We start from the raw sequence: 115,343 nt of genomic DNA, 5'->3' as shown, positions 1-115,343 counted from the left end.
CATACCACTTACACCACCATGTTTTAAAGCTTCAGTAATAACTTCAACACCGTATTGAACAAGTTTTGAAGCATAGCCAGCATCGATTCCTTTTTCTACCATTTTATCAAATGAAAGAATAGAACCTGTTTGCAACAAACCACAAAGGATAGTTTGCTCACCCATTAGATCTGATTTTACCTCTGCTACGAAAGATGATTTCAATACACCAGCACGGTCACCACCAGTACCGGCACAGTAGGCTTTTGCTTCCGCCCAACCTTTGCCTTGTGGGTCATTTTCTGGGTGAACAGCGATCAAGGTAGGAACACCAAATCCTCTCAAGTATTCAGCACGAACCTCTGAACCTGGACATTTTGGAGCTACCATGATAACCGTGATATCCGGGCGGATCTGCATACCTTCTTCAACGATATTGAAACCGTGTGAATAGGATAGGGTAGCACCTTCTTTCATCAATGGCATTACGGCATTGATAACGGATGTATGTTGTTTATCTGGAGTCAAGTTGATAACTAGGTCAGCAGAAGGAATCAATTCTTCGTAAGTTCCAACCTTAAAATTGTTATCTGTTGCATTTTTCCATGAATCTCTTTTTTGTTCAATAGCTTCTTTACGCAATGCATAAGATACGTCCAATCCGCTATCTCTCAAGTTTAAACCTTGGTTCAAGCCTTGAGCTCCACAACCTACGATTACGATTTTTTTACCTTTTAAAGCTTCTACTCCTTCGTTGAATTCGGATGAATTCATGAATTCTGCAACGCCTAATTGATCTAATTGCTCTCTAAGAGGTAATGTGTTGAAATAATTTGCCATTGTAATACTGAATTAAATATTTTTTTCGATTAAGGTTTCTTATTATTTGTTGTTGATTATTCTTTTTTGTGCCGTCGCATAGCCATAGTGCAGGTTGTCATGACCTACCGAAGTGATCAGGACATCTTCAATGCTATTTAACGTAGCGCCATAGGTTGCCGTCTCATAAGGAGTCGTGTTCTTGAAAACTCCGGCATTGTAATCAGCCTCGATCTCACGGATGGAACTCAATGCGATTTCCTTAAGATCATTTACTTCCTCTTGACTTACGAAGTATGTAGGTTTAGTGCCCTTTGCATAGGCATCCACATACTTTACCCAGCTCACGCCTTCACGGATTCCTGTGCGGGTATAGCTTAATGTTTGTGTACTCACTACGATATGTCCAAAATTCCAGATGATATTGTTGTTGAATCCTGTTGGAATTTCGTTCAATTGCTCCAAGGACAATTCATCGATTAATCGGATGAATGCCTTGCGGCCATCGATAATGAATTGGAATACTTTTTCCATTTGTTTTATGCTTCTTTAATCGGCTCGTTGAATGATATCCTATTGCCAAATGGATCAATGACTTGAACACAGTGGCAGTTATAGAATGTTTCCTTGTAGCCGGGTTTATTGTACTTATAATTCTTTTGTATCAATTGCTCATGATATGCCTTTAATCCAGTGCAATTCACAAAAACCTGTGAACCCGGAGTGGCATCTCCATGATGCTCGCTGAGGTGCATTGCCATGCCATCTCTGGAGATCTGCATGTAAATAGGAGAATTGTCATCAAATCGATGTTCCCAGTCAATGTGAAAACCAAGCCAGTCGATGTAAAACTCGACTGCCTTGGCATAATCAAATATCCTGAATATCGGTATGACCTGTTCTACTTGCATGCAAGGATTAATTACATGGTAAAGACATCATCGCGCTGATCCAAATACTCGTTTTCAACAATGTCTGGAGCTGGCTCATTGATTTCAAATTGTTTTAGCTTGGTATGGAAACCAGCACTGTCCTTGATGATGGCGATACGAGCACCACGAACAAATTCTATCAGGTTGTATTTGCCCAATTCCTCTGTAAGCCTGTCGATCTCCTCACGGTGACCTGCTGTTTCGAATACAATATAGTCATTACGGATCACAACTACATTAGCACCGTATTGACGAAGTAAGCGTTCTACCAATACTTTCTCTGCAATCGCGTCTGCTGGTACTTTATAAAGAGCCTGTTCTTGCCAAATCAATTCATCATTGGTGTTGAAGTATGCTTTCAATACCTCCACCTGTTTTTCAACTTGACGGCATAATTTGCGGACCACTTCTTCTGATTCTGTAATCAAGATTGTGAAGCGGTGAATGCCATCCACTTCCGATGGGGAAGTATTTAAGCTCTCGATATTGATTTTACGTCTTGAAAATATCCCCGATATACGGCCTATCATCCCGATAGAGTTTTCTGTGTATATGGTTATGGTATATTCTTGTTTTTCCATGATTACTTCAATCTAATTTCTGACACACTTGTTCCTTGCGCTACCATTGGGAATACATTGTTCTCTTTACCTACCATGATTTCCAATAGGTAAGAGCCATCATGATCCATCATAGTCTGTAGGGCATCCTTTAAATCCTTACGTTCCGAGATCTTATTTCCATCGATATAATATCCTTTCGCAACAGCTACGAAATCTGGGCTGGTGATATTAACGAATGAATATCTCTTATCGTGGAATAGTTGTTGCCATTGGCGGACCATTCCCAAGAACTCATTGTTCAGGATCAAGATCTTCACCTTGGCGCCGAATTGCATAATGGTACCTAATTCCTGAATGGTCATTTGAATACCACCATCACCGATAATAGCTACCACATCACGATGCGGAGCACCATACCAAGCGCCAATTGCCGCTGGCAGACCAAATCCCATCGTTCCCAAACCTCCAGAAGTAACGCTGGATTTCGAACTGTTGAATTTTGCATAACGGCAGGTTACCATTTGGTGCTGACCTACGTCAGTAACAATAACAGCATCTCCACCAGTGATCTCGTTCAATACCTTTAGTACTTCACCCATGGTCATGATGTCAGAGGTAGGGTTCAGTTCATTATGGATTACTTCCTTGATTTCTTCTTTTTCCAAATCCCTGAATTTGCTCAACCAAGCTGCATGATCGCCTTTTTCAACCAATTCTGTCAACATTGGAAGGGTTTCCTTACAATCTCCCCAAACTGGATAATGGGCTTTCACGTTCTTGTCGATTTCAGCAGGGTCTATGTCCAAGTGAACAACTTTTGCCTGTTTTGCATATTTATCCAAACGTCCGGTTACACGGTCATCGAAACGCATTCCGATAGCGATCAACACGTCACATTCATTCGTCATGACATTGGGTGCATAGTTTCCGTGCATACCCAACATACCCACATGCAATGGATGGTCTGTCTCAAGAGCGCTAAGCCCCATAACAGTAGCAGCCGAAGGGATACCCGCTTTTTCGATAAAGGTCTTGAACTCTTGTTCCGCTTTACCCAAAATCACGCCCTGACCAAATAAAATGAATGGTTTCTTTGCCGCATTGATTGCTTTTGCAGCCTCTTCAACATATTCCTTACGAACAATCGGAGCAGGTCTGTAACTACGTACATGCTTGCAGGACTCGTATCCATTGTAATCAAACAATTGGATCTGAGCATTTTTGGTAATATCAATTAATACTGGACCAGGTCTCCCTGTTCTAGCAATATAGAATGCTTTAGCTAATACACTTGGGATCTCATTCGCATCAGTCACCTGATAGTTCCATTTGGTCACAGGTGTGGTGATGTTAATGACGTCAGTTTCTTGAAACGCATCTGTTCCTAGAAGGGAAGCAAAGACTTGACCTGTAATACAGACGATAGGGTTACTATCGATCATTGCGTCTGCCAAACCAGTGACCAGGTTTGTTGCTCCAGGACCGCTTGTTGCAAAAGCTACACCCACACGTCCCGATGTACGTGCATATCCTTGTGCAGCATGAATTCCACCCTGTTCGTGACGTACCAAAATATGCTTCAATTGATCAGTGTAATCATACAATGCATCATAGATCGGCATAATAGCACCTCCTGGATACCCGAATACGGTATCCACCCCCTCGTGGATTAAGGCTTCCATCACAGCCTGGGAACCGCTTACCTGCGTTCCAGCTGCCTTTCTAGTGGTTTCCTTTGTTTCCGTTTTTTCAAGTGTACTCATTTTGTAGTAATTAGTATTAAGTATTTAGTAGTTAGACTTATAGTCTAATACTTTTCTTTAATTTTTTCTGGTTTTTTATTTGAGAGTATTAAGCGTTTATTTATTTAAGACGTAATATTTTTTGCAGAATAATAGGTCTAAATACTAATTACTTAATACTTCCTACTCTATTACAAATCCGTCACACAACCTTGTGATGCATTTGCAACGCTTTTTGCGTATTTGTACAGAACGCCTTTGCTGACTTTCAGTGCTGGCTGTTGCCAAGCTGCTCTGCGTGCGGCAATCTCTTCGTCCGAGACCTGAAGGTTGATGCTGTTGTTGACTGCGTCGATTTCGATGATGTCATCGTCCTGCACCAATCCGATCAATCCCCCTTCGTATGCTTCCGGTGTAATGTGACCTACTACGAATCCATGGGTTCCTCCTGAGAAGCGTCCGTCTGTAATCAAGGCCACAGAACTTCCTAAGCCTGCACCAATGATCAACGACGTTGGCTTCAACATTTCAGGCATTCCTGGAGCCCCCTTAGGTCCTTCGTTCTTGATCACAACCACATCACCTTTTTTGATTCTTCCAGTTTCAAGACCTTTTACCAAATCATGCTCTCCATCAAATACACGTGCTGGACCCGTGAATTTCTCCCCTTCTTTTCCCGAAATCTTCGCTACTGAACCTTCCTCAGCTAGGTTTCCGTAAAGGATCTGCAAGTGACCAGTCGCCTTGATCGGATCATCTAATTTGTGAATGATCGGTTGATTATATTCAATGATCGATTTTACATCCGCTAAGTTCTCTGCTACCGTTTTACCAGTTACCGTCAAACAGTCACCATGTAATAAACCTTCATCCAATAGGTATTTCATCACTGCTGGAATACCACCATATTGGTGTAAATCTTGCATCAAGAACTTACCTGATGGTTTGAAATCTGCCAATACTGGAGTTTCATCCGACATGCGTTGGAAATCATCCGGCGTAACATCTACATCCACTGATTTGCCCATTGCAATAAAGTGAAGTACCGCATTGGTAGATCCTCCTAGGATTACGATGATACGCATGGCATTCTCAAATGCTTTGCGTGTCATGATATCCGAAGGCTTGATGTCCTTCTCCAATAGGATGCGCATATATTTACCGACTTCCAGACATTCCTGTTTCTTCTCATCAGAAACAGCGGGGTTGGAAGAGGAGTATGGCAAGCTCATTCCCATAGCCTCTATCGCTGAAGCCATCGTGTTTGCTGTATACATACCTCCACATGCGCCGGCACCTGGACAAGTATGACGGATAACACCATCATAGTCCTCATCCGAAATGGTTCCAGCTATTTTCTTTCCTAATGCTTCAAATGCTGAAACAATATTTAATTCTTCACCTTTATAATGACCAGGAGCAATTGTTCCTCCGTAGACCATAATGGCAGGGCGGTTCAACCTTCCCATTGCCATGATGGCACCAGGCATGTTCTTGTCACAACCTGGGATAGCCACAACGCCATCATAGTACTGACCACCGCAGATCGTTTCTATACTGTCCGCAATGACATCACGAGACACTAAAGAGTAGCGCATTCCATCCGTTCCGTTACTCATCCCATCACTGACCCCAATCGTTCCAAACGTCAAGCCGACCAGATCGCTGTTCCAAATACCTTTTTTGACGACCTGAGCTAGGTCATTAAGGTGCATGTTACAGGTGTTACCGTCGTAGCCCATGCTCGCGATTCCAACCTGTGCCTTCTCCATATCTGCATCGGTCAGACCGATACCATATAACATGGCTTTCGCAGCTGGTTGAGTTTCATCTTGTGTAAAGATGCGGCTGTACTTGTTGATTCCCTTTTGGTTATCAGATGATGACTTCATAATTATTCTGCTCTAATACTAAATTTTTATATTTTCTTTGGATAGATGCGCCGATGCTATCTTCCCATTCTTCTTGGAAGATCACATCGTCTATTTGTTTTATGCCTATTATTCCCGCTGCTGTACCACTTAAAAAGGCACTGTCAGCTTCGTAAATATCTTTTATGGTAATTCTCTTCTCGATGATATCAAAATTCAAACGCTTACAGATATCGATCACGGTATCCCTGGTAATTCCTGGGAAGATGTTTCCCAAAGGAGGGGTATAGATCTTGAAATCTTTTTCAATGAACAGGTTTTCGCTGGATGCCTGAGCCACAAAACCATCTTGGTCCAACAATAAAGCCTCGTCGAAACCCTTTTGGATAGCATCACTGGTCGCTAATATCGAATTGATATATTGTCCCGAAACCTTGGCATTGATGGGGAAGGACTTCGGGTTCGGTCGTTCAATCCTGGAAATATTTACCTTCAATAGGTTCTGTCCTAAATAAGGACCCCATTCCCAAGCCGCGATCATGATGTTTGCCGTATCAGATGCCGTTAAGTGCATATTGGAGCCCGAATAGATCAAAGGGCGAATATAGGCTGCCCGAAGATTGTTCGCTTCCAAAAGCTCATACGACTTTGCGATCAACTCTCTATTGTCCCACTGATAAGGTAAGCCGATGGCTTTACATGATTGTTGTAAACGGTCGAAATGTTCTTCTGCCTTAAAGATCCTCGTTCCATTGTGAGTGCTGTATGCACGCAGACCTTCGAAGGCTCCATAGCCATAATGTAATGACTGTCCAAACATATCAACTCCAGCATTGCTCGCCTTCACAAACTCCCCATTTAAATAGATCAGTGTATCTTGATTGTAATACTGCATAATAACCTGCCGAATTTGATGTAATACTTGTTTGAAAAAATATCGTTTAGGATTCCCTTCGTTCTGTTTTGTTAAGTTAGCTCGAATTAAAATTCTTTACAATAGCCTAGAAATTTTTTTTGATAAAGTTTTTTATTTCGATGTTTGCTAATTTTAAAAATTATATTTTGTTATACCCTTTAATTTTCTGTTTTATATTTTGTTGTCTGTAGACTAAAATTAAAATTGGTATAATTTTGATTTTTTCAAATTTTTAGGAAACTGGTCGAAATTCTTCCTAAAACCGGCCTCGGACCGAAAAAACTTGCAAAAAAATAGCCCTTAGAACTTGAAGTTTTAAGGGCTACTTTATCGTGATATTTTGTTTATCTATTCTTCCGCAATTCCTTCTGCTAAAACGATGATATTGTTGTCCTTTACTTCTACTACACCACCTTTAATAATAATGACTTGTTCATCATTATTATTCTTAATAATGACTTTACCATCTTCTAGCGTAGACACAATAGCCGCGTGATCCTTCAGAATCTGAAAAGAACCCGCCGATCCCGGAACTGTAACCGCTGTTACATCACCTTCGTAAGCTAATTTGTCTGGAGTTATGATTGTTAATTTCATTCTTTTTTTAAGTATTTAGTAGTTAGTATAGAGTATTTAGAACTTTCTAAGTACTATTTTGCTACTACTTAAATCAGGATTATGTACCTAATACTTTGTAATTAGTAGTCAGGTCTAAATACTAACTACTAATTACTAAATACTAATATTTTAAACTGCTTCTGCTAATAGTTTTTTACCTTTCTCGATAGCGTCTTCGATTGAACCTACCAAGTTGAAAGATGCTTCTGGGTATTCATCTACTTCACCATCGATGATCATGTTGAATCCTTTGATAGTGTCCTTGATGTCTACTAAACAACCTTTCAGGCCTGTAAATTGCTCTGCTACGTGGAATGGTTGTGACAAGAAACGTTGTACACGACGTGCGCGGTGTACCGTTAACTTATCTTCTTCAGATAATTCGTCCATACCTAAGATGGCGATGATATCCTGAAGTTCTTTATAACGTTGAAGAATTTCTTTTACGCGTTGTGCAGTATTGTAATGCTCATCACCTAAAACTGCTGGAGAAAGGATACGTGAAGTAGAATCCAATGGATCCACCGCTGGGTAAATACCTAACTCAGAAATTTTACGGGATAATACTGTAGTCGCATCTAAGTGGGCAAATGTTGTTGCCGGAGCAGGGTCAGTCAAGTCATCCGCAGGTACGTATACCGCTTGTACTGATGTGATCGATCCGTTCTTAGTAGATGTAATACGCTCTTGCATTAAACCCATCTCTGTTGCTAGGGTAGGTTGGTAACCTACTGCTGATGGCATACGACCTAATAATGCCGATACCTCAGATCCTGCTTGGGTAAAACGGAAGATGTTATCAATAAAGAATAAGATATCACGACCTTGTCCTTCGCCATCTCCATCACGGAAGTATTCCGCAATTGTCAAACCTGATAACGCAACACGAGCACGAGCACCTGGAGGCTCATTCATCTGTCCGAATACGAAAGTACATTTAGATTCTTTCATCAATTCCAAATCCACAGTGTCCAAAGGCCATTGACCTTTTTCCATTTCTTCCATGAATTTGTCACCGTATTTGATAATGCCTGACTCCAACATCTCACGAAGTAAGTCATTTCCTTCACGAGTACGCTCGCCTACACCAGCAAATACCGAAAGACCACCGTGTCCTTTTGCGATATTGTTGATTAATTCCTGAATCAATACTGTTTTACCAACACCAGCACCACCGAACAAACCGATCTTACCACCTTTTGCATATGGCTCTAACAAATCGATTACTTTAATTCCTGTAAACAATACTTCAGTTTCAGTCGATAGATCTTCAAACTTAGGAGGTACGTTGTGAATAGGACGACCGTTATCCTTGTTTAATGCTTGAATACCGTCAATTGGATCTCCAACAACGTTGAATACACGACCTTTGATCTCTTCGCCAATCGGCATTTTGATAGGAGCGCCAGTATCAACGACCTTCATGCCACGAATTAAACCTTCGGTAGCATCCATTGCAATCGTACGAACACGTTCCTCACCTAAGTGCTGTTGAACCTCTAATATAATGCGCTGTCCATTGTCTTTCTCAATGTACAATGCATCATAAATCTTAGGAAGATTTTCATTGTCGGCAAAGTTGACGTCAACTACTGGGCCGATAATCTGCGCTATTTTACCAATATTGGGCATATTATAGGGACTAAAATTTATTAATCAATTTAAATACAGATTGTTTGAATGCCTGTATTTTGGAATGCAAAAATAAGTTTTATCTTATTAAAAGCAAAAGGGATATGCATATTTAATTTTTATTTTTTTCAAATCATCCTGCATACCCCTTTTTTGTTATTTATTTCTGCCTTTTATTGTCAGTTTTTCAAAACCTTACTGTCTTGCTACGATCTTGTAAAGTCCAGATACAGAACCCCCAGCAGTAACATTGAACAAGGCTTTCGCAGATGTACCCGTTAATTCATAGTATCCGTTCTGACTTCCGTCTTTGGTATTCACCCTCAATAATGTTTTTCCGTCCAGATCAATCGCGCAGAATGCTGCTCCAGGATTTGTAACAGCTGGAATTCCACTGATCTTCGTCCTTTGTTTACTGGCAATATCAATCTGGTAAAATTCCCAAACGTTTTCAAAATTGATGTTGCCTGAAGGTCCTCCGGTCAACTTCGTATTGGGAATCACCGTAATGATCTTCCCTTCCTTCGCAAATACGGAAACGAACTTTCCGCCTTGCTGGATTTCATCCATATTTAGGCTCCAGGTTTTATCTATGTCTGTTTCATTAGCCTTGATACGCACAATCTTAGATTTCCCGCCAACGGCGCTCCTCCCTTGTGTTACGATATAGAGGTCCCCATTGGAATCAAAGTCATACATATTATTATCATTGATGTAGGCAATAGATCCCGTATCCTCAATTTTTATGGTTTTCTCATACTTTCCGGTCGCAATATCGATAACCGCAATATATACATCTGGAAAATAATCATCGAAAAAGCCTTTTTGTGGACCGTTCGTCTTTGCATAACTGATGTTTGCATAAAGTTTGCCCGCTTTAATGGCCAAAAACTTCTGTCCAATAGATCTAAACAAGATTTCAGGAACGTTTTGACCTCTTTCATTGACTACGGATGCAAAATCCAATTCTCCAGTCCTTGTCATGTTGGTCGGATTAAAGGTCTGGATTTTCAGGGGCGATGCTCCATCCCAATAGTAACCCTTATTCTCATCATGGATAACGAAATTTCCAGAACCATTACTGTTATTATCTGCTGCAATGAATTTGCCAGCACTGATTTTTCCGTTCCCATCAACCAATAACTGATCAATACCAAGCTCATTAGTCTTGCTATTGAACATTTTCAGGAGTTGATTGCCATGTGGCCGCCAACCACCAAAACCCATCCCTTGAAAGCTATTGCTTCCGTTGTTGACCACATTGCCCGATGGTAATGCATCAAATGCGGTTGCAAAGCCAGGCTTCTGAAGGTTGTTCTCACTCATGGTAATTAGCACAAACTTGTCCTTTCCATCTGGTTCAACTGGTGTTGGTCCTCCATTGTCGTCACTGCAACTGGCAAAAACGCCTATACTGAACATAAACAAAATGGATGCTTTGAATCTATTGATTTTCATAACCTTTAATTTTTGTGTTTTTATATTTGATAACTAAGTTTTAAATGAAAGCTCCTGCCCGGTCGCTGCACCCGATAATAGTCATATATATCCCGGTTTAACAGGTTCCTGGCTTCTGCGCCGATGGCCATTTTATTTTTTTTGAATTGAAAGGTAAAACCTGCATTTAATAGGTGCTGGTTCGGTATAATAAGATTTGAACTTAGGTCCGCACTGCCTGATAATCCTAAGAATCCTCCAGGCTCAACCTCTTTAGGGATGGTTTCGAGATAGAACTCACGCATGAAATTGTAGTTCAAATAGACCTGAAGTTCGTTCTCTCGCTGAAATAGATCATGGTATTTTGCGGACGCAGCAAGGTTGGCAAAGAAATATGGCGTATTACGAAGCCGAGCCTTGTTTTTCCACGAATCCTGTGCGTTTTGGATACCAAATAATCTCAAGTCCTGCCATGTCGCATTCCCCGACAATTGATATTGCTCACTGATTTGGTACTTCATGTCTAGATCAACTCCATAACCACGGACATTCTCTTGGTTTTGATACTGTGCATTCGGTGCTTGAATAGGGACCAACAAAATCAATCCCTTTGTATTTCTATAGAAGCTGTTCAGTTCAACTGTCAAAGGCTTCAAGAGCTGCGTATGGAGACCAAGGTTGAAATTTAAACTCTGTTCAGGGTTCAATTCAAAATTAGGGACGATGAAGATGTTGTTTCCAAAGAGTTCCTCCCGTTCCGGCAGTCTATAGGTATATTCTGCGGATGCTCTCAAGAAATTGTTTTCAGAAAACTGATATTTTATAGCTTCAGTGATCCCCCAATAATCTCCAGAAGTGTTTCTCTTGTCTTTTTCCGTGATATCTACGGAAAACCAGGTGTTCTGATATCCACTTGCTTTGTAGGCATAGTATTTACCCATCAGCTGATTAGTTAAACGATCTTGGATTAGCGATTGCTCATAGGAAAGCCCAAAAACATGTTTCTGGTAAGTTGATGCCAAACTCAGGACATCAATGTCCGAACCTTCTAGTTTTACGCCAAGTGGGTCCTTTCCAGATCGGTTGGCCGAACTGAATACATAGTTTAATTCAACCTTGCTATTCGGGCTAACTAAATAGCTCAAATTCGTCCTATTGACCCATTGCTTCTCGTCGATCTTGGATTGGGAGGGAAGTCGGCTTTCTCCCAAATTGGCACCGGGCTTAAAATTTCCGAACCAATCATAAGTACCCCTTAGCGTGTCAATCCGTTGTGTCTGCAGGATATTGTAGGAATTGAATTGATCAATACGTAATTTGTTATCCAGGAAGTTTGCTTTATACCGTATCGAAGGGGCGAGGGTTGCTTGGGTAGAGTGCAAAGCACCATAAGCATCGGTCATTAAAGCAGGATGTTGTTGTTCCTTATAAAGATTGAATCCCGTTAAGCTGAACTTTAGTTCATCTGCCCATGATCGGTTCCGCATGCCCACATACAGCTCACCCAGATAATGTCTATATGCATTGTGAAATAGGGAAAGTCTCTGCGGTTCCTTGTTTTTGGTCTCTGGATTTACGACATCGACCAAGGCATCGTAATCATTGGAAGAATAATTATAGAAAAACTCACCACCATAACTCCATTTTTCATTCTTTGAAAGATTGGAAGCCATCAATCCAAGTCTATGCGTATTAAAAGAGCCCAGTTCATAATAGACCTTGGCATGTTTTCCCTGATTTTTATTAGTGACCAAGTTTACAGCACCACCTAATGCATCCGAGCCTAATGAAACAGGCAAAACGCCCTTATATATTTCTACATGGTCCAGCATTTCAATAGGTAGAGAAGATAGGTTGTAGCCATCACCTAGGTAATCCAAAGGGATTCCATCCTTAAAGTATTTGATTGCCTTGCCCTGAAAACCATTTACGGATACCTCAGGGCGGCTTCCTAAGCCCCCATTCTGTCTCACCCTGATTCCCGTGCTGCGGTTCATCAGGTCGCTCAATGATAAGGCCTGGCTGGATACAGCCCGGGTATCGATAAATATATTGCGGATTGCCGCTTGCTTTATTTTTTTGTTTTCTGAATTCCCAATGATGGTCACCCCTTCAATTTGAGCTACCTCCTGCTGTAGGGAAAGCACTAAATGCAACTCTTCAAAACTGTTCTTAGTAAATGATCCCTGGTAGGGGATATAACCAATAGCTTTTACCTCAATAGTGTATTGCCCAGATTTTATGGACTCCAGGTAATAGGAACCAGTTTTATCTGTACTCCCCGCATATTCTGCAAAATGTATGCTTGCTCCATCAATTTTTTCCTTAGTTTGATCATCTACAACATCGATTTGAATCGAACTGCCCTGTTGGGCAAAAACTAAATTGTGACTAAAAATAGTTAGTAAAACTAAAATCGTATCCTTAATAAAACTCATCCTTTCTCCTAAATAGCGTTGATTTGCTGGTAAATATAGGCTTATTTATAATTAGTTTAAATAAAGTTTGTCATTTATTTAGAATCTATCTAATTTAGCTCCGAGTCAAAATGCTAAATGCAAACATTTAACTATGCCCAAAAAAATCATTGAGATAACAGTAAACATTCTGAACAATTGCGACCAATTTGTTGGTGATCCATTGTTCCTTGCTGGAACTTTCAATAATTGGGATACCGATCATTTATTGGTAGGAACAATCCCTGAAAAGGGGCAGTCTGTCCAATACTTGCTGCCCGAAGTACCAAGCGGAGAACTTGAACTGAAAATTACTCGTGGCAATTGGCAAACACTCGAAGCTACACAAAACGGCAAACTGAAATCGCCTCAAGTATTCAAGGTACAAAGAGACTCAGAAATCAATTTAGAGATAGAATCTTGGCGGGACCTTTTCCCCAAATCAACTGCGAGTAAACAGGTGCATACTCTGGATGAACATTTCTATTTTCCAGATTTGAATGTATATCGAAAGGTTATGATCTACTTACCCAAAGATTATTTTCATACTGACAAGCATTATCCAACCATTTATATGCATGATGGGCAGCATCTTTTCGATGAAGCTCGATCGATTGGTCGATCAGGACCTGTAGAATGGATGGTGGATGAATTCCTGGATGAAATTGATCCGTCTACAATCGTAGTCGCGATAGATCATGCAAAGAATTATGAATTAAGACAACAAGAATACCTTGTGCATCCCGTTCAGGGGACTAAGAATCCTTTGGGATGGCTGTACCTCGAAGATATTGTCCATACCTTAAAACCATTTGTGGATAGCAATTATAGGACTCTTTCCGACCCATGGAATACCGCTATGGTCGGTAGTTCCATAGCAGGCCTGTTAACGCTGTATGCCGGGCTGAAATATCCTGGAGTGTTCGGTACTTCCGCTGTTTTTTCCCCATCTATCTGGATGGACGAGTCAAATCTGTATAGCTATTCTGAAAGCATGCTTAAAAAAGGAACGGATCGATCTGACCAAGAAATCTATTTTTATATGGGTGATCGGGAAAGGCGCTTTCGGTTGATGGACTCCCATAATAACATGAAAATTGACCTAGATCGCTATTTCAACTGGATAAAAGATAGTTTTCCTGGCAAATTAACGCTCAATATCAATCCTGAAGGTAAACATGGAGCCTATTATTGGCAAAAAGCATTCGAAGAATTTTACCTGCACTGGAAATCAAGAATTAACTCCATATATATAAATAAGTAACTATGAACACAATTAACTTCAATCACAAGTGCTCAATCATTTCAAAAGCTCTCTTCCTCAGTACAGGGTTATTCTTTTGTGGTACTTTGGCTTTCGGCCAACAGGTAGTGAAATCTTCACATGCTGGAACTGGCGTTTATGAAGCGGTAATCAATACGAACGATGGACATATCTATGTGACTTCAGCTGGTTCTAGAGCTAATCCAGGCGGTGCAATCTATAAAATTAACCCCAAAGATTTGGCTATTGTGGATAGCATCAGTCTAAAAGAAAACCCCCCATTCGGAATTGGAATCAATAATAAAACCCAGATTGCCTATACCACCAATACAAGAACGAATTCGGTAAGTGCCGTGGACCTAAAATCTGGAAAGTTATTGGCAACCATTAAAAATGGAGCCGAAGAATCCCATACCCGTGAGGTATTGGTTGATGAAGAAAACAACCTGATTTACGTATCTGATGTAGGTGATCCTAGTAATATTTGGGTCATTGATGGAAAAACGAATACCTATTCCCATTCTTTGGACAACCTTGGGAAAACAGCCACTGGCATGACTTTCCTGAAAGGAACGGACAAGATCTATGTGTCCGTTATTGGTGATAATTCCATTTACGTTGTCGATGTAAAAAGTAAAAAAGTTGAAAAGCAGTTTCCATCAGCTGGTGAAGCACCGGTAAATATTACTTCGGATGGAGAGCGCCTATTTGTTACCAACCAAAAGTCTGGCACTGTAACGGTTTTAGGTCCTGATGGTAATTTGATCAAGAGTATCCCAACGGGGGATGGTGCCATAGGGATAGCCTTTGATAAAGTGAAAAACAGAATTTATTCTGCCAATCGCCAAACTGGCACCACGAGTATTATCGATGCCAAGACATTAGAGGTAGTAGCGGATCTGCCTACTGGTTCTCGTCCTAATCATGTAAAGATCGATCCTAAATCAGGAGAGGCCTTTGTCATCAACAAAACCAAGGGTGGTAGACCAGTGGAAGGTCAGCCCGTGGAGGTCGACAAGAATGGCGATACCATCACAAAAATAAATTAATAAAATCTTGATGATTGCTATGTCCTGAACCTGATGGATCAGGGCATAGTTTCATTTTTTAGCATAGCATTTTATTCGGTTTAAAGAGGGCCGTTGAAATGCTGTAAGGAGTTGGAGAAATTGAGTTTATTGAAGAATAAATACCTGCTATGGATCATTGCCATAGGGGTTGTTTTAGTTTTAATCTGGATATCCCTGTTTACAGGTGTGAAGGATATCCATTATTCCGATCTTTCCTCGGATAGTGAAAAGATGCTGTTCTTTCTGATCAGCCGAATTCCTAGAACTTTGGCCTTGGTATTGGTAGGAGCAGGATTGAGTATATCTGGTTTTATCCTCCAACAATTATCGCAAAATAGGTTTGTTTCGCCAACTACTTCTGGGTCTTTGGAGGCCGCAAAAATGGGGATATTGACCGCCTTGATCCTTTTTCCGCAATCCTCCTTGACCATTAGGATGATCTTTGCCTTGCTCTTTACATTCTTTACCTCTTTCCTGTTCATCTATTTTATCAGCAAGATCAAGCTGCGCAGCACTGTATTTATTCCGCTTGTAGGATTGATGTTTGGAAGTATCCTCAGTGCCATTTCAACCTTTTTCGCTTATGAAAAAGGTATAGTGCAAAGTACGCAAGAGTGGCTGCTCGGAGATTTTTCCTCTGTGATGCAAGGACAATATGAAGCTATCTATATCATTCTTCCAGCGGTTATCTTGGTCTATCTGTTTGCCGAACGTTTTACCATTGCGGGTATGGGCGAGAGCTTTGCCAAGAATTTGGGACTTTCCTATAATACTATTGTCTATATAGGCTTGTTTACAGTCTCTATCGTGGTGAGTTCTTCCGTGCTTACCGTTGGAGCTATTCCATTTCTGGGGCTGATCATACCAAACTTGGTGAGTATGGTCTTTGGCGATAACCTTAGAAAGATTCTCCCAATAATAGCTTACGTAGGTGCAGTATTTCTCATTGTATGCGATTTGATTAGTCGGTTGATTGTCTTTCCTTACGAAGTGCCAATTGGGATGACAGTGGGCATAATAGGTGGAATTGTATTCTTGATCTTAATCCTTAAAAAGAAATAAGACCATGAAGCCAATCCTCAAATTTTCTCTATTGCTAGGCTTATTACTTATAGTAATTGGCCTATTCCTGTTCTTTAACATTGACCTTTCCAATAATTACGCAATCAGTAAAAGATCGATTCGACTCTTTAGCATGTTGATAGTTGGCTGTTCGGTCGCCTATTCTTCGATCCTATTCCAGACGATTACTAATAACAGGATTCTGACCCCCTCAATCATGGGTTACGAAGCCATCTTTATCTTGTTCCAGACTGTTATCGTCTTTATCTATGGGGATCGAACTTTTCAAGTCATCAATCAACAGGAGAATTTTTTATTTGCCGTGATCCTGATGCTAGGCTTTTCTTTATTGATCTACCTTTTGATGTTTGGTAAGAATAAAAGAAGCATGTACTATCTCTTACTTACAGGGATGGTATTTGGCACCTTATTTTTGACCATGAGCCAATTCCTGCAAGTTCTTATCGATCCCAATGAATTTTCGATGGTACAAAATTTCATGTTTGTCTCCTTCGCCAAGATGAACAACAAATTGTTGAGCATTGCCGGGATTACCATGTTGGCAGCCATCGTCTATATCAGTTTTAACCTTCGATACCTCGATGTTATTGCACTAGGAAGAGATCATGCCATAAACCTTGGTGTCGATTACAATAAGATGATCAAAAGATTTCTAATCTGTATCACCCTATTGGTTTCAGTATCCACAGCTTTGGTCGGACCCATTACGTTCCTTGGTATTCTGGTCTGTAACCTGACCTATGAACTTTTTAAAACAAGAAAACATCAGTATATGCTCCCTATTTGTGCCGTGATTTCTGTGCTCTGTTTAGTATTGGGGCAGTTTCTAGTGGAACAGGTCATCGGATTTACCACAACGGTCAGTATCATTATCAATTTTATCGGCGGTGTTTATTTTATGTATTTACTATGGTTGACGAGGAAAAAAATAAGTTAAGCTTTGACGCGATAGTCAAGCGCTATGGCAAAAAGGAAGTGTTGAAAAATCTTACCGGTGGTTTTCCACAAGCTAAGATCACCTCCTTGATTGGACCTAATGGTGCTGGGAAAAGTACCTTGTTGTCAATAATAAGTCGCTTGATTAAGCAAGATGCTGGGCATGTGGCTTTCTATGAGAAGGAGCTCTCCTCCTATAAAGGAGCTGAATTGGCAAAAAAACTATCCATCCTGAAGCAGTCCAATCACCTTGAGTTGAAACTTACCGTACGGGACCTCGTTTCCTTTGGACGGTTTCCTTATAGCCAAGGTAAACTGAGCGAATTGGACTGGAGGAAAGTGGATGATGCCATCGCGTTTTCGGATCTAATGGAATTAAAAGATTCCTTTATCGATGAATTGAGTGGTGGACAACGACAGAGGGCGTTCATCTCCATGATCATTGCCCAGGACACTGATTTTATCCTGCTCGATGAGCCCCTCAATAATCTGGACATGAAGCATGCTGTCCATGTCATGAAAACACTGCGGAGGCTCGTGGATGAGTTGGGAAAAACGGTAATCATGGTCATCCATGAAATCAATTTTGCTTCCCAATATTCCGACCAAATTATTGCGCTGAAAAATGGAGAGATCCTTTATAATGATCAAACCAATAAAGTAATCGATGCGAAAATCCTGCATGAAATTTTTGACCTTGAATTTAATATCATCGAAATCAACAATAAAAAAATCTGTAACTATTTCAATCTATAAAATGAATAAGATGTACATCAATATATTAAGGCAATCCATGGCAATGTTAATCTTGCCTTTTGTATTCCTATCCTGCCAATCTAATTCAACGAAGCAAGACGATAAGGTCGTGAGTGACACACTACATATTGAACATAAATTGGGCAAACAGATCATTCCCAAAAACCCCAAACGCAGCGTTGTTCTGGATATTGGTGCTTTAGAAACAATGAATGAATTAGGGATTACGCCTGTCGGTGTGCCCAAGAAATTCCTTCCATCTTACCTGAAGGCCATTAATGACAATCCCGATGTGGCAGACGTGGGTTCTGTGATTGAACCCGACTTTGAAGCCATTGCTGCAACAAAACCTGAAATTATTTTTATTTCAACCCGACTAGAAAGATTTTACCAAGAAATCAATGAGATTGCCCCAACGGTTTTTATCGGAACTGACAATAAAAATTTTCTTCCCTCCTTTGAGAACAATGTCAAACTGATCGGAAAGATATATGGGAAAGAGGAGTTGGCGACTGAAAAACTGGAATCATTGAACAAGAAAATTCTTGCCGCCCAAAGCAAATTCCAACAGGATCCGCATCAAGCACTGTTCTTGATCTATAACAATGGGAAATTTAGTGCCTTTGGTAAAGGTTCAAGGTTCGGTTTTATCCATGATGTTCTAGGCATCAAGCCCGTTCTTGAATTGCAGGATGAATCTGTTCATGGACAACGGGTATCCAATGAATTGATTGCTGAAGCCAACCCTGATTATCTGTTTATCGTCGACCGAAATGCTGCGGTCTTAGGAAAGAAATCAAGTAAAGAGGAAGTGGAAAATCAACTGATCAAACAGACCAAAGCCTTTAAATCAAATAACCTATTTTATCTCGACCCCAATGTATGGTTTATCTCCGGAGGGGGGATAACATCAGTGGATTTGATGGTCGATGATATCGTAAAACTTATTCAATAACAAAAAATGGAAAAGCCAATCATATCAAAACATGTTTTTAAGGTAACGGATAAACAATCTATTACCCCACATTATATTCGCGTGGTCCTGAAATCAGATGAGGAGATAGACTTTGATAAATGCACACCTGGTGCAAACAATAAGATCTTCATCCCTCCGCATGGAAAGAAGGAAGTTCAATTTGCCAGTTTTGATGCGCAAAAAGGGGAGTGGGTCATGCCTGATGAAGACGTGAAACCCATTGTCCGCACTTATACCCATCGGAAATACAATCCCGAAACGCAAGAAATTACGATTGATTTTGTAAACCATGGTGATAACGGTCCTGCCTCAACTTGGGCTCGCAAGGCCGGCCTAGGCGATCAATTGGGGGTTGCCATGAAAATTAGGGAAACTGTCCATTATCCCAAAGTAGACTGGTACCTTTTGATTGGTGATGCGACAGCAATTCCAGTTATCTGTTGTATCCTGGAAAGCCTTCCTTCATCAGCTAAGGGGTATTGTTTGATAGAAATCCCAACCGAGCATGATTTTCATCCAGAACTAAAACATCCCGGATTTGAATTTCAATGGTTAATCAATCCAGAGCCAGAAAAAGGAAGTACATTAGCTACTTTGGCTAAAGAGGTGCAACTACCTAGTGATCAATCGAAGTTTGCTTATGTAGCCTGTGAGTACAGTTCTGTAAAAGATCTTCGAACTTATTTCAAAGATAATCTAGGTTGGTCCAATAAAGATTTTTACGCATTCTCATATTGGAAAGCCGGTGTCGCTGAAGATAAGTCCGCCCAGGACCGAAGGGAAGAAAAGGCAGAATAAATAATTAATTAATTCCTACCTTTTAAGCGGTTTCCTTAGAGAATAATTGCCCCAAAGCACAGTAATAACAATATTGTTAATCATTGGTTTATGCTGATAATCAGAGTCTATTAAGCATAATAGGCAAAATCTGCTCATTATTAAATAATATTCATTTAATAATAGGATTATCAGCTTAATTACTTTCTCTACTATGACCTAATATGAAAAGAAAAGAGCCTAGCATGTGCTTATCAAATACTTAACTGTTGTTTGTTCATAAGCTCGAGGAAGTCGATAAAATCCTGTTCAGATATTATGTAACAGATTTTGGAACTTCAAGATGTTATTCATCTTTCAAGTTTTCTACAGGTTTTGAATTTGCTACTTTTACAGCCTGATAACCTACGGTCAGCAATGCAGAAATGATGGCCAGCAAACCTCCCAAGATAAATGTTGTCCATGAGATCTCGACGCGATAGACAAAATCCTTTAACCACTCATTACTGACCAACCAAACAATGGGTGAGGCTATAAAGAAGGCCACAATGACCATTTTCACAAAATCTTTTGTTAGCATAGCCACAATACCAGAAATGGATGCACCTAGTACTTTGCGGATACAGATTTCTTTTGTCCGCTGGAATGCTGAAACTGTCGAAAGTCCAAACAGGCCAAGACAACTTAGGATTATAGCAATACCGGTACTGATATTGGTCAATTTATGTAGATGTTGTTCTTTCTTATAAAATGATGCAATATTGTCATCATAGAAAGATGTTGAGAAAGTTTCCATTGGAAAATATTTTGCCCAATTATATTTAATGGTTTCAATTATTGTTGGCCAGTTTTTATTATGAGCCAAGCTCAAGCGGATACTATAATCCTGAAGATTATTTTTGTCATACATCAAAACCATTGGCGAAATTTTGCTGTAAAAATCTTGGGTATGAAAATCCTTTACTACTCCCATGATAGGGAATGATTTTCCTTGCTCGAACAAAAATTTTCCAATAGCATCTTCCGGTCTTTTAAAACCAAATGCAGTAAGGGCTGTTTCGTTTATCAAATAACCGTTGGTTGTATCGGATTGGTAGAGTTCTGAACCCGCAAGCAGTGTGATATCATAGAATTTTAAATATGCCGAATCAATCGTCTTGCTGTATAGTTCTTTAGAGATTACGGTACTCCCATCTTCTGGGTGGACATCAAATTTGTTGGAACTATAGCTGTTTGAAATGGGGATATTTCCCATGGTAACACTTTCGATTCCGTTGATTTTTCTTAATTCGTCTGCCAGGAGTATTTTTCGTTCATGATAATTGTCCATCATAAATACCTTAAAGGGTACATGAGTCAAAATCACAGCATCTTTATTAAACCCCATGTCCTTTCGGATAACATAATTCAATTGCTGTCCGATTATTATTCCTGCGACAATAAAAACCTGTGCAATAATGAACTGGAAAATTATGAGACCTTTTCTGAAATCGATCTTTTGATTGCCCAAGGATACATGGCCTTTATTCCTAAAGATATCCACGGAATTGACTTTACTAAAAAGTATTGACGGGAATATTCCTGCGAAAATTACTGTTGCAACAAAAGTAATAATGATAAAAATTGTAATGACCAATGGGTCGGAATAATTCTTCACAGGGTCGCTGATCAAGTCACCTAGAGCTATAAACCCGAGATCGGAAATAAAATAGGATAGAATAAAAGAAAATAATACAATCAAACTGGTCTCAATCATCAATTGAGAAATTAAAGAACCATTGGATCCCCCTAATGTCTTGCGAATGCCAATTTCCTTTGAACGCTGCGGTATCTGCGCTGTAGTAAGGTTTACATAATTAATACATGCCATCCCTAGAAGAAATATAGCCACTGCTACAAGACTAAAAATAACCTTTTTGTTTGTTTTTGAGGCACCTGATTCACTCATATCTGTAGAGAAATGCGATTCTCGGATTGGCATGGTGACCATCGTGCGGTCGAAATCAAAGGGGAGTAGTTTTTCATTTTGTATCTGCCTCCATTTTGAATCAACAAGTCGTTGTATTTGTTCTTTTGAGGCTAATAGGTTCTTCTGATTTTTCGCCAATAAATAAACTTTATCAGCTCCATTGCTACTACCCCAGGCTTGGAGCATGTTGTCTTTTTCACTCTTTTGGACTAAAAAATATTCCTGACCATTAAACTCTGTAGGGAACTCCAAGTTTTGTATTACTCCTGAAACGATTCGCTTTACACTGTCGTTATATATCAATGTCTTTCCAATTACCTCTTGTGGTCTCAATTTTGGAAAATAATGCTTGGCACGGTCTTCGGTTAATACTAGTTGATGGGGCTCTTTCAATGAAAATTCCTTGTTACCCGCCAACCAGTGGTATCCAACCAATTCAAAGAGATCCGGAGTGGTTTCTATAAGAGAAGTTTCATCCCAAGTCGGTTCTTCATACTTTTTTTCCTGACCAGGTATTTCGGGAATGCTTACATTCATCAGGTCTTTTCTAAAATACGGAACTACCATGTCAAGCCCCTTAGGGTCTTCCTGAAGGGCAAAATATATTGGTCTTGAAATTCCTGAAAACAGTTCATCTCGATCTTCCGTCTTAAAGTGTGACAACAGTCTATAGGTGTTCTCTTTTTGAGGAAGCCCTTTCTCAAAGCTCAGTTCAAAGCTGACGTATTTATAGATCACCCAACATGAACTGATTCCGATGGTCAGTCCCAGAACATTCAGAAATGTAAAGAGTGGATTTCTCTTTAGATGTCTAATACTGTTGGTTATTAATAATCTAAACATAGCATATTGATTAATAAATTGGCAAAATATTAGCCCTATTTTACTTTCCCCAAATCATCTGCCAATTTAATAACTATGGTGACTAACAGTTCTTTAGGGGGTTGCTACTTTGAAAGCTGTTCAATTTCGGACATTTTATGTTCGTTATTGTACATAACTAATGCTGGATTAGCTAAGTTTATGATTCTCAAAAAACTGAAATTTTTAGCCTTTTTTATGGAGGAAAGAGGAAAATCCGAATGAATAACATTAGAAATATTTCAAAGATAACCTCGGTTGGTCCAATAAAGATTTTTATGCATTCTCATATTGGAAATCCGGTGTCGCTGAAGATAAGTCCGCCCAGGACCGAAGGGAAGAAAAGGCAGAATAATAAAATCATATTGTTATTAGCTTTCTCAATAAAATCTTGAAAGACGAGAAGTTTAGGTATTAGAATAAATGCAATTTGAATATCATAGGGATGAAACCTGTTTAATCATTCCAATTTTTTTAGCAGATTTCTTAAAGAAAAACCACCCCTAATCGCAATTATAACAATATTGTTATCCAAGGGGCTGTGATAAAAATGATGGCCTAATAACCTGTTTTCAGGCTTCCCATTCATTCTATTCCCAATTTTTTTAAATAATCATTTAAAAATGGGATTATCTGCTTAATGCCTTTCAATTATTAACCTAATTCAGTAGTTTAGCGACAGACTAAATACCTAAATATATGAAATACTGGATCATTTTGCTGCTCTCCTGCGGCATGCCGTTTTTTGTACATGCACAGTGGAATTATCCCAATTTCGATGCATTGACAAAACAAATTCAAGATGTATCTTCAAACAAACTCGTGGAAAGAACTTCCATCGGAAAGTCGGTTGGTTCTGAAGATATCCCATTAATTAAAATCCAAAATGGAAAAACTGCAAAACCCACATTATTGATTGTTGCCGGTGTAGATGGAAAACATCCTGCTGGAGTGGTCAATTCATTAAATGTGGCCAAACAGATCTTAGCCCTTCCTAACGATCAACTGAATGAACTATTGGCCAATAAATCCATTTGGATTATTCCTGTTCTAAATGTAGATGCTTATAAAAGAAATTCCAGTTCTGCAGCTTGGTATTCTGGAAATTCCAGGACCATAGACAATGATCGTGATGGTCGGATCGATGAAGACCCTGAAGTAGACCTAAATAAAGATGGTTTGATTTCACAGATGAGGATCAAAACGCCTGCAGGGCCTTACCGTTCCCATGCCAATAATGCCGATTACCTGGTTTTGGCTGAACGTAATAAAGGTGAATCGGGAACATATGAACTTTATACCGAAGGACGTGATGCAGATCAAGATGGTGCAATCTCGGAAGATGGTAAATCAGGTGTCAACTTGGACAAGAACTTTACCTTTGATTATCCTTTTTTCGAACCAGAAACGGGGGATTATGCTGCTTCGGAGCCGGAAACCAGGGCAATCATCGATTTGATCTTCGAAAATCCACAAATTGCGGCCGTATTGCACTTCGGCTTGCAAAACAATCTATCTGTACCTGAACAATTCGATCAAAGAAAAGCTTCGGAAAGAATTACGAAGTCTTGGACCAATAACGATGCACAAGTTTCTGCATTTGTGAGCAAGATCTATAATGATGCCGTAAAACCAATGGGAGAAGCTCCAAAAATGCCTGCTGGTAAAGGAAACCTAAGTCCAACGATTTATTACCACACAGGTAAATTCAGCTTTGTTACTCCATCATGGTGGATTCCGACCATTTCGGATACGACGAAGAATGCTGGACCGAAAGTACCAGCAACAAACAACTCCGACCGTTTTGTGAACTGGGTTAAAAACCAAGGCATCCAAGGAGCAATCCTTCCATGGGCCAAGGTTAACCATCCGGATTTTCCAAATCAGGATGTGGAAGTCGGTGGGGTAGTGGAACGTTTTATGAACAACCCTCCCATAGCATTATTGGATGCTGCAGCAAAGATGCACAGCAATTTTGTGGTTGAATTGACACGCTCTCTTGCCAGCTTGGAATTCTCAAGCCCGAAAGTGACCAATCTTGGCGATGATATCTACCGTATCGAAGTGAAAGTCTTCAATACGGGTGCCATGCCTGTCTATCCGGAAATTGCAGATAAGATCAAGCATGTTTCCAAAATGAAATCCATTATGGAATTGCAAAAAGGACAATCTTTCCTAAGCGGAAAACGCCTTCAACTTTATCCAACCCTTCAAGCTGGTGCTTCCAATACCTTCTCTTGGTTGGTCAAAGGAAAAGGTAAAGTACAGTTGACTGTTGGTTGCCCGACTGCCGGTGAGAAAACCCTAGATATTAACCTATAAAATCTGCCAAGAAATGAGACTATCATATAAAATATTATCACTTGCCTTAGCACTTAGTGTTTCGGCAGCATTTGCCCAAAAGAAAAATGACGATGTCAGCAAGGAGATCGCCGGTCTACGGGCTGTTGGTTCGCCCTCCAATCCTAAAGTTCAAATGAATTGGAGCCGTTACCACGACCTAAAACAAATGGAACAGTTCTATAAGGACCTACAAAAAGCCTATCCTGACCTTATTAAATATGAGTCTATTGGGAAAAGTTATGAAGGCAGGGACATCTTTGTCCTGACCGTAACGGATTTCAAGGAAGGTAAACCCGAAAGAAAACCGGCAATGTGGATCGATGGTAACATCCATGCCAATGAATTGCAAGGGTCTGAAATATCCATGTACACCGCATGGTATCTCTTAGAAAACTATAATACGGTCCCGTTTATCAAAGATTTGTTGAAGGATAAGGTGTTTTACATCGCGCCAACGATCAATCCAGATTCTCGTGAATACTTTATTTACCAACCGAACACCATGCACTCCTCTAGGACTGGTCGAAGACCATTTGATAACGATGGCGATGGACTGGTAGCAGAAGATCTATACGATGATTTGGATGGAGATGGCGAAATTGTCATGATGCGCCGCAAGTCCAAGACCGGAAGGTTTAAAGCCGATCCTGAAAATCCTAATCGTATGCTGATGGTGAAACCAGGGGAAGTCGGCGAATATGAAATGCTGGGTTTTGAGGGGATTGACAATGATGGCGATGGGTTGGTCAATGAGGATATCACAGGAACTTATGACCCTAACCGTGACTGGGGATGGAACTGGCAGCCAAACTATGTACAGGGTGGTGCCCTCTACTATCCAGGAACCTTGCCTGAAACGCAAGCTGTCAAGAAATTTATCTATGCCCATCCGAATATCGCAGGAGCGCAATCGTATCACAACTTCGGAGGTATGATCCTGCGTGGTCCAGGAGCCGCAGATGATGAAAGGTTCTACTCAAGAAAGGACGTTCAGGTATATGATGCCCTAGGAAAGACCGGAGAAAAGATGTTGCCGGGCTATGATTATATCGTGATCCATAAAGATCTGTATACCGTGTTTGGTGGCGAGATCGATTTCTTGGCCCTGACCCGTGGTATCTTTACTTTCTCCAATGAATTGATGACTACCTACAAGCTATTCAATGAAAAGTCCGAAGGTGGCCTGAGGAACAGTGATGAGTATTATGAGTTTGATAAGCTTTTGATGTTCGGAGATGCCTATGTGCCATGGAAGGAGTTTGATCATCCGCAATATGGTAAGATCGAAATCGGTGGAGCTAAGAAAAACTATACTCGTAACCACCCAGGTTTCTTATTGATGGAGGATGCACACCGAAATGCCGCATTTACCATTTACCATGCTTACCACATGCCTAAATTGGAGGTAATGGAATCCAGCATTAAACCTCTTGGTGGTAATCTATATGAAGTGAATGCAACCATTTGGAATACCAGAATTGTTCCTACACACTCAGACCATGATGTGAGACATAAGATAGAACGCCCTAACCATATCCGATTAGAAGGTGCACAGGTGGTAACAGGGATGCAGGTATTGAACGCTGACTTCAATGAAACGCTGGAGCAAAAGTATCAGCCACAGCAGATCGAAGTACCTACTATTGATGGTATGAGCTCCGTGAAGGTAAGATGGATCGTAAAAGGAAATCCTAGTTCAGCGAAGCTGATCGTGGATAGCCCTAAAGGTGGATACCTTGAATATAATCTGAAGGACGCAGCGAACAAGTCCTAATCAAAACAGCAACAATTTACAAATCGGTTTATACCTTGAAGCAGCAATCTACGGATTGCTGCTTTTGTTTTTTTTGGGGGGAAGTAAGGTCATAGCGAAATCGTAATATGAGAAAACCATTGTTAATAAAGAAAGGATAGTTCCGAGATCTTTTGGAAAAAGCTCTCCTTTTCCAGGGTCACCCTGAGGAACGAAGGGTCTCGGAACCAAACATATCAAGTGTGTATTGGCGTACAGGTCCTCAATCGAAGATTGAGGATGACAGGGTCATGAGACAGAAACGTACATGCCCCCTTCACTTATCATTCAGAATGGTTTTAGCCTTTTTGTTATTATGTCTAATATTTAAAATAAAAACATATATAACACCAATATTGCTCAATCCTATAAGAAGGAACTCTTTTGTGTTTATGTTTTTTACTACATAAGAATAGATTACTAAAACTTCTAATAATATACAGCATATAAATGCTGTATATAAAAATGAATTTCTCATAATTTCTTATTTACGAGTAGGCTTCTGTAATAAGACATCCTACTATAATTCTATTGATCTATAATTACATATAATATAATAAAAACAGAGGAATATTACAGTTTATGACAAACATTATTTAAAGCCAATACCAAATAGGACTGATTAAATTGAATGTGTCAGCTGTTTTTTAGGTTGATATCCTGACCATGTTCGAGAATCATTCGAGACACATTCGAGAAAACCTTTAATAATATTCTAGCCATTTTCGGAATTTTCGGAATATGTCTCGAATAAGGTCAAAGCTATTCCCCTAATTTTTCTGCTGGTTAGGGTTCAGGAATCTTATAATGAAAAATTATTGAGGTGATTCTGTAGGATTTTACTCTTCATAGCATCTTCCAAGTCTCCAAAAGTGGATGGAGAATAGGGATTGGAGAACTGTCCATTTTCAATCTGGTAAATTACATCACAACTATTCTTCAGTGTCGAAAAAATATGTGAGGATATAAGGATAATTTTTCCTTTGTTCTTAAGCATCTTGATGATTTCCTCAAGGATTATAGAACTCTCCAGATCGATACCATTAAAAGGTTCATCCAAGATAATGAAATCATTCTGTTGAAAGAGAACGGCCATAATCGCCAATTTCTTTTTCATTCCTGTAGAATATTGGCTGATATATTCCTTTAAAGGTAGTTTAAAAATATTCTTTTCCTGAAGGTTTTTCATCTTTATTTTCCGAGCATCCGCCATCAGATAGATATGTTCTTCTCCGGTGATCTTGGGTAAGAAATAAGGTTCCGCCGTTAAAAAACCGAGGTGATTCTTGATTTCCTTGTAGCCCGTCTTGATTTTTCCTTCATAGTCCTCCATTTCAGCCATGCACCTGAAGAAAGTAGTTTTTCCAGAACCATTCTCTCCGACAATGCCGTAGACCTTTCCAGGCTCAAAGATCACGTTGATATGCTTGAGGACTGTCTTGGAGCCATAGGATTTACTGAGGTTAATTACTTCTATCATGCTGCAGATTTTAAGTTTTGGATGGCTTTGTAATAATAGTAGGGGATGATGACCAGGACCAATGGATAAAAGGCAAGGCATAATCCTAGAACGATACTTTCTGAAACACTGACCTTTCTTGGAAAGACCGCATATTTGAGACAGATAGCAAAGGGAATCAGGAACAAACCTAAACCCCAAACAATAAGTGCCTTCGTGATGTCCTCTGGGAAGATAACACAGAGCGGAATCGCAATAGGCAATAACAAAAGACTTAACTGTATTATTCCTCTCGTGAATTTGTGGAGTAGAAACGCCACTGGTTTTCTGTTTTGGTTCCAAAGAATTATCCCTGGCTCTATGACTTGATAATAGAGGGTTCCACAGATGCAGATGCAAAACATGCAGAAGAGTGCTAGGTTTTGATTACCAAAGGCTAAACCAATATATGCCAAGACATATAAAATAATCAGCAGAGGCCAGGTCCTTCGGAAACCGATAATAAATTCAAAAGGGTATTTCCTGAACGGAGTTGGAAAGGTGCCAGACCATAGGCTGTTTGTGGACACAAAAACGAAAAGTACAGCAATGGCCAATAGTACAAGGGCAAGATTAAGTTTGCCGAATATGATTAATAGAATGACCGTTCCAAAACTAAGGATCAGGTTTTCTAGGATCCTGATGAGATAATAGTCCAGGTTATTGAAGGTCATCTTGAGGAAGTCATTTCGCTGGTATTCGGCAAGGCTAAATAAAGCTTGAAAATTCAACAGGAATATGAGATAGGCTGCCCAATAGGGGTACTGTCTTAGTAAATAGAAAAAGGCGATATATACCAATGCGATTGCAGGAAAAATCAATAGCCATGGAAGACCGAAATCTTTCATCGATCTACAGATAATCTTCCACTGCAAATTGAAGTATGTCTTCATGCGCTTTAGGCTTTAGGCTTAACCTTTGTAATTAGTCAGAAATTTTCCTGTTATGTTACAGGAGTCAGAATAAAATATGATTTTAAACCAAAAAAGCAGTGTTAACGTCGGTTAACACTGCTTTTTTATTATTTCTAGACCTCAAACAACCAAGAAAATCGTCTTATGTCTATTGTCTAATTAAGAATTTCTTTTCAACTGTTCATCCAATAGTTGACGTTTAAGAAGTTGTTCTCTTTCCATAGATTTTTTTCTAAGGGTCTGAAGTTCTTCCTGAAGTTCATCTACGGTATGTTTGCTTTCTTCAGTGTCAACTTTAGCTTTTCTGAAGGCCGCTAAAATTCCAAATAAAGCAATCGCTAGCACAATGATGATCACCCAAACCATGGTATGGTAAGAGCTCTTGGAAAATTGGATTCCAAGGAAAGAAATGCTGTCGGTTTTTTGTTGTTCAGTTTGTAAAGCAGCAGATAGGTTGGTTACAGAATCTTGTAGGCTCTGTAGGCTACCTTCGGTAGAAGACGCATCGCCTTTCAATCCGGAAATTTGCTTTTTATAAATGCTCAAGGAGTCTTTAACGTTTTGACGGATGATATCAAGATTTGTCTTTCTGATAATCTTAAAGTCCTTGTCCTGGTTTCTAGATTGCAAATTCAAATAGACGAATTGGCTGTCTAGAGGAGCCGTTTTCAGTTTTTGTTGTAGGGTTTGTCCAAATAGGGGTGAACTAAATGTCCAAAACATTAAAAAAAGTGATAATAATCGCATAGTTATAGGGTATATTTCTTGCTTTAAGAGTCAAGTTTAGCAATTTAATTAGAATTACAAAAGAAATTCTAAAAATTGATTCAATAATACACTAATCTATTTATTTGATTAACCTTAGGTTAACAATTATTTGTCTTTCCGATTAAATAGGGAGGGTTATTTTGTAATATCTAATCCAATTCCTGAAACTGTTCCATCATTTGTAAAATACCTTCCTGTTTACTGCTAAGTATTGAATAATACCCAATTCTGGTTTATAGAATTGTAAAAGTTCTTAATAATTAGAGGTTTAAGATAATTTCGTTAAATTTATCATGATTATAAACTTCAGGACATAAATAAATATTATTCCAAAAAATATTTTATCAACTGATTGATTTTTAGATAATTATTTGGTTGTCCTAAGCTCTAAAAGATTTATTAATTCCCGATTGGGAAAATAACGCAATGTACAGATATGATTAATAAGACAGTATCTAATGCACAGCAAGCTATCAAGGGGATTGAGGATGGCATGACCATCTCCTTGGGTGGTTTTGGGCTGTGTGGGATTCCTGAGAACCTGATTTCGGCTTTGTTGGAAAAGCGGGTCAAAGACCTTACTTGCATCAGTAACAATGCCGGGGTGGATGATTTCGGTTTGGGCCTGTTGCTGCAGAACAAGCAGATCAAGAAAATGATTGCATCCTATGTAGGGGAGAATGCTGAATTTGAAAGACAGATGTTGAGTGGTGAGCTGGAGGTAGACTTAGTTCCACAGGGAACTTTGGCCACGCGTTTAATGGCTGGGGGTTACGGACTGCCAGTTATTTATACCCCTGCGGGAGTGGGGACCGAAGTAGCGGAGGGAAAGGAAGTAAGAAGGTTTACCTTCCATGGAGTAGAGAAAGATTATCTAATGGAATATGCTTTTGAACCTGACTATGCTTTGGTAAAAGCATGGAAAGGGGATACCGCGGGCAACTTGGTTTATCGTGGTACGGCCCAGAATTTTAACCATGCAGTCGCCATGTGTGGTAAGATCACCATCGCAGAAGTGGAGGAATTAGTGGAGGTAGGCGAGTTGGATCCTAACCATATCCATACCCCTGGCATATTTGTAAACAAGATATTCCAAGGTGCGAAGTATGAAAAAAGAATTGAACAAAGAACAGTAAGAATTAGAGAAGATAATGCGTAAAAAAGTATATATCGTTGCTGCCAAGAGGACAGCAATGGGAAGTTTCGGGTCATCCCTGGCCACTGTTTCCTCCACTGAGTTGGGGGCTACGGTCATCAAAGCTGTTATGGACGAAATTAAATTGGAGAAGCACCATGTGGATGAAGTCTATATGGGTTCCGTTCTCCAGGCGAATCTGGGACAGGCACCTGCCAGGCAAGCTTCAAAATTTGCCGGTTTACCCGACCACGTACCTGCCACAACCATCAATAAGGTCTGTGCAAGTGGTATGAAAGCGATTTCAATTGGCGTGCAGCAGATTCTATTAGGTGATGCCCAAGTGGTGATCGCTGGAGGAATGGAGAATATGAGCCAAGTTCCTTTTTATGATACAGCAGCTAGATGGGGTGCTAAATATGGCGATCAGAAATTAACAGATGGCATCCAAAAAGATGGACTAACGGATGTTTATTCGGATAAGGCCATGGGGAATTGTGGTGAACTCTGTGCGGAAAAATATGAGATCAGTAGAGCGGATCAAGATGAATATGCCATTCAATCCTATACCCGAAGTAAGATTGCCTGGGAGACGGGGAAATTCAAGAATGAAGTGGTTCCTGTAGAGGTAAAATCTAGAAAGGGTTCCGTCATGGTTGATGAAGATGAGGAATTCAAGAATATCAACTTTGAAAAGGTCAGTCAATTGAAGGCATCCTTTAAAACCGATGGAAAGATCACGGCTGCCAATGCATCGACCTTAAGCGATGGAGCTGCTGCGGTGATCTTGATGAGTGAAGAAAAAGTAAATGAGCTTGGCGTTAAGCCCTTGGCAGAGGTGATTGCATATGCAGATGCGGAACAATCTCCGGAATGGTTTACCACTACACCGACTGCTGCTACCCAGAAAGTATTACAGAAGGTTGGATTGACAGTAGATGATATCGATTATTTTGAATTCAACGAGGCTTTCTCGGTTGTAGCCTTGGCCAATGCCAAGCTATTGGACATTTCAGAAGACCAGATGAACGTTTACGGTGGTGCAGTCTCATTGGGGCATCCATTGGGTTGTTCCGGTGCTCGGATCATCGTGACTTTAACCAGTGTTTTACATCAGGAAAATGGTCAGCTAGGACTTGCCGCAATCTGTAATGGAGGCGGTGGGGCAAGTGCCATGATCCTTAAAAAGATTTAACCTATGTTGGACAAATTTGGAATAGCAAAACGAATTGCTAAAGAGATAAAGGACGGCTATTATGTCAACCTGGGGATTGGTATCCCAACCTTGGTTGCCAATTATATCCCCGACAATATCAATGTAGTTCTGCAAAGTGAAAATGGTTTGTTGGGTATGGGACCTTTCCCATTTGAAGGTGAAGAAGATGCAGACTATATCAATGCCGGAAAACAGACCATCACGACCTTACCGGGCTCAGCCTTCTTTGATTCGGCCATGAGCTTTGGCATGATCCGCTCCCGAAAGATCGACCTGACTATCCTAGGTGCCATGGAGGTTTCAGAGAATGGTGATATCGCCAACTGGAAGATTCCCGGTAAAATGGTAAAAGGAATGGGTGGAGCCATGGATCTAGTGGCAAGTGCTGAAAATATCATTGTGGCCATGCAACATGTCAACAAAGCTGGCGAGTCTAAACTGCTGCCGAGTTGTACATTGCCCTTGACGGGTGTGAAATGCGTTAAGAAGATCGTCACGGAATTAGGCGTATTTGAAGTGTTGCCAACTGGCGGATTTAAGGTACTCGAACTCCATGATGGCGTATCCTTGGATATGGTAAAACAAAGTACCGCAGGTAAACTTTTTTATTAGAATAATGTCATAGACGAAGGTCTATGACATTATTCTAAGACATAAGACAATAGACACAAGACAATAGACACAAGACAATAGACCGTTCAGCGCGCTAGGTCTTGTGTCTGTTTTTTTAAAGTTTTTGTCATCCTGGACCGAAGGTTCAGGAACTGTACGGCAATACAACCCGTTAAATCAGTAAAACCATATTTATGCAATATTCCGATAAGTTTCAATCCTTTCGGCAGACGGTCTGATCTTGGTCCATCCTCTCATCCCTTCCATCCTGGTTCAAAACATGATCTTGGTCCATCCTCTCATCATTTCCATCCTGGTTCAAAACGTATGTATCTGAAACACTCCTCCCAATTTCGGTTAAGATTATATCATTTAATTTGTTATTAGATAGATTGGCTGCTGTATTATGATTATTGTATAAAATGTTTTTACAGTACAAAATCTGAAAAAACATTAACCTTTTTAATCTTTTATTTAAAGTTTCAGTGAAGATATGTGACTTAAGTTACATACAGCATGACAGTGCATAACAGTTGAATGAAAGAAATAAAATATCTTCGGAATAACTTAAAAACCTAAATCACTTTTTGATCACGTATGAATGCATTAGCAGGAGTAATATTTCATTTTATTGGTGGCTTTGCGTCTGGTAGTTTTTACGTTCCGTTTAAGAAAGTAAAGGGCTGGTCTTGGGAGGCAATGTGGATTTTAGGTGGTTTGTTCTCTTGGATCATTGTTCCTCCGATTGCAGCATGGCTGACAATTCCCAATTTTTGGGATATCATCAGCAATACAGGAAACCATATTTTAGGATATACTTTTCTGTTTGGTATATTATGGGGAATAGGAGGGTTGACCTATGGTCTAGGGGTGAGATATTTAGGGGTTTCCTTGGGGAGCAGTGTGATTCTGGGACTGAGTATGGTCTTTGGTTCCCTGATGCCGGCCATATATTATTTCTTCAATAGGACCGAGGGGAAGCATGGCATTGATTATTTCTTTACGGAGAACGCTGGAATCTGTGTGATGGTTGGCCTGTTGGTCTGTGTGGTTGGGATCTATTTATGTGGGAAGGCAGGTGTGCTAAAGGAAAGAAGTTTGGGAGCCTTGGGATCAGAAGCGAAGGCAGACTATAATTTTGGGTTAGGGATCATTGTCGCTATCGTATCTGGGGTTTTGAGTGCCTGTTTTAATTTTGGAATAGAATCCGGCAAACCCATGGCAGAAGTTGCCAATAATTTATGGAAGTCTGCGCATCCAGGTCAAGGTGAGTTTTTATACCAAAACAATGTAACCTATATCGTAATCCTCTGGGGTGGATTTAGCACAAATTTTTTATGGTGCCTGTACCTATTGATCAAGAACCATTCGTTTGTAGATTATACGAAAAGGGATACGCCAATTGGAAAGAACTTTTTGCTCTGTGCCATAGCCGGGACGACTTGGTACCTGCAGTTCTTTTTCTATGGGATGGGCGAAAGTAGATTGGGCAATGGTGCGAGTTCATGGATCCTGCACATGGCCTTTATCATTTTGATTTCCAATGCTTGGGGAATTGCCCTCAAGGAATGGAAAGGAGTTAGTAAACCAACATATACAGCGATCATTGCTGGAATAGCCACTATCATTCTGTCGATTTGTATAGTGGGATTTGCGAAAACATTAGAATAATAAACTAAATACATATAACTGTGAGAACATACAAACACGTTAATTATTTATGGGACGATGAGTACGCTCAACAGCTTGCGGGTGATGAGGTAGCTCTGTTATTATACCGTTCTAACATTTTAGGATCGGATTTAAGGATTACCAATTACGGCGGAGGAAATACCTCTTGCAAGGTAATGGATAAAGACCCCTTGACCGGAGAGGAAGTAGAGGTAATGTGGATCAAAGGTTCAGGAGGGGATATAGGAACATTGAAGAAGTCCGGACTAGCTGCTTTATATGTAGATAGGCTACGGGATCTTGAAAAAGTGTACCGAGGGATAGAACATGAAGATGAGATGGTTGAACTGTTCAATCACTGCATTTTTGATCTAGCGTCGAAAGCACCTTCAATCGATACCCCATTACATGGATTTTTACCATTCAAACATATTGATCATCTTCACCCCGATGCAGCGATTGCCATCGCGGCAGCCAAGGATGGCAAGAAAATTACCCATGAGCTCTTTAACGGGACCATTGGTTGGGTGGATTGGCAAAAACCAGGCTTTGACCTTGGATTGCAATTGCGTGAATGTCTGGAAGAAAATCCGGGCATCCGCGGCATCATGTTGGGTTCCCATGGTCTATTTACCTGGGGCGACAATGCAAAGGATTGCTATATCAATTCCTTGGATGTGATTGAAGCTTGTGCGAATTACCTGGAAGAAAACTACGGTAAGAACAGAGCAATATTTGGGGGGCAGAAAGTAGAAAGTCTGGATCCTAAAGGAAGACAAGTACAGGCGGCTAAAATAGCGCCTATTTTAAGAGGGTTCTGTTCCAGTGAACGCCACATGATTGGTCATTTCACAGATGACCACCGTGTACTGGAATACATCAACTCCAATGATCTGGAGAAATTGGCACCATTAGGTACCAGCTGTCCAGATCATTTCTTGAGAACCAAGATACAGCCATTGATCCTGAACCTGGACAAGGATGAAGACTTGAATGATGTAAAAGCATTGAAGGAGAAACTTGCTCCCCTGTTTGAGGATTATAGGGCCATGTATACGGAATATTATGAAACCTGTAAACACCCGAACAGCCCAGCGATCAGGGATAGAAATCCAGTGATCATTATTTATCCTGGTGTAGGGATGTTTGCCTTTGCGAAAGACAAACAAACGGCAAGGGTAGCCGCGGAGTTCTATACCAATGCGATCAATGTGATGAAAGGTTCAGAGGCGGTAAGTGAATATACATCCTTGCCTAGACAAGAAGCTTTCAATATTGAATATTGGCTGCTTGAGGAAGCAAAATTACAGCGTATGCCGAAACCGAAAGCCTTATCGGGAAGGATTGCCTTGGTGACAGGTAGTGCCGGCGGTATAGGCAAGGCTATCGCCAAGAAATTTGCCGAAGAAGGTGCTGTCATTGTACTGAATGACTTAAATGCTGAAAGATTGGCTGGTGCAAAAAAAGAATTTGAAGCTGCTTTTGGAAATGACAATGTAGTCTCTGTACCTTTAGATGTAACCAATGAAGAACAGATCAAAGTCGCATTTGAAAAAGCATGTTTAAATTACGCAGGTATTGACATCGTAGTGAACAATGCTGGGCTATCGATTTCAAAAACCATTGAGGACCATAGTACAAAGGATCTTGATCTATTATACGATGTTTTGGTGAAGGGACAGTTTTATGTCACTCAACAAGCTGTACATGTCATGAAAGCTCAAGGAATAGGCGGGGATATCCTCAATATTGTGAGTAAGAATGCGTTGGTAAGTGGACCAAACAATGCTGGATATGGCAGTGCCAAGGCCAGCCAATTACACCTTAGTCGCTTAAATGCCGCAGAGTTAGGTCCAGACAAGATCAGGGTCAACGTGGTAAATCCAGATGCGGTTATTTCGGACAGTAATATCTGGGCCGGAGGATGGGCCGAAGGAAGAGCAAAAGCCTATGGTATATCTGTTGAAGAGTTGCCGGCTTTCTATGCGAAACGAACTTTATTAAATGAGGTGATCTTGCCGGAAGATATTGCCAATGCATGTTTTGCCTTTGTTGGCGGTCTGTTGAACAAATCAACAGGGAATGTATTGAATGTAGATGGTGGAGTTGCCATGGCCTTTGTGAGATAAGGGCCGTTCCAATAACATAAAGCAGATACGATGAGAATTGCGAAAGAACAGATTGAAGAGCACAATAGGAAATTGGAAAGTAGGCATCAGCGTGCTTTCCAATTTCTGAAAGAAGATATTCAAGGGATTGAAGCTATTGTATCGAAGCTTGAAAAGTTTCAGGTTGCCATTCCTAGTTGGGCTCTGGGAACGGGAGGTACCCGTTTCGGGAGGTTTAGTGGTAAGGGTGAGCCTGGGACATTGGAGGAAAAGATTGAGGACGTAGGTTTATTACATGCCTTAAATCGGTCAAGTGGTGCCATTTCATTGCATATCCCTTGGGATATCCCTCAAGATTCCCAAAAGATCAGGGATATGGCAGCTTCCTTTGATCTAAAATTTGATGCGGTAAATTCCAATACCTTTCAGGACCAGAAAGGTCAAGCATTAAGCTATAAACATGGCTCTTTGCAGCATGTGGATCCGAAGGTCAGGAAACAGGCTGTTGCCCATAATAAAGAGGTTATTGACCATGGAATAGCGTTAGGGTCGAAGGCGCTGACAGTATGGTTGGCGGATGGTTCATCCTTTCCTGGTCAATTGAACTTTCGGGAAGCTTTTCAAAATACCTTGGAAAGTCTGAAAGAGATCTATGCCCATCTGCCGGCGGATTGGAAATTGTTTGTGGAGTATAAAGCATTTGAACCTTTCTTTTATTCGATGACCATTGGAGATTGGGGGCAATCTTTGCTATTGGCTACAAAGTTGGGACCTAAGGCATATACGCTGGTTGATCTGGGCCATCATCTTCCTAATGCCAATATTGAGCAGATTGTTTCTTTATTGCTGATGGAAGGAAAATTAGGTGGTTTCCATTTCAATGATAGTAAATATGCTGATGATGACCTCACTGCTGGGGCAATTAAGCCTTACCAACTCTTCTTGATCTTCAGTGAGTTGGTGGAGGGTATGGATGCCCGAGGGATGGACCATGTCAGTGATTTAGGTTGGATGATCGATGCTTCGCATAACTTGAAAGATCCATTGATTGATTTATTGCAATCCGTTGAAGCAATCTTGATTGCCTATGCGCAAGCGCTTTTGGTAGACCGAGAAGCATTGAAAGCGGCTCAACAAAATAATGATATCGTTAAAGCACAGAACATCTTGCAGGACGCATTCCGCACAGATGTCCGACCGATAGTAGCTGAAGCAAGATTACGGTCTGGAGCTGCATTGGATCCACTACAAATGTTCGATGAACTAGCTGTTAGGGATCAATTAGTGAAAGAAAGAGGTGAAAATTCAGTTGCTACGGGATTATAAAAAAATAAATGGGACAAAAAGAACGTATACCTGTTGTTGCCATTTTTGATGTTGGCAAAACGAACAAAAAATTGTTCTTATTTGATGAACATTATCAGATCGTCTTTGAAAAATCAGCACGTTTTTTAGAAACAGTCGATGAGGATGGAGATCCATGTGAAAATATTGAAAGCTTGAGGCTTTCCGTGTTTGATTCGCTACATGAGATTTTCCGTAAAACAGAATTTGAAGTTAAAGCAATCAACTTTACTTCCTATGGAGCAAGCTTTGTTCTGATCAAAGAGGATGGACAACCGCTGACTCCACTGTACAATTATTTGAAAGCCTATCCCCAGGAACTGAAAGACGAACTCCATAATCAATACGGGGGTTTGGAAAAATTCAGTTTAGATACGGCATCGCCAGATTTAGGGAGTTTAAACTCCGGTCTGCAATTGTTTCGGGTGAAGAAAGAAAGGCCTCAGGTCTTCAAAGAGGTCCATTGTGCACTGCATCTGCCACAATACCTCAGTTTCTTGCTTTCTGGCAAGCTCTATTCGGATAAGACGAGCATTGGTTGCCATACAGCTCTTTGGGATTACCATAAGCAGTATTATCACCAATGGGTTAAGGATAATGGCATTGATGAAAAATTGGCTCCGGTAGTGGAAGCGGATGAAGTGTTCTCGGCAAATTTTCCGGGAAGTACTTTTGTGATCGGTTCTGGCCTTCATGATAGTTCATCGGCCTTGATTCCGTACCTGTTGAATTTTCATGAGCCATTCGTTTTGATCTCCACAGGAACCTGGTGTATCTCTTTGAATCCCTTCAACCATAGTCCACTGACTAAATCAGAGTTGGAGCAGGATTGTTTATTTTACCTGTCTTATGCAGGTGATCCTGTCAAAGCTTCGCGACTGTTTGCAGGACATGAACATGATGTGCAATCCAAACGTATTGCGGATCATTTTGCTGTTACGACAGCAAAATTCAGGAATATGGATATTGATTGGAATTTAATAGAGGACTTACAAAAGAAAGAGACTTCGGATGAATTGGATGCCTTCTCAAAACTGGATCTAAATCAATTTAAGGACTATAAAGAGGCCTACCATTCCTTTATGTTGCACCTGGTGAAGGCGCAGGTACGATCGACCAATTTGATCATGGATCAAGGAAAGATCAGTAGAGTCTTTGTGGATGGAGGATTCAGCAAGAATTCTATCTATATGAACCTGTTGGCCAAGGAGTATCCGCAGGTGGAAGTTTATGCTGCATCTATGGCGCAGGCCACGGCTGTAGGAGCAGCCCTAGCAATTCATGAACATTGGAATACCTTGCCTGTACCAAATGACCTGATCGAGCTGCGGTTCTTTCGGGCATAGTTTAGAATTTTCATTATAATTTTTTAGAATAAGTATAAGAAGGCCTCAGCAATGAGGCTTTTTTATTTTTGCGATGGTTGGGGGCTTATGCAACAAAAAGGCGAGCAACCCAGGGTTGACTCGCCTTTTTTATATGAAATGTTTGGTTTCTTAACGTAAATCTACGACTTCAAATCCTGGGTAATTTCCTTTGTTAAATTGGAAAGTCGAACCAGCAATTGGGCTGTTGACATACAGGCCGTTAATGGTATAAGTATACTTAGCGCCAGATTTGTCAAAGATGGTTACATCATGGATATGCTTGTTCTTGTTGATGCGGACCTGGATCTTGGAATAATTACTCTTTGCATCCTCAGGAGTCAAGTCAATTGCGGTCAACTTTCCAGCAGCAGCATCTGACTGATTGGAAGAACTTCCATATTTATATCCTGATTTATAGAAGGTGAAAATATTGTTGGGTCCAATGGATTGTCCAGAATTGTCAGCTTCAGAAACCTGAACTTCTTTATCTTCCTTAAGAACGGACCAAGTGGATTTGCCATCAGAAATCAGGTCCTGTGTAGGCAATGAAATCTTATACTGATTGGAAGGTTTGTTCAGGAACAATTTTCCTTTGTCGGTATAGTTCTCGCCATTCGCCTGCGTAGCTTTAAAAGTGAATTCGGATTGAATGGTTTTGTAGCCATCATATTTTTGGGACACTTCATCCAAGATTTTCTTGGTTGAACCATTTTGTCCGAAAGCTAATGTTGCACTAAATAGGGCAATAAATACATAGATAAATCTCATCATCATTAATTAATCTTTTCTTAATGTTTCCAAATATTGTTCCAATGAATATTCATCGGGATAGAGCACCTCGCGTGCTTTACTTCCTTCAAAAGGACCTACAATACCTGCAGCTTCCAATTGATCGATGATCCTACCAGCGCGGTTATAACCTAATTTTAATTTGCGCTGAATCAATGATGTTGAGCCTTGTTGATGCATGACGATCAGCCGTGCAGCTTCCTCAAACAACTGGTCTCTATCGGACATGTCGAAATCCGCTAAGCCGGAACCTTCACCATTTTCATCAATGTACTCTGGTAATAGGTGGGCGGATGGATAACCACGCTGCGATCCGATGAAATCAGAAATCTGATCTACCTCAGGTGTATCGACAAAGGCACATTGGATACGGATAAGGTCACTACCTGTTGCAAGCAACATGTCACCACGACCAATTAATTGGTCGGCACCGCCACTATCCAAGATGGTCCTTGAGTCGGTTTTCGAAAGTACCCTGAAAGCAAGTCGAGCTGGGAAGTTAGCTTTTATGGTACCTGTAATGATATTCACGGAAGGTCTTTGTGTTGCAATGACCAAGTGGATACCCACGGCACGGGCTAACTGAGCAAGACGAGCGATAGGAGTTTCTACTTCCTTACCGGCAGTCATGATCAAATCGGCAAACTCATCAATTATAAGAACTATAAATGGTAAGAATCGATGACCCTCCTCAGGGTTTAATCGACGATTGATAAATTTTGCATTATATTCCTTTAAATTCCTTACCTGTGCATTTTTTAATAGATCATAACGTTGATCCATTTCAATACAAAGGGAATTTAAGGTGTTGATTACTTTTTTCGTGTCGGTGATGATTGGTTCATCCTCATTAGGCAGTTTTGCCAAGAAATGTCTTTCGATTTTCTTGAATAAGGATAACTCTACTTTCTTAGGGTCGACCAGGACAAACTTTAACTCGGCTGGATGCTTCTTGTAAAGCAACGAAGTTAAAATCGCATTGATACCAACCGATTTACCCTGACCAGTAGCACCCGCTACCAATAAGTGCGGCATTTTTGCCAAATCGGCAATATATACCTCATTGGAAATGGTTTTTCCTAAAGCGATAGGTAAGTCCATATCTGACTTTTGGAATTTCTCGGTGGTCAAGATAGAACGCATCGATACCATTTCAGGCGTGGAGCTTGGTACCTCAATACCAATCGTTCCTTTACCCGGCATTGGTGCAATGATACGGATACCCAAGGCTGCTAAACTAAGGGCAATATCATCCTCCAAATTCTTGATCTTAGAAATACGAACGCCCGGTTTTGGGATGATTTCATATAAGGTCACCGTTGGTCCGATGGTCGCTTTGATATGTTCGATTTCAATGCTGTAGTTTCTCAGCGTTTCAACAATTCTGTTTTTGTTGGCTTCAAGCTCCTGTTGGTTGATCGTGATTTTACCGGAGCCATAATCTTTCAATAGATCTAAACCTGGGTATTGGTATCCTGATAGGTCTAGTTTAGGATCATATTCTCCAAATTTCTCCACTAAGTCATTGGCTGATATCGGTTTTTCTTCAATGACTCTTTCCACAGTAAGTGCAGGTTCTGCAACCTCTTCAGATTTCTTTACTGGGGCAGGAGGGGGATCAATGCTGAGCTCGATTTCTTTTTCCTGGTTCTCAACAAAGTTTGTGTTGGGCTTGATAGCATTCACATTCAATGGAAGAGATACCGTATTGTCCTCTTCTTTGTTGGACGTGAAATCAACACTGCCAATTTCTTCTTCTTCCTCATCAGGTACAGCATAGGTATCTGTAGCGATGTTTTGCTGTGTATTGGCCTTGATCTTATTGTTGACCGTGGTATAATTTTGATCATCTTCTTCAAATTCTTCATCCTCGTCTTCCAATTGTTTTTTGGAGGACTGGAATGAGAATCTTAAGTCGTAGTTGTACAGCAATACCAAGGCTGTCAAGAAAATAAATACGAGCAAGCCGCCGGTCCCTACGGTTCCGATTTGATTTTTTAGGATCTGGTTGGTCCAGAAACCAAATTTACCTTCAAGGATATGGGGTGTATTGGATATAAAATCTTGGGCGAAACCAAGGGTAATTGACAAGAGGATAATAGCTACAAGGGAATATATCACGGTTTTCCAAACAGGAAGGATCGATCTTTTGTAAAGGAACTTGTAACCGATAACAAATAAGACCAAAATAAATAGAAAGGAAGCGACGCCAAACCACTCATAGATAAATTGATTGGCTAATAGGGCTCCGAACTTTCCGAGTTTATTCTGAACGATTGGTGTTTCAATGGTTTCATCATGGATTTCTTCGGTAGTTTGCATCAAAGTGCTCCATCCGCCATTGCTTTGGGCGATGTAGCTTTGGTCAGATTGCCAAGTGAACAAATAGGAAACAAATGCAACGGTGAATAGCCCAGCGAGCAAAAGAAGAAATAAGCCTAATATTTTTAGAGCCTTTCTCTGACCTTCCGAAAAGTTGAATTGGTCAAAAGACTTGGTTTTTGCTCTTTTTTGATAGGAAATAGTAGTGTTCTTCGTCTTCTTAGTCCCAGTGCTACCACTACCGTTTTTAAATGTATTTAATTTAGCCATTAATTATGACGTGATTTACGTTAGTACAAACTTAAAAAAAACTTTTAGGATTCCATTGTGTAGGTCATAACACAACATGGTATCATGTCCTGTTAAAAACAATTGAAATCGATAAAGCTAATGCATAAATAGTTCATTGATTTGAATTCATTGAGCTGTAGCAATAAGCTCTCCAAATTCGTTGTATCTTTGAATATAAAGAATTTTGAAGTATGTTTCCAAGAAATAAATATTTGCTGCCTGTAATAGCGCTTTGTTTTACGATTTTTATGCAAGGTTGTGCCAAGGATGATGGCGTTGGACCTGAAAATCTGGACAGCGATAGTTTTTCAGGTATTGCTGCTTTCAATGCCATCGAAGGAACAAGTAACCTACAGCTTTTGATCGATGGGAAATTAATCAACAAGGACGACGAGAATTTTAGCACAGGAGGATACCTTAACCACCGTACTTTATTTCCAGGAAAAAGATCGTTGGAGCTGAAAACAATAAAGGGAGATGTTTTGTATGCCACAGAGAAAGTTTTTCAGAGTCCAAAAATTTACTCATACTTTTTTTATGGCACTAACAAAAGGGAACCGCTTGTAACAGAGGATGATGTGATTATGCCTGAAACAGGTAAGATGAAAGTTAGGCTGGTAAACCTGGTGTCAGATTCTAAACTTAAATTGGACTTTCAATACCTGAATTCAAAAGTGACCCATGATATGGAGGATAGAGTCTTCGGATTGAATGAATACTCCTCGAAGGAAGATTTTAAGTTTGAAATCAGCTCCACCGACCGTAAATATGATAATATTGAAATAAATTTAGATGGAAAAGATCGCGCCGTTTTTTCGATCGTATTGTACTCCGATCAACAGGAAAATGCGGAGAAAAGGGAAATAAAATATAAAATATTGGAACTCTAATCGGATTGGAGGTCAAAAAGAAAGCCCGTAATCAAGTCGATTACGGGCTTTCTTTTTGATATAGCTTGATCTTTATGCTACAGTGATCAAGTAGTAGTTTTTCTTACCACGTTGAGAAATTAAGTATTTGTCATTGATTAGGTTGCTGGTGTTTACTAGCAATTCAATGTCTGTTAATTTCTCGCGGTTCAAGGAAACTCCACCACCTTGCAACATTTTTCTAGCTTCACCTTTGGAAGGGAAAACCTGTGTTTCAACCAGTAGATCCAAGATGTTGATGCCTTCGGCTAATTTTGCCCTTTCCAAGTTGGATTGAGGAACACCATCGAATACCTCAAGTACGGCATCATGGTCTAAGTTAGCTAGGAAAGAAAGGTCTCCGTTTCCAAAAAGGAATTCCGAAGTCTTAACCGCTGTTTCGTAGTCTAGTTCAGAGTGCGTACGTGTTGTGATGTCCTTAGCTAATGCCTTTTGAACAATTCTCAAGTGCGGTGCTGCATCATGTTCAGCGATAATGGCATCAATTTCTTCCTTGGTTTTCAAGGTGAAGATCTTGATCCAGTTTTTAGCGTCATCATCAGTTGCATTCAACCAGAATTGATAATATTTATAAGGAGAGGTTTTCTTAGCGTCCAACCATACTGCCCCTGATTCTGTCTTACCGAACTTCTGTCCGTCAGACTTTTTGATCAATTGCGTAGTTAATCCGAAAACAGTCCCTTGTTCTAATCTGCGAACGATTTCACTTCCTGTAACGATGTTACCCCATTGGTCAGAACCACCCATTTGGATTTTGCAGTTCTGGTTTTTCCAAAGATAATAGAAGTCATAACCTTGAATTAATTGATAGGAGAACTCAGTGAAGGAAAGGCCGTTTTCGCCTTCCAAACGTTTCTTTACAGAATCTTTGGCCATCATATAATTCACGGTAATCAGCTTACCAACGTCACGGATGAAATCCAAGAAACTGAAGTCCTTGAACCAATCGAAGTTGTTCACCATTTTTGCATCTGTTTCACCTTCGCCAAATGTTAAGAATTTGGTCAATTGATGTTTCAGGGATGCAACATTGTGAGCTAACGTAGCTTCATCAAGAAGATTACGTTCAGCTGATTTGAATGAAGGGTCTCCGATCATACCTGTAGCACCTCCAACAAGGGCAACAGGTTTGTGGCCTGCGTGTTGAAAGTGGATCAGGGTCATGATTTGAGTTAAATGACCAACATGTAGAGAATCGCCTGTCGGGTCGAAGCCGATATATCCCGCTACTTGTTCTTTGTTTAACAATTCTTCTGTTCCTGGCATGATGTCTTGAAGCATGCCTCTCCAGCGTAGTTCTTCTACAAAGTTCATAATATACCCTTAAGATTTTTATTTAAGTTGCAAAGATACGAGATTAAACTGTATCTTTCAGATAATTATTGTTTGATATAGCGGATGAATTTTCTCTCACATTTCTATTTTGAAAGGTTTGCAACTATCCCTGAGCGTGTTCTTGGCTCTTTGTTGCCTGACTTGTTGAAGAATGTAGATAAGTCCTATATCTTTCATCCCCAAAAATTCGAGGAACAGCTTTTTGCCCATCCCCTGACCATGGAAATATCCGAAGGTTGGTATCGGCATGTGGAGGTGGACAAGTTATTCCATAGCAGTGAGTTCTTTTTGAACCATTGCCATCACCTGAGACGTAAGCTGGACCCTGTATTGGAAGGTACGCCGATCCGTGGGACTTTCATGGCGCATATCGCAGTAGAATTGATGCTCGACCATTTGTTGATCAAGCATCAGCTTGTCAATGTTTCGAGATTATATGAACACCTGGAAAATGTTCACAAACCAATTATGAAAAGTTATTTGAAAACCATCGGTGTGGAGGATATTGATGGGTTTGTTGCCTTTTATGATAAATTCCTAGCATGGAAGTATATTTTTGATTATAAAGATCTTGATCAGATTTCAAAGCCACTGATCAATATTTCAAAACGTATCTGGACCTTTGAGACCCCAAAGGGAATACATGAAGGATTGACCGAGGTCTTGGTCGATTATTGCAATGAAGATATGAAGGACTTCAAGGATATCTACACATATATTCAGGATAACTTGACATATTTGTCATAATTTTTTTCACTTTTGTTACTTGTCCAATAAATTAACTTAATATGGCTAATAGACTTTTCCGAAAGAAAAGCGTAGATCAAATTCTTTCAGACGCTGAACATGGTGGTTCTGGATTAGCAAAAATTTTAGGAGTTCGAGATTTAGTTTCCCTTGGTATTGCAGCCATCGTAGGGGCTGGTATTTTCAGTACCATAGGTTTGGCTAGCTACAATGGAGGTCCGGCTGTTTCGCTGCTCTTCGTTTTTGTGGCTTTTGCCTGTGTGTTTACTGCTCTTTCCTATGCTCAGTTTGCGAGTACCGTACCGGTTTCCGGTAGTGCATATACCTATGCCTATGTGGCATTTGGTGAATTGTTTGCTTGGATAATTGGCTGGGCCCTGGTGCTCGAATATGCCGTATCCAATATGGTAGTGGCCATATCATGGTCGCAGTATTTTGTGTCCATGCTGGAAGGCTTCGGGATACATCTCCCCAAATGGATGACCATGGCGCCAGGTTATGCCCTAGATGCGCATCAGAAGTTCCTGGAAGTAGGGATAGAGAATTTGGAGAAAATCGATAAGGTTGCTCTGCAGGCCTATGACACTGCGCCAAGGATCTTGGATATCCCGATTATCTTTGACATGCCTGCTGGATTGATCACTTTCCTGGTAACCTGGCTGGTGTATATCGGTATTAAAGAATCCCGGAAAGCCAGTAATATCATGGTGCTGATCAAGATCGGGATTATCCTCGCGGTGATTATCGGTGGTATTTTCTTTGTTAAACCGGAGAACTGGACTCCATTTGCCCCGAATGGTTTAGGAGGTGTAATGAGTGGGGTAGCAGCTGTATTCTTTGCTTTTATCGGTTTTGACTCCATTTCAACAACAGCGGAGGAGTGTAAGAACCCTCAAAGGGACCTTCCAAAAGCGATGATCTATTGTTTGTTGATCTGTGCCGTGCTTTATGTGGCGATCACACTTGTATTGACAGGAATGGTGAATTATAAGGAATTGAATGTGAAGGATCCATTGGCATATGTGTTCGAATACGTAGGCTTCGATCATATGGCAGGGATTATTTCGGTTACTTCCGTAATTGCGATTACGAGTGCTTTGCTTGTGTTCCAATTGGCTCAACCAAGGATCTGGATGACCATGAGTAGGGACGGGTTGTTATGGAAGAAGTTTGCAACTATTCACCCAAAATATAAAACGCCTTCTTTTGCAACGATCGTGACAGGTATCGTGGTGGCTGTCCCAGCATTGTTCTTCAAGATGGATTTCTTTGTCGATCTGACCTCTGTAGGTACTTTCTTCGCATTTATCCTAGTGTGTTGCGGGGTGTTGTATATGGATCATTCCGGCTTATCCAAACGTTCTAAGTTTAGAGTGCCATATGTCAATGGGAAATACATCGTAGGTATTGGATTAATTGTTGGCTTGATACTCGCTGTTAAGTTTAGTGGAGAGTCCATTTCAGATTGGATGAGTATGGGGTCTTCAGCGATTCTTTTGCATAAATCTTTAGTGATCGTATTTTGGTTGGCTTGGTTGGTGTTGAGTGTGTTGAGTTTTAAATATAACTTTTCATTACTGCCGGTCATTGGAATCTTGGTAAACCTTTACCTGATGTCTGAATTAGGGGCGAGTAACTGGATTATCTTTATCCTGTGGTTACTGGGTGGTTTAGCGATATATTTTGGTTATGGCTATAGAAACTCCAAGTTGAGAAATATCGACACAAAATAGATTGAGATAAAAAGCATTAGAAAAGGCTGCCAATCATTGGCAGCCTTTTTTTATAATCTAGTAAGTTTTACTTCTCCCGTGTTTGGAATGGTCAGTGGCACCCGCTCCAATGTTACGAAGCTACTGTCGAGTCCAAATCCTTTCTCCTCGGAAAGACTGAATTTCTTCAAGATCTTATAGATCTCAAGGATGATCTTTTCATTCCATTTCAAGAAGTGGGTCTTAGAAATCACTTTTTCCAATACTACGAAATTGAAATCACCTGGAATATTATGTTTCTTCAAGGTTTCGTAATTACTTGTGATATCTATCTCACCCTTGTTTACCATATCTTCCACAACCTTACGAAACAATAAACTGATCTTCTGCTCCTCACGGAAACCTAAGTGAAAGTCTATCCGGATAAGTTTTCCAGGGATCAATTGGGTGACTTTATATTCCCTTGTATGTGGGTTGTCCATTACATCAACGTGAACCAACCAATACACATCGGCACGTTTGGGCTTCTTGTTGATTATTGAGTAGGTGATCTTAGCCTCTACCTCCGTTAAGTTATTGGCACTGGTCAAATAAACCAGGTGAGATGAAAACTGAGGTACCGTTTTGTCCTCACTAAGTTCAGATAGGATAGGGTAGTAGTCTTGGATATTGACGAATTTGACAAATCTGTTCTTGATCTTCCTTGCACCAAACCAGCTGTACATCACTATGAACAAGGTTAATGCAAGCAATAGGGTCAACCAACCACCATGTGCAATTTTACTGATATTACCCACTAAAAAGGCTAGTTCGATGACGGTGTAAACCGATGCGAATAAGCCAATCAGGATTGGGTTGATGCGTTTTCTGATCATGAATACGGTCATCAGGATGGTCGTCATGATGAAGGTCAGGTTAATGGCAAGACCGTAGGCTGCCTCCATATTGCTGGATTCCCTGAATATCAGGATGATCAGCATACAGCCCAGATATAGGATCAGGTTTACCGAAGGCACATAGATCTGACCTTTATGGTCACTTGGATATCGGATAGCAACCTTAGGCCAAATATTTAGTCGTACAGCCTCAGCAATCAAGGTAAAAGATCCTGAAATCATGGCTTGACTGGCAATTACTGCCGCAATGGTTGCAATAGTTACTCCCCATATAATGAACCAATCTGGCATGATCGCATAGAAAGGATTGACCTCACCGATCTGGGTTCCAACATGCTCCAATAACCAAGCTCCTTGACCGAAATAGTTGAATATCAACATCAGTTTCACATAGATCCAACTGATACGGATATTTGATTTTCCACAGTGACCCATATCTGAATAAAGCGCTTCAGCTCCCGTGGTACATAGGAAAATTGCACCTATGATGAACCAAGCATTGGGATAGTTGGCCAATAATTGATAGGCATAATATGGATTGATAGCTTTCCAGATTTCTGGATTATGTCCTAAGTATGAAAATCCTAAAACCCCAATTGTGGTGAACCAAATGAACATTAATGGTCCAAAGACCCGACCTACGATATTCGTTCCGAAACGTTGGATGATAAATAGCAGGGAAATGATGAGAACAACGACTGGTATGGTCGGAAAACCTGGGGTTTTGATAGCTAATCCTTCAACAGCTGATGAGATCGTGATCGCAGGAGTGATCATCCCGTCGGCCAACAGGGTACTACCCCCGATGATGGCCGGAATGATCAACCATTTCGCTTTCTTTCGGACCAAGGAATAGAGGGATAGGATCCCGCCTTCACCTTTGTTGTCCGCATTTAATGTAATGATGACATATTTAACGGTGGTCTGCAAGGTAAGTGTCCAAAAAATACACGATAGACCACCATAGATCATGATTTCTTGAATTTCACCTTTGTTAAAAATTGCTTTGAAAACGTAGAGGGGAGAAGTACCGATATCACCGAAAATGATACCTAGACTGATTAATAAACCTGTCCAGCTTAGGCGCTGTAGGTTTTGTTTATGATCTCCTGACATATATTTAATTATGTTTGATATCTTGTCTAAAATTAGAGGCGAAATTACAACTTTTAATGCGACAACGTATTTTCTTGTTAAAAATTGTTAAAGGCCATAAAAAACTCCAGAAAAAAAGCTAAAATTAATTACTTTTGTATTAGGATTTCTCGAATTATTGTTTACATTTGATTAAACCATAACCTTTATCGAGTATCCATATTGAAACATGAAATTAGAATTTAGAAAAATATCACACCTTGCTATCTGTTCCCTATGCCTATTAGTCGGCTTAGGAGGCACTGCGCAGGCTTCTAATTCAGGAGTTTCAACCCCACATTATTCCAGCTTTTCAACACTTGAGCCTTCTTCATTTGATATGATTAAGGCGAAAGAAGAAGACAATGACAAGCTTATCAATAATGTTAAAGTCTTCTACAACCCTATCTCAGAACAAATCTCTGTAACTTTTAAGCTCGCAAAGGTAAATAATATTACGATAAAAGTAATGGATGCCCTTGGAAATGAAGTCTTAAGTCTACACAATGGTAGTTTAGATGCAGGGATGCAGAACTTAAGTTTTGATACCCAACAGAAACTTTCCGAAGGTTTTTACTTCGTAAGAGTGTCTGGAGGCTCAGAAACAATCGTTAAGCGTATTTCAATCAGACAATAATCCAAAGATTTATATAAAATATTAAAGGCTCCAATTCTGGAGCCTTTTTAATTGCTGTAGAAATTTATTGACATTCAATATAAAAGCCCAACCGTCTTTTCGATGGTTGGGCTTTTTATTATGAATTTCTTCTTCTTATTTTCTGTCTGAGATCTCTACATATGGACGAAGGTTCTCGCCAATGTATACTTGTCTTGGACGTCCGATAGGTTCTTTGTTATCACGCATTTCTTTCCATTGCGCGATCCATCCTGGTAGACGGCCTAAAGCGAACAATACAGTGAACATATCCGAGTTAAATCCTAATGCACGGTAGATGATACCAGAATAGAAGTCAACGTTTGGATATAATTTACGGTCAATGAAATATTGGTCATTCAGGGCAGCTTCTTCAAGACGCTTTGCGATATCCAATACAGGATCTTGAACCCCTAATTTTTCCAATACATCGTCACAAGCTTTCTTGATGATCTTCGCACGTGGGTCGAAGTTTTTGTACACACGGTGACCGAATCCCATCAAACGGAAAGGATCGTTCTTGTCTTTCGCTTTTGCTAAATATTTATCGGCATCCCCGCCATCTTCTTTGATAGCCTCAAGCATTTCAATTACTGCTTGATTAGCACCGCCATGCAATGGACCCCATAGGGCATTGATACCGGCAGAGATAGAAGCGTACATGTTCGCATTGGATGATCCAACCATTCTTACCGTTGATGTAGAACAGTTCTGTTCGTGGTCAGCATGTAAGATCAATAATTTATGCATCGCATCGATTACCAAAGGATCGAATGTTTTGTCTTGGTTTACTTCACCAAAGATCATGTTCAGGAAGTTCTCGATATAACCGAAGTTATTCTTAGGGTAAACCACCGGATGACCTAATGATTTCTTTTGGATCCATGAAACGATCGTAGGCATCTTAGCCAATAGGTTGATGATTGTTTTATTTTCTTCCTCTTCCGTTTGGTTAGGGTTTAGGGACTCTGGGTAGAAAGATGACAATGCACCTACTAAACAAGATAATTGACCCATTGGATGAGACTTCGATGGGAAACCTGCGAAGAAGTTTTTCATGTCCTCGTGGATCATCATCTGAGCCCTGATATCGGAACGGAATTTCTCTAATACGTCTTTTGTCGGTAGCTCGCCATAAATCAATAGATAAGCTACTTCCAAGAAAGTTGATTTTTCTGCTAAATCTTCAATTGCGTATCCTCTATATCTAAGGATACCTTTTTCTCCATCTAAGAAAGTGATGGCGCTCTTTGTAGAACCTGTGTTTTTGAATCCTGGATCTAATGTAATGTATCCAGAAGAATCTCTTAATTTTGAAATATCTAGGGCTTTCTCATTTTCTGTTCCTGTGATAACAGGCATTTCATATGTAGACCCATTTAAGTTAATAGATGCAGTTTCAGACATAATCAAATTTCTTGTATTATTTGTGTTTTATACTTTTATCGTATTCTTACAAATGTATAAAATTGATTTCTATTTTCAGATGTATAATATGAATAATTATGACACAAAACAGTCATTTTAAGACAATTTATGTGTATTAATTAGATTACTTGTCCAATCAGGACAAATCTTTGTTCGCATAGCCCTAATTCTCCTTTTTTAACTAAATAGGCAGCCTAATCCGTTCATTTCCAGTGAGCCAAACAGATAAAATATGTTAAATAGTTTGGAAGTCTACGAAAAGTTCGTAATTTAGTGATAAATACGTAGAGCAATGGAAAAACTGACCGCACAAGAAGAAGAAGCCATGTTGTCAATCTGGCAATTAAACGGAGGATTTGTCCGCGAGATTTTGGATAATTTGAAAGATAAAGAGATGCCTTACACGACCTTGGCTTCCACTATCCGCAATCTAGAAAAGAAGGGCTTTGTAAAGGCGGTCAAATATGCCAATGCAAAGCGATATGAACCCATATTAAATGCAGAGGAATACAAAGCTAAATTTATGAATTCCTTTGTAGGAGATTATTTCAGGAATTCCTATAAAGAAATGGTTTCTTTCTTCGTGAAAGAAGAGAAGCTAAGCCAAAAGGAATTGGAAGAAATCATGGACATGATCAAGAACAATAAATCCTAAGCGCATGGAAGCTCTACTGACCTATATCATCCAAGTAAACCTGCTGCTGGCCTTAATCTATTTAGGGTACCAAGTACTTTTGAAGGACCTCACTTTCTACCGTCTCAATAGGGTTTATTTTATCTTCGGGAGCATCTATGCCTTTGTTTATCCGTTCTTGGACGTCAAAGCGTGGTTTGCCAAGAGCATTACAATCCCTCAGGGGATTATCATGGAATACTTTCCATTGTTGGAGGACAGTAAAGAAGAAGGAGGGTTTTACCTCAGCGACCTTTTGGTTTATTTGCTAGGCATAGGAGGATTGATCCTATTGACCAGGCTGCTGATACAGCTCGGAAGCTTATTGCGTATCCATTGGCATTCTAAACCATCTCAATGGCGAGATTATATCTTCAGGAATGTCATTTTCCCGATTACACCGTTTTCCTTCTTCAATAAAATCTATCTGCACAAAGAGCAGCACCAAGATCTGGAGCTATATGATATTTTCAAGCACGAACAGGTACATGTGAGAGGCCATCACAGCATCGATGTTCTGTTGTTTGAAATAGTGTTGTTGTGCTGTTGGTTTAATCCCTTCGTATGGTACATGCGCAAAGCCGTACGTCAAAATCTAGAATTCTTGACTGATCAACAAGTTCTGGATAAGGGTGTGGACCGACAGACCTATCAATACTCGTTGCTGAATGTCACCAAGCAGGGTGCTTCGGTCGGCATCAGCAATCAGTTTAATTTTAAAACCTTAAAAAAGCGCATTATGATGATGAACAAAAAACGATCATCCCAACTGCAACTTGGAAAGTATGTATTCCTGTTGCCCGTCCTGATCATTGCCGGTATTACCTTTACGGTAAACCAAGCAGAAGCAAAAATTGAACGTGTCGTGGTCACTTTGAATGAAACTGACCTCAATCAACAGATCAAAAAGGTCATGATTCAGCATCCTAGAAAAGATACGACATACCTTGATTCCATCAAAGATATAAATACCAGGGCATTTGCAGACTATATTCAAGGTAAGCCTAGGTCTGGCGGAACTATCCGTTTTGTTGATATAACTCCGAGTAAGCGTCCTTTAGTGATACTTGATGGTGAAAAATTACCTATAAACTTCAATATAGACGCGATTAATCCTAAATCCATTAAAAGTTTGAAGGTTCTAATAGGTGCTGATGCAAAAAGTTATGGTGAAGAGGCCAAAAACGGAGTAATTGTTATCGAAACCAAGAAAGAAGACGGTGGGAAAGGTCCTCAAGGCCCCAAAGAGCTTAGTGGTGAATTTATAGGTATGAAGGCGAATAATAATATTGATACAGACTCAGTGCCTGTAAAGGTCATTACAAAAGTCCAGCTCCAAGGAATCCCAAAGGACACGAAAATTATCATTGATGAAAAAGAGTCCAATCACGAGGAGTATAAAAAACTGAACCCAAATGAATTGGAGAATGTTCATATTATAAAGGATTCCAATGGTGGGAAACCAACCATCAAGTTCACAACAAAAGAATTTGCAAGGAAAAACAATCTCCAATCAACAACTTTCTCTGGGAAACCTGTTTCCGAACCTCGGATCACTGTTAAAGGCCAACCTGCCTCTGGACCTGCAAGAATAACTGTAAAAGGAGAACCAGGTTCTGAACCTGCGAGAATGACTGTAAAAGGCGAGCCAGACTCTGAGATAACACAAGTAATCATAAGTAATCCTGGACATACTCAAAATAGCAAACCTGGAGCTGCCATGGTTAGAGGAACATTATCCAAAGATGGACTAAAGGATAAGCTTGTTGTCATCGATGGAAAGATCGCCAATAAGAAAGCTATTGACAAATTGGATAATAATCAAATAGAATATTTGAACCAGTTGGATCCACAAGGAGGCAAAGCCTTATATGGGAAAAAAGGTGAAAAGGGAGTGGTGATCATTGGGACAAAATCCAAATAAAGACTTTTATTAAATATTATTATTTACTAAATCAAATCAGGCAAGAAAGGCAACCCTAGGGCTGCCTTTTTATTATTTCAATTCCTTAAAGATCACAGGGCTGTTGCCATATAGCGGTGTCGAGCCGTCCCATTTTTCAATAAACTGCTGTTGAATCAGCAATGGTGACAAGGTCTGCTGCCTCAATTGATTGGCCTTGGCTTCAGCTTCTGCCTGGACGATCATTTTTCTGGCATCCGCTTCTACGACCTTCAGCTCGTTTTCAGCCTGTTGTGCCTTCTGTATGGCGGCATTTTTGGCATTGATAGCTTGGGTGATCGATTCAGGATACTGTATACCTGAAGTCAGTTGCTCCAAGATAAAGCCTTCACCTTCCAAAAACTTGATCATTTTATCCTGTACACCATTTTCAAATTTCTCACGATTGCTGATGATGGAATCCGTGGAATATTTGTTGAATTCGATCCTATACACATCCTTGATGTGATTCACCAAAGTCATGTTTAATATTTCGTCCACTGGTCTTCTATATTTGGTAAAGATCTTCGGTGAACTGCCTGTCAATACGCGAAGGGAAAGGGTAGGGTCGACCGTAAAGACCGAACCATCCTTGGCATTTACCGTAAAGTTCTCGTAGTTGACTGTCTGAACATAGGTTGGAAACTCATAGATCGATTCAGTGACTGGATTGTACCAAACCCTTCCGGTAACAAGACTGACATCCTGAACACCTTTTTCAGAACCATAGAGTTTGACCTTAATACCTTCATATCCGGCGTCAATCCTTTCCGTGCAAATGATCCAAACTAGCAAAGCGATAATAAGGGTTGCCCCCAAAGCAATAAGATTTCTTTTCATAAATAAAATTGGTTGGTCTATTTTTTTAAGATATACATAATGAACTTATAGAGAATGGCAATCAGCAAGAGAGCCAAACAAACGCCCACAAAAACATCCCAATCTGATGCCGCACTCAATAAATGAAATGCCTGCGTCGATCCCCATATAAAGAAAACCAAGATGATCGGAATGGTAATGAAAGGTCGTATTCTATCCATAAATTATGTCGCGTAAATATGCTAATAATATACGAAAAAAATGCCTAAGTCTTTAGGGAATCTGGAAGAGTCCGGGATTTATTTGGTGTTCAAGTTAGTCATGGTCAGCTCAATTCCGATATTGATAAAGCTGTTCACCATTTTTACGGAATGTTCGATCAGCGCGGGTAATTCCCGTTGTTCTTCCTTGTCAAAAGGACCCAATACATAGTCTACCTGTCTTCCTTTGGGATAATTATCTCCGATACCGAATCTTAATCGTGCATAATGTTGTCCGCCCACCGACCCTTCAATGGATTTCAGGCCATTGTGTCCAGCTGCAGATCCCTTAGGTTTGATACGCAATGATCCAAAAGGAATGGCCAAGTCATCCACAATGACCAAGACATTCTGGATAGGTACCTTCAGCTCTTGCATCCAATAGTTTACGGCTTTTCCGCTCAGGTTCATGAAGGTCGTAGGTTTGATCACAAAAACGTTGTGACCTCTTTGCTTGTATTCAGTGTAATAAGCATGTTTCAAGGTTGACCAAGACGTGCCGGCCTGATTTGCCAGTTCGTCTGCAACCATAAAACCTATATTATGCCGAGTATCAGCATACTCCCTTCCAATATTTCCTAATCCTACTATCAGATAATTCATGCCTGCAAAAATAGGATTTATATATCATTTGTTAAATATAGTTTACAAATGATAAAGCAATTGATAAATCGGATATCCAAATGATAAGGCATTTGCAATGTGTCATAAATGTTGAATAAAAGTAAAATATTACTAGCATCACTGAAAAATGTGACCGTTGGAATTTTTTTCAAGGGATAAAAAAGACAATTTTGTCTTAAATACAAAACACATTATATGAAAACTACCTTTAACATTGGAACTCTTGCATTATGCTCATGCTTATTTTTAGCTTCATGTGGCAATTCAGAACAACCTAAATCTGATTCTACCGATCACAGTTCACATGCTACCGAAGCAACAGCAACCGAAACTCCTGCTCCTGCAGCTGAGCCTGAATCTGCTGCTTCCGCAACTTCAAATACCATTGTGGTAGAGAGCAACGATCAAATGCAGTTCAATGTAAATGAATTACATGTCAAAGCCGGAGAGCCAATCAGTCTTACATTAAAGCACGTTGGTACCATGAAAAAAGAAGTGATGGGACATAACTTGGTTGTTTTGAAACTAGGTACTGACCCCATTAAGTTCGGAGAAGAGGCAATAAAGGCACAAGCTACAGACTATGTCCCTGCAACAGCTGATGTTCTAGCCCATACCAATTTAATTGGCGGTGGCGAAGAAAGCAAAATCGACTTTACACTTGAAAGCCCAGGTACCTATGATTTCATCTGTTCATTTCCTGGTCACCTTGCGGTAATGAAAGGAAAGATCATAGCCGAATAGTTTGAAACAATTTTTTGGATGGTCCCAAGCTATGGGACCATCTTATCATGCTAAAGCCTTTAAAGAATGAAAAGAGAGAAAAAATTATGGTGGGCCTTTATCCTCGTGGTAGTATTGTCATTTTCAGTACTGCTATACTACGGTTATGAGATCTACCAAGTTTCCCCGCCAATTCCAGAAAAAATCGTCGATGAATCTGGAGAAACTATTTTTACGGAACAAGATATTAAGGATGGACAGAATATTTGGCAAAGTATAGGTGGTCAAGAAGTAGGTTCCATTTGGGGTCATGGTGCTTATGTCGCTCCAGACTGGACTGCAGATTGGTTGCACCGCGAAGCCTTATATATATTGGACATCTATGCAAATAATGAATTTTCTAAACCATATGATGAAATAGGCGAAGATCAACAGGCCATGTTGGCTACCCGCTTAAAATCTAAGATCAGGAAGAATACCTTCGATGCAGCTAGGAATACCATTACTGTTGATTCTGATCGAGTATCTGCCATCAAAGCACTTTCTGAGTATTACAAAGGGTTATTTACCAATGATCCCAAATTCGACCAATTGAGAAAGGATTATGCCATTCCGGTGAATTCCATTAAGGATGAAGCAAGGATGCATAAGATGAATGCCTTTTTCTTCTGGGCTACTTGGGCGACAGTGACCGAAAGGCCCGATTCTAAGGTTTCATATACTCATAACTGGCCTAACGAAAAATTAGTGGGCAACGAAATGACCATGGACCTATTAGCTTGGTCAGGAGTAAGTATCATCTTATTGATCTTTTGTGTGGGTGCATTGGTTTTATGGCAAGTTAGGGCCGGGGCAGAAGATGAACTGCTCTATCCAGCTGAAGATCCTTTGTTGAGACAGGGGGTTACACCATCCATGAAGTTGGTGAAGAAATACTTCTGGGTAGTCAGTCTCTTGATGCTGGTTCAGGTCGGTTTAGGGATTGTCACTGCTCACTATGGTGTAGAAGGGGATGGACTGTACGGAATTCCGATCGATCAATTCCTTCCTTATTCGGTTACCCGTACCTGGCACACCCAATTAGCCATCTTCTGGATTGCAACCGCATGGTTGGCTACAGGGCTTTACATTGCGCCAGCAGTTTCCGGAAAGGACCCTAAATTCCAGGTCTTCGGCGTGAACTTTCTTTTTATCGCGCTACTGATCATCGTGGTTGGTTCCATGGTTGGGCAATGGTACGGTGTCATGCAAAAACTGGACTTGGTCCAAAACTTCTGGTTTGGCCATCAAGGCTATGAATATGTGGACCTAGGAAGGTTCTGGCAGATTTTCCTTTTCGTTGGGCTCTTCGTCTGGCTAGCCTTAATGGTGAGACCATTGTTGCCGATCTTGAAAAATGGTGGCGAAGAAAAGAACCTGATCGTGATGTTCCTTATTTCCTGTTCGGCCATCGCACTGTTCTATGGAGCAGGTCTGATGTGGGGCAGACAGACAAATTTAGCCATTGCGGAATATTGGCGCTGGTGGGTAGTGCATTTATGGGTAGAAGGTTTCTTCGAAGTATTTGCAACCGTGGTTATGGCATTCCTGTTCGTTCGCTTAGGATTATTGAAACCTAAGAGTGCAACTTCCAGTGTATTGTTCTCCACCATCATATTCCTGTCGGGCGGTATCCTCGGAACCTTTCACCATTTATATTTCTCAGGAACGCCAACTGCAGTTATGGCCTTGGGTGCCACCTTCAGTGCTTTGGAAGTTGTTCCGTTGACCATCATTGGATTTGAAGCCTACCATAACTATAAGATTTCAAAAGCCACAAAATGGTTGGAAGATTACAAATGGCCGATCTATTTCTTGATTTCCGTTGCGTTCTGGAACTTCCTGGGAGCAGGAGTTTTTGGATTTATCATCAATCCGCCAATTGCACTTTATTTTGTGCAAGGCTTAAATACCACGCCTTTACATGGTCACACCGCATTATTCGGTGTCTATGGAATGCTTGGGATTGGCTTGATGCTTTTTGTACTTCGAAGCCTGTATCGCGATGTCAAATGGAATGATAAATTGATCAAGGTCGGTTTCTGGAGCTTAAATATCGGATTGCTGGGAATGGCGCTCCTCAGTTTGCTGCCTGTAGGAATCTGGCAAGCCATTGAAAGTATTGGGCAGGGTATGTGGTATGCCCGTTCGGCCGAGTTGATGCAAGAACCTGGAATGGTATTCCTGAAATGGATGCGGACCCCTGGGGACATCGTTTTTGCCATCGGGGTATTTGCATGTGCTTGGTTTGTATTTGATTTAACACTTAAAAATAATAAACAATAAAATCATGGAAAACTTAATAAATGAAAAAATCGGTAATGTAGTGGCAAAGAATTTTAAAACAGCTGCTGTATTTACCAAGTATGGAATGGACTTCTGTTGTGGTGGCCAAGTTGCCATAGGAACAGTTGCCGATAAAAAAGGAATCAATAAGGATAGCTTATTGGATGACCTAAACAATGTATTGAATGAATCTGCCGGCGAGCAAATAGATTTCAATTCATGGCCTTCGGATTTATTGGTATCCTATATCGTAAAAACACATCATAGATATGTGCGGGAAAAAACACCGGTCCTTTTGGCTTACCTAAATAAAGTGGCTCGTGTACATGGTGAAAGACATCCTGAACTCTATGAAATCAATAAATTGTTCGAAGAAAGTGCGGTGGACCTAGGTCATCATTTGGAAAAAGAAGAAAAGATTCTGTTCCCATATATTGAAAAATTAGAGGAAACAAAATCAAATCCAGCAGCCTATGTTCAGCCAGGATTCGGCTCCGTTCAGAACCCGATCAGTATGATGATCCATGAACACGAAACTGAAGGTGGCCGCTTTGCAAAAATTGCTGAATTGACAGACAATTATACTGCACCAGAAGATGCCTGCAATACCTATCGTGTTGCCTTTGATATGCTCCGCGACTTTGAACAAGACCTGCATAAACATATACACTTAGAAAACAATATCCTATTTCCCAAATCCATCCGATTAGAGGAAAATACGAAATAAGATTCTCCATAAATTTTGACTCAATTTTTGCGCCAGCAAAAATCCTTAAACACCGTTGAATAAATTTTTTATTGAAAAAAGAGGCTCTCCCAAAGCCTCTTTTTTCCGTTTTTAGCCAGCTTTTATGGTGCATGATTTTCGTCAGGAATTTTGTCATGAAAATGTAATGAAGGCCACTTTTTTGTATGGTTAGTGTCATTTAAAAACACTCAATTTTGCGGTATTTTTAATTATTAAGAAAGAGGAAGATTAATTAACAATAATGCTGAAACATGAAAAACAAAGTCACTTTATTTAGTATACTATTGGGGGTTACCATGGCATTTACTGCCTGTAAGCATTCTGCAGAAAATAAACAGATCGATACGACCAAGATTCCGGTCAAAGGGGAAATCGTAGCGGAGCTTACTTCGCCACCCTTAGTGCCGAAACCTGTCGGTAAACGAGATGCTGCAAAACTAAAAGTAAGCCTTGAAATATTGGAATTAGAAGGTGAGATGGTCGATGGGGTTAAATATACCTATTGGACTTTTGGAGGTTCCGTTCCTGGCCAGTTTATTCGTGCCAGAGTAGGGGATGAGGTTGACTTTTTGCTTAAAAACCATCCCGACAACAAACTGCCTCACAATATTGACTTACATGCCGTAACAGGTCCTGGTGGTGGTGCTGAATCCTCATTGGTTGCCCCTGGGCATGAGGTTTCATTTTCCTTTAAGTGCTTGAACCCTGGTCTTTTTGTTTATCACTGTGCTACAGCACCTGTAGGTATGCACATTGCCAATGGAATGTACGGTTTGATCCTTGTCGAACCAGAAGGTGGATTGCCTCCAGTGGATAAGGAATTTTATGTGATGCAGGGTGATTTCTACACCGAAGGTTCCTATGGTGAGCAAGGCTTACAGGCATTTGATATGAATAAAGCCATCAAAGAAGAAGCTGATTATGTAGTTTTCAATGGTAATGTAAGTGCTTTGGTCAATGAAAATGCCCTTCAGGCCAAAGTTGGTGAAACCATCCGTCTTTTCGTTGGAAATGGTGGTCCTAACTTAGTTTCCTCTTTCCATGTTATCGGTGAAATATTTGATAGAGTGCATGTGGAAGGCGGTGATCTGATCAACGAAAATGTCCAAACAACCCTGATTCCCGCAGGTGGTGCCGCCATGGTAGAGTTTAAGGTCGAAGTACCGGGTACCCTGGTGTTGGTGGATCACTCCATATTCCGTGCCTTCAACAAAGGTGCCTTGGGTATGCTGAAAGTGGAAGGTGAAGAAAACCACCAGATCTATTCGGGTAAAATCATGGAAGGAATCTATCTGCCAGAAGGAGGTACCATTCAACATATGCCTAAAAAGGCTAAGAAAACATCCGTTATTGCCAAAACACCAAATCAATCCATTGCAGATGGAAAAGCAATCTTTGGCAGAACCTGTTTGGCTTGTCACCAGAGTGAAGGACAAGGGATCAAAGGTGTATTCCCTCCATTGGCAAAGTCTGATTTCTTGAACAACAATAAAGAAAAAGCAATCGATGCGGTCTTGTTCGGTTTGAAGGGTGAGATAACCGTCAATGGCGAGAAATATAACTCAGTCATGCCTGGACAGGCTTTGTCTGATCAAGAAGTTGCCGATGTGTTGAACTATGTATATAACAATTGGGACAATAATAAGACTTTCGTAACTCCTATTAATGTGAGGGATCGTCGCGCAAAATAATATTGTTTGGGAGCTGTGATGTAGCTTCCCCAGACTCTAGGAGAATTGATGATGTGGAAAATTTTTAGATATCTACTGTTGGGCCTGCTCAGTTTTCATGCCGCCCAAGCACAAGATATGGTCCTGATTAAAAAGGGTAGCTATGTGCCATTATATGGTACTGCCGATAAGCGTCCCGTTGCAGTGAAAGCTTTCTATCTGGATGTCTTCCCTGTCACCAATCAGGACTACCTGGAATTTTTAGAGACAAATAAAAGCTATAGCAAATCGCAGATCAAAAAATTGTTTGCTGATAAAAGCTACTTGGCTTATTGGAAGTCTGATTTTGATTATGCACCCGCAAAGGCAAAGTCTCCAGTGACCAATGTGTCCTGGTATGCCGCCAAAAAGTTCTGTGAAAGTAAAGGAATGCGCTTGCCGACCATGGATGAATGGGAATATGCCGCGATGTCGGATGCCAAAACCATGGATGCCAGGACCAAAAAATCCTATAATCAATATATCCTAAGTTGGTATGAGACGGCTAAGACCTATAATAATGAAGTCGGGAGTACCTTTAAGAATTATTGGGGAGTATATGATATGCATGGATTGGTCTGGGAATGGACTTCCGATTTTAACAGTATCTTCTTGACTGGCGAGTCCAGGAAGGATAAAGGGGAAGATGGGAACCTGTTCTGCGGAGGGGCTTCTGTAAATGCCTCCGACCTGATGAATTACGCTGCATTTATGCGCTATGCTTTTCGGGGAAGCATGAAAGCTTCCTATAGCAGTAGAAACCTTGGTTTTCGCTGCGCAAGAGATGTAAAATAGATAATGATATGATGAAGAATTTATTAATGGCCTTGTTTGCGTTTGGGTTATTGGCTCAAGCTTGCCAGAATCCTGAAACGAGTACCCAGGTAGAGCTCAAACAGCCTACCCTGACGGACTCTCTTTCTGACCTCTCCGTTTATAACCTTCCCTCGCATTGGACCAACCAGAATGGGGAAGAAATGGAGCTGAAAGATCTAAAGGGAAATGTCGTGGTCGCGGTCATGATCTATACATCCTGTAAGGCTGCATGCCCAAGATTGGTCGCCGATATGCGCCATATTGAAAAAACGGTGAAGTCCAAGAACAAGGACAAGATCAAATTCTTATTGGTCAGTATTGATCCAAAGGTCGATACACCGGAAAGGCTCAAGCAATTTGCCATTGAAAATGAAATGGATGGGGAGCAATGGATATTCCTGAGGTCCAATGAGGAAGATACTCGGGAGTTTGCAGCAACCTTGGCGGTGAATTATAAACAGATATCGCCAATTGATTTCTCGCATTCCAATATCATCAGCTTATTCAATGCTCAGGGCGAATTGGTCTACCAACAGGAAGGTTTAGGGGTCGATTATGGGCCAACCATAGATGCTATTGAAAAAGAAGCATCCAAGATCTAGGAAACATTTAACTCTTATATATTTAGTTTGAACAAAGAAGGCATCGATATTTCGATGCCTTCAATTTTTTTATACTGTGCCAGTAAATTATTTTTTACCACCTTTAGCAGCTTTCGCAGCTTCTTGCTCAGCTTGACGAAGAGCACGTGACATAGTAACGGAAACGATCGTATCGTCAGCGTTGTTTAATACTTTAGCATCAGTTAAAGCTACTTGGCCTACACGGTAAGATTTACCAACTTCAAGACCTTCCATAGGAACCTCGATTTCTTGAGGTAAGTTGTTAGGAAGAGCTTTAACGCGAAGGTTACGTAATTTTTGAACTAATTTACCACCCATTTTAACACCTGGAGAAGTACCTACCAATTTGATTGGAATGTTCACAGAAACTTCTTTGTCATCAAATAATTGTAAGAAGTCTACGTGAGTAACTTCGTCAGTTAATGGATGGAATTGAGCTTCTTGAACGATAGCTTTTGATTTTTTGCCACCGATTTCCAATTCTACGAAGATAACTTCTGGAGTGTAAAGAACTGGTTTCAAATCAGCTGCGGATACCGAGAAATGTGTTTGTTCTTTACCACCGTAAAGAACTGCAGGGATTTTTCCCTCGTAACGCAATTCCTTAGCATCTCTTTTCCCTACGTTCTGTCTTGCAGAACCGCTAATAGCAATTGATTTCATGTTTTAATATATTAAAATTTGAGGTGCAAAGATAATCATTAAATTGAATTGCTGAAAGATTTTTTGGCCCTAATGCGAAAATAAATTGCTGTTAATCTGTGGGCTACATCTCCAAAAAGAAGAAAGGATGCCTTTTTGAAGCATCCTTTCCCTTGTTCTATGAGAATAATGGTTTATTTAACGTCGAATAAATCCGAAATAGAACCATGTTCATTTACATTCTTGATAGCATTTGCAAATAGATCTGCGGTAGAAAGAACCTTGATTTTTGTGCTTTGAGCAGCCTTCTCCGGATTCAGTTGGATCGTATCGGTAACAATCATTTCTGATAATACGGAGTTTTCAATGGTTTCATATGCTTTACCTGATAATACAGCATGTGTACATACTGCGCGAACAGATCTTGCGCCATTTTCCATGATCAGGGCAGCAGCTTTTGAAAGCGTACCTGCAGTGTCACAGATATCATCGATCAATACCACATCCTGTCCTGTAACATCACCGATGATGGACATCGATTCAATTTCATTAGCACGTTTTCTGCGTTTGTCACAGATAACAACCTCTGCATTGAAGAATTTAGCAAAAGTACGGGCTCTGTAAGATCCACCCATGTCTGGAGAAGCGATCATCAAGTTTTCCAATTTCAATGATTTGATATATGGAACGAAGATAATGGCACCATCTAAGTGATCAACAGGGATATCGAAGAATCCTTGAATCTGAGCAGCATGCAAGTCCATGGTCATGATGCGGTGTGCGCCAGCAGCAGTGATTAGGTTTGCGATCATTTTTGCTCCTATTGCAACACGTGGTTTGTCCTTACGATCCTGACGTGCATACCCAAAATAGGGAACAACTACCGTGATGTAATGCGCTGAAGCACGCTTAGCTGCATCGATCATCAACAATAACTCTAATAGATTGTCTGTGGGTTGATTGGTAGATTGGATTAAAAACACATCACTACCGCGAACGGACTCGTTGTAGAATGGTTGAATTTCGCCGTCAGAAAACTTCGACAAAGTCATGTCTCCTAGGGGTTTTCCGTAAGATTTTGAAATCTTGCCTGCTAGTTCTAAAGTTCCTGAACCAGCAAATAATTTTACGGTGTTAAATTGCAAAGGCATGGTGAAATGATTTATTGGGGTTTTTATATTGATATTTCGATTTCTGCAGCATTTTAAAGCTTCTTTTGAGCCTGTTAACTTTATGTAGCCGCAAAGTTAGATAAATGTTTCAGAATATAAAATATGAATGGGGATTGCCTACAATATCCTTACATCCTTTTCGCTCTTTTTTAAATTTTGATGCGTTTGTTATCAAGGAATTATATCATCTTGTTCTCTATGAGTAACACCAATAGTTCACTGCTGTTTTTGACATTGAACTTTTGCAAAAGATTCTTACGGTATGTATCTACTGTAAATTTGCTCAAGGATAGCTCAGAAGCAATTTTGCTGGTCGTTTTTCCCTGGGCCAACAATTGTATCAATTGCTTTTCCCGTTTCGTAAGTGAAGGCAAACTCTGCGTCTGCTTCGATTGGCTGGACAGGATGTTCTTGACCTCAGCACTCAAAGCGGTTTCACCTCTTACCACTTGATCCAATCCTTCCATAATTTCTTGCGAAGGAACCTCCTTGAGCAGAAAGCCCGAAGCTCCGTTTTCAAGCATCATGGAGATTACGCTGTACTCAGCTTGATTACTTAACCCTATGACCTTTGTCCTCGGACTTTCTATCTTTATTTTTTTGCAGACTTCCAGGCCATTGATGTCTGGCAGAGAAATGTCCAATAGGACAATATCGATATGATGATCATGCAAGTAATTTAAAATAGAAAGGCCATTAGAGAAACAGATTAAATCATATTGCCTGTTCCATTTGGACAGAACTGATTTAAGTCCCTCAATTACGATAGGATGATCGTCGACTAATGCTAGTTTTTTCCTTCCTTCAGACATTTAATTCAATATTAACCGTTGTCCCTTCGGAAATCGTGGAATCCAATTCAAAAATTCCCTGCATCAGATCAATCCTTCTTCTGATATTGTTAATTCCCATCCCCATGTTGTTTTTCAAGATATCTTTGTCAAATCCTTTGCCATTATCCTCAAGCATTATGAAAAATTTATTTTCCGCCTGACTGCACTGAACCAAGATCTTACTAGCCTCAGCATGCCGGATGCTATTGGTCAGCAATTCTTGGATAATCCTATAGATATTTAGTTGTTTGTCTTTTGAAAGGCTGTCCTGGATTGTAAAGGAATGATATTCCACCTGTAGGTGTTCAGTGGCTAAGGATGCACAAAGATCTTTGAGTGCTATATCCAATCCAGACTGTATTAAGGTGCCGGGCATCATGTTCCTGGAAATGCCCCTGAGGTCTGATATCGAGTTTTCTAATTGCTTGTTGATTTCCTTCATCAATGCCGGCGTATTGCTCTCAGAGTCCATCGATAGTTTATACTTGATGGCTGATAAGGTTCCACCCAATCCATCATGCAATTCTCGAGCTATCCTATGCCTTTCATTCTCCTCAGCATGCATGACGGCCTGTGCCACCTCGATTTTATTCTGTTGCTCCAACATATTGAGCTTTATTTTATTCGTTCGTCTATTGTTTTGGAAAACATAGATCAAGAAAAGAACCAGCAAAAGCAGAATAAAACTCCCTACTGCTATTAAACTGTGTATTAACTGTTGATTTTTGTGGATTAAACTGATCTGCTCGTTGTCTGATTTGAGTTGGTTGATCTGTCTTTCCTTTTGTGATAATTGCAATCTTTTTTCCATGGCATTGATTTCCTTCCTGGAATCCTCATTATAGACGGAGTCCCTGATCTGAAAGGCCTGCCGCGCATATCTATAGGCCGATGGGTAATCATGAAGTTTCTCATAAACCTCGGCCAGTTTGGAATATCGAATAACCGTGTTGATGGCCGATTTATAGGGCTCGTATTTCATGCCTTGGTAAAGAGCGTCCTTAGCCTGTAGGAAATTGTTGCTGCCAAAATAGGCCTTGTACAGCTGGAAGTAAAGCGCATTGATTTTATAGGTATGCGAATCGGATACATTGTCCCTCTTTGCAGATTCAATTGCGGGTAACAATAATTTTTTTGCGGCTAAGAACTGCTTCGATTCATTAAGGTGATTGGACTTAACGGCAATGAAATCATAGTAAAGGCTGTTGTCCCTGATTTCCATAGCGACTTGTTCCGCTCTGTCAATAAATATTTTTGCGGAATCCAGTTTTTTTAGGAATAGAAAATTCCGGGCGGTATTGACGAGTATTTCCAGATGATCTGCCTGATCTACGGGCGGATGAGCCTCCATGGTCTTTAATCCTTTGTGAAAATATTGGGAAGCAGTCTGGTAATCCTGATTATTCATGAGCATCATTCCGATCTCGCCAAAATAGAGTGCAGTCTGTCCATGGTCCTGTGCCTTTTGGGAAAGGGGGATGCTATGGTCGATCAAGATTTCCATAAACCTTTTAGGCTCTCCAAGGAACTGGTATTGCACCCCGATATTATGCCATGATTTCGCCTGAAAGGCAAGACTTTCCTTGCTGTGTGCCTTTTCAAAGTACTCAATAGCGGATTTATATTCCCGAATGGCAATTTCAGAATCTAGGTAAAAATAGATGCCTGCATAATAATGGTGGTAAAGACCAATCAGGAAATTGTTGTTCTGTATTAACTTTCTTCCCGACTCTAGGTAGGACTTGGAGAGTGTTGTATCTTTATAGTAATAATCAGAAAGCAAAAAGTTTGCTCGCGCTTTGATGCTGTCTGTTTTACCCGTTTTTTGTATATGGATTAAGCTATCCACAATCGGGTTTGGCTTTAAGGATTGCTGTCCTAATACCCCAATGCTGATATGAAGAAAAAGAAAAAGGTAGAAGCTTTTTTTCATGTGAGTAGCAAAAGTCAAATATGCTTAAATAACTCGCATTAAAAAATACCTAATAATAGGAGGGTACAGATCCATAATACTCTAATATAGCATTTCTGCATCGGTATATTTAGCTTATTCCTAGCTGGTATTAAGCAGATATTTTGGGTTATATATTGACCTTATTCGAGACATATTCCGAAAATTCGCAAAATGACCTAATCAATAGTTAACAATTCGGCTTAGTATTTTCGATGAATTCTCGAATATGTCTCGAATAAGAGTGGGATAAAGGCAAGACTGAAACTTCTGTTTTGCAGAATAAGATTAGATTGTATGTAGGTTTAGGATAGAGTAGATTCTGCTGAAATCCTAATTTTTTGCTATTCGTGTCAAATGGCTATTTGTTAGGGTTTTAAAAATTTTGGTATTTCAGTTTTCCAATAAACCAAAAAAGGCTCGAAACATTGTTTCAAGCCTTTTTTTGAGTTGCCCAACCTGGATTCGAACCAAGACAAACGGCACCAAAAACCGTCGTACTACCATTATACTATTGGGCAAACTTTTGTGGTTTTGTCATCGGGTTGTTCCCTTTTGACGATGCAAATATACGTCGAGTTTTCTATTCTGCAAATAAAAAAGTGCGTTAATTATTAAATATACTGATTTTCAAGCCGATATTTTTTCACTTTATCTTTCATTAGACTATCGGTAGCTAAGATTATGGGTTTTTACTGCTAGAAATTAGAAACTATTTGTCTAATTATAATTTGTATTCCTTATTTTCGAAGCATAATTTTTAGAAAACCCTTCTATATTTTAGTATGAACTATAAAAAAATCAATAACCTGTTAGGATGGGTAGTGGGTATTATTGCTACACTGACTTACATTTTGACGCTTGAAAAGACAACAAGCTGGTGGGATACAGGTGAATTTATTGCTTCGGCGTACAAATTACAAATTGTGCATCAGCCGGGGGCACCCTTATTTTTGATGATCCAAAACCTTTTCTCCAACCTTGCCATGGGTGATAACTCCCGAATTGCATATTGGATGAACGTGGGATCTGCAGTATGTAGTGGTTTGACCATTACCTTTTTGTTCTGGACCATTACTGCACTTGCCAAGAAAGCTTATGTTAGTCTGAGTGCTAAAGAGGAAATCTCGGAAGGTAATCTGATCAAGATCATGGGAGCAGGGGTTGTAGGAGCATTGGCTTATACTTTCTCGGATACATTCTGGTTTTCAGCAGTTGAGTCTGAGGTTTATGCCATGTCTTCATTGTGTACTGCAGTTGTGTTCTGGGCCATACTAAAATGGGAAGCTAAGGCTGATGAGCCAGGGGCAGACCGTTGGTTGATCCTAATTGCTTATGTGATGGGGCTATCCATTGGGGTTCACTTATTGAACTTATTGGTTATTCCAGCAATAGCCTTGGTAATCTATTTCAGAAGAACGTCCAAAGTTACTGGAGGCGGTATTGCCAAAGCCTTGATCATTGGGGTAATTGTATTAGCAGTGGTTTTATGGGGAGTAATTCAATTTCTGATCAAATTTGCAGCATTCTCTGACCTGTTTTTTGTTAACAGTCTAGGGCTTGGATTTGGTACAGGGGCTACTTTCTTCACTTTATTGGTTGCTGGTCTGTTGCTTTTCGGTATCTGGTATTCCTGGAAAAACGTAAAACCTATCTTGAATATTTCCTTGTTGAGTTTGGCATTCGTAATCTTTGGATATAGTTCATTTACCATGATCATGGTAAGGGCAAAGGCGAACCCAACTTTGAACAACTCTGATCCTGACAACGTATTTACCTTCTTAAGTTACCTGAACCGTGAACAATACGGCGATGAGCCTCTGTTAAAAGGAAGGTACTTTGATGCTAAACCCACTGATGTATTTGAGACAGGAAACATCTACCGTAAGGACGGAAATAAATATGTCGTAGCGAAGAAAAAATTCGATTATACATGGAGCCACAGTACCTTGTTTCCGCGTATATATTCCGATAAACATGAATCCTATTATAGAGAGTTCTTGAATTTAGGTCCGGATGAAGTGCCTACCATGGTCGATAACTTAAAGTTTTTCTTTGGTTATCAGATTGGACAGATGTACAGCCGCTACTTTATGTGGAACTTCGTAGGTCGTCAAAATGACCAACAAGGGCAGGGTTCATTTACCGAAGGTAACTGGATTTCGGGTATCAAACCGATAGATAATGCAAGATTGGGAGGTCAATATGCCCTTCCAACTTCAGAATTGGAAAATGCAGGTAGAAATACCTATTTCTTCCTACCATTGATTTTGGGAATCTTAGGGGCAATGTGGCAGTTCAAGAAACAGCAACGTGATGCTTCTGTAGTGACCCTATTGTTCTTCTTTACAGGTCTTGCCATCGTATTGTACCTAAACCAAACTCCTTTGCAGCCACGTGAACGGGATTATGCCTATGCAGGTTCCTTCTATGCATTCTGTATCTGGGTTGGTATGGGTGTAATTTGGATTGCAGACTTATTGTCGAAGAAAGTGAATGCCAAAAATGCGGCCATTGGGGCAACTGCCGTTTCCCTACTTTGCGGACCGGTTCTATTGGCCAGCCAAAACTGGGATGACCATGACCGTTCGGAGAAATTCTTGGCCCGTGATATGGCAAAGAATTATCTGGAATCATGTGCGCCGAATGCCATCCTGTTCAGTTATGGTGACAACGATACCTATCCATTATGGTATGTTCAAGAGGTTGAAGGTTTCCGTACAGATGTGCGTGTCGTGAACTTAAGTTTATTAAGTGCAGATTGGTACATGAAACAGATGATGCACAAAGTAAATGATGCAGATGCATTGCCATTGAACATCGATCCTGAGAAAATCAAGGATGGTGTTCGTGATGTAATCTACTTCAGTGACATGAATATCCCTGGCTATGTAGATGTTGAGGATCTATTGCAAATCATGCTTTCCGATGAACAACAATATAAGGTACAGTTGCAAAGTGGAGATTGGGCAAATATCCTTCCAACGAAGAATATGCAATTGAAGATTGATAAGCAAGCGGTAATAGCTAACAAAGTAGTACCTAAAGAGTGGGAAGATGCTATCGTCGATACCATGCAGTGGAATTACAGTGGAGGTATCGTAAGCAGAGCTGACCTTTCGATCATGGCTCTATTGGCAAACAACGGATGGAAGCGTCCTATTTATTTTACTTCGACTACTCCAGAAGAGAATATGATCGGTCTAGAGAAATTCTTGGTTTCTGAAGGTTTTGCCATGCGCCTGATGCCAGTTGCATTAGCTGCTGAAGGTGAAGTTTCAGGACCGATTACCGATGTGGAGGGAACTTACAATAATATCATCAACAAATTCACTTGGGGAAATATCGCTCATTCCAAATACCTAGATCCAGATTCATACCGCTATATCAGCATGTATGCTGGTAATATCTTTGGCGAAACGGCTCAAAACCTATTGTCAATGGGCAAGAATACCGAGGCTAAGAAATTGGTGAACAATGCCTATGAGAATTTGCCTAAGCGTCCTTACTTGATGTCGGAAGTGTTCTCTTATACCTCCTTGATCGATGCTATGTACAAATCAGGTGAAGCCGAGAAAGCAAATGAAATCGTGAAAAGAAACCTGAAATTCCTTCGCGAAAATATGGCTTACTACATGAACATCGCTGAAACTAAGCCTAACCTAGAATTTAGAAATATGCGTTTCGGCTTGGCAGCTATCCAGAATTACCAAAGGGTATTGACGGATGCCAAACAACAAGATCTATTGAAAGAAGTTAATCAGATCTTTGAAACTTATAGACCGTTATACGAAGCAGCAAGTCAATAAGATTTTTGCTTTGAAAGGGAAAAGGGTTGCCGAACGGCAACCCTTTTTTTTGTGGGGGGATGTATTCGGGTATTTGAACCAGGATGGAAGGGATAAGAGGATGGGCCAAGATTTGGAATTGAACCAGGATTGAAAGGATTGGAGGATGGACCAAGATTTGGATTTGAACCAGGATGGAAAGGATCGGAGGATGGGCCAAGATTTGGATTTGAACCAGGATTGAAAGGATTGGAGGATGGGCCAAGATCGGGGAATGAACCAAGAGTCAAAATGGCCTTATCTATCTCTAGAAAGCACCTCCGATAACAATTTTTAATTTATTGAATTACGGTAAACCGTAAGCTTAAATATGTCTGTATGGCTACTTTTGCGGCAAATCAAACATAATTATTAATCATATGAAATTAGTATTTAATGCGATCTGCATTGCTCTATTATTAAGTTTTTCTGCCTGTGAAAAAGAAGGTGCTCAAGGTCCTCAAGGTGAACAAGGTCTTCCTGGTGCTGCAGGATCCCAAGGGATTAAAGGTGAAAACGGGAGTACCATTTTAAGTGGAACGACCGATCCTAGCAGTGCAATTGGGAAAGACGGTGATTTTTACCTGAATTTAAATTCTAAAAAGCTTTTTGGTCCTAAAAAATCTGGGAATTGGGGAACAGCGATAGAATTAAATGGAAAGGATGGACTTAATGGTCAGAACGGTCAAAATGGACAAAATGGGGCAGATGGCTTAAATGGTACTAATGGGACAAATGGTAATACCATTCTAAGTGGAAAAGCTGTTCCAAGTTTTTATTCCGGTAATCTAGGGGATTTCTATATTGATCTTTCAAAAATGGATTTTTATGGACCAAAAACTAATAATGGTTGGGGGTCCCCAATTTCTTTAAAAGGATCTTCAACTCTACAGAAAAGGGTCTTAATTAAAGAGAATTTTGATTATTCAAGGAATTGTGATGCATGTTCTGTTTATTCTACGACTTGGATACCTGGTGTTTCTACCTATTCTTCTACTACTGCGGATGTCTATATTAATGTAGGAGATATTCAACAATATTATAGCAATGGGATTGTAACTTATGAGGCAAGGATAAATGGAGGTGAATGGTTTGTTCTGGATCCAACTAATAAGAAGCAAATCATTAAACAATATAAAGTAGGGGTTCGCGAGTACATGTTGATGTTTGCTCCATCAATTATCAAGTATTATAATAGTTCTGGTCAATTATTTATTGGGTCTGACAGGATGGTCTCTATTCCAGGGACGTATTCGAAGAGTCAATTAATGAGCTATTTAGACGCAGAAATGAAGGTAGATATTAGGATTACTTTATTGCCTAAAGAATCTATAGAGTACTTGTCCAAAAATTACCCAAATCAAAAGATTAATGATTCATTTGTGTCAAGATATTTTGGTATGAGCGATAGATAAAATTATGAGAGTATAAAATAAAGATGGCCGTCTGAAAAGATGGCCATCCTTTTTTGTAGATAGCTTGTTGATTATTTCCTGATTCAAATGTATAGGCCTAATTTCTTGAAGAGTTTAAGGGCTGCGTTGGCGTACAGTTCGTTAACCTTCGGTTAACGATGACAGGACATTAGCGGCGGGCGTGTTCGATACGCCTTTTCAGAAATGCGTCCAAATATGGTTTTGCGTGCCAATGTTATTTTAAGATCTTCGTCCATCCTCTTATCCTTTCCATCCTGGTTCAAGTGTCATACAACCACTTCCTTTCCGAAAACCAATACTGATAACAATATATAATTTATTGAATTACGGCAAACCGTAAATTTTCTTTTTTCTACTTTTCTACATTTGCCCCCAATCAAACTTAATTATTATCCTATGAAATTTTATTCTCTATTTACTAAGTACAGCTTGGTAGTTTTGTCATTTGTCATTTTTTTTACTTCTTGTAGCAAGGACAAGGAGGAAGCTATTCCTGAAAAAATAACCAAAATTGAATTTATTGAAAAAGAAATTCAATTGGTTATTGGAAAGTCAGATACTTTGGATGTAATACACAACCCAAATAAATTACCTAAACCAAAATATAATTGGTCTAGTTCAAACACCGATGTCGTTACTGTAAATGAACTTGGTGTCATAAAAGCTTTAAAAGAGGGTAAATCTGAAATTACTGCAACGATATCTGGAGAAAATATGAATGCTAGGATTCTTGTAAATGTCCTGCCCGTGATACCAGAAAAGTTGAAGTTAGAATTGGTTAATCCTAATATTTTTGTTGGCGATTCTGTTGTGGTAAAATATTCAATAGATCCACCGAATACCACTAATGTAAGTGAGTTTGTAATCGACTGGGGTTCAAGTGATAACTCTGTTTTTACCGTAAAGGATGGAAAGGTAAAAGGATTGAAAGCGGGAAAGGCAAAACTAACTGCGGCAATAAAAGGAACTAATGTTTTTTCCGAAATGGAAATTATTGTGAAACCAGTATTACCTTCAGCAATTGAATTGAATATTACCTCAGGTCAAGTGGAATTGGGTCAAAGCATTAAGTTAATAGCAAAAATTAAACCGGAGAATACAACAAATAAGGATTTGATATGGGAGTCTTCAGATAGCAACATCGCTTCGGTTGTAGACGGAGAGGTAAAGGGTAAGAAGGAAGGTGAAGTGGTTATTACTGTTAAAAGTAAGGAAGGGTCAATTTCCGCAACAGCCAAAATAAAAGTTTTTACAGTGAAGGCTACAAAGATAACTTTGAGTGATACTCAAGTTGAAATTATGGCTGGTCAATCATTTAGTCTTACTGCCACAGTTAGTCCGGAAAATACTCATAATAAAGGTATTGTTTGGAGTACAAGTAATTCGTCTATCGCGACAGTAGATCAACAAGGTAATGTAATAGCAAAAACTGAGGGAATAGTTCAGATAACTGCCAAATCATCAGAGAATCCTAATATTTCTTCTACATGCTCATTCAAAGTGATTCCTGCAAGGGTTGTTTCAATTAATCTTAGTGAAAATTATAGAAGTTTAGATATTGGAGACACATTCCCAATTTATGCAACGGTATTTCCAGATAATGTCAAAAATAAAGGGATAATTTGGAGTACGACGGATCCGAAAATTGCTACCGTGGACCAAAATGGGTTGGTTAAGGCTATATCTTCAGGTACTGTCGATATTATCGCAACTTCTAAAGATAATCCAAGTGTCATAAGTTCTTGTACAGTTGTAGTAAAAGACCTTGATTCGGGTGTAAAGGTAGGAAGAACGTCTTCTTCTATTACAAATTTAAACGGCTATTACACTGCGTCCATCTCACACTTTATTGCTAACCATGGAATTAAGAAAATAACAGTCTTAAAGATGGAGATTGTTGATGGAGATGGTATTGTTAGATCTGTAAATAATGAACAATTTGAAGTTTATTCATACCAGCAAATAAATTATACATCTAGATTTAATGGTATTTATAAACCACAATTTCACTACTATTTTGAAATTGATGGTAAACAGTTTAAGCGAGTTTTAACTTTAGAATAATTGATGGTCTTGAATAAAACTTGGTGAAAATTTATAATAGATTATCAACTAGGCAGCTTATTAATAAGCTGCCTTATTTTTTCCAATCCAATGTGGCTTAGATTACGATTTTTGGAAAAAATGCCTTAAGTTTGCCTAAATAAATCCATAGATGAAACAATCGATATTATTAGATGGACCGAAGTTTCAGATTACGCTCAAGCGATTGTCTCAACAATTAATTGAAAACCATGGAGATTTCTCCAACGCTGTAATCATTGGAATTCAACCTCGAGGTACCTATTTAGCTGAAAGATTAGTACAGGAAATCAAAGGAATGACCGGAGTTCAAGTGCCATTGGGTATTTTGGATATTACTTTCTATCGTGATGATTTCAGGATGAAAGGGGCCAGTCCATTAGCTGCGAACAGTACGGTAATTGATTTTATAATAGAGGGCAAGGATGTCATCTTGGTTGATGATGTACTGTGGACCGGAAGGACTATCCGTTCTGCGATGGATGCGATCCAAGCATTTGGTAGGGCGAACAGAATTGAATTAATGGTCTTGGTAGACCGTCGTTTTTCGAGACAGATTCCTATCCAACCGGACTATATAGGTATACAGGTCGACTCCATTGATTCGCAAAAAGTAATTGTAAGCTGGAAAGAGGTGGATGATAACGATAGTATTGTGTTGATCACCGAAAAGAAATAGAAAGATTTTATTGTTTAACAAATGTCAACATCTGAACAACTTAGTACCCGCCATTTATTAGGTATCAAGGATTTAAATAGCAACGATATCCAATTGATCTTGGATACGGCTGCAAATTTCAAAGAGGTACTGAACCGACCAATCAAAAAGGTACCTTCTTTACGTGATATTACCATTGCCAATGTGTTCTTTGAGAACTCAACCCGTACCCGTCTTTCTTTTGAATTAGCTGAAAAGCGCCTGTCTGCCGATATCGTCAATTTTGCAGCATCCTCTTCTTCGGTAAGTAAAGGTGAAACCCTGATCGATACGGTGAACAATATCTTGGCCATGAAAGTGGACATGATCGTGATGCGCCATCCTTATGCAGGTGCCGGTGTTTTCTTGAGCAAACATGTGGATGCCCAGATCGTGAACGCTGGAGACGGTGCCCATGAACATCCTACCCAAGCTTTATTGGATTCATTTTCTATCCGTGAGCGATTAGGTGGGGTTGAAGGAAAAAAAATCGCCATTATTGGAGATATCCTTCACTCTAGGGTAGCATTGTCCAATATTCTTTGTTTACAGAAACAAGGAGCTGAGGTGATGGTCTGTGGACCAACTACCTTGATTCCAAAATATATTACCTCCCTTGGCGTGAAGGTTGAGCATGACCTCATGAAAGCTTTGAACTGGTGTGATGTAGCTAATATGTTGCGGATCCAGTTGGAGCGTCAGGATATTGCATACTTCCCTTCATTGCGTGAATATTCCATGTTGTACGGTTTGAACAAACAGATCTTGGATTCATTGGATAAGGAGATCGTCATCATGCACCCTGGACCAATCAACCGTGGGGTGGAAATTACCTCGGATGTAGCGGATAGCAGTCATTCCATCATCCTAGACCAAGTAGAAAACGGAGTAGCCGTGAGAATGGCCGTTCTGTATTTGTTGGCAGGGAAGAGGGGATAATTTCTAATTAGACATAAGACAATAGACATAAGACAATAGAAAAGGTATTGGGATTTTATTTGTCCTAATTTGAATTTTTCTTATAACTCATTAGATAAAAAAGAGCCTAGAATTCTATAATTCTAGGCTCTTCTTATGATGGTCGGATGTGCAAAACTTTCCGGTCGAAATATTACATGTTGGAACAACTTTTGAACTTTGTCTATGGGGAACTTTGGTGTAATTTTTTTGATAGATTGGAACAAGATTTTTGCTATAAATGAGATTAATTTTTGATGGAGGAATTGGAAATATATCCCGCTTTAGTTTAGGGATTAGTTCTACTGTCTTATGTCTTTTGTCTGATGTCTTTCTCCTTTTGTTAAATAAAGTTAAATAGCTCAGGTTATCCACAGTTGTTAACAACTTTTGAGGAAAACATTGAAGTTATCCATTAATTTCGTAGGTTGAAGGCTTGTACCATCTTGTCAAGGTGTTACAGCACGATTTTCAATAAAAATACTGACGCATTCATTTTAAGGAGTATTCAATCATATGTATAAAAAAATTTACCAGTTAGGTGTGGCGATGAGCTTATTGAGTACACCGGTATTGGCGCAACATTCTGCATGGCAAGAGGTGAATAAAGCCTACAAGGATGGGCTGGAGTTGTATGAAAGAGGGAAGTTCAGTTCTGCTGCAAAACAATTTGATAAGTTTGAGGAGATCAGGACGAAATCATCACTTCAGTTGGACGAAACGAAGGAATTAAGCTTACTCAAAGAGAATGTTCGATTTTATCAAGCTGTTTGTGCTTTAGAGTTGGGAGAAACAGATGCTGAGAGCCGCTTCTTGAAATACATAAAAGATTATCCAGCAAGTGCAAATTCCAAAGCAGCCTATTTCCAGATCGGAAAGTCCTATTATGCTCAAAAAGACTATCCAAAAGCCATTGAATGGTTTGAAAAGATTGACAGTAAGAATTTAGCAGGAGCGGAGAATACCGAATACCGTTTCAAATTGGCCTATGCAAAATTTATGACGGGAGACTATGAGGCTGCTAGACCTGTTTTCAATGAACTGAAAGATCTAAGGGGACAGTACCAAGAGGCTTCTATCTATTATTCGGCTTACCTAAGCTATTTAAACCAAGAATATAAAACTGCACTGAATGAGTTTGAGCGTCTGGAAGGATCAAAAACTTATGAGAACAGTTATCCATATTATATCACAGCCTTGTACTTCTTGGATAAGCGTTATGATGATGTATTGAGTTATGCATTGCCTAAGCTAGAAACCACTAAGCAGGAAAGTGAGACAGAGATGTTGCGCATCATCGCAGCAACCTATTTCATCAAAGGTGACTTGGAGAAATCGAAAGACTTTTACGATAGGTTCCAAGCACAAGACCAAGGTAAGACCCAAAACAATCAAGATAGCTACCAAATCGGTTATATCAACTATAAATTAGGCGAGTACGAAAAAGCTATCTCTGAATTAGAGAAATTGGAAGAACCGGATGCCTATTTCCAAAGTGCCATGATCACTTTAGGGGATGCATTCTTGAAGACAGGCAATAAGCAAAGCGCACGGAACGCATTCTTCAGAGCTTCAAAATTAGATTTTGATCCACAATTAAAAGAAGAAGGTTTGTTCAACTATGCAAAACTGTCCTATGATCTAGAGTTTCACCAAGTAGCCTTGGATGCGATCAATGAGTACATGCAAACTTACCCAAGGTCAAAGCGCCAAGAAGAGGCGAAGACCTTATTGGCAGAGGTTTTATTAAGCACTAAAAACTACCGTGCTGCGGTGGATGTTTTGGAAGACTTGCCTAATAGAGGTAAAGATGCAAATGCTGCATACCAAAAAGTAACTTACTACCGCGGATTGGAATACTACAATGAGCGTGCATTTGAAAATGCCATTTCTATGTTCATGCGTTCTGAAGCTAACCGCAATGATGAAGAAATCTATGCATTAGCTACCTATTGGAAAGCAGAAGCGATGTATGAGGTCCGTAAGTATAAAGAATCTGTAGCTGCATTCAATAAATTCTTGCAATTGCCGGCAGCTAGAAAAACAGAGGTTTACAATTATGCAAATTATGCTTTAGCATATGCTGCCTTTAGAGCAGACAATTATAGTACGGCTGCAAATTACTTCGAGCGTTTCCTAGCCGGTGGCGGAAAAGATGGCATCGACCTGAATACCAGAAACGATGCGATGGCACGTGCAGCTGACTCGTACTTAGCTATCAAAAACTACAGCAAGGCAGCAAACTATTATGATCGTTTGATTGCTTCTGGAGCGCAGAGTCAGGACTATGCTTTGTTCCAAAAAGGTATCCTTTTAGGTCTTCAGGGGGATAATAATGGTAAGATTTCAACCTTGAATTCGGTAATGGCGAAATATCCAAAATCGAACTATGCGGATGATGTGGCATTTGAAATCCCTTATACTTATTTCTTAATGGGTGATCATGACCGTGCGATCGATGGTCTGCAAAAAATGGTTGAGCAATACCCAAGAAGTTCATACGTTCCTAGAGCATTGACAACGATCGGTCTGGTACAATATAACAAGGATGATAACGATGCGGCATTAGCTACTTTCCAACGTGTGGTAAACCAATATCCTACTACGGATGAGGCTAAACAAGCATTGGCATCTATCGAAAACATCTATTTGGATAAAGGGGATGCTTCGGGATATATCCGTTATGCTACAAGCACTAATATCGGTGACCTAAGTACAGCTGAACAAGATTCTCATACTTTCTCCATAGCGCGTACCTTATTTGACCGTGGTAACTGGCAAGCAGCTGTAGAAGCAGTGAATGCATACTTTGATAAATTCCCTAAACCTATTCAAGAGAAACATGCTCGTTTTATCCGTGCAGAAAGTAACGCGAACCTAGGCAAGGATACCGAGGCAATGCATGATTTCAATATCATCATGAATGATTGGACTTCGGCCTATACAGAGCGTACCTTGATCTCGGTTTCTAAACTACACTTGAGAAATAAAGCTTACAATGAAGCTGTACAGGTGTTGAAGAAATTGGAGTTGACTTCAGAATACAAGGAGAACTACGGATGGGCAGTAAACAACCTATTGGTAAGTTACTACAACATGGGTGATTATGCAGAGACATTGACCTATGCGAATATCATCAAGAAGTACGAGAAATCTTCAGAAGAGGATATCGCAAAAGCACATCTCTATGCTGCAAAAGCATACCTATCTACTTCAAAAGGGTCTGAGGGTATGAAAGAATTGAACCTGGCGGCTTTGAAATCTAAAACAGAGACTGGCGCTGAAGCGAGATTCTTGGTTGCGGAACAACAATTGAAAAATAAAAATTACGATGGTGCAATCAAATCTGCACTGGATATATCTGATTCCTTCTCTTCATATGACTATTGGGTAGCGAAAGGATTTATTGTAATGGCTCAGGCTTATGAGGGCAAGGGCGATAAATTCCAAGCTAAATCAACATTGGAAAGTGTAATCGACAATTATGAGAACACAGAAGATGGTATTTTGGATGAAGCGAAACAATTATTGGAAAAAATTAAATAAGAATAGGAAAAGATGAAGTTGAATACTGTTTTTAAACAATCTGCTATATTAACCTTAATGTTGGGGATGGGTGTAGGGGCATATGCTCAAAAAAGAGATACCACCGACCGTCCCGTAACATTGGATTCATTTGATATCGTTCGTGATTATAGACCTATTCTTGCTGATGCAGTAAAAATCCGTCGTAGTCCTGACATGTCAAACAAAAGAGAATATATGCCTAAATTAAACTATGGCAATGTTCCTGACAAAAAATTAGACATCAATACGGGCCTTAGTGAATTACAGATCATGGAAACTCCATTTTCTAGAATCATGGACCATAAGAGTAATTATGTGAAGTTTGGTGCGGGTAACTTCAATACCATCTTGGGTGAAGCTTACTTTGCAGTGGAAGATTACGAAGACATCCGTTTTGGTGGGTTCGCAAAACACCTAAGCCAAAAAGGAAATTTGGAAGACCAGAAATTCTCGAGACAGGAGATCGGTATTTTTGGTCGCCGTATCTTACCTAAGTTTACTTTGGATGGATTAATTGGCTACAATGGTTATGGGACCCGCTTTTATGGTATTCCAACTAACCAAGATGGATCTACCATCAATCCGACCCGCGAGGCACAGCGATTCAATGATATTTACTTCAGTGGAGAGTTGACCAGCAATTATGATCCTGCGAATGAGGATGCATTAAGCTACTCGGTAAAGGCGGATGCCTATACCTATAAGGATAAATTTGAGGCTGGTGAAAATTCCGTTGCGTTATCAGGTTACTTGAACAAACGCTACCGTGCATTTAACGCAGGTGCGAATGTGGCCTTGGACTATAACGGTCTTAAGGGAGTAAACACCTCAACCGGAAAATTAAATAACTCGATTGCTTCGATCAATCCGTATATCCGTTTCAAGGGAGATAACTACAACATTACCTTGGGAGCAAATATCGTTTCTGAATTTGGCGATAACTCTAGGTTCAACGTATTCCCAGAAGCAGAAGTTGATTTTGCTTTAGCGCCTGAGTACTTCTACATCTTTGGAGGGGTTACAGGAAATGTAGAAAAAGGTTCGTTCCGTGATTTTACACGCATCAACCCATATCTAGGTCCAAATGCCAACATCCAAAATACAGTGGAGCGTATGAATATCTATGGTGGTATCAAGGGTAATGCCGGTGCGACATTTGGATATAAGGTAAAAGGTTTCTACAGAAAAGTAGAAAGCATGGCCATGTTCGTGAACAATATGGAGACTCCGTTCAACTTTGATCTGGTTTATGATGGAAATGGTGACGATGCGGTTAAGCATGTGGGAATCGAAGGAGAGATCAATGTGAGGTTATCTTCATTGGTGAACTTGGGTGGTCGTCTGAATATTGATCAATATACCATGGTTGAGCAGGAAGAGGCTTGGCATATGCCGAAAATGCGTTTAGCGGCAAATGCAAGATTCAATATCTCTGAGAAATTGTTCATTGATGCAGAGGCCTTGTTCCACGGAAACGCCTATGCTCAAGAGTTCACTTACTTAAATGGTGTGCCTGATGGCAACCCATATAAAAAGGAAACCATTCCATCGTTCTTTGATCTGAGCGCTGGAGCAGAATATAAAGCAACGAAATACCTAGGTGTTTTTGTAAAGGCAAATAATATGTTGAATACAGAATACCAACGTTATTTATACTACCCTAAATTAGGTTTCAACATTTTAGGTGGTCTAAATTTTTCGTTTTAATCTAACAAACTTTAAATTTGCAGCAGCAAAGGAATAAATGGATTTAGGAAGATACATTCATCAGCTATTAAAGCATAGAAACGAGGTGTATGTGAAGGGTTTGGGAGTTTTCAAACGCATTCACACGCCTTCTGTATATGATGATCGCCGCGGAGTGTATTTGCCTCCAGTGACATATTTGGAATTTGACGGGAAATCTACTGATGGTGTTGATTTTATTGATTACATCCAACAGTCGAAACAAACCTCTAGACAATCGGCAGAGGCTGACGTGCATGATGCCGTATTGAATCTGCTGGAAACCATTAAAGAGAATGGATCGGTGACCTTGAACCATTTGGGGCAATTGATCAAGCATGGCTCATCTCTGGTGTTTAAGGCTGAGGATCTGAGCGGATTCCAATTGCAGCCGATAGAAGGTGCAGCGAGTCCGATCCCTGAACAGGTGGAAGTAGTTGAACCTACGACCCCTGAGCCTGAAGCGGAATTGCCAAAAGAGGAAGAGAAAGAAGAGATCGTTGAAGAGCCTGTAGTCGCTGTGGCAGAACAGGAAGTCGTATCAGAGGTTTATGAGGAGCCTCAGAGCACTGGTAAATCAAAATGGTATATTTGGGCCGCGGTCTTGGCTATTGTTGTCATTGCTGGTTTGTTTTATGTCAACCATACAAACAGCTCAGGCAAAACAGAGGAGAAGGAAGATAGCGTTTTGAATGCCGGTATCGTAGAACCTGACACCTCCGTTGCAAAACCTGTGGATACAAGCGGTACGGCGGCGGCTACTACGGTAGACAGTACAGCAAATACAAGTACAGGTAAGAAGGTGTACAATCCTTTGATCCCTGCAAATCACACTTATCAGATCGTTATAGGAACGCATGCTACTTTGGCTCAGGCCTATGAACAGGCGGAGTCATTTAACAAAGCGGGAATAGAATCTGTACGGGTAATTCCGAGCAACCTTGCACATAACAAGAAGAAAGTGATCTGGGATTCTTATGAAACAAAAGAACAGGCGGATTCTGCCCTGAAATATGTGAGGAAACATTATGTTGCGGATGCTTGGCATCAAAAAATAAACAAGTAAATCAATCAAACAGCACAAAATACGTTAATAAACTATGTCATTAGTACAAAACCCTGCAATCGTTGATACCTTGAATCAAGTACAACAACAACCGGTAGCATTAGCTACAACAGACAACCTTAACCTGCTTGAACTTCTGATGAAGGGTGGGTGGATTATGATTCCAATCTTATTGTTATTTTTCTTGGGATTGGTCATCTTTTTTGAACGATACATTACCATTCGCAAAGCCAGTAAATCCGAAGGCGGATTATTAGCTTCTGTAAAGAGCAGTGTATTGTCCGGAAAAATCGATGCTGCTATGGCTGCTTGTCGTTCCAACAACTCGGCATTATCAAGAATGTTGCAGAAAGGTTTGACACGTGTAGGTCGTCCGATCAAGGATATTGAAGGCGCGATTGAAAACCAAGGAAAATTGGAAGTTTCTCGTTTGGAGAAAAACATCAATATCTTGGGTATCATTGCCGGTATTGCTCCCATGCTAGGTTTCGTAGGAACGATCTTTGGGGTAATCCAGATCTTCCGTGATGTAGAGATGGCCGGTGGTATCGATATTGGTTCGGTATCTGGAGGTCTTTATGTGAAGATGATCGCATCGGCTTCGGGTCTGACCATTGGTATCTTGGCTTATATCGGTTACCATATCCTGAACATGATGGTAGAGCGCTTGATCTTGCGCATTGAGACTGATGCAATTGAATTTATCGATTTATTGGATGAGCCTAGCATGTAAGCTAGACCTGGTCCATTATTGAAAGGCTAAAAATGAATTTACGTAATAGAAGAAATAAACCCGCTGCAGAAGTACATACAGCTGCCCTGAATGACATCATGTTCTTCCTGATGTTGTTTTTCCTGTTGGCTTCGGCAGTATCTAACCCACAGGTGGTAAAATTGCTTTTACCAAAGTCCAGTGCTGGGGAGCAGTCGGTGGCTAAGAAAACCATGACGATCTCGATCACGAGTGATCTGGTTTACCATGTGGACAAACAAGCTATTCCATTGGAGAACCTGGAATCTTATATCCAATCCAATATTGCTACTGGTGAGGAATTGACCGTTATGCTTTATGCAGACAGTACAGTGCCTATCCAGAATGTAATTTCGGTAATGGATATTGCCAACAGATTGAAGGTCAAAATGGTATTGGCAACAGAGCCAAAGAAAGATTAATAATTTATTATTAAACGTTTTGGGCTGTAGAAGGTCGAATTAGAAGAGATCAAGGAAAATGTACTACAATCAATATCGAGAAGATAATAATCTTCCAAAGGCTTTAGGTATTTCATCACTGGTAATGGCTGGATTGGCCGTTATTGGTTTCTTTATTGTATTTGGTCAAAATCTTCCTGAATACGGTATGGGGGGTATCATAGTAAACTATGGTACATCTCCAGAAGGAATGGGAGATGATTACATGAGTGTGGATGAGCCATCAATGGATGAGAATGCCAACAATGTGAAACCGGACAAGATAGACCCGAATTCAACACCTATCCCTACGCCTTCTCAGCAGATTGCTGATAAAGCAGTAGCAACCCAGGATGTTGAAGAAGCACCAGCAGTTCCTAAAGCGGAGAAACCCGTAAAGGCAAATGCAGAACAGGCTACGGCGGAGAAAAAGAATGCGACACCAGCAGTGAATCCTAATGCTTTGTACAAAGGCAAGAAAAATAATGCGCAAGGTACAGGTGATGGTACTGGTTCTACACCAGGCAACCAAGGTTCTAAACTTGGGGATCCATTAGCTAGTAACTATGGCGAAGGTGGTTCGGGATTTGGTGATGCGATGTTATCACTGGAAAACAGACGTTTTACGGTGCCACCGAAGATAGATGACAATGGCCAGCAAACCGGTATTGTCAAGATTGAATTTACCGTGGACAAGAGTGGTAATATCGTGCGTGCCAGACAGGCTAAAGGTACGACCATTGCGGACTACAGATTAATTGAAAAGTGTATCCGTGCAGTTGAACAAGCACGATTGAATGCACTGCCTAATGCGCCTCAGACCCAAACGGGGCTAATTACCTTCAGATTTAGAGTAAGATAATTCTAATTATATGAAAACATTTGCAGAGGTAATCGAGTATTTGTTTGCTCGATTACCTATGTTTACTCGTGATGGCGCCAGTGCCATTAATCCCGATGTAGACAAAACTCTTTTGCTATGCCAGGCTCTTGGCAATCCCCATCAAAAGTTTAAATCAATCCATATTGCCGGAACCAATGGTAAAGGTTCTACTTCGCATATGCTTGCTTCTGTATTGGCAGCGTCTAAATTGAAAACAGGTCTGTATACTTCCCCCCATCTCGTGGATTTTAGGGAAAGGATCAGGATTGATGGTCAGATGATCCCTGAGCAGCTTGTTGTTGAATTTGTCAATGAACATCGAGTGCTGATTGAAGACCTTAAGCCTTCTTTCTTTGAGGTGACTGTTGCCATGGCATTTGATTATTTTGCTAAAGAGCAAGTTGATATTGCAGTGATCGAAGTAGGGCTAGGAGGAAGATTGGACAGCACCAATATCATTATGCCTGAGCTGTGTGTGATCACGAATATCGGAATGGACCATATGAATATCCTTGGTGATACATTGGAGCAGATAGCAGGGGAGAAAGCGGGTATAATCAAGCCACATGTGCCAGTGGTAGTTTCTGAAAAGCAGGGTGAGATAGAACATGTCTTCATTAATAAAGCTAAAGAAGGGGATAGCCCGATATTTTTTGCTGAAGACTATTATGAGGTACATCAGGTTGAGAAGAAGCAGACAGGCTTGGATATCACGGTTGAAAACAAGAAGACAGAAGAATGTATCACTTGGCAATTGGATCTTTCAGGTTCATATCAAAAGAAGAATATCCTTGGAGTGCTGAAGGCTATTGATCAATTGAGGGCTATGGGCTTTGAGTTAGGTGAAGAAGATATCAGGAAAGGTCTTAGTCAGGTCCAAGAATCTACAGGTTTGAAGGGAAGGTGGCAGACCTTGTCAACTGATCCTTGGATAATATGTGATACTGGGCATAATGAAGATGGGATAAAGGCTGTGGTTCGTAATCTGAGCACCTTAAATTTCAATAACCTTCACTTTGTCATTGGAGCAATGAAGGATAAAGATCTTTCACACATTCTACCTTTATTACCAAAACAAGCGACCTATTATTTTGCTGCACCCCAGATGCCTCGTGCAATGAAAGCAGCGGAACTGGCTGAACTTGCACATTCATTCGGCCTGAAGGGTGAAGAATATGCTTCGATTGATGCAGCTTATGAAGCCACCCTAAGGAATTACCAAGAGGGTGATCTCATATTTATCGGTGGAAGTACTTTTGTTGTTGCGGAAGTATTGACTAATCATTTTTAGTCAATTCGCCGCGAAGACTCTGCTGTACCCAATGTGCGACGTCCTCTTGACTGTCCAATTCACCTTGAAGGTACATAAGCTTGGTTACAGCAGTTTCAAAGGTCATGTCATACCCATTGAGCACTCCAATGCATTTCAAGCCCTGAGAAGTCTCGTAACGACCTAATTCTACAGAACCCACCTTACATTGCGAAATATCAAGGATATTCTTTCCCGATTTGATGGCTTCTTGGAGCAGTTCCAGGAACCAGGTATCCGTCATGGTATTTCCGCTACCAAAGGTTTCCATCACAATGCTTCTTACATCTGAATTCAATACCGCCTTAATGGTTTCGGGACTGATGCCAGGAAACAGTTTAAGAACCCCAACACGGTTGTCGATATGATAATGGCAGATAAAATCCTGCCCAGCATTATTGGCCAATACCTCATCATTGTATCGGATATGGATTCCAGCCTCGGCCAGTACGGGAAAGTTCGGGGAACGGAAAGCTTCGAATTTATCGGAATTGTATTTAAAGGATCGATTACCCCTGAAAAGTTTATTGTCAAAAAGGATACATACTTCCTGGATGATGGATTTGCCATCTCTCTTGGCAGAAGCAATCTCCAATGCTGTCATCAGGTTCTCGCGGGCATCCGTACGGATTTCCCCAATGGGTAATTGGGAACCGGAAAAAATAACAGGTTTCTGTAGGCCTTCCAATAGGAAGCTCAGCATGGATGCGGAGTAGGCCATGGTATCGGAGCCATGTAGGATTACAAAACCATCATAAAGCTCGTAATTGTCCTTGATGATCTTGGCCATCTCCAACCAGATGCTTGGACGCATATTGGAAGAGTCGATGATAGGCTCAAAAGAGTGCACAGTCAGTTTATAGTTCAGGCGATTTAGATCAGGTAGGTTCTTTTCAATCAGTTCAAAATCGAAAGGAATAAAAGTTCCGGTTTCTGGATCTTTTACCATACCAATGGTGCCACCGGTATAAATGATAAAAATATTGTACATCAATTAAATCTTAAATACTTGTTTAGAATTGTTGGTAGTTATTTCCGCGATCTTCTCAATTCCCATCTCATGTAAGTCTGCAACCTTTTGGGCTACATATAGCAGATAACTGCTTTCGTTTTCTTTTCCTCTGAAAGGTACGGGAGCCAGATACGGTGCATCTGTTTCCAGTACAATATGTTGTAAGTCGATTTCTTTCACAACGGCATCCAAGCCTGCTTTCTTAAAGGTAACCACGCCACCAATTCCTAGTTTGAATCCAAGGGCAATAGCGCGATGAGCCTGTTCTAAGCTACCGGTAAAGCAATGGAAAATGCCAAATAATTTCTCATCGGCCATTTCATCCAGTACCTCAAAGACTTCATCAAAAGCCTCCCTGCAATGGATAGATATAGGCAGTCCAAGGTCTTTAGCCCATTGGATCTGTTTTCTGAAAGCCTCTTTCTGGATTTCCAGAGTGGATTGATCCCAATATAGGTCGATCCCTATTTCACCAATGGCATAAATCTTTGACTCTTGAATCTTTGCGTAGATCTGATCCAATTGTTGTTGATAATCATCTTTTACATCGCAAGGATGCAAACCAAGCATAGGGAAACAGTTTTCAGGATAGGCTTCAACGGTTTGGAAAACCTTGTCGATGGACTCCACATCGACATTCGGAAGAAACAGTCTGCTGATACCATTCTTAAAACATCGGTCAAGCTGTTCTTTCAGTTTAGGGGTTCCAGCTTGATAATAGATATGAGTATGCGTGTCGGTTAAAGTCTGATTTTTCAGATCAATTTGCTCTTCCATGCTGCCAAAGTTAATATATTGTTAGTTAATCTGGTTCTATGGAATAAAAAAACGCAGTTCTCATAATGAAAACTGCGTTTTTTTATAAATTTTGTAAAAGAACTCCTTATTAGTTAACTGGAGTTTCTACTGGAGCACCTGTTGGAGCTATAACTTGCGGAGTATCACCTTTTGGACCAGGGATAATATCCAATACTTCTACGTCAAATACCAATGGAGCATAAGGAGGGATCAAGTTACTTTGCTGACGCTCACCATATCCTAATGAAGATGGGATAATCAACGTAGCTTTGCCACCTTTTTTCAATAATTGAAGACCTTCAGTCCATCCTGGAATAACAGGAGTATGACCAACACGTACGCGCAATGGCTCGTATTGTTTCATTGGGTGGAAGATACCTTTTTCTTTAGCTACCTCAGGGTTGCTAGTATCGAAGATTTTGTCGTTTGTCAAACCACCTGTATAGTTGATAACTACTGTATCACCAACAACTGGGTTTGCGCCAGTACCTTCAGTTTTGATTACGTATTGAAGACCAGTTGCAGTTTTCTTAGGTTGCAATTTGTTTTTCTCAACGTATTTAGCAATTTTTCCTTCTTCAGATTTTTTCAGACCTTCCATTTCAGCCAAGTAGTATTTGTTTACTTGTTCGAATAAAGCTGAATCTGTTAAGCTTCCTTTTTTGAAAAGTTTCTTAACCTTGATAGTAAATTGAATGTATTTATCTGCAAAGTCAGGTTTTGGTTGGCCTGTTTTAGCAGCCATAGTATCTAAGTCCAATTTGAATGTTGCACTATCACCTTCACCTAACATTTTCAAGATCGTGTTGTTGTCACCAGCGTATCCGCCTTGAACCAATGAATCAGGGATTACAGGGGCGATCTGTGGCAATCCTACATCATAAGTACTTGCCAATAAAGAGTCACGGTCTGTTTTAACAACAATATCCATGGCTAGAACATCTCCACCTACAGCTTTTTCACCACCTTTGTCTTCGAAGAATTTATATTCTAGACCACCTTCACCTTTTTTGAAACTTTGGCATGATGAAGCTAGAAAAAGACCAGCTAATGCTGTTAATACTAAAATCGATTTTTTCATTTTTTTATTTATAACGCTTATTATATTCTATTTTAAATAACTTGAGTACTCCGGAAGGATAGATTTGAATTTTGCTACCACATCTTCCAACTTCTCTGTTGAATTGCCACCCGCGGCATTCAAATGCCCTCCACCATTGAAATATTTCCTGCAGATCTCATTGCAAGGGATATCGCCAATCGAACGCAAAGATAATTTAATTAATTCAGTTCTATCAATAAATAAACCGGCTAATCTAATCCCTTTTATCGATAATGCATAGTTCACCAAACCTTCGGTATCTCCGGTGCTGACATTGAATTTCAAAAGATCATCTTTGGTCAATGAAAACAATGCCGTATTGTATTCGGGAATCACCTCCAAACAGTTCAAAAGGCTATAGCCTAAGAACTTTAAACGGTTTTCTGTGGAACTATTGTATATATTCTCATGAATTTCCCAATTCTTTGCCCCTGCATCGATCAGGTTGGCAATGATATGGTGAACCGCAGAGGTGGTAGACCTGAAACGGAATGAACCGGTATCCGTCATGATCCCTGCATATAAACATGATGCAATTTCAGCAGTGATGGATTCTTTGTCGTGGTAGACATTTGCAATAAAGGTGTAAACCAACTGTGCCGTTGCTGCTGCGCTGGAGTCCCAATACTCAACGGTTGCGAAATCTTCTGGATCTAAATGATGGTCAATCATCCATTTCTGGCCTTTGGCCTCACGGATTATGGGTTCCAGAATATTGGTCCTCGAAAGGGCACTATAATCTAAACAGAAGATTATTTCTGCTTCATCAAATAGTTTTTGGGATTCCTCAGGTTGATCAGGAAAGTATATTAGGTCTGCAAAGCCAGGCATCCAGCTTAAAAAGTCTGGAAAATCAGATGACAGCACAACATTCACCTCATGGCCTTTTCCTTTAAGCCAGTGATATAGTCCTAATGATGAGCCTAAAGCATCTCCATCGGGTTTATGATGAGTGGTAATTATTATCTTTTTAGGTCTGGAAAGCTCTTCTAAATATTCTTCTCCTTGTAGCATACGTTTTTTGTGAATGCAAACCTAATGAAAAAAAGTTTGCAATTAAAAATTTTTACGGCTTAATATCTTACTTTATTTAAATTATCGCCAATCTAAATCAATTGAAAATTAGTCTGTTAATGTCGGAAGGCGTAGATTTTGTAATCTCGCTTTGTCGTTAATAAATAATTGCCAGAATTGTAATTGATTTTGCCGTAATAGAACAGTGGTAATCCTTCCACAGGGAAGCCGTCTGCCAATGATCCATTTTCAGCAAATAGATAGACTAAATTCTCTTGGTCTGCAATTCCAAGTTGAAACATACTGCTGGAAACCGGGAAGAAATTAGGTTCTGCATCTATATTTTGGGTGAACGTATAGTCATAAAGTTGTCTTGGGCTGTCTCCAAGTTCTAAAACCTGAAGGTAGGAGCCATCTACTACGATCAATTCTGGAGCAGTGGTACCATTGATATTTTCAAAGTAAGCATCATAGCCTTTTTTCCATTCCCCATTCAGAACGACCTTGCTTGTTCCGTCTGCCTTTATTTGGTGTAATTTACCCTCATTATCTGTGCAATAAAACTCATAATTATTTTCCTTGTTCACTATTCCCATCGAACCCACAAACGTAACATCCCCTGGAATGTCAATTTCCTTTGTTTTATTGCCAGTTTGGTCAAAGAAATAAATTCTTCCGAAACTGCTGGCAACCACGGCCTGCTGGTCAATAAAGTGAATTGGTCCAAGAAGTTCACCTTCTATTCTTGCATTGTCCCATCCGCTGACCGGTCCGCCTTCCATGTCATATGCCATTATTCTGTCCTTTGCAGGGATCAAAATGATCTGTTGACCACTGAACTCCGCGATGGTTGGACTTCCTGTAGGTTCAGAAGAAACACTGGTGGAGAAGCCTTGTAATGTTTTTCCACTGGTATCGAATCGATATAATCTCCTTCTGTCGGTAACCAATAACAGACTCCGGTCGGCCAATTGTTTTGCCTTGCCAACAATTCTACCCGAAAACACGGAGGACCATAGTTTATTCCCAGAAGGATGGATGGCATGCACTGTATGGTCTTGTTCCTGTACGAGGATGAATTGGGAAGTATCGGAATGTTCAAAAACATAAGGGCCATTGATCAACCTACTGCCCATATCATAAGTCCATTCGGGAGTCACTCCCAATCGGTTTTTACTTTTATAGATGGCGTAGAACCTGCTGATGAAATTCCCTGTATTTCCTGATAATTGTAAAGACCAAGAATAAAAATCCTGGAATCCATATTCATCATCGTCCCTGAACTTACGGCTATATTCAGATTTCAAGGTGTTATTAATGAAGTTGCCGCCGTTTTTAGTATTGATAAAGAAGGTGACATTGGCCTCGTTGCCCTGTATCTGTTCATAATTCTTAAAACCTAGACTCGCAACCAACAAATCCTTGTTTTTCCATTTGCGCACATATTCCTGCACTGTGAATAATTGATTTGCCATGACTAACATATCATTGATACGTACGAAATATGGTCTTGAAAAAGCTTTAAGTCCTTCCCCAAAGTAACGATAAGGAATATTGGCAAATCTAAATCTATAAGTACTATCACTTACGTTTTCCGCAATATTATCGATGATCTCATTCAGTTTGCTGCTGTCCTGAATGGTGATGAAACCTAAATAATCAGAATTGCTCTGCTCAGCAACAGCAAAGTTGCCAGCCAAGGTTGACTGAAAGTCTGCCAATAGACCTTCCCGATTGTTGTTTATTTCCTTGGCTTGTCCCTGTAATTGCTGGAAGTTATCCTGTTTGGATTGCCAGATCGCTAGGTCTTCAAACCAAGATTTGGAATCACTGAAAGAGTACTCCACATACATCATGGTATTTGAAGGGAAATAATTGTATAAGCGTTGGTTGGTTTTGCTTTGGTTTGCAAAAAGTCCAATATACTCGCTGTCCTTATCAACCAGCTGACTTTCACCCGTCAGCATCAGGGCATCTTGTTTGAAATTGATGTTCCAAACGGTTTCTCCCTTTAAATTTACAAATTGCCTTAAGAAATCACCGGGGCGATTTTCCTTGAATACAGAAATGAAGGATGCGATGTTTTGTTGGGGAACATAAATGGTAAATGGCGCATTCCGATTGTTATGTTCATTAAAGAAGGTAACCTGCTCTTTTTTAAGTTTTTCAACTTTCTTGTCATTTACTTTGACCAAAAGTCCCTTGTTGAAACTGGAGAAGAAGGTATTTTCCTGGTAAGTCACATAAAAAACGGAGTCCAGTTTTTTGTCATCCTTGAAAGTCGTGTCCTTTTCGATGTTCTTGAATTCATAGATGCGTATTCCAGCTGTATCGGCAGTATTTACTTTATACTTTTTGCTCAGGGTAAGGAAGGTCTGATCCAATACAGATTGGTCGACTTGATCCATGCTATGGATGCTAAACAAGGTGCTTATTCCTTTTTTCTCTGGATGGAAAGACATCAAGATTTCAGCTCCTCCAACCAATGGAGACAGTTCTTTGTTACGAAGTAAGTTTTGTTTCAGTTGTTTGAGTTCATGCATGGCGTGTTTGCCCAGCATGGCTTCAAAAATCTCAAAATCCTTGAAGATATTGTCTGTTGTTGCATCATTTAGGAATGATGCGATTAAATAGGTGTCCTCCGGTAAATGCTGTACTGGTCCTACGTATTCTTGTTGTTCCTTGTTTAAATCCCCAAAGTAAAATACCGACGCAACCACCACCGCAATAAATAGAAGGATTGAAACAATTATTGTATTTCTCATGGACGAATAGTCTTCCTTTTGTTTGTTTTAGTGTTCAATATAGACAAAATTGCAAAAATAGGAGTGCTTTTTAAGAAGTTATTTTATACATTTATAAACGAAAAATCATAAGCGATTATTTTAGCTTTATTTATGAACAAACAAATTATCCTAACTGCTTCTTTTTTCGGTTTGTTAGCTGTAATACTTGGTGCATTCGGTGCACATGGTCTTGAAGGTAAGATTTCTGAGAAACAACTAGAAATTTGGGGTACTGCAAATCAGTACCATTTCTATCATACCTTGGCACTTTTATTCCTATCCACATTTTCTAGAGCAAAAAGCCAGTCCATTAAAGTTTCGTATATCATGTTCACTATCGGTATATTCCTTTTTTCAGGGTCCTTATACCTCTTGAGCACAAGAAACCTACTTGGCATTGAAAATATCTCTGTTATTGGTCCGGTGACTCCTTTAGGAGGACTATGCTTTATGGTCGGCTGGGTTGCCTTGTTCATTGCAGCAATGAGAAATAGAGCTTAATCTGTATTGACTATTCTCAAAATAGAATTGAAAAAGGCACCATTGGTGCCTTTTTGCTTAGCAAGGCTGATTATTGTCGAATAATAAATCAATAACAGGCAAGCATGCTCCCAATACTGAATGCTATTAATAAATACTATTATTACCTTTGTTTATGTCTCAACTGGATTTAACGGCTCCTGGTCGTGTCACTTATTTTGTAGAGGTTATTTTGCCATTGGCGATTGCTAAGTCCTATACCTATCGAGTTCCTTTTGAATTGAATGATAAGGTAGCAGTAGGAGTTCGGGTGATCGTACAGTTCGGTAAGAACAAGATTTATTCAGCTGTGGTCAAGAATATCACGACTGAACCTCCTCATCAATATGAAGCCAAATATATCTTAGATGTTGTAGACAATGATCCCATTGTCAATGAAACTCAATTGCAGATGTGGGATTGGATCGCAGAATACTACATGTGTTATGTAGGTGATGTGATGCAGGCGGCTTTGCCAGCAGCCCTAAAAATGGCCTCTGAAACTAAAATCGTCGCATCAGACGACCCTAATTTAGATCGTTCTTCGCTCTCAGATAAAGGCTATATGATTCTTGAAGCCTTGGATCTTGCTGGTGAGTTGACGGTAAACGATGTCATCAAAATCCTAGGTCAAAAAACTGTTTTCCCTTTATTGAGGAACCTATTTGAACATGGATATATCCTGATCTCTGAAGAAATCAAGCAGAAATATAAGGCAAAAACCAAAGCTTTTCTGAGGTTAGCTTCCGAATTCAATGATCCGGAGGGTAGACGGGAATTATTGGATAGTTTAAACCGAGCTCCCAAGCAGCAGGATGCAATCATTGCATTCCTCCAACTTATCAAAACAAAGAATGATGTCAGCAGACAGGATATCATGGAAGTATCCGGTTCAGGAGCTGGTGCAATAACCGCCCTGATCGATAAAGGTGTCTTTACAGTTGAGGAAAAGGTGGTCAGTAGATTTGAGGGTACGGATGTTCTGTTATCTCCAGACTTTAGTTTTAGTCCAGCCCAAGAACAGGCCTTTGATGAAATCAATAATTCCTTTACTGAGAAAGATGTTGCCTTGCTCCATGGAGTAACGGCTTCTGGGAAGACCCAAATTTATATCCGTTTGATTGAGGCTGTGCTTCGAGAGGGTAAATCTGCCTTGTACCTATTACCGGAGATTGCCTTGACAGCACAGATAACTGAACGCTTGAAATTGCATTTTGGGGATCAATTGGGTGTTTACCATTCAAAATTCAATGACAATGAGCGTGCAGAAGTATGGCATAAAGTAAATAAGGGTGAGTTTAAGGTAGTCATTGGCGCGAGATCCTCTGTTTTCCTTCCTTTCCATAACCTAGGGTTGATTATTGTGGATGAAGAACATGAGAACTCCTATAAACAATATGATCCTGCTCCAAGGTATCATGCACGAGATACGGCAATTTACTTGGCTCATCAGCATCAAGCAAAAGTTCTATTGGGTTCTGCCACCCCTTCAGTGGAGAGCTATTACAATGCTAAGGCCGGTAAATATGGTCTGATTGAATTGACGGAACGGTTTGGTGAGGCCAAGCTGCCGACAATCGAAATTGTGGATATTGCCGAATCTGGCCGAAAGGAAGAGATGTACTCTTATTTTAGTCTGAAGCTATTGAAGGCCATTGAAGAAACCGTTCAAAATAAAGAGCAGGTGATCCTGTTTCAAAATAGAAGAGGACATACGCCATTTTTGCAATGTGGCACTTGTGGTTATGTGGCTAAATGTGTGAACTGTGATGTTAGTTTGACTTACCATAAAACCAGTAACCTGATGCATTGCCATTATTGTGGCTTTTCAGAAGAACTGGTGCAGACTTGTCCTGCCTGCGGATTGCCAAATATGCAGAGCAAAGGTTTTGGAACAGAACGAGTGGAAGAGGAGTTGGAAATCCAACTGCCTGATCTGCGAATTGGACGCCTTGACCTGGATTCAACGAAAGGGAAATATGGTTTTGATAAAGTCATTTCGGCTTTCGATAATCAAGAGTTCGATGTATTGATCGGAACGCAGATGATCACGAAAGGGCTTGATTTTGGGAATGTCAGCTTAATTGGGATTATTAACGCCGATGGAATGATCAATTTTCCAGACTTTAGGGCATATGAAAGGGCATTTTCTTTGTTCTCACAGGTCTCAGGGCGTGCCGGAAGAAGGCAGTCGGAGGGAAGGGTGATTATTCAAACCAATACCCCAAACCATCGCATCCTCGAACAGGTCACCAATCATGACTACATGGCCATGTTTATGGCTGAAATTACGGAAAGAAAGAATTATCAATATCCACCTTTTTATAGATTGATCAAGCTTGATGTAAAACATACCGATCAAGATCTTGTACATGATGCAGCAAAGAGATTAGCGTCCCTACTGAGACAGCAGTTAGCTGAACGTGTCCTTGGGCCAGAACCCCCGCTTGTCGCTCGGGTAAGGAATAACTTTATTCAGACCATTACCTTGAAGATTGAACGGAAGAACATTTCCATTTCGAAAGTAAAGGAACTCATCAAACAGGCATTATTGCATTTTGAATTGGATAAGAAAAACAAGGGCGTCCGCGTTCAGATCGATGTAGACCCTTATTGATTGGATTTCAATAAATCACGCTTTTTAATCTGCTTTTCTGCCTTTCTTTTTTGCCCTTTTACCTTATTGCGCCAAACCACAAATCCTGTAATTGGTAAGCTCGCGCAAATTAAAGAAATAAGGAAAGCAAGGATTTTTGTTGGCAATCCAGAAATATTGCCCGTATGAATGTCGTAATTTAATGACCCAATTCGGTCACCGGCTTTTAAATTATCGGAAGAAGTTACCTTTTCAATATTGTTTTCTTTTTTATTGAAGTAATACCATCTAAAATCACCAGTCTTCATTTCCGTCATCCTGATCTGAACATCAAAAGTTTCGTCTTCTGCTTTGCTACTTCTAATGGACATCATTCCTGCATTGGAATACTTTTCCAATAGGAAGTGGAGCGCATTATCAAGCTGTTCACCCTCTGGATAATAGTTGGGGATTTTAAAAGGTTCTCCTTCAAGCTTCTTGATTTCAGAGCCATCAAAGGAATTGAAAAATGAAATGTAGGCCTTTTTAAATGAAGGATAGGTAAAAACCAGTCCCGTGATAGCTAAAACCAATGAAATTAGAAATGAATAAAAGCCTAAAACATTGTGCAAATCATAGTTTAGCCTTTTCCATTTCGATTTCCAATCTATCCATAAACTGCGTTTCAACGGTTTTCCTTTCCATCTTTTTGGCCACCAAAGGACCATTCCAGAAATTAGGATGACGACAAAAATAATGGTTGAGATTCCAACAACCCATGTCCCGTATTTTTTGCCCAACAACAGGTTCATGTGCATCTGCAAAATAACTTGGAAAAATTCGGTTTTCGAATTCTCCACAAAGAGTAGATCTCCAGTGTATGGATTTAAAAAGATCCTTTTATAGGTCTTGAAGTAATTCCAATAACCAAATGCATCGGGATCAATTTCCTGAACACGAAAAATCCAACTCCTGTTTTTTTCCGGATACAGATCAACCCTAGAAATGGACTCGCCATCATTTAATTGTTTGCCGGCAATTTCTTTAAGTTGACTTAAGGGGAGGGCCTCACTAGAAGGATAGCGTTGATCTAAAATATATCGATCAGGATAACAAACTAACTTTAGCTCATCAAAGAACGTGTATACACAACCAGTCAGGCCTAAAATGACAACAACGATTCCTGTTGTGAGGCCTAACCATTTATGCAACCAAAGGATGAAGCTTTTTACCATTTAAAATCGATAATTAATATTTAATGATGCGGTAGTCCCAGTACCTTTTACATATTCTGCATCCACGGCCCTGTACTGACTGATGACCGGGTAATAATCCTTGTTCAATAGGTTTTCCACACCAAGTCCAAGTCCCCATTGTTTGTTGATCCTGTAGCTCGCTGATAAGTTGAAGAGGTCTATGGTTTTGATCGGACCTTCGCTGTTTTTGTAAAGGCCTTTATCATTGCGTTCAAAACGATCTCTAGAACCTGTATGTATCCAATGTAATTGTAGATTTAATGCATCAGTCGGTGTATAGATCAGGTAGGCTGTAGCTTTGTTCGGAGCTATCCTCGTGCCGTTGAGGTAGTGAGATACCTGTTCAGAGTCCTCTGCTTTTCCTTCCACGTGAGCAAATGTTCCGCCTATGGTCCATTGCTTGGAAAGCTCGGCATTCAAAGTAAATTCTAGTCCCTGTACTTTTTCAGGTAGGCGCTGTGCCACTAAATATCCGCCAACATCTACTAATTCAACCCCCATCTTTGAAGTGCTATAGTAATAGGATGCCGAGAAATTGAATATACTGTAATGGCTAGAAAATCCTATCTCGTAGTTATTGGTGATTACTGGGTCAGTTTTGATACTATCCAGATCATTGTCGGTTGCCCTTCTTACGATTCTTCCCAACTCATTGATGGCAAAGCCTTGGGAGAAGCTAAGGAATGGATTGAAAATTTCATATTTATTGTATCGAAGTCCAGCGTTGAATGTTGCTCCTTTATAGGGTATTTTTCCTCCAGTCACCGCGATACTGCCTTCGTTGTTAGGACCTGTAGCGATAGTATTGAAATCCTTGATTTTCACCGTAGCATTTTCATACCTTACACCTCCCTTTAAAATCAGGTTTTCTAACACATCAATACGCAATTGAGCATATGGCGCTATGTTCACCATATTCATATCTGGGATATAGATACGTCCATCCGTTAAATTTTGGTCAGTTACATCATTCAGCAGGTCTAATCCGTAGGTGATATCGGAATTGGCATTGAATAGCTTAAAGGGTGTGTTCAGGTTAAGCCTTAAACCTTTTTTCTCTGAATTAATTTGTGTTTGCCCCGGGCCATACCAAGCAGTTCCTTTCTCAATATATCTATTCATTGAGCGAAAAGTATTATAATACAAGGAAGCCTGAATGGAAGTAGAACCTATTAAATTATTATTGAAATAACTTAACATGGCATTATGGTTATATGGAGTACCTGTAGGTTTTCCTGGATCTTCACCTTTGATTCCAATAGTTGGAGTTTGCCCATATTTACCGGTTTGACTAATGTACTTGGCATGTTGAGAACTGTTGAAAAAATTGTACAGAACAGAAATACCCGAATTCTCATTAATATCATATCCTACCTTTAAAAAGGCATTGTACTGATGTGAATTTGATAGACCATCCACTTGACCAAGAGCAATGCCATCGGCATCCCGCTGAAGTCCATTATATTCAGCAGTACCACTGATTGTATAATTCCATTTATCTGCCCTTCCAAATAATGTTTGATCAAATCGATATCCAATCGTCTCTGAAGAATGTAGAGGGTTTATGGTGCTTCTAAGATTACTGCTTCCAGAAATTGCCTTGTTTGCATCCTTATTGGTTTTTGTAATATAATTGATAATACCTCCGGCAGAACCATTACCATAAATGGATGTTGCCCCTTTGATTACTTCCACTCTTTCAATTACTGAAGGGTCAATAGACCTGATATCTCTAGCACCATTCATTAACGGAGTAGACTGCGGAATTCCATCAATAAGCACTAGAACAGACCTGCCCCTTAGGGTTTGGCCTGTATTGGTTGCCTTATTGCTACTTACCCCTAAACCAGGAATGCTGTTACCCAAAATATTGGAAATATTCGTATTGATTTGGCTTTGAGCTTCAATCTCTTTGCTCGTTAATATCGAAATGGAAGATGGGACTGTTGAAATATGTTCAGGTTTGCGACTTGCTGTAACTACGATCTCATCCAAATCATTTTTTTCCTGCAGGGTAAAGATCAGTGGCTGTTTTACAGTGTCAGGTGAAATGGTATGAAATAGGGTTAAATAGCCCGAATGGCTGATCTGTAGGTTTAATGGTAGTTTGAACTGTTCATAATTGATAAGGAATGATCCATTATTATCTGTTTTTCCTATGGTTTTTCCATTTACCTTAATGTTAACATCGGCTTGTCTACCCGAGTTTTCATTATTTACCTGGATTTCCAGTTGTTGGGCGGTTAAAGAAATTGGAAAAATCAGGAACAGTAAAAGCTGGGTTTTCGTTAACAATTTGTATAGGTAGTGCATCTTATTTTTATTTAGAACAATTATAAATTGCGCCAAATTTATATAATCTCCCCTTATTTACAAAAGCCCAGATTAAATAATATTATATTTTTTTGTTATTAAGCTATTTACTCTTGGCAATCCGCCTACTTTATATCTCCCCCAGGTACAAACTATCTGTACAATTATAGCTGCCGTCATTAGATAGAAAAGCAACATACATATGATAAATCGCATTCTTATTGTGTTTCCTTAAGAAGAGTTGTTGTTGTCTTTCCACTAAAAGGTTCCCATTTACCATACCGTAGATTTTATTGGGCCCATTAATTTCCGGTTGAAGTAGGATCATGATCCTATAACCTTCCATACCATAAGCACTAGATAGAACTTTATCGTAATCCCAAGAAATCCTAAATGAATCCGAATCATGACATAAGTTGATTTTGACATCCTGGATCGGATTTTCTAAACCTCTACTGATACTGAATTTCTCCCAATTCAGTTCAAACCTAGATTCCTTTTCAAGAACGGAATGTTTAAAATTATACGACATGGCAGCTTGATAGCTGGTCCATCCATTATGATAGTTTTTAAACCCTAACCGGATATAGGGGAGGATCTCCGCAATGTATGCTTTGAGAAAATTAAATTTGGAGTCTGACTTTTTCTTTGGAAAGATCCTTTCCTTGGTCAATCTTAATTGAGTTGGGTTTGTCGCGATTGGACTTTTGTTACTACTGTAAACAAAAAATCCCACCTTTCCATTAAGTGGGATTTGATTTCCATTTTTTAAAGTTGCCATATCACACCTGTTTGTTCTATTCTAAACTTACAAAACAACAGCCTTCAAAGCAAGTTAACATGAAATTAAATTTCTTTTAAGTAAATGTTATTAATCTACTTTTTTACTCTTGATACTTTAAATGGTTTCTTCACAGCCTTTTTTGCGGCTTCCTTTACAATCTTCGCCTGTAGATCCGTCACCTTTTCGGGTTTATAGTCTGTTTTCGTGGGATCAAGGTTGAAAAGTTTAGCATACCAAGTCAGTGCAGCCGCAAATCTACCATAGTCCAGGTTCAAGTGATAACCATCGCGAGTGAATTGGTCACCAATGGAACTGGTCCTTCCATTCTGGATGGTAGTGCCATCAGGAACGATAAAGGCATAATCACCAGTTTTTTCTAATCTCGACGTGACGCTCATGATGCTGTCGTACATGTTTTTCTGACTATTGTCATAGTTAGTAAAGCCATCATGTTTAGAGTCCTGTTGGTAGGCCCATGTTTGGTGATAAACGAGTTTGGTATCTGGATGGACATGTGCAAATACATAAGTCCAAAGGTCGGTTAAGGTTTGCATAACGACATTGTACTTTCCAGAAAGTGGTGAAGCCTGTTGCAAACTCACATAATCCCAGTTTTCATCTGCCAAGGCATCTTCAATACTGGTCTGTTCCGTAGTCTTTTTGGAACCGTCCATGCTTATTTTTCGATAGCTGTACGCTTTCAGGTTATTGTGGGCATTTTTAAGGTGCAGGTCTAGTGGTGCACCTCCGATATATAAATTGCCAATAACAATCTTTTTGCCTGCAGCAGTGGATAACTCATGTAGGTAATTTTCTAGGGCATCCTCGGAGAAGCTATTCCCTATCGCAAGAACCTTCATGACATCATCATCGTTCGGAGAAGTCTCCTGAGCAAGTACTACTTGAAACTGCAGTAATATGATAAACAGATAAATAGTCAGTTTTTTCATTCTATCAATTTTTTGGGTGAGGGCCAGGAATATTATTTTTTAATTTCCTAGACGTATAAAAGTACAAAAAATAAAGCTTAGGGATATTTTCTTTCTCATTTTTCAGAACCGTTCTGAGCTTGAATGTTTTGCATTTTAACCTTAATAATATGGTAAAATAAGGGTAATTTTGAGACATATGGCTTATAAGTTTATAGACAATTACCGGGAACAGGGCGCAAGGAAGCAGTTGGTGAAACATCTCGAAAAACGTGGGATTGAAGATAAGAAGGTGTTGCAGGCAATTGCAAAAGTCCCTCGTCATTTCTTTTTTGATGAAACCTTCTGGAACCAAGCTTACCGGGATATTGCATTTCCAATCGGTGATGGCCAGACCATTTCCCAACCCTACACCGTAGCTTATCAAAGCCAATTGCTGCACATCAAAAAAGGTGATAAAGTCCTGGAGATCGGTACGGGTTCTGGTTATCAGACCTGTATCCTTATGGAATTGGGAGCTGATGTGTATACCATTGAGCGTCAGGAAAACCTTTACCATCGAACCATTCAGGTATTGCCCTATATGGGCTATAAGCCAAACTTTTTCTTGGGCGATGGTTCCAAAGGTATCCCCGAAAAAGCACCCTATGACAAAATCATCGTAACTGCCGGGGCTCCCTTTGTACCTGAAAAAATGCTGAAACAACTTCGTTTGGGAGGTCTTTTGGTTATCCCTGTAGGTGATGAGAAATTCCAAAAAATGGTCACCATCCTTCGAGTAGGTGAAAACGACTTCGAAAGAATCGAACTCGATACCTTCAGGTTCGTTCCTCTTGTAGGGGATCAGGCTTGGTAGTACCGAAGATTTGAGATAGGAGATAAGAGATATGAGACGTCTGTAATGGCGTCTTTTTTGTTTTTAAAGCTGAGATTAATCTCATTACTCACATCTCAATTCTCATATCTAATACCTACCTTAGCTCCTATGAGTGCAGATTTCTACCAAAGCAATGTCAATAGGACCAAAGAGGAAATAAAATCATTAGAGAAGCAAATCAATAAAAATGCCTTTCTCCGTTTGGGGCTAATGGTCCTTGGGGCTATAGGTATTTGGCAACTGTTCTCCCTGAACAATATCTTTCTGGTCTTGGGTGCTTTTCTATTGGTTATCTTTCTCTTTGCATTCCTGGTATATAGACAGGCAAAGGTGGATCGAAAACTGCAGGAGGCAAAAGTCTTTTTGAGTGTCAATGAAAATGAACTGCATGTTCAAGACCGTAACAAGAACATGTACGATGATGGGGAGGTATTCGAAGACCCTAAACACCCCTATAGTTCAGACCTGGATATATTCGGCCCTAATTCCTTGTTCGAGCTGGTCAACCGTTGTGCGACAAAAGATGGAGTTGCGGTTTTGCATTCATGGATGGACGCTCCATCTAACAAAAAAGAGATATCTGCAAGGCAGGAAGCGGTTCAGGAACTGAAAGCAGACCCTGAACATCTGCAGGCTTTCCAAACCAAAATGTTGTTCAATCTAGGCTCCAAGATCAACTTAAGATCCTATATCTATAGCTATTTCCACGATAAATCTTTCCAATTTGGCAACGCCTTCTATAGAATGTATGTTCCCATGGTTCCATGGATATTTTTGGCTGGAATCTTGTTTTCTGTGTTTGTCCATAATATCGGAGGCTATCTCCTAGGCTTAGGCATCATCCACCTGTTATGGACGATGGCCCAAGCCGGCAAGGTCAGCCATTTCTCCAATAAGATCGATAAGATTGGCGTATCATTGATTGGATTTGCCGATGCCATCAAATTGATGGAAGATAAAAAGTATACAGCTGCCTTAAATCAGGAGCTTCAAAAAAAGATCGAAGTAGAAGCTCAGCAAAAGAAACTTTCCAGTATCATCAATGAACTGGGTAAGTTGATCGATAAATTGGACGTACGTAATAATATGCTGATAGGTGCCATCCTAAACATGCTTGCCCTGTGGGATTTTAAGCAGGTCATGGCCATCAGCAAATGGAAAGATCAATATGAAGATTCCATTCTGTCCGGTTTTGACGCTGTGGCAAAATATGAAAGTCTGGTTTCTTTATCCATCCTTGCGTACAACCATCCAGATTGGACACAGCCAAGTATTTTGGAGGATTTTGAAAAAGACAAACTCTTGGCTGAAGATATCAATCATCCCTTGATCCCAGCCAATAAATCCATCGCTAATGATTATGATGCCCATGACCATAAAATAGCGCTCATCACAGGCTCCAATATGGCCGGTAAGAGTACTTTCCTAAGGACAATAGGTATAAATGCGGTATTAGCCTATACTGGTGCTGTAGTCTGTGCCAAGAAGTTCGCCCTCCCTATCTATCAATTGGTGACATACATGCGGATCAAGGACTCCTTGAACGAGAGCACTTCAACCTTTAAGGCCGAATTAGATCGCATGAAATTTATCTTGGAGCGGGTACAGGATATTAAGTCAAGCTATTTCTTGATCGATGAAATGTTAAGGGGAACTAATTCCGTGGATAAATATTTGGGATCAAAAGCGATCATCAAGAAGTTGATTGAACTACATGGACGCGGAATGTTGGCCACCCATGACCTTCAACTTTCTGAACTCGTTAATGATTATCCGGGATACCTTAAAAATTATCATTTTGATATACAGGTGCATGGTTCTGAAATGTTGTTTGATTACAAATTAAAGGATGGTGCCTGTACCATCTTTAACGCCTCGATGCTGCTGAAAGGCATCGGAATAGTCGTAGAAAGCGAAAAAGTTGATTAACTTTGCGGCTCAATTCATAAAATGACTATTCAAGAACGTATCGATCAAAGTGAAACACGAATTACAATGACTGTGTTTCCTTCCCTTACCAATCATCATGACACCTTGTTCGGTGGTAAAGCCATGGCGATCATGGATGAGGTTTCCTTTATGTGTGCTACACGTTTTTGTAGAAAATCCCTAGTTACAGTATCTACAGACAAAATCGATTTCCATAAAGCTATACCTTCTGCAAGCATTGTAGAAGCTGTAGCCCGTGTAGAGACCGTCGGAAGGACAAGCCTAAAGGTTTATGTAGAAATCTTTAGAGAAGGTATGTATGAAGATGGTCGCGAACTGGCGATCCAAGGCCGTTTTACCTTCGTAGCTTTGGGAGATGACAAAAAGCCTATTCCAGTCTTGGAAGGTTTGGATGTAGAATAATTCCTATTCAATCTTTGCCCTTGCATATTGAGGTGCCCAGCTCTGCTCTACGCCCAATTCTTGGGCCCAAGTGTAGACAAGGTGGGGATGACGCAAGAATTCCCTGCCCAATAAAATCAGATCTGCAGCACCTCGATCTAGGATGTCCTGTGCCTGTTTGGCACTAGTGATCAAGCCTACAGCTCCTGTCCCAATCCCACAGGCTTGTTTGACCTGATCGGAAAAGGGTACCTGATAGCCTGGTTCAACTGGGATTTTCTGGAAGGATACAGCTCCTCCAGAAGAAATATCAGCCACTTCAACAGCTTTCCGTTTCAAGAGGTGGGTCAATTTAACTGTCTGTTCAATGTCCCAACCGCCATCTGCCCAATCGGTCGCCGATAAGCGGACCCATAGCGAATGCTCAGTTTTTAAAACTGATTTGATGGCATCTACGATTTCCAACAGAAACCTGACCCTGTTTTCGAAGCTACCTCCATATCCATCTTCCCTGAAATTGACCAGTGGTGAAAGGAACTGGTGGATCAAATAGCCATGGGCGGCATGGATTTCTATGATCTGGTAACCAGCCTCAACTGCTCTTGCTGCTGCGTCCTTAAATTGGGCAATGATTTCTTGGATCTCGCTCTGGCTTAAACCAATGGGTGGATGTTCTTTTTCATGGTATGGAATAGGAGAGGGAGCAACAGTCTGCCAACCATGTTCCTCATCTGGAGAAAATTGTTTCCTGCTTATCCACGGCAGATCCGTACTTGCCTTTCTTCCAGCATGTGCCAATTGGATCCCCGCTAGGCTTCCCTGACCTTTAATAAAATTGGTTATCTGTTTGTATTTTTTGATATGCTCATCCTTCCAAATCCCGAGATCGCCATAAGAAATCCTGCCTTCAGGACTTACTGCAGTCGCCTCTTGGATCACTGCTCCTGCACGTCCAATGGCAAATTGGCCGAGATGTACCAAATGCCAATCATTGGCAAAGCCATCAACTGCACTGTATTGGCACATTGGCGAAACAACGATTCTGTTTTTGAGTTCTAAATGGGAAAGTTTTAATGAAGAGAATAGGGAAGGGCTTGTCATCTGTTTTTCTGGGTTTAATAAATTCGACCTTTCATTAAATTTACAGATCATTTATCAAAAAAACAGCATAATTAGGGTTTATTGACTTTCAGAAAGCAATTGAACCCAAAAAGATCAATTTTTTATTATTCATTCCGGATGACCTCAGGTAATTCCTTCAGTTCTTCCTCCGTAAATAACCGATAGTGGATCTTGAACGTTTTTCCCATAGGGGTTTCCAATGAAAATCCTCCTGGTCCAAACCCATCCAGTACATCCAATGTAAAATGTGAAAACTTCCAGTATTCGAAAAGATCGCGGTCTACCCAAAACTCAAAACCTTCGACCAGGCCTATCATGGCATCGTTCATCCTAGGATAAAATCCACCCTTTTCAAAGCACTGTGGTTGGGTTCCTTCACAACAGCCACCTGCTTGATAAAACATCAATGGGCCATGCTTTTCCTCTAATTCCTTGATTACGGCTTTCGCATTTTCGGTTACATCTATCCTTGAGATCATAATTCTAGCAGTTTTAAGAAAGGGGTTATAGAGCATAACCCCTTTTCACACATTTAACTATTAAACTCTATTAAAAGAATCCAAGCTTTTCTTTGCTGTATGAGATGAGCATGTTTTTAGCTTGACGGTAATAGGCTAACATCATTTTGTGGTTCTCACGTCCTATGCCGGATTGTTTATAACCACCAAATGGAGCACCAGCAGGATAACTGTGATATTGGTTTACCCAAACACGGCCAGCCTGAATGGCTCTAGGGACCATATAAAGTTCATGGGCATCACGGGTCCATACACCTGCTCCTAACCCATAAATGGTGTCGTTCGCAATGGCGATGGCCTCGTCTACATCCTTGAAGGTCGTAACGGCCAATACAGGGCCGAAGATCTCTTCTTGAAAAATGCGCATCTTATTGTTCCCTTTGAATAAAGTAGGCTTGATGTAGTAACCGTCATCGATATCTCCACCTAAATGGTTTTCATCGCCTCCAGTCAATACTTCTGCACCTTCCTCTTTTCCTAATTTAATATAGGACATAATTTTGTCCTTCTGTATTTTGGAAGCTTGGGCTCCCATCATCACGGTTGGATCCAATGGGTTTCCAACTTTGATCTGGTTCACTCGTTCAATGACGCGCTCTATAAACTTGTCATAGATGGACTCTTGGATCAATAACCTAGATGGACAGGTACAAATCTCACCTTGGTTCAGGGCAAACAATACTGCTCCTTCGATTGCTTTGTCCAAAAATGAATCATCTTCGTCCATTACAGACTCAAAGAATACATTCGGTGATTTACCACCTAATTCCAAGGTAACCGGGATAATGTTCTCCGTAGCATATTGCATGACCATTCTACCTGTAGCAGTTGATCCAGTAAAGGCAGCTTTCGCTACTTTCGGATGGGTCACTAGATGCCTACCTAATTCTGATCCAAATCCATTTACTACGTTTATTACTCCCGGAGGAAGCAAGTCGCCAATGATTTCCATCAATACCATGATGGATGTAGGTGTACTCTCTGCCGGTTTGAGGACTACGGTACAGCCCGCAGCCAAGGCAGGAGCCAATTTCCATACGGCCATCAAGATCGGAAAGTTCCAAGGAATGATCTGTGCCACTACACCGATTGGCTCATTAACGATTAAGGATACCGTTGTGCTATCCAATTCAGATAATGATCCTTCTTCAGCTCGGATCACTCCACCAAAATAACGGAAATGATCAATTGCCAATGGAATATCGGCATTCAATGTTTCACGTACTGCTTTTCCATTGTCAATCGTTTCTACAATGGCAACCTGTTCCAAGTGCTGTTCAATACGGTCTGCAATCTTGAATAAAATATTGCTGCGTTCCGTTGATGAGGTCTTGCTCCAAGTTTCAAAAGCCTTGCTTGCTGCTTCAACAGCTTTATCAATATCCTCCTTTGTGGAATGGGCAACCTGTGTAAATGGTTTTCCATCTATAGGGGAGATATTGTCAAAATATTTTCCTTGAGTGGGTGGAACGAAGGTTCCATTAATGTAATTATCGTAACGCTCTTTGAACGTTGGTCTATTTAATGCGCTCATAGTTCTGTGTTTTTAATAGTTTATATTGGACTCTTGCTCAAATTTACCAAGAGGCAATTTTTTTATATAGCATTATCGTCGCTAATCATAGCATAATATTTTCAAATAGCTTGTTTTTTGATTTTGTTTACTTTTTTTTATTTTTGGTTAACAGCCAATTATAAAATAGAGTCGTATGGGAAAGAATAATTTAGTCCGAGAGCTTCCTTATTCGTCGGAGAGGGAATTGAACACGTTGGTTGAAAATAGACGTGCGTATACATTGAACAATTTTGAGTTGAATGTGTATGAAACTTATCAACCGAGCCACTTGGTACCCCTACAGTTTAATGATATGGTCATTATCAATATGCTGAAGGGAAAGAAAATTATGCACCTCGAAGATGTGCCTGCCTTTGATTATCTCCCTGGAGAAACCCTCGTGCTCCCTGCTGATAGATCCATGAAAATTGATTTTCCTGATGCAAAGATAATGGAGCCCACCCAATGTACGGCCTTGTTGATTTCTGCCGATAAAATCGAGGAAACCATTGATTACCTGAATAATGCATACCCTAAAATAAATAATAGCCTTTCTTGGGATTTCTCCTGGAACAAGTTCCATTTGGTAAATACCGATGAACTGGCAAGTTTGACCAATAAATTATTTAGCAATATGATCAGCAACGATCCTTTTAAGGATGTACTTGCCGATCTACTGTTCAAGGAGCTGTTGATTAGGATTATTCAGCAACAGCAATTAGGCGAACTGGTTGAACCTCATTCAACAGCTAATGATGAGATGTCTAACCTGAAAAGATATATTAGGGAAAACCTAACGGAAAGAATTACCATTGAAGACCTAAGCCGAAAGGCTAACATGAGCAAGGCTACGCTCTTTAGGATATTTAAGGATGAATATGGGATTACTCCGATGGAGCTCGTCATTCGGGAACGCTTGCGGAAGGCAAAGGAAATGCTGAGTGCGAATATGTCTATTAAGGAGGTTTGTTACGCTTGTGGCTTTACCGATGTCAATTATTTCAGCCGATTATTCAAGGCTCGGGAAAATATGACTCCAGGTAATTACCAGCGAAAAATAGATATTAGCGTTTCATAGCGCGGTCCAATTCTCTCTTACTTTCACGCTCTTTAATGGTTTCACGCTTGTCGAAATCTTTTTTACCCTGTGCCAGGGCGATCTCTACCTTGGCAAAACCTCGATCGTTGATGAAGATGCGCAATGGTACAATGGTAAAGCCTTTTTCTTCTCCCTTTTCACGCAATTTCTTCAGCTCTTTCTTGGTTAAGAGCAATTTACGGTCTCTTTTGGATTCATGGTTATAGAATGATCCAAATGAATATTCAGCGATGTGCATGTTACGGATGTAAAGGCCATCTTCAAAAAAGGCACAGAAACTATCATTGATGTTTGCTTTGCCTTGACGGATGGATTTTATCTCGGTACCCAGTAAAGCTAAGCCCGCAACATACGTGTCAAGTAGGTGATACTCAAAGGATGCGCGTTTGTTTTTAATGTTAACCGTTGATGAAATTGCCATTTTTATTAATTATATTGAAGCACAAATGTAAGAATTTATGAAATTTTGCAAAATTTCCATGTAATATACACTAAACATTCTCTTAATATTAATTTAATTTTATGATATTTATATGTCAAATGAAACATGATTTGAGGTTTAAGTTTTGTATGTTTGCGTCGATTTTTTGTAAAGAAAGGTAGTAAAAAGTAATATAAACATGATTTAATTTATGTGAATAGAACTTGTTTTGTACCTTTGTGGGATTTTTGACGATTTTTGTTAAAAGTTCAAAAAGTAAATATTATTGAGAAAATAGATACCTGACGAATGAGCAAGGGAAAATTAAACGAAAGAACTGCGCGGTTTTTAAATGGCGAGTTAGGAGATATCAAGTCAAAAAACTTATATGCTTATTTTAGACCGATCCAATCTAAACAGGATACCGAAGTAAAAATTGACGGCCGCAGAGTATTAATGTTTGGTTCGAATTCTTACCTAGGACTGACGACCGATCCTCGAATTATTAAAGCTTCTCAGGATGCCCTTGAAAAATACGGTACTGGCTGTGCTGGTTCCCGTTTTTTAAACGGTACGTTGGATATCCACGTGGAACTGGAAGAGAAACTTGCTGATTATGTCGGCAAGGAATCAGCTATCCTTTTCAGTACAGGTTTCCAATCTAACTTAGGACCCCTTTCTTGCTTAACGGGTCGTCATGACTACATCCTTTTGGACGAACGTGATCATGCCTCGATTATCGACGGCTCCCGTTTGTCATTCTCAAAAGTTATTAAATACGCTCACAACAATATCGAAGACCTGAGAGATAAAATCTCCCGCCTTCCTGAAGAAAGCTTTAAGTTGATTGCAACCGATGGTATCTTCAGTATGGAAGGTGATATCGTAAAATTACCTGAACTTGTTCAAGTAGCTAACGAGTTTGATGCTGCAATATTATGTGATGATGCCCATAGTTTAGGCGTGATCGGTCATAACGGTGCAGGTACGGCAAGCCACTTCGGTCTGACCGACCAGGTTGACTTGATCATGGGTACTTTCAGTAAATCCTTGGCTTCATTAGGCGGTTTCGTTGCGGCAGACAGTGATACAATAGAATTTTTGAAACACCGTGCCCGTTCATTGATGTTCAGTGCAAGTATGACGCCTGCTTCTGTAGCTTCAACATTGAAAGCATTGGAAATTATCCAGACAGAACCTGAGCATATAGAAAGATTGTGGGCGAATACCAACTATGCTAAAAAATTGTTGTTGGAAAACGGATTTGACCTTGGTGCTACCGAAAGCCCAATCTTACCTGTTTTCGTTAGAAACAACGAAAAAACATATATCGTTACTAAAATGCTTCAGGATGACGGAGTTTTTGTAAACCCTGTCGTTGCTCCTGCTGTTCCGGCTGAAGAATCCCTGATCCGTTTCTCCCTGATGGCTACACATACCTTCGATCAAATCGATGAAGCTGTCGAGAAAATGACCAAAGTGTTCAAAGCATTGGAAGTTGAAAGTTTTATTAGTGAATAAAATCAGATAAAAGTGATTACTATAGTTCCTGTTGAAAGCAAAAAACAAAGAGCAAAATTTATCGATTTTCCTCATGACCTTTATGAAGGAGATCCAAATTATGTTCCAGAGCTTTTTGTTGCACAGGATGATATGTTGAATCCCGCTAAACACCCGTTCTATAAGCATTCATCCGTGCAATTGTTCTTGGCTTATCAAGATGAAAAGATTGTCGGGCGGATTGCAGCAATTTACAATACAAACCATAATCAGTTTAATAATGTAAATGAAGGGCAATTCGGTTTCTTTGATTGTGTAAATGATCAGGAGGTTGCCGATAAATTGTTCCAAGCTGCTGAAGCCTGGGTGAAAGGAAAGGGTGCAAACAATATGGTGGGGCCCATCAACCTGTCAACCAATGACAGCGTGGGTCTTTTGGTTGAAGGTTTCGATAGGCCTCCAATGGCCATGATGCCTTATAATCCTCCTTATTACCAAGATTTGATCTTAGCTGCCGGCTTCGTTAAGAAAGTGGACCTGAGGGCTTACCTGGTAAATAAGGAAAACTCAAATAAACGCTCTGTTCTCCTTTTGGATAAATTGGAAACTAGGCTGAAACGTTCTGGAATCATTCTGAGGGAAATCAACATGAAAGATTTCGCAAGGGAAGCCGATAAGATCAAGAAAGTCTATAATAAAGCCTGGGATAAAAACCTAGGGTTTGTTCCCATGACAGATGAGGAGTTTATGCATACCGCAAAAGATTTGAAAATGATCGTTGACCCTAAATATTGCATTGTGGCAGAAAAAGGGGATGATATCATTGGATTTGCGCTAGGTATTCCAAATGTCAACGAAATCCAGATCAAGATCAAACGCGGCAGGTTGTTCCCAACCGGTATCTTCAAGCTATTGTTTGGCTTGAAAAAAGTAAAATCTGTAAGGGTTTTAATGTTAGGGGTACTGGACAATTACAGGAAATTAGGTATTGAAGCCTGTCTTTACGGACGGATCATCAAGAATGCAATCCCATCGGGAATCGTCGAAGCGGAATGTTCCTGGATGTTGGACCACAACTACCTCATGAATCACGCTATTGAACAGATCAACGCTGAATTTTATAAGCGCTATCGCCTTTTCGAAAAAGCGATATGAAAAAAAAGATTTTCATAACTGGTGCGAGTGGTTTTGTTGGCTCTCACCTTGTTGAGGCTGCCCAAAACCTAGGTCTTGAGGTGCATGCTGCGGTTCGTAAATCCAGCAAAATCCAAGATATACAGCCCTATGTCGATCAGTTTGTCTATCCCAACCTGGGAAATCAGGAAGAATTAAAAGCACTTTTCGAAAAAGAACAGTACCATTATATCATCCATGCCGCTGCAATGACTAAGGCTAAAGATGAAAATATAATGCGGGAAGTCAATGTTGGCTATACAGATGCTATTCTGTCAGCGGCAACTGCGGATATCATGCCTTTGGAAAGGATCAGTTACGTAAGTAGCTTGGCAGCCATCGGTCCGATTCCCTACAGCAGTGACCAATTGATCACCGAATCAACGCCATATCGCCCATTGACGGTGTATGGCAGGAGCAAGGAAGCTTCTGAATTGATGATTCAGGATAAATATGCCGATGCTCCAATTTCCATATTCCGCCCAACGGCCGTATATGGACCCCGCGAAAAGGATATTTTTATCCTTTTCGATACAATGAACAAAGGATTGGACCCCTATATCGGGAAAAATCCACAGAAATTGAGTTTTATCTATGTCAAGGACCTTGTTGACGTACTGTTGAAAGGTTGCATGGTAAAACAAGATGGACTACAGATATATAATATCAGTGATGGCGAGGTCTATTCCCGATATGCCATGGCTGAGATTTTCAAGGAAGTCCTGAACAAACGACTATTCAGAATGCATGTTCCTTTAAGTCTGGTGAAAAGCGTTGCCGAACTCTCACAAAGACTATATCGCAACTCATCCAAAACTCCCGTCATCTACCCCGAAAGACTAAGAGAGCTAACCGCAGAAAACTGGGGTTGTGATATAACACATGCAATGCAGAACTTAAACTTTGATCCCCAATATAAATTGGATGAAGGATTGAAGGAGAGTTTATTTTGGTATAAAGAAAATAAGTGGCTCTAAATTTTCAGTTGAAATGAGTGGACAAAAAATTAATAAAAAGCTTTTTCAAGACAGAAAGCGTACTAATATTTTAAGTAATCCGGAACAGAAGTTAATATCCTATCTCGTTCCTAAGATCCCCGCATGGATATCTTCTGATGGCCTGACTGCTATCGGTCTTTTCGGTTCTTTTATGATCCTGGGAAGTTTCTTGCTTGCAGAATATGTGAACATTAATTTCCTTTTCCTGGGTATCGTAGGTTTCTTCGTACAGTGGTTCGGAGACTCTTTGGACGGAAGGATCGCTTTCTATAGGAATAAATCCCGTAAATGGTATGGTTTTGCGCTTGACATCGTCATGGACTGGATCTCAACCGTGATGATCGGACTGGGTTATGTTTTTTATGCAACCGGTGATTTTAAATACCTTGGCTTTACCTTGGTGGCATTATATGGATGGGCGATGATCATCTCCCAATTGAGGTATAGGATCACCGACAAGTATACGATCGATGCCGGATTATTAGGCCCGACCGAAATCCGTGTCATCATCAGTTTGGTCATGGTCTTGGAAGTTATCGTTCCTGGTTCCATTAACTATTCGGTATTGCTGATCTGTATTATCCTGTTCTTCATTAATATTACCGACACCAAGAAATTACTGGACCTTGGGGATGCAAAGGATCTGGAAGAAAAAGCAAACAAGCTAAAGGAAACAGAAATTAAAGAATAAGACATGTCCGACAAACTAAGGGTATTTCTCAGAGCACAGCTGTCCGCTTTTATTGGCGGACTTTCTGATTTTGGGATATACACGTTTTGTTATACGGTACTGAAATTTACTGCCCCCTTTTCCAACGTGATCTCGGGAAGCTTGGGTGCCATTGTTAATTTTACCATCAACCGGTATTGGTCCTTTGGGAACACACAGAAATCCATTGGTAGCCAACTGTGGAAGTTTATCATCGTTGTTGTCGGTAGCATTACCCTTAAATCCTTGGGGATCCATCTTTTGGTAGACATCTGGCATTTGCACTTCCTGCTGTCCAAACTTATAGTGGAGATCATTGTCTCTTTAGGGTTCAATTATACGCTCCAAAGGTTTTGGGTATTTAAGCAGTAGCTTATATATAGATAAGATATAAAGGCCATCTTGAAATATTTCAAGATGGCTTTTTTTGTTTTTTGTTCAGGATGCTGGAGGGGAGGGAACCGGTTTTTGTTTCTTTTTGGATTGGAATTGAGGTGTTTTTTTGTGGCTCTCCTTCGGGACTCGTTCGGGGCATGTTCGGGAATGGTCCGGAGAGAACAGGTAAACCGGCCGGAGCGTACCCGAGGACGCATAGGGGATTTGGTCGCTTGCTTTGCGAATTTTCGGAATGTGGGTCGAATGAGGTCAGGCCGAAAGGGGAGAATTTTTGAACCAGGATCAAGGGGATGGGAGGATGGACCAAGATCTGGGTCTTGAACCAGGATGGAACGGATTGGAGGATATTTCAGGATCATGGCGCATCAGGTCCGTCCCTTCCTGTCCTGGTCCATCCTCCAATCTTCACCATCCTGGTTCCTTTTCATGATCTTGGTCCATCCTCTCATCCTCACCATCCTGGTTCAAACCATGTCGCCATCCGCCGGCATGCCGCCCTTCCGGTCCGGGAACCCTCCCGGTTGCCCCCCTTTGGCGGTATTTTCCCGTCTTTTGGAAAAATTATCTGGCAATGCTACAGCGAGTTAGCTGGCGGCGGTAAAAATACTTTGGCCTCTCCCTTGGAAGTGAACGTATTTTGTCCCTATCTTTGCACCACTCCGCAAGGGAGGGACGGCCCCACGGCCACTGAAACACGGGAAGGAAAAGGGAAGCAGAGCTGCACGATTGCAGGCCATGCCGACCACCGAGAAAAGGGCCTCGAAAATTATTTGAAAAAAGATTTTGCGGTTTCGAAAAAGGTTCCTACCTTTGCAGTCCCAACCAAGGGAAACAGCGAGGGACGCGATGTCCGGAGCGAAAGAAAATGACAGATTGCGACCTTCCGATGCGGAAGGGAAACAACATAAAAAAGCCGAAGCGAGATGCCCAGGCGCGATAAGTTCTTTAAATGATCATGTAGCGCAGCGACCCGTACGAGAGTACGGTAGCTGAACAAGAAAAGATTTAAGAAATCAATTTATTCAGGTATCCCGGAGCGGGAGGAAAACATTTAACAAGACAACAATTCTATTTTATAAATAGTCTTGGTCTTACACTTCATTTTACAATGGAGAGTTTGATCCTGGCTCAGGATGAACGCTAGCGGCAGGCCTAATACATGCAAGTCGGACGGGATCCATCGGTAGCTTGCTACCGGTGGTGAGAGTGGCGCACGGGTGCGTAACGCGTGAGCAACCTGCCCATATCAGGGGGATAGCCCGGAGAAATCCGGATTAACACCGCATGACACTG

92 protein-coding genes, 1 tRNA gene and 1 rRNA gene (1 of these 94 running past the window's edge) are annotated in these 115,343 nt (G+C 40.2%); 53 read left to right on the top strand and 41 right to left on the bottom strand.

Translation table 11 applies throughout. From position 1 onward, the window contains the following. From ilvC to ACWIB3_RS10160, 11 genes are all read right to left on the bottom strand, one after another. Window positions 1-819, bottom strand: partial view of a ketol-acid reductoisomerase gene (gene ilvC, locus ACWIB3_RS10210; protein ID WP_454291531.1) — the 5' portion only. It extends 663 nt beyond the left edge of the window; only the first 819 of its 1,482 coding nucleotides appear in the window; its start codon is at window positions 817-819; the stop codon falls past the left edge of the window. Between the two features lie 42 nt (window positions 820-861). Further along, window positions 862-1,332, bottom strand: a complete 471-nt coding sequence (locus tag ACWIB3_RS10205) for a DinB family protein (RefSeq protein ID WP_454291530.1) — start codon at window positions 1,330-1,332, stop codon at window positions 862-864. 5 nt (window positions 1,333-1,337) lie between these two features. Next, complete coding sequence (locus ACWIB3_RS10200) at window positions 1,338-1,709, bottom strand: glyoxalase superfamily protein (protein WP_313261724.1); 372 nt, start codon at window positions 1,707-1,709, stop codon at window positions 1,338-1,340. Window positions 1,710-1,720: 11 nt separating this feature from the next. Beyond that, on the bottom strand, window positions 1,721-2,311 hold the full coding sequence (ilvN, locus tag ACWIB3_RS10195; RefSeq protein WP_185213400.1) for an acetolactate synthase small subunit: 591 nt from the start codon (window positions 2,309-2,311) through the stop codon (window positions 1,721-1,723). A 2-nt stretch (window positions 2,312-2,313) separates the two neighbouring features. Continuing rightward, on the bottom strand, window positions 2,314-4,056 hold the full coding sequence (ilvB, locus tag ACWIB3_RS10190) for a biosynthetic-type acetolactate synthase large subunit (RefSeq protein WP_185213401.1): 1,743 nt from the start codon (window positions 4,054-4,056) through the stop codon (window positions 2,314-2,316). 170 nt (window positions 4,057-4,226) lie between these two features. Then, window positions 4,227-5,927, bottom strand: a complete 1,701-nt coding sequence (ilvD, locus tag ACWIB3_RS10185) for a dihydroxy-acid dehydratase (RefSeq protein WP_454291529.1) — start codon at window positions 5,925-5,927, stop codon at window positions 4,227-4,229. Beyond that, entirely contained in the window at window positions 5,911-6,801 is an 891-nt protein-coding gene (locus ACWIB3_RS10180) for a branched-chain amino acid transaminase (RefSeq protein WP_185213403.1), read from the bottom strand. Before ACWIB3_RS10180 ends, ilvD begins: the two co-directional genes overlap by 17 nt. A gap of 369 nt (window positions 6,802-7,170) precedes the next feature. Then, a complete protein-coding gene (gene atpC / locus ACWIB3_RS10175) occupies window positions 7,171-7,419 on the bottom strand; it encodes an ATP synthase F1 subunit epsilon (RefSeq protein ID WP_099370009.1) in 249 nt (82 codons plus the stop codon). Between the two features lie 150 nt (window positions 7,420-7,569). Beyond that, window positions 7,570-9,072 carry a F0F1 ATP synthase subunit beta gene (gene atpD / locus ACWIB3_RS10170; RefSeq protein WP_185213404.1) on the bottom strand — a complete coding sequence of 501 codons (1,503 nt, stop codon included), beginning with the start codon at window positions 9,070-9,072 and terminating at the stop codon, window positions 7,570-7,572. A 195-nt stretch (window positions 9,073-9,267) separates the two neighbouring features. Further along, window positions 9,268-10,530 (bottom strand): hypothetical protein, encoded by a 1,263-nt coding sequence (locus ACWIB3_RS10165; protein WP_454291528.1) that lies wholly within the window; start codon window positions 10,528-10,530, stop codon window positions 9,268-9,270. 20 nt (window positions 10,531-10,550) lie between these two features. Then, window positions 10,551-12,947: a TonB-dependent receptor gene (locus ACWIB3_RS10160; protein ID WP_454291527.1), complete on the bottom strand. Its 2,397-nt coding sequence runs from the start codon at window positions 12,945-12,947 to the stop codon at window positions 10,551-10,553. Between the two features lie 133 nt (window positions 12,948-13,080). On the opposite strand from ACWIB3_RS10160, the gene ACWIB3_RS10155 reads away from it, so the two are divergent. The 7 genes from ACWIB3_RS10155 to ACWIB3_RS10125 all read left to right on the top strand — a co-directional run bounded on the left by ACWIB3_RS10155 (window position 13,081) and on the right by ACWIB3_RS10125 (window position 19,848). Continuing rightward, on the top strand, window positions 13,081-14,229 hold the full coding sequence (locus ACWIB3_RS10155) for an alpha/beta hydrolase (RefSeq protein ID WP_454291526.1): 1,149 nt from the start codon (window positions 13,081-13,083) through the stop codon (window positions 14,227-14,229). A gap of 2 nt (window positions 14,230-14,231) precedes the next feature. Continuing rightward, window positions 14,232-15,278: a YncE family protein gene (locus ACWIB3_RS10150; protein WP_313261735.1), complete on the top strand. Its 1,047-nt coding sequence runs from the start codon at window positions 14,232-14,234 to the stop codon at window positions 15,276-15,278. Window positions 15,279-15,371: 93 nt separating this feature from the next. Further along, window positions 15,372-16,361 (top strand): ABC transporter permease, encoded by a 990-nt coding sequence (locus tag ACWIB3_RS10145; protein WP_313261737.1) that lies wholly within the window; start codon window positions 15,372-15,374, stop codon window positions 16,359-16,361. Between the two features lie 4 nt (window positions 16,362-16,365). Continuing rightward, the gene (locus ACWIB3_RS10140) at window positions 16,366-17,319 is read left to right on the top strand and encodes an iron chelate uptake ABC transporter family permease subunit (RefSeq protein ID WP_454291525.1); all 954 of its coding nucleotides are present in this window, start codon (window positions 16,366-16,368) and stop codon (window positions 17,317-17,319) included. After that, window positions 17,292-18,074, top strand: coding sequence for an iron ABC transporter ATP-binding protein (locus ACWIB3_RS10135; protein WP_313261741.1), 783 nt, complete (start codon window positions 17,292-17,294; stop codon window positions 18,072-18,074). The genes ACWIB3_RS10140 and ACWIB3_RS10135 overlap by 28 nt, the downstream gene beginning before the upstream one ends. 37 nt (window positions 18,075-18,111) lie before the next feature. Beyond that, entirely contained in the window at window positions 18,112-19,029 is a 918-nt protein-coding gene (locus ACWIB3_RS10130; protein ID WP_454291524.1) for a siderophore ABC transporter substrate-binding protein, read from the top strand. A gap of 6 nt (window positions 19,030-19,035) precedes the next feature. Beyond that, entirely contained in the window at window positions 19,036-19,848 is an 813-nt protein-coding gene (locus ACWIB3_RS10125; protein WP_185217713.1) for a siderophore-interacting protein, read from the top strand. A gap of 325 nt (window positions 19,849-20,173) precedes the next feature. On the opposite strand, the gene ACWIB3_RS10120 is transcribed toward ACWIB3_RS10125, so the two are convergent. After that, window positions 20,174-22,639, bottom strand: a complete 2,466-nt coding sequence (locus tag ACWIB3_RS10120; RefSeq protein ID WP_454291523.1) for an ABC transporter permease — start codon at window positions 22,637-22,639, stop codon at window positions 20,174-20,176. Between the two features lie 717 nt (window positions 22,640-23,356). On the opposite strand from ACWIB3_RS10120, the gene ACWIB3_RS10115 reads away from it, so the two are divergent. Both ACWIB3_RS10115 and ACWIB3_RS10110 read left to right on the top strand, forming a co-directional pair. Further along, window positions 23,357-24,979, top strand: coding sequence for a M14 family zinc carboxypeptidase (locus tag ACWIB3_RS10115; RefSeq protein ID WP_454291522.1), 1,623 nt, complete (start codon window positions 23,357-23,359; stop codon window positions 24,977-24,979). 13 nt (window positions 24,980-24,992) lie between these two features. After that, complete coding sequence (locus ACWIB3_RS10110) at window positions 24,993-26,774, top strand: M14 family metallopeptidase (protein ID WP_185213414.1); 1,782 nt, start codon at window positions 24,993-24,995, stop codon at window positions 26,772-26,774. Window positions 26,775-27,594: 820 nt separating this feature from the next. On the opposite strand, the gene ACWIB3_RS10105 is transcribed toward ACWIB3_RS10110, so the two are convergent. From ACWIB3_RS10105 to ACWIB3_RS10095, 3 genes are all read right to left on the bottom strand, one after another. After that, window positions 27,595-28,272 (bottom strand): ATP-binding cassette domain-containing protein, encoded by a 678-nt coding sequence (locus ACWIB3_RS10105; RefSeq protein WP_454291521.1) that lies wholly within the window; start codon window positions 28,270-28,272, stop codon window positions 27,595-27,597. Continuing rightward, window positions 28,269-29,183, bottom strand: coding sequence for a hypothetical protein (locus ACWIB3_RS10100; RefSeq protein WP_454291520.1), 915 nt, complete (start codon window positions 29,181-29,183; stop codon window positions 28,269-28,271). Before ACWIB3_RS10100 ends, ACWIB3_RS10105 begins: the two co-directional genes overlap by 4 nt. A 180-nt stretch (window positions 29,184-29,363) precedes the next feature. Then, window positions 29,364-29,927 carry a hypothetical protein gene (locus ACWIB3_RS10095; RefSeq protein ID WP_454291519.1) on the bottom strand — a complete coding sequence of 188 codons (564 nt, stop codon included), beginning with the start codon at window positions 29,925-29,927 and terminating at the stop codon, window positions 29,364-29,366. Window positions 29,928-30,408: 481 nt separating this feature from the next. On the opposite strand from ACWIB3_RS10095, the gene ACWIB3_RS10090 reads away from it, so the two are divergent. From ACWIB3_RS10090 to ACWIB3_RS10060, 7 genes are all read left to right on the top strand, one after another. Beyond that, window positions 30,409-31,131, top strand: a complete 723-nt coding sequence (locus ACWIB3_RS10090) for a CoA transferase subunit A (protein ID WP_454291518.1) — start codon at window positions 30,409-30,411, stop codon at window positions 31,129-31,131. Next, window positions 31,124-32,302 carry a thiolase family protein gene (locus ACWIB3_RS10085; protein WP_454291517.1) on the top strand — a complete coding sequence of 393 codons (1,179 nt, stop codon included), beginning with the start codon at window positions 31,124-31,126 and terminating at the stop codon, window positions 32,300-32,302. Before ACWIB3_RS10090 ends, ACWIB3_RS10085 begins: the two co-directional genes overlap by 8 nt. 3 nt (window positions 32,303-32,305) lie before the next feature. Next, window positions 32,306-32,935, top strand: a complete 630-nt coding sequence (locus tag ACWIB3_RS10080; protein ID WP_185213420.1) for a 3-oxoacid CoA-transferase subunit B — start codon at window positions 32,306-32,308, stop codon at window positions 32,933-32,935. A gap of 597 nt (window positions 32,936-33,532) precedes the next feature. After that, window positions 33,533-34,606, top strand: coding sequence for an L-rhamnose/proton symporter RhaT (rhaT, locus tag ACWIB3_RS10075; protein WP_254529510.1), 1,074 nt, complete (start codon window positions 33,533-33,535; stop codon window positions 34,604-34,606). A 20-nt stretch (window positions 34,607-34,626) separates the two neighbouring features. Continuing rightward, window positions 34,627-36,735 carry a bifunctional aldolase/short-chain dehydrogenase gene (locus tag ACWIB3_RS10070; RefSeq protein ID WP_454291516.1) on the top strand — a complete coding sequence of 703 codons (2,109 nt, stop codon included), beginning with the start codon at window positions 34,627-34,629 and terminating at the stop codon, window positions 36,733-36,735. 30 nt (window positions 36,736-36,765) lie between these two features. Beyond that, complete coding sequence (locus tag ACWIB3_RS10065; protein WP_454291515.1) at window positions 36,766-38,040, top strand: sugar isomerase; 1,275 nt, start codon at window positions 36,766-36,768, stop codon at window positions 38,038-38,040. Window positions 38,041-38,048: 8 nt separating this feature from the next. Then, the gene (locus tag ACWIB3_RS10060; RefSeq protein ID WP_454291514.1) at window positions 38,049-39,404 is read left to right on the top strand and encodes an FGGY-family carbohydrate kinase; all 1,356 of its coding nucleotides are present in this window, start codon (window positions 38,049-38,051) and stop codon (window positions 39,402-39,404) included. A 150-nt stretch (window positions 39,405-39,554) separates the two neighbouring features. Here the strand turns inward: ACWIB3_RS10060 and ACWIB3_RS10055 are convergent, their stop codons facing one another. After that, window positions 39,555-40,199, bottom strand: coding sequence for a LolA family protein (locus ACWIB3_RS10055; protein ID WP_454291513.1), 645 nt, complete (start codon window positions 40,197-40,199; stop codon window positions 39,555-39,557). Between the two features lie 3 nt (window positions 40,200-40,202). Further along, window positions 40,203-42,806 carry an FtsK/SpoIIIE family DNA translocase gene (locus ACWIB3_RS10050; RefSeq protein WP_185217723.1) on the bottom strand — a complete coding sequence of 868 codons (2,604 nt, stop codon included), beginning with the start codon at window positions 42,804-42,806 and terminating at the stop codon, window positions 40,203-40,205. Window positions 42,807-43,018: 212 nt separating this feature from the next. On the opposite strand from ACWIB3_RS10050, the gene ACWIB3_RS10045 reads away from it, so the two are divergent. Then, a complete protein-coding gene (locus ACWIB3_RS10045) occupies window positions 43,019-43,717 on the top strand; it encodes a DUF4397 domain-containing protein (RefSeq protein WP_454291512.1) in 699 nt (232 codons plus the stop codon). Between the two features lie 72 nt (window positions 43,718-43,789). Here the strand turns inward: ACWIB3_RS10045 and tyrS are convergent, their stop codons facing one another. Then, entirely contained in the window at window positions 43,790-45,070 is a 1,281-nt protein-coding gene (gene tyrS, locus ACWIB3_RS10040; RefSeq protein WP_454291511.1) for a tyrosine--tRNA ligase, read from the bottom strand. Window positions 45,071-45,154: 84 nt separating this feature from the next. Between tyrS and ACWIB3_RS10035 the strand changes: the two genes are divergently transcribed. Then, a complete protein-coding gene (locus ACWIB3_RS10035) occupies window positions 45,155-45,838 on the top strand; it encodes an ACP phosphodiesterase (RefSeq protein ID WP_454291510.1) in 684 nt (227 codons plus the stop codon). A 41-nt stretch (window positions 45,839-45,879) separates the two neighbouring features. Further along, entirely contained in the window at window positions 45,880-47,571 is a 1,692-nt protein-coding gene (locus ACWIB3_RS10030; protein WP_185217727.1) for an amino acid permease, read from the top strand. A gap of 50 nt (window positions 47,572-47,621) precedes the next feature. On the opposite strand, the gene ACWIB3_RS10025 is transcribed toward ACWIB3_RS10030, so the two are convergent. After that, window positions 47,622-49,562, bottom strand: coding sequence for a KUP/HAK/KT family potassium transporter (locus ACWIB3_RS10025; protein ID WP_185213431.1), 1,941 nt, complete (start codon window positions 49,560-49,562; stop codon window positions 47,622-47,624). 208 nt (window positions 49,563-49,770) lie between these two features. On the opposite strand from ACWIB3_RS10025, the gene ACWIB3_RS10020 reads away from it, so the two are divergent. Continuing rightward, on the top strand, window positions 49,771-50,217 hold the full coding sequence (locus tag ACWIB3_RS10020; RefSeq protein WP_454291509.1) for a T9SS type A sorting domain-containing protein: 447 nt from the start codon (window positions 49,771-49,773) through the stop codon (window positions 50,215-50,217). Window positions 50,218-50,352: 135 nt separating this feature from the next. On the opposite strand, the gene ACWIB3_RS10015 is transcribed toward ACWIB3_RS10020, so the two are convergent. Further along, on the bottom strand, window positions 50,353-51,642 hold the full coding sequence (locus ACWIB3_RS10015) for a citrate synthase (protein WP_093100208.1): 1,290 nt from the start codon (window positions 51,640-51,642) through the stop codon (window positions 50,353-50,355). 313 nt (window positions 51,643-51,955) lie between these two features. Between ACWIB3_RS10015 and ACWIB3_RS10010 the strand changes: the two genes are divergently transcribed. After that, window positions 51,956-52,318 (top strand): BlaI/MecI/CopY family transcriptional regulator, encoded by a 363-nt coding sequence (locus ACWIB3_RS10010; RefSeq protein WP_185213434.1) that lies wholly within the window; start codon window positions 51,956-51,958, stop codon window positions 52,316-52,318. Window positions 52,319-52,322: 4 nt separating this feature from the next. Further along, window positions 52,323-54,260, top strand: a complete 1,938-nt coding sequence (locus ACWIB3_RS10005; protein WP_454291508.1) for a M56 family metallopeptidase — start codon at window positions 52,323-52,325, stop codon at window positions 54,258-54,260. Window positions 54,261-54,332: 72 nt separating this feature from the next. On the opposite strand, the gene ACWIB3_RS10000 is transcribed toward ACWIB3_RS10005, so the two are convergent. From ACWIB3_RS10000 to pth, 3 genes are all read right to left on the bottom strand, one after another. Then, window positions 54,333-55,118 (bottom strand): prohibitin family protein, encoded by a 786-nt coding sequence (locus ACWIB3_RS10000; RefSeq protein WP_185213436.1) that lies wholly within the window; start codon window positions 55,116-55,118, stop codon window positions 54,333-54,335. A 17-nt stretch (window positions 55,119-55,135) separates the two neighbouring features. Further along, a complete protein-coding gene (locus tag ACWIB3_RS09995) occupies window positions 55,136-55,318 on the bottom strand; it encodes a hypothetical protein (RefSeq protein WP_093101669.1) in 183 nt (60 codons plus the stop codon). Between the two features lie 78 nt (window positions 55,319-55,396). Further along, complete coding sequence (pth, locus tag ACWIB3_RS09990; RefSeq protein WP_254529496.1) at window positions 55,397-55,960, bottom strand: aminoacyl-tRNA hydrolase; 564 nt, start codon at window positions 55,958-55,960, stop codon at window positions 55,397-55,399. 216 nt (window positions 55,961-56,176) lie between these two features. On the opposite strand from pth, the gene ACWIB3_RS09985 reads away from it, so the two are divergent. The 6 genes from ACWIB3_RS09985 to ACWIB3_RS09960 all read left to right on the top strand — a co-directional run bounded on the left by ACWIB3_RS09985 (window position 56,177) and on the right by ACWIB3_RS09960 (window position 62,904). Next, window positions 56,177-56,725 carry a plastocyanin/azurin family copper-binding protein gene (locus ACWIB3_RS09985; protein WP_185217730.1) on the top strand — a complete coding sequence of 183 codons (549 nt, stop codon included), beginning with the start codon at window positions 56,177-56,179 and terminating at the stop codon, window positions 56,723-56,725. Between the two features lie 66 nt (window positions 56,726-56,791). Then, window positions 56,792-59,029: a nitric-oxide reductase large subunit gene (locus ACWIB3_RS09980; RefSeq protein ID WP_454291507.1), complete on the top strand. Its 2,238-nt coding sequence runs from the start codon at window positions 56,792-56,794 to the stop codon at window positions 59,027-59,029. A gap of 4 nt (window positions 59,030-59,033) precedes the next feature. Next, on the top strand, window positions 59,034-59,756 hold the full coding sequence (gene ric, locus ACWIB3_RS09975; RefSeq protein WP_185213439.1) for an iron-sulfur cluster repair di-iron protein: 723 nt from the start codon (window positions 59,034-59,036) through the stop codon (window positions 59,754-59,756). A 272-nt stretch (window positions 59,757-60,028) separates the two neighbouring features. Further along, complete coding sequence (gene nirK, locus ACWIB3_RS09970; protein WP_313261766.1) at window positions 60,029-61,468, top strand: copper-containing nitrite reductase; 1,440 nt, start codon at window positions 60,029-60,031, stop codon at window positions 61,466-61,468. A gap of 48 nt (window positions 61,469-61,516) precedes the next feature. Then, window positions 61,517-62,281 carry a formylglycine-generating enzyme family protein gene (locus tag ACWIB3_RS09965; RefSeq protein WP_313261768.1) on the top strand — a complete coding sequence of 255 codons (765 nt, stop codon included), beginning with the start codon at window positions 61,517-61,519 and terminating at the stop codon, window positions 62,279-62,281. Between the two features lie 8 nt (window positions 62,282-62,289). Then, the gene (locus ACWIB3_RS09960) at window positions 62,290-62,904 is read left to right on the top strand and encodes an SCO family protein (RefSeq protein ID WP_454291506.1); all 615 of its coding nucleotides are present in this window, start codon (window positions 62,290-62,292) and stop codon (window positions 62,902-62,904) included. Window positions 62,905-62,991: 87 nt separating this feature from the next. Here ACWIB3_RS09960 and ACWIB3_RS09955 read toward each other — a convergent pair whose 3' ends face one another. The 5 genes from ACWIB3_RS09955 to ACWIB3_RS09935 all read right to left on the bottom strand — a co-directional run bounded on the left by ACWIB3_RS09955 (window position 62,992) and on the right by ACWIB3_RS09935 (window position 68,044). Next, window positions 62,992-63,588, bottom strand: a complete 597-nt coding sequence (locus ACWIB3_RS09955; protein ID WP_185213441.1) for a 50S ribosomal protein L25/general stress protein Ctc — start codon at window positions 63,586-63,588, stop codon at window positions 62,992-62,994. 173 nt (window positions 63,589-63,761) lie between these two features. Beyond that, window positions 63,762-64,718, bottom strand: a complete 957-nt coding sequence (locus ACWIB3_RS09950; protein ID WP_185213442.1) for a ribose-phosphate pyrophosphokinase — start codon at window positions 64,716-64,718, stop codon at window positions 63,762-63,764. A gap of 200 nt (window positions 64,719-64,918) precedes the next feature. Then, window positions 64,919-65,551 (bottom strand): response regulator, encoded by a 633-nt coding sequence (locus tag ACWIB3_RS09945; RefSeq protein WP_185217735.1) that lies wholly within the window; start codon window positions 65,549-65,551, stop codon window positions 64,919-64,921. Beyond that, on the bottom strand, window positions 65,544-67,505 hold the full coding sequence (locus ACWIB3_RS09940; RefSeq protein WP_454291505.1) for a tetratricopeptide repeat-containing sensor histidine kinase: 1,962 nt from the start codon (window positions 67,503-67,505) through the stop codon (window positions 65,544-65,546). The genes ACWIB3_RS09945 and ACWIB3_RS09940 overlap by 8 nt, the downstream gene beginning before the upstream one ends. Window positions 67,506-67,973: 468 nt before the next feature. Then, window positions 67,974-68,044 (bottom strand) — tRNA-Gln (locus ACWIB3_RS09935). A gap of 264 nt (window positions 68,045-68,308) precedes the next feature. Between ACWIB3_RS09935 and ACWIB3_RS09930 the strand changes: the two genes are divergently transcribed. The 12 genes from ACWIB3_RS09930 to ACWIB3_RS09875 all read left to right on the top strand — a co-directional run bounded on the left by ACWIB3_RS09930 (window position 68,309) and on the right by ACWIB3_RS09875 (window position 86,245). Next, the gene (locus tag ACWIB3_RS09930) at window positions 68,309-71,332 is read left to right on the top strand and encodes a glycosyltransferase family 117 protein (protein ID WP_254529483.1); all 3,024 of its coding nucleotides are present in this window, start codon (window positions 68,309-68,311) and stop codon (window positions 71,330-71,332) included. Between the two features lie 398 nt (window positions 71,333-71,730). Further along, on the top strand, window positions 71,731-72,765 hold the full coding sequence (locus ACWIB3_RS09925) for a collagen-like triple helix repeat-containing protein (protein WP_454291504.1): 1,035 nt from the start codon (window positions 71,731-71,733) through the stop codon (window positions 72,763-72,765). Between the two features lie 417 nt (window positions 72,766-73,182). After that, the gene (locus ACWIB3_RS09920; protein ID WP_454291503.1) at window positions 73,183-74,850 is read left to right on the top strand and encodes an Ig-like domain-containing protein; all 1,668 of its coding nucleotides are present in this window, start codon (window positions 73,183-73,185) and stop codon (window positions 74,848-74,850) included. A 151-nt stretch (window positions 74,851-75,001) separates the two neighbouring features. Next, window positions 75,002-75,547, top strand: a complete 546-nt coding sequence (gene pyrR, locus ACWIB3_RS09915) for a bifunctional pyr operon transcriptional regulator/uracil phosphoribosyltransferase PyrR (protein WP_185213447.1) — start codon at window positions 75,002-75,004, stop codon at window positions 75,545-75,547. 21 nt (window positions 75,548-75,568) lie between these two features. After that, window positions 75,569-76,504 (top strand): aspartate carbamoyltransferase catalytic subunit, encoded by a 936-nt coding sequence (locus tag ACWIB3_RS09910; RefSeq protein ID WP_185213448.1) that lies wholly within the window; start codon window positions 75,569-75,571, stop codon window positions 76,502-76,504. A 534-nt stretch (window positions 76,505-77,038) separates the two neighbouring features. After that, window positions 77,039-80,068 carry a tetratricopeptide repeat protein gene (locus ACWIB3_RS09905; protein ID WP_254529481.1) on the top strand — a complete coding sequence of 1,010 codons (3,030 nt, stop codon included), beginning with the start codon at window positions 77,039-77,041 and terminating at the stop codon, window positions 80,066-80,068. 12 nt (window positions 80,069-80,080) lie between these two features. Next, entirely contained in the window at window positions 80,081-81,796 is a 1,716-nt protein-coding gene (locus tag ACWIB3_RS09900) for a TonB-dependent receptor (protein WP_185213450.1), read from the top strand. Window positions 81,797-81,833: 37 nt separating this feature from the next. After that, window positions 81,834-82,880 carry a hypothetical protein gene (locus tag ACWIB3_RS09895; RefSeq protein WP_454291502.1) on the top strand — a complete coding sequence of 349 codons (1,047 nt, stop codon included), beginning with the start codon at window positions 81,834-81,836 and terminating at the stop codon, window positions 82,878-82,880. Between the two features lie 34 nt (window positions 82,881-82,914). After that, window positions 82,915-83,613, top strand: coding sequence for a MotA/TolQ/ExbB proton channel family protein (locus tag ACWIB3_RS09890; RefSeq protein ID WP_185213452.1), 699 nt, complete (start codon window positions 82,915-82,917; stop codon window positions 83,611-83,613). A gap of 32 nt (window positions 83,614-83,645) precedes the next feature. Further along, a complete protein-coding gene (locus tag ACWIB3_RS09885; RefSeq protein WP_185213453.1) occupies window positions 83,646-84,053 on the top strand; it encodes an ExbD/TolR family protein in 408 nt (135 codons plus the stop codon). A 58-nt stretch (window positions 84,054-84,111) separates the two neighbouring features. After that, window positions 84,112-84,933 (top strand): energy transducer TonB, encoded by an 822-nt coding sequence (locus tag ACWIB3_RS09880; RefSeq protein ID WP_185217745.1) that lies wholly within the window; start codon window positions 84,112-84,114, stop codon window positions 84,931-84,933. 10 nt (window positions 84,934-84,943) lie between these two features. Then, complete coding sequence (locus ACWIB3_RS09875) at window positions 84,944-86,245, top strand: bifunctional folylpolyglutamate synthase/dihydrofolate synthase (RefSeq protein WP_454291501.1); 1,302 nt, start codon at window positions 84,944-84,946, stop codon at window positions 86,243-86,245. Here the strand turns inward: ACWIB3_RS09875 and ACWIB3_RS09870 are convergent. The 5 genes from ACWIB3_RS09870 to ACWIB3_RS09850 all read right to left on the bottom strand — a co-directional run bounded on the left by ACWIB3_RS09870 (window position 86,232) and on the right by ACWIB3_RS09850 (window position 92,954). Next, window positions 86,232-87,254, bottom strand: coding sequence for an asparaginase (locus tag ACWIB3_RS09870; protein WP_454291500.1), 1,023 nt, complete (start codon window positions 87,252-87,254; stop codon window positions 86,232-86,234). The two genes, ACWIB3_RS09875 and ACWIB3_RS09870, sit on opposite strands and share 14 nt — an antisense overlap. Before the next feature lie 3 nt (window positions 87,255-87,257). Then, a complete protein-coding gene (locus ACWIB3_RS09865; RefSeq protein WP_454291499.1) occupies window positions 87,258-88,052 on the bottom strand; it encodes a TatD family hydrolase in 795 nt (264 codons plus the stop codon). Between the two features lie 109 nt (window positions 88,053-88,161). Beyond that, window positions 88,162-89,154 carry an FKBP-type peptidyl-prolyl cis-trans isomerase gene (locus tag ACWIB3_RS09860; protein ID WP_185213458.1) on the bottom strand — a complete coding sequence of 331 codons (993 nt, stop codon included), beginning with the start codon at window positions 89,152-89,154 and terminating at the stop codon, window positions 88,162-88,164. A 27-nt stretch (window positions 89,155-89,181) separates the two neighbouring features. After that, window positions 89,182-90,189 (bottom strand): DHH family phosphoesterase, encoded by a 1,008-nt coding sequence (locus tag ACWIB3_RS09855; protein ID WP_454291498.1) that lies wholly within the window; start codon window positions 90,187-90,189, stop codon window positions 89,182-89,184. 116 nt (window positions 90,190-90,305) lie between these two features. After that, window positions 90,306-92,954 carry a hypothetical protein gene (locus ACWIB3_RS09850; RefSeq protein WP_454291497.1) on the bottom strand — a complete coding sequence of 883 codons (2,649 nt, stop codon included), beginning with the start codon at window positions 92,952-92,954 and terminating at the stop codon, window positions 90,306-90,308. A 132-nt stretch (window positions 92,955-93,086) separates the two neighbouring features. On the opposite strand from ACWIB3_RS09850, the gene ACWIB3_RS09845 reads away from it, so the two are divergent. Together ACWIB3_RS09845 and priA are read left to right on the top strand one after the other, a co-directional pair. Then, window positions 93,087-93,476 carry a DUF423 domain-containing protein gene (locus tag ACWIB3_RS09845; RefSeq protein ID WP_454291496.1) on the top strand — a complete coding sequence of 130 codons (390 nt, stop codon included), beginning with the start codon at window positions 93,087-93,089 and terminating at the stop codon, window positions 93,474-93,476. Window positions 93,477-93,630: 154 nt separating this feature from the next. Then, window positions 93,631-96,111 carry a replication restart helicase PriA gene (gene priA / locus ACWIB3_RS09840; RefSeq protein WP_454291495.1) on the top strand — a complete coding sequence of 827 codons (2,481 nt, stop codon included), beginning with the start codon at window positions 93,631-93,633 and terminating at the stop codon, window positions 96,109-96,111. Here priA and ACWIB3_RS09835 read toward each other — a convergent pair. From ACWIB3_RS09835 to ACWIB3_RS09820, 4 genes are all read right to left on the bottom strand, one after another. Next, window positions 96,105-97,304, bottom strand: a complete 1,200-nt coding sequence (locus ACWIB3_RS09835; RefSeq protein ID WP_454291494.1) for a PepSY-associated TM helix domain-containing protein — start codon at window positions 97,302-97,304, stop codon at window positions 96,105-96,107. The genes priA and ACWIB3_RS09835 overlap by 7 nt on opposite strands. Further along, window positions 97,305-99,638, bottom strand: a complete 2,334-nt coding sequence (locus ACWIB3_RS09830; RefSeq protein WP_454291493.1) for a TonB-dependent receptor — start codon at window positions 99,636-99,638, stop codon at window positions 97,305-97,307. A gap of 130 nt (window positions 99,639-99,768) precedes the next feature. Continuing rightward, window positions 99,769-100,419: a DUF6266 family protein gene (locus tag ACWIB3_RS09825; RefSeq protein ID WP_454291492.1), complete on the bottom strand. Its 651-nt coding sequence runs from the start codon at window positions 100,417-100,419 to the stop codon at window positions 99,769-99,771. A 95-nt stretch (window positions 100,420-100,514) separates the two neighbouring features. Further along, window positions 100,515-101,372 carry a DUF4886 domain-containing protein gene (locus tag ACWIB3_RS09820; RefSeq protein WP_454291491.1) on the bottom strand — a complete coding sequence of 286 codons (858 nt, stop codon included), beginning with the start codon at window positions 101,370-101,372 and terminating at the stop codon, window positions 100,515-100,517. Between the two features lie 178 nt (window positions 101,373-101,550). Here ACWIB3_RS09820 and ACWIB3_RS09815 point away from each other — a divergent pair, with 178 nt between their 5' ends. The 3 genes from ACWIB3_RS09815 to ACWIB3_RS09805 all read left to right on the top strand — a co-directional run bounded on the left by ACWIB3_RS09815 (window position 101,551) and on the right by ACWIB3_RS09805 (window position 104,580). Further along, window positions 101,551-102,207 (top strand): protein-L-isoaspartate(D-aspartate) O-methyltransferase, encoded by a 657-nt coding sequence (locus tag ACWIB3_RS09815; protein ID WP_093101430.1) that lies wholly within the window; start codon window positions 101,551-101,553, stop codon window positions 102,205-102,207. Between the two features lie 129 nt (window positions 102,208-102,336). After that, window positions 102,337-104,157 (top strand): MutS-related protein, encoded by a 1,821-nt coding sequence (locus ACWIB3_RS09810; RefSeq protein ID WP_454291490.1) that lies wholly within the window; start codon window positions 102,337-102,339, stop codon window positions 104,155-104,157. Between the two features lie 21 nt (window positions 104,158-104,178). Next, a complete protein-coding gene (locus ACWIB3_RS09805) occupies window positions 104,179-104,580 on the top strand; it encodes an acyl-CoA thioesterase (protein ID WP_185213468.1) in 402 nt (133 codons plus the stop codon). 3 nt (window positions 104,581-104,583) lie between these two features. Here the strand turns inward: ACWIB3_RS09805 and ACWIB3_RS09800 are convergent, their stop codons facing one another. The 3 genes from ACWIB3_RS09800 to ACWIB3_RS09790 all read right to left on the bottom strand — a co-directional run bounded on the left by ACWIB3_RS09800 (window position 104,584) and on the right by ACWIB3_RS09790 (window position 107,733). Continuing rightward, a complete protein-coding gene (locus ACWIB3_RS09800; protein ID WP_454291489.1) occupies window positions 104,584-105,660 on the bottom strand; it encodes an NADH:flavin oxidoreductase/NADH oxidase in 1,077 nt (358 codons plus the stop codon). A gap of 125 nt (window positions 105,661-105,785) precedes the next feature. After that, entirely contained in the window at window positions 105,786-106,160 is a 375-nt protein-coding gene (locus ACWIB3_RS09795; protein ID WP_313191786.1) for a DUF779 domain-containing protein, read from the bottom strand. Window positions 106,161-106,230: 70 nt separating this feature from the next. Beyond that, window positions 106,231-107,733 carry an aldehyde dehydrogenase family protein gene (locus tag ACWIB3_RS09790; RefSeq protein WP_185213471.1) on the bottom strand — a complete coding sequence of 501 codons (1,503 nt, stop codon included), beginning with the start codon at window positions 107,731-107,733 and terminating at the stop codon, window positions 106,231-106,233. A gap of 175 nt (window positions 107,734-107,908) precedes the next feature. Between ACWIB3_RS09790 and ACWIB3_RS09785 the strand changes: the two genes are divergently transcribed. Then, a complete protein-coding gene (locus tag ACWIB3_RS09785; protein ID WP_454291488.1) occupies window positions 107,909-108,832 on the top strand; it encodes a helix-turn-helix domain-containing protein in 924 nt (307 codons plus the stop codon). Here the strand turns inward: ACWIB3_RS09785 and smpB are convergent. Then, window positions 108,819-109,274: an SsrA-binding protein SmpB gene (gene smpB, locus ACWIB3_RS09780; protein WP_185213473.1), complete on the bottom strand. Its 456-nt coding sequence runs from the start codon at window positions 109,272-109,274 to the stop codon at window positions 108,819-108,821. The genes ACWIB3_RS09785 and smpB overlap by 14 nt on opposite strands. 309 nt (window positions 109,275-109,583) lie before the next feature. Here smpB and spt point away from each other — a divergent pair, with 309 nt between their 5' ends. The 7 genes from spt to ACWIB3_RS09745 all read left to right on the top strand — a co-directional run. Continuing rightward, window positions 109,584-110,795, top strand: coding sequence for a serine palmitoyltransferase (gene spt, locus ACWIB3_RS09775; protein WP_185213474.1), 1,212 nt, complete (start codon window positions 109,584-109,586; stop codon window positions 110,793-110,795). 12 nt (window positions 110,796-110,807) lie between these two features. Then, window positions 110,808-111,929, top strand: a complete 1,122-nt coding sequence (locus ACWIB3_RS09770) for a hypothetical protein (RefSeq protein WP_254529458.1) — start codon at window positions 110,808-110,810, stop codon at window positions 111,927-111,929. Next, window positions 111,926-112,924 (top strand): NAD-dependent epimerase/dehydratase family protein, encoded by a 999-nt coding sequence (locus ACWIB3_RS09765; protein WP_454291487.1) that lies wholly within the window; start codon window positions 111,926-111,928, stop codon window positions 112,922-112,924. Before ACWIB3_RS09770 ends, ACWIB3_RS09765 begins: the two co-directional genes overlap by 4 nt. Before the next feature lie 13 nt (window positions 112,925-112,937). Beyond that, on the top strand, window positions 112,938-113,636 hold the full coding sequence (locus ACWIB3_RS09760; RefSeq protein WP_185213477.1) for a CDP-alcohol phosphatidyltransferase family protein: 699 nt from the start codon (window positions 112,938-112,940) through the stop codon (window positions 113,634-113,636). A gap of 3 nt (window positions 113,637-113,639) precedes the next feature. Continuing rightward, entirely contained in the window at window positions 113,640-114,026 is a 387-nt protein-coding gene (locus ACWIB3_RS09755) for a GtrA family protein (protein WP_185213478.1), read from the top strand. Between the two features lie 341 nt (window positions 114,027-114,367). After that, a complete protein-coding gene (locus tag ACWIB3_RS09750) occupies window positions 114,368-114,919 on the top strand; it encodes a hypothetical protein (RefSeq protein WP_454291486.1) in 552 nt (183 codons plus the stop codon). Between the two features lie 236 nt (window positions 114,920-115,155). Further along, window positions 115,156-115,343 (top strand): 16S ribosomal RNA (locus ACWIB3_RS09745); the annotation flags it as partial.

Source organism: Sphingobacterium sp. NPDC055431 (genome assembly GCF_053644255.1).
The sequence above is the reverse complement of the archived record's forward strand: the minus strand, read 5'-3'. Positions and strand labels throughout refer to the sequence as shown.

What these genes read in the sequence shown, in the direction of transcription:
- ACWIB3_RS10205 (WP_454291530.1), bottom strand. Translation starts at nt 1,332, where the DNA reads ATGGAAAAAGTATTCCAATTCATTATCGATGGCCGCAAGGCATTCATC.
- ACWIB3_RS10200 (WP_313261724.1), bottom strand. Translation starts at nt 1,709, where the DNA reads ATGCAAGTAGAACAGGTCATACCGATATTCAGGATATTTGATTATGCC.
- ilvN (WP_185213400.1), bottom strand. Translation starts at nt 2,311, where the DNA reads ATGGAAAAACAAGAATATACCATAACCATATACACAGAAAACTCTATC.
- ilvB (WP_185213401.1), bottom strand. Translation starts at nt 4,056, where the DNA reads ATGAGTACACTTGAAAAAACGGAAACAAAGGAAACCACTAGAAAGGCA.
- ilvD (WP_454291529.1), bottom strand. Translation starts at nt 5,927, where the DNA reads ATGAAGTCATCATCTGATAACCAAAAGGGAATCAACAAGTACAGCCGC.
- ACWIB3_RS10180 (WP_185213403.1), bottom strand. Translation starts at nt 6,801, where the DNA reads ATGCAGTATTACAATCAAGATACACTGATCTATTTAAATGGGGAGTTT.
- atpC (WP_099370009.1), bottom strand. Translation starts at nt 7,419, where the DNA reads ATGAAATTAACAATCATAACTCCAGACAAATTAGCTTACGAAGGTGAT.
- atpD (WP_185213404.1), bottom strand. Translation starts at nt 9,072, where the DNA reads ATGCCCAATATTGGTAAAATAGCGCAGATTATCGGCCCAGTAGTTGAC.
- ACWIB3_RS10165 (WP_454291528.1), bottom strand. Translation starts at nt 10,530, where the DNA reads ATGAAAATCAATAGATTCAAAGCATCCATTTTGTTTATGTTCAGTATA.
- ACWIB3_RS10160 (WP_454291527.1), bottom strand. Translation starts at nt 12,947, where the DNA reads ATGAGTTTTATTAAGGATACGATTTTAGTTTTACTAACTATTTTTAGT.
- ACWIB3_RS10155 (WP_454291526.1), top strand. Translation starts at nt 13,081, where the DNA reads ATGCCCAAAAAAATCATTGAGATAACAGTAAACATTCTGAACAATTGC.
- ACWIB3_RS10150 (WP_313261735.1), top strand. Translation starts at nt 14,232, where the DNA reads ATGAACACAATTAACTTCAATCACAAGTGCTCAATCATTTCAAAAGCT.
- ACWIB3_RS10140 (WP_454291525.1), top strand. Translation starts at nt 16,366, where the DNA reads ATGAAGCCAATCCTCAAATTTTCTCTATTGCTAGGCTTATTACTTATA.
- ACWIB3_RS10135 (WP_313261741.1), top strand. Translation starts at nt 17,292, where the DNA reads ATGGTTGACGAGGAAAAAAATAAGTTAAGCTTTGACGCGATAGTCAAG.
- ACWIB3_RS10130 (WP_454291524.1), top strand. Translation starts at nt 18,112, where the DNA reads ATGGCAATGTTAATCTTGCCTTTTGTATTCCTATCCTGCCAATCTAAT.
- ACWIB3_RS10125 (WP_185217713.1), top strand. Translation starts at nt 19,036, where the DNA reads ATGGAAAAGCCAATCATATCAAAACATGTTTTTAAGGTAACGGATAAA.
- ACWIB3_RS10120 (WP_454291523.1), bottom strand. Translation starts at nt 22,639, where the DNA reads ATGTTTAGATTATTAATAACCAACAGTATTAGACATCTAAAGAGAAAT.
- ACWIB3_RS10115 (WP_454291522.1), top strand. Translation starts at nt 23,357, where the DNA reads ATGAAATACTGGATCATTTTGCTGCTCTCCTGCGGCATGCCGTTTTTT.
- ACWIB3_RS10110 (WP_185213414.1), top strand. Translation starts at nt 24,993, where the DNA reads ATGAGACTATCATATAAAATATTATCACTTGCCTTAGCACTTAGTGTT.
- ACWIB3_RS10105 (WP_454291521.1), bottom strand. Translation starts at nt 28,272, where the DNA reads ATGATAGAAGTAATTAACCTCAGTAAATCCTATGGCTCCAAGACAGTC.
- ACWIB3_RS10100 (WP_454291520.1), bottom strand. Translation starts at nt 29,183, where the DNA reads ATGAAGACATACTTCAATTTGCAGTGGAAGATTATCTGTAGATCGATG.
- ACWIB3_RS10095 (WP_454291519.1), bottom strand. Translation starts at nt 29,927, where the DNA reads ATGTTTTGGACATTTAGTTCACCCCTATTTGGACAAACCCTACAACAA.
- ACWIB3_RS10090 (WP_454291518.1), top strand. Translation starts at nt 30,409, where the DNA reads ATGATTAATAAGACAGTATCTAATGCACAGCAAGCTATCAAGGGGATT.
- ACWIB3_RS10085 (WP_454291517.1), top strand. Translation starts at nt 31,124, where the DNA reads ATGCGTAAAAAAGTATATATCGTTGCTGCCAAGAGGACAGCAATGGGA.
- ACWIB3_RS10080 (WP_185213420.1), top strand. Translation starts at nt 32,306, where the DNA reads ATGTTGGACAAATTTGGAATAGCAAAACGAATTGCTAAAGAGATAAAG.
- rhaT (WP_254529510.1), top strand. Translation starts at nt 33,533, where the DNA reads ATGAATGCATTAGCAGGAGTAATATTTCATTTTATTGGTGGCTTTGCG.
- ACWIB3_RS10065 (WP_454291515.1), top strand. Translation starts at nt 36,766, where the DNA reads ATGAGAATTGCGAAAGAACAGATTGAAGAGCACAATAGGAAATTGGAA.
- ACWIB3_RS10060 (WP_454291514.1), top strand. Translation starts at nt 38,049, where the DNA reads ATGGGACAAAAAGAACGTATACCTGTTGTTGCCATTTTTGATGTTGGC.
- ACWIB3_RS10055 (WP_454291513.1), bottom strand. Translation starts at nt 40,199, where the DNA reads ATGATGATGAGATTTATCTATGTATTTATTGCCCTATTTAGTGCAACA.
- ACWIB3_RS10050 (WP_185217723.1), bottom strand. Translation starts at nt 42,806, where the DNA reads ATGGCTAAATTAAATACATTTAAAAACGGTAGTGGTAGCACTGGGACT.
- ACWIB3_RS10045 (WP_454291512.1), top strand. Translation starts at nt 43,019, where the DNA reads ATGTTTCCAAGAAATAAATATTTGCTGCCTGTAATAGCGCTTTGTTTT.
- tyrS (WP_454291511.1), bottom strand. Translation starts at nt 45,070, where the DNA reads ATGAACTTTGTAGAAGAACTACGCTGGAGAGGCATGCTTCAAGACATC.
- ACWIB3_RS10035 (WP_454291510.1), top strand. Translation starts at nt 45,155, where the DNA reads ATGAATTTTCTCTCACATTTCTATTTTGAAAGGTTTGCAACTATCCCT.
- ACWIB3_RS10030 (WP_185217727.1), top strand. Translation starts at nt 45,880, where the DNA reads ATGGCTAATAGACTTTTCCGAAAGAAAAGCGTAGATCAAATTCTTTCA.
- ACWIB3_RS10025 (WP_185213431.1), bottom strand. Translation starts at nt 49,562, where the DNA reads ATGTCAGGAGATCATAAACAAAACCTACAGCGCCTAAGCTGGACAGGT.
- ACWIB3_RS10020 (WP_454291509.1), top strand. Translation starts at nt 49,771, where the DNA reads ATGAAATTAGAATTTAGAAAAATATCACACCTTGCTATCTGTTCCCTA.
- ACWIB3_RS10015 (WP_093100208.1), bottom strand. Translation starts at nt 51,642, where the DNA reads ATGTCTGAAACTGCATCTATTAACTTAAATGGGTCTACATATGAAATG.
- ACWIB3_RS10010 (WP_185213434.1), top strand. Translation starts at nt 51,956, where the DNA reads ATGGAAAAACTGACCGCACAAGAAGAAGAAGCCATGTTGTCAATCTGG.
- ACWIB3_RS10005 (WP_454291508.1), top strand. Translation starts at nt 52,323, where the DNA reads ATGGAAGCTCTACTGACCTATATCATCCAAGTAAACCTGCTGCTGGCC.
- ACWIB3_RS10000 (WP_185213436.1), bottom strand. Translation starts at nt 55,118, where the DNA reads ATGAAAAGAAATCTTATTGCTTTGGGGGCAACCCTTATTATCGCTTTG.
- ACWIB3_RS09995 (WP_093101669.1), bottom strand. Translation starts at nt 55,318, where the DNA reads ATGGATAGAATACGACCTTTCATTACCATTCCGATCATCTTGGTTTTC.
- pth (WP_254529496.1), bottom strand. Translation starts at nt 55,960, where the DNA reads ATGAATTATCTGATAGTAGGATTAGGAAATATTGGAAGGGAGTATGCT.
- ACWIB3_RS09985 (WP_185217730.1), top strand. Translation starts at nt 56,177, where the DNA reads ATGAAAACTACCTTTAACATTGGAACTCTTGCATTATGCTCATGCTTA.
- ACWIB3_RS09980 (WP_454291507.1), top strand. Translation starts at nt 56,792, where the DNA reads ATGAAAAGAGAGAAAAAATTATGGTGGGCCTTTATCCTCGTGGTAGTA.
- ric (WP_185213439.1), top strand. Translation starts at nt 59,034, where the DNA reads ATGGAAAACTTAATAAATGAAAAAATCGGTAATGTAGTGGCAAAGAAT.
- nirK (WP_313261766.1), top strand. Translation starts at nt 60,029, where the DNA reads ATGAAAAACAAAGTCACTTTATTTAGTATACTATTGGGGGTTACCATG.
- ACWIB3_RS09965 (WP_313261768.1), top strand. Translation starts at nt 61,517, where the DNA reads ATGATGTGGAAAATTTTTAGATATCTACTGTTGGGCCTGCTCAGTTTT.
- ACWIB3_RS09960 (WP_454291506.1), top strand. Translation starts at nt 62,290, where the DNA reads ATGATGAAGAATTTATTAATGGCCTTGTTTGCGTTTGGGTTATTGGCT.
- ACWIB3_RS09955 (WP_185213441.1), bottom strand. Translation starts at nt 63,588, where the DNA reads ATGAAATCAATTGCTATTAGCGGTTCTGCAAGACAGAACGTAGGGAAA.
- ACWIB3_RS09950 (WP_185213442.1), bottom strand. Translation starts at nt 64,718, where the DNA reads ATGCCTTTGCAATTTAACACCGTAAAATTATTTGCTGGTTCAGGAACT.
- ACWIB3_RS09945 (WP_185217735.1), bottom strand. Translation starts at nt 65,551, where the DNA reads ATGTCTGAAGGAAGGAAAAAACTAGCATTAGTCGACGATCATCCTATC.
- ACWIB3_RS09940 (WP_454291505.1), bottom strand. Translation starts at nt 67,505, where the DNA reads ATGAAAAAAAGCTTCTACCTTTTTCTTTTTCTTCATATCAGCATTGGG.
- ACWIB3_RS09930 (WP_254529483.1), top strand. Translation starts at nt 68,309, where the DNA reads ATGAACTATAAAAAAATCAATAACCTGTTAGGATGGGTAGTGGGTATT.
- ACWIB3_RS09925 (WP_454291504.1), top strand. Translation starts at nt 71,731, where the DNA reads ATGAAATTAGTATTTAATGCGATCTGCATTGCTCTATTATTAAGTTTT.
- ACWIB3_RS09920 (WP_454291503.1), top strand. Translation starts at nt 73,183, where the DNA reads ATGAAATTTTATTCTCTATTTACTAAGTACAGCTTGGTAGTTTTGTCA.
- pyrR (WP_185213447.1), top strand. Translation starts at nt 75,002, where the DNA reads ATGAAACAATCGATATTATTAGATGGACCGAAGTTTCAGATTACGCTC.
- ACWIB3_RS09910 (WP_185213448.1), top strand. Translation starts at nt 75,569, where the DNA reads ATGTCAACATCTGAACAACTTAGTACCCGCCATTTATTAGGTATCAAG.
- ACWIB3_RS09905 (WP_254529481.1), top strand. Translation starts at nt 77,039, where the DNA reads ATGTATAAAAAAATTTACCAGTTAGGTGTGGCGATGAGCTTATTGAGT.
- ACWIB3_RS09900 (WP_185213450.1), top strand. Translation starts at nt 80,081, where the DNA reads ATGAAGTTGAATACTGTTTTTAAACAATCTGCTATATTAACCTTAATG.
- ACWIB3_RS09895 (WP_454291502.1), top strand. Translation starts at nt 81,834, where the DNA reads ATGGATTTAGGAAGATACATTCATCAGCTATTAAAGCATAGAAACGAG.
- ACWIB3_RS09890 (WP_185213452.1), top strand. Translation starts at nt 82,915, where the DNA reads ATGTCATTAGTACAAAACCCTGCAATCGTTGATACCTTGAATCAAGTA.
- ACWIB3_RS09885 (WP_185213453.1), top strand. Translation starts at nt 83,646, where the DNA reads ATGAATTTACGTAATAGAAGAAATAAACCCGCTGCAGAAGTACATACA.
- ACWIB3_RS09880 (WP_185217745.1), top strand. Translation starts at nt 84,112, where the DNA reads ATGTACTACAATCAATATCGAGAAGATAATAATCTTCCAAAGGCTTTA.
- ACWIB3_RS09875 (WP_454291501.1), top strand. Translation starts at nt 84,944, where the DNA reads ATGAAAACATTTGCAGAGGTAATCGAGTATTTGTTTGCTCGATTACCT.
- ACWIB3_RS09870 (WP_454291500.1), bottom strand. Translation starts at nt 87,254, where the DNA reads ATGTACAATATTTTTATCATTTATACCGGTGGCACCATTGGTATGGTA.
- ACWIB3_RS09865 (WP_454291499.1), bottom strand. Translation starts at nt 88,052, where the DNA reads ATGGAAGAGCAAATTGATCTGAAAAATCAGACTTTAACCGACACGCAT.
- ACWIB3_RS09860 (WP_185213458.1), bottom strand. Translation starts at nt 89,154, where the DNA reads ATGAAAAAATCGATTTTAGTATTAACAGCATTAGCTGGTCTTTTTCTA.
- ACWIB3_RS09855 (WP_454291498.1), bottom strand. Translation starts at nt 90,189, where the DNA reads ATGCTACAAGGAGAAGAATATTTAGAAGAGCTTTCCAGACCTAAAAAG.
- ACWIB3_RS09850 (WP_454291497.1), bottom strand. Translation starts at nt 92,954, where the DNA reads ATGAGAAATACAATAATTGTTTCAATCCTTCTATTTATTGCGGTGGTG.
- ACWIB3_RS09845 (WP_454291496.1), top strand. Translation starts at nt 93,087, where the DNA reads ATGAACAAACAAATTATCCTAACTGCTTCTTTTTTCGGTTTGTTAGCT.
- priA (WP_454291495.1), top strand. Translation starts at nt 93,631, where the DNA reads ATGTCTCAACTGGATTTAACGGCTCCTGGTCGTGTCACTTATTTTGTA.
- ACWIB3_RS09835 (WP_454291494.1), bottom strand. Translation starts at nt 97,304, where the DNA reads ATGGTAAAAAGCTTCATCCTTTGGTTGCATAAATGGTTAGGCCTCACA.
- ACWIB3_RS09830 (WP_454291493.1), bottom strand. Translation starts at nt 99,638, where the DNA reads ATGCACTACCTATACAAATTGTTAACGAAAACCCAGCTTTTACTGTTC.
- ACWIB3_RS09825 (WP_454291492.1), bottom strand. Translation starts at nt 100,419, where the DNA reads ATGGCAACTTTAAAAAATGGAAATCAAATCCCACTTAATGGAAAGGTG.
- ACWIB3_RS09820 (WP_454291491.1), bottom strand. Translation starts at nt 101,372, where the DNA reads ATGAAAAAACTGACTATTTATCTGTTTATCATATTACTGCAGTTTCAA.
- ACWIB3_RS09815 (WP_093101430.1), top strand. Translation starts at nt 101,551, where the DNA reads ATGGCTTATAAGTTTATAGACAATTACCGGGAACAGGGCGCAAGGAAG.
- ACWIB3_RS09810 (WP_454291490.1), top strand. Translation starts at nt 102,337, where the DNA reads ATGAGTGCAGATTTCTACCAAAGCAATGTCAATAGGACCAAAGAGGAA.
- ACWIB3_RS09805 (WP_185213468.1), top strand. Translation starts at nt 104,179, where the DNA reads ATGACTATTCAAGAACGTATCGATCAAAGTGAAACACGAATTACAATG.
- ACWIB3_RS09800 (WP_454291489.1), bottom strand. Translation starts at nt 105,660, where the DNA reads ATGACAAGCCCTTCCCTATTCTCTTCATTAAAACTTTCCCATTTAGAA.
- ACWIB3_RS09795 (WP_313191786.1), bottom strand. Translation starts at nt 106,160, where the DNA reads ATGATCTCAAGGATAGATGTAACCGAAAATGCGAAAGCCGTAATCAAG.
- ACWIB3_RS09790 (WP_185213471.1), bottom strand. Translation starts at nt 107,733, where the DNA reads ATGAGCGCATTAAATAGACCAACGTTCAAAGAGCGTTACGATAATTAC.
- ACWIB3_RS09785 (WP_454291488.1), top strand. Translation starts at nt 107,909, where the DNA reads ATGGGAAAGAATAATTTAGTCCGAGAGCTTCCTTATTCGTCGGAGAGG.
- smpB (WP_185213473.1), bottom strand. Translation starts at nt 109,274, where the DNA reads ATGGCAATTTCATCAACGGTTAACATTAAAAACAAACGCGCATCCTTT.
- spt (WP_185213474.1), top strand. Translation starts at nt 109,584, where the DNA reads ATGAGCAAGGGAAAATTAAACGAAAGAACTGCGCGGTTTTTAAATGGC.
- ACWIB3_RS09765 (WP_454291487.1), top strand. Translation starts at nt 111,926, where the DNA reads ATGAAAAAAAAGATTTTCATAACTGGTGCGAGTGGTTTTGTTGGCTCT.
- ACWIB3_RS09760 (WP_185213477.1), top strand. Translation starts at nt 112,938, where the DNA reads ATGAGTGGACAAAAAATTAATAAAAAGCTTTTTCAAGACAGAAAGCGT.
- ACWIB3_RS09755 (WP_185213478.1), top strand. Translation starts at nt 113,640, where the DNA reads ATGTCCGACAAACTAAGGGTATTTCTCAGAGCACAGCTGTCCGCTTTT.